The following is a 114,173-nucleotide window of genomic DNA, read 5'->3' on the forward strand; positions in this document are numbered from 1 at the left end:
CCACCGCCTCTGCGCCGGTGTCGAGAAGACTCCGTGCCTTCCGCCGGCCCAGCTCCGCGGCGAGGGCGGGGTGTTCCAGGTTGTAGATGCCCGCGGACCCACAGCAGACCTCCGCGTCCGCGGGCTCCAGGATCTCCAAGTTGCCCACGCGGGCCAGCAGGCGTCGGGGCTCTTCCCGAACCCCCTGCGCGTGGAGCAGGTGGCAGGCGTCGTGGTAGGCCACCCGCACGGGCCGTGGAAGCGGGGGGGGCGGGCTGAATCCGATCTCCCACAGAAACGCGCTGACGTCCCGTACCCGGGCGGCGAGCGCCGTCGCCCGTTCCGCCTCGGGATCCCCGGCGAACAGCAGTCCGTACTCCCGCATGGCGGATCCGCACCCCGCGGCGTTCGTAACCACCGCGTCCACGTCTTCCGGGAAGGCCCGGAGGTTGCGCCGCGCGAGGCGGCGGGCGAGCGCTCCGAAGCCCGTGTGCAGGGCCAAGGCGCCGCAGCATCCCTGCCCTCTCGGAACCACCACCTCCACCCCGTTGCGGCTCAGCACGCGAACCGTGGCTTGGTTGATCTGCGGAGCCAGCACCTGCTGGACGCAGCCCGCGAGGAGCGCCACCCGCGCCCGGGGCTTCCCCTGCGCCGGGATCACGGCGGCAAGGGGGTCTGCCCGCGGAAGGCGCCGGGGAAGGAGCTCCAGCATGGCCCGGGGTCGGTCTGGAAGGACCTTCCGGAAGGGCCGCGCCAGGGCTCCGATCCGCACCGCCATCCGGAACCGTCCCGGAAAGGGCAGGATGCCCATCACGAGTCCCCGCAGGAGACGCTCCACAAGCGGGCGGCGATGCCTGCGCTCCGTGAGCTCCCGGAACGGCGTAATGAGCTCCGCGTACCGTACGCCCGACGGACAGGCGGTCTCGCAGCCCAGACACCCCAAACACCGATCCACATACGGCAGAACCTCCCCCCACCGAAGCCGGCCTTCCAGCGCCTCCTTCATCAGGAAGATCCGGCCCCTGGGCGAGTCCATCTCCTCGCCGAGGACCCGGTAGGTGGGGCAGGCGGGGAGACAGAACCCGCAGTGCACGCACGCTTCCACCGCGCGCGCCATTCTCGCGCCCACGGCACCGTACCGCTCCACGGGGATGGTGTGCTGCACTAGCGAACCCCGAACTTCCCCTGAGGGTCCAGGGCCTGCCTCACCCGCCGGGCGAAGGCCTCGCCCCCCCACTCCCCGAGCACCGGCCGCCCGGGCGGACCCAGCACACAGAGGCCCGCAAGGCCCAGCTCCACGAGCGTCCGATGGAGGAGGGCCAGGTCCAGGGGCCAGGCGACCCACGCACAGTTCCCGCCCACGCTGTAGCGTCGGAGGGCGCCCGCGCGGGCCAGCCGCTCCTCGAGGCCTGCAAGGCGCCGGGGAGTGACCGGCACCTTCACCAACGCATGCCCGGCCGGGACCCACGAGAACTCCCGTACTCCCTCCCACAGGGCTCGCTCTTCCTCTCCCCGCAGCACCTCCACCGGTCCTCCCAGAAACGCCACAAGTCGCCTCGTCCTCGCCTCCAGGGATTCCTCCCGTCCTCCCAGGCGTACCCAGAGGATCCCCGGAGGCTCCAGGTCCACCGCCTCCAGGTCGAACCCGCTCGTGTTCAACCGCAGGAGGCCCCGCAGCGCTTCTTCAACCCGCGCGTACGTCACCCGGAGCGTGGCGTGGGCCCGGGGCGCGGGGAAGACCTTGAAGGTAAGTTCCACCAGCACGCCCAGCTGGCCGAGGCTTCCCACCATGAGTTTGGGAAGATCAAACCCCGCGGCGTTCTTCACCACCTTCCCCCCGCCCCGCACCACGGCTCCGGTGCCGTCTACGAACCGTACGCCCAGCACGAAGTCCCGCACCCCGCCGTACCGGTAGCGCCGTGGACCGCTGAGGCCGCTCGCCACCGTACCTCCTAGCGTCGCACCGGCATCCCGGAAGGGGGGATCGAAGGGGAGGAATTGCCCGTGACGGGTGAGGAGATCCTCCACCTCCCGCACGGGAGTACCCGCCCATGCGGTGAAGGTGAACTCCGCGGGGTCGTACTCCAACACGCCGGAGAGCCGGGAGAGGTCGAGCACGGTCGTCTCGGAGGCAGGCGTGGAGAGGGCAGGCTTCGTCCCGCCGCCGCGGGGGAGGACGAAGCGCCGCTCCCGGACGATCTCCTGAACCTCTGTCACCGTGCTCGGCCGTACCAGTTCCCCGACCGGGCTCATGCCCCCACTGTAGCAGCCACGGGCTCCGGCGGGAACATCTTGCCCGGGTTTGCGAGCCCCCGTGGATCCATGACACGCCGCAGCCGGCGCATGACGGCGAGATCCGCCTCCGCGAACATCTCCGGCAGGAACTTCCGCTTCTCCACCCCCACCCCGTGCTCGCCCGTGATGGACCCCCCGAGGCGCACGCACATCCGCAGGATCTCCCCGGCCAGCGCCTCCGCCCGCTCCAGTTCCCCGGGCTTTCGTCCGTCGTACAGGATGAGAGGGTGGAGGTTGCCGTCCCCCGCATGGAAGACGTTGGCCACCCGCAGGCCGTAGGCGGCGCTCAGGCGCTCGATCTCCCGCAGGGCCTGCCCGAGCCTCGTCCGCGGCACCACCCCATCCTGCACCAGGTAGTCCGGACTGAGCCGCCCCACCGCGGAGAAGGCGCCCTTGCGTCCCTTCCAGATCCTCTGCCGCTCCCCCTCGTCCTTCGCGATCCGCACCTCCGTGGGCCCCGAGCTCCGGATCACCTCGAGCAGGTGCGTTAGCTCCGCCTCCACCTCCGGCTCCTCCCCCTCCACCTCCACGATGAGCACGGCCGCGGCATCCCGGGGATAGCCCGCGCCCACCGCGGCCTCCGCGGCCTCCAGGCTGAGCCGGTCCATGATCTCCATGGCCCCGGGCAATACCCCCGAGGCCACCACCCGGGCCACGGCCTCCCCCGCCTGCTCCAGGCTCCGATAGGCCGCGAGCACGGTGCGGTAGGCCTCCGGGCGGGGGAGCAGGCGCAGGGTGATCTCCAGGGCGATCCCAAAGAGTCCCTCTGAGCCCACGAAGATCCCCACGAGATCTGGCCCTACCCCCTCCAGGCTCTCGCCGCCGAACCGCACCACCTCCCCGTCCGCCAGCACCGCCTTGATGCCGAGTACGTGGTTCGCGGTCATCCCGTACTTGAGGCAGTGGGCCCCTCCGGAGTTGAAGGCCACGTTCCCCCCAATGGTGCACACCGCTTGACTGCTGGGATCCGGGGCATAGTACAGGCCGTAGGGGGCCGCGGCCCGGGAGACCTCGAGGTTCGGCACCCCCGGTTCCACCACCGCGATGCGCTCCTCCGGGTCCAGACGCAGGATCCGGTTCAGCCGGTTGAGGGCGATGACGATTCCCCCCTCCACGGGGAGGCTGCCCCCGGATAGGCTCGTGCCGCTCCCCCGGGCCACGAACGGGACGCCCTCCCGGAAACACCACCGCACGGTGGCGATCACCTCATCCTGCGTCTCGGGCAGCACCACCGCGCGCGGCCGGACCCGAAAGCCCGTGAGGGCGTCGGACTCGTACGGTGCCAGTTCCGCAGGTGCGGTAAGGATCCGCTCCCGCGGATAGATGCTCCGCAGGCCCTCCAGGAGATCCTGAGCCCGTCTCATTCCAGGCGGTCGTAGGCCAGGAGCGTCAGGAATTCCGTGAACTCCTCCGCCAGCACCAGACGATCCAATAGCTCCGCGGCCTCATGGAGGACAGAAGGATCCGCCCGCTCCGAGCCCAGCCGGGCCACCTCCTTCTCCCGCTCGGACCGGTACCGCTCCGGGGTCACCGGTTTCCCGTCCTCCATCTTGGCACGGTGGTGGATCCATTGCCACAGTTGTGCCCGGCAGATCTCCGCGGTGGCGGTGTCCTCCATGAGGTTGTAGATGGCCACCGCCCCCGTACCCTGGAGCCAGGCCTCCAGGTACTGCAACGCCACGCTCACATTGTTCCACAATCCCTGTTCCGTGATGCGGCCCCCCGGCACCCGAAAGTCCAGGAGATCCTGCGCGGTGACCCGCACATCCTCCCGCAGCACGTGCTTCTGGTGCGGGCGGTCCCCCAGTACCCGGTCGAAGGGCTCCCGGGCGATGGGCACGAGGTCCGGATGGGCCACCCAGGTGCCGTCAAAGCCCTGCCCCGATTCCCGCTCCTTGTCCTCCCGGACCTTCGCGAAGGCGGTCTCGTTGACCCGGGGATCCTTGCGGCTGGGCACGAAGGCCGCCATCCCGCCGATGGCGTGCGCGCCCCGACGGTGGCAGGTACGCACCAGCAGCTCCGTGTACGCGTGCATGAAGGGCACGGTCATGGTCACCTGGGCCCGATCCGGAAGCACGAACTCCGGGCGGTGCCGGAACTTCTTGATCACGCTGAAGATGTAGTCCCAGCGACCCGCGTTGAGGCCCGAGGCATGGTCCCGAAGCTCCCACAGGATCTCGTCCATCTCGAAGGCTGCAAGGATGGTCTCGATGAGCACGGTGGCCCGGATGGTGCCCCGGGGGATCCCCAAGCGGTCCTGCGCGAAGTTGAAGACCTCGTTCCACAGCCGGGCTTCGAGGTGACTTTCCAGCTTGGGGAGGTAGAAGTAGGGGCCTGTACCGCGCTCCAGGAGCTCCCGGGCGTTGTGGAAGAAGTAGAGACCGAAGTCGAAGAGGCTGGCGGAGATGGGCTCCCCGTCTACCCGCACGTGCCGCTCCACCAAGTGCCATCCCCGCGGGCGCACCAGCAGGGTCGCGGTCCGGTCCGCCAGCCGGTAGGTCTTGCCTTCCGGGCTTACGTACTCGATGGTGCGCCGTACCGCGTCCATAAGGTTCTTCTGCCCCGAGATCACGTTGGCCCAGGTGGGGGAGAGGGCATCCTCGAAATCCGCCATGAACACCTGGGCACCGGAGTTGAGGGCGTTGATCATCATCTTCCGGTCCACGGGGCCCGTGATCTCCACCCGCCGGTCCTGGAGGTCCGGGGGCGCGGGGGCCACCGTCCACTCCGACTCCCGGATGTGCCGGGTCTCGGGGAGGAAATCGGGCAGGACCCCGGCCGCGAGTTCCCGCTGGCGCTCCTTTCGCCGATCCAGCAGGGCCTTGCGGGTCCCGTTGAACTCCCGGTGCAGGGTCGCCACGAACTCCAGGGCCTGCGGGGTCAGAACCACAGCCTGGTCCGGTCCCGCGTCCTTGAGCACTTCCACGCCGCGCGCCGCGATGGCCATCTCCATCACCTCCGTTCTCGGGCAGGGTAGCCCCGGGCTTCAGGGATTGTCAATATACGGAAGTTTTTTCTACAATGTGGAAAACCATGAGCAGCCCGGAGCGCACCGTCCGTTCCCTCCTGCGAGGCCTACAGGTGCTGGAGATCCTGGCCCGGGACCCGGAGCTCAGCCTCACGGAGATCGCCCGCCGGGCGCACCTCCCCTTCAGCACCACGCACCGGCTCCTGGAGACCCTCTGCCGTCGCGGATTCGTGACCCAGCCGGAGGCGTCGGGTCGCTACCGCCTGGGCCTAAAGGCCTTCGAGGTGGGGATCGCATTCCTCGCGTCTCACCGGCTTCCCGAGGTGGCCCGCCCCGTGATGGTGGACCTGGTGAAGCACTTGAACGAGACCGCCAACCTGGCGGTGCGGGATGGCCGGGAGGCCGTCTACGTGCTGCAGGTGGAAAGCCCCCGGATGCTCAGGCTGTTCGCGCACCCGGGTGCCCGGCATCCCCTGTACTGCACGGGGGTGGGCAAAGTGCTGCTGGCATGGGAACCGGAGCCGGAAGTGCGGTCCCTGCTCGGTTCCGGTCCCCTTCCCCGCTACACGCCCAGGACCCTCACGGATCCGGAGGCGGTTTTGCAGGAGCTGCGGGCCGTGCGGGCACGGGGCTACGCGGTGGATCGGGAGGAGCGGGAGACGGGGGTGCGGTGCGTGGCGGCCCCGGTGCGGGATGCCACGGGAAGGGTGGTGGCGGCCCTCTCCGTCTCCGCACCCGCAACCCGCCTCCCGTACCGTCGGATCCCGGAGGTGGCCGGGGCCACTTTGGCGGCGGCTTCTCGGATCAGCAGGCTCCTGGGGTTTTCCGAAACACCGAAGGGGGATGGGAGGGGGCTCCAGGTATTTCAAGAAGACGGAGCGGTTAGGCCCGCTCCTTCAGATAGGCGGAGCGCAGGACGAGGGCGGAGACGCCGCCGAGAAGAGCCGGAATGATGGCCACCTGCTGGTATCCGATCCCGGAGAACCAACTCCCGAAAACTGGCGAGCCCACCCAGGCGCCGAGGTAAGCGACTACCAGATCGAGGGCCAGTTCAAAGGGCGCCGGCTTCTGCTTGCTGATGACCACCTTCGCCGCAGTCACCACGACGGCAATTGCAAGAAGAATGAGAAATGCAAAGAAGTCCTGGTAGACCATCGCTCATCCCCCCTTTTCACAGAGCCCCCTCCAGTTTCTAGTTTAGTTCGGCAGCGCTCAGGCTTTACCGGGGAGATTTCCGCTCGGTCTCCGATTTCTCCAGGACCTCCAGGGCGGCCTCCACGCCCGCTCCCGGAGGCATGCGAAAGCCCTCTTCCCGGAGGACGGCCTCCAGGGCCGACAGGAGCAGCAGGACGGTTCGGGGTTGGGCGTTGTAGCCCATGGTTCCGATGCGCCAGATGTGGTTCCGGAAGGATCCGAACCCCGCACCGATCTCGATGTCGAACTCCTCCAGCAGCCGGGCTCGCACCCGCTCGCCGTCCACCCCCTCCGGCACCCTTACCGTGGTGAGCACGGGGAGCCGGTATCCCTCCGCCGCGAAGAGCTCGAGGCCCATGGCCTGTAGTCCCGCCTGCAACGCCCGTCCGACCCGCTCGTGCCGGGCCCACCGGGCCTCCAGCCCTTCCTCCAGGAGGATGCGCAGGGCCTCGCGGAGGGCGTAGATCATGGTGGCGGACATGGTGTGGTGGTACCCGTTCCCGGACCAGTAGCCCCACAGCAGACCCAGGTCGAAGTAGTAGGACTGAACGGGCCGGCGCCGCCCCTGGATCTTCCGCACCGCCGCCTCGCTCAGGGTCACCGGGCTCATCCCGGGCGGAGCGCCCAGACACTTCTGCGTGCAGGCGAACACGGAATCCAACCCCGCCCGGTCCACCTCCAGGGGAACCCCGCCGAAGGAGGTCACGGCATCCACCACCAGGAGCGCCCCATGCATGCGGGCGATGTCCCGGATCTCCTCGAGGGGCTGCAGCACGCCGGTGGAGGTCTCCGCGTGCACCACTCCCACGATGCGGGGATGCACCTCCTGGGCCACGCGCGCTGCATCTTCCGGATCCACGGGCCTGCCCCACGGGGATTCCACCGTGGCCACCTCCGCCCCGCACCTGCGGAACACCTCCCGCATCCGGTCGCCGAAGTACCCTGCCACGCACACCAGGACCCGATCGCCCGGTTCCGTGAGGCTACTGGCCACCGCCTCCATCCCCGCGCTCCCCGTCCCGGAGACCGCGAAGGTCCACTCGTTGCGGGTCCGGTAGGCGGCCCGGAGGAGATCCGCTACCTCCGCGAGGGTGGAAAGGAACTGGGGATCCAGATGCCCCAGCACCGGTGTGCCGAGGGCCCGCAGGACGCGGGGGTGCACGTTGGCGGGCCCAGGGCCCATCAGCAATCGGTCCGCGGGTCGGAAATCGCCGATCTCCATGACTACCTCCATCCCGTGCGCGCTGCGAAGACCAGCAGCGCCAGCAGCGCGGCGTTCACGACATGGGCAAGATAGCACAACGGGCAGTGGGTGCGCAGCCGTCTCACCAGGGCCCAGGTCAGGTAGAGGCTCGCGAGCGTGGCTCCAGCGGCGCCTCCGAGGGCCACGTCGAGCCAGCGGCGGTCCCCGAACCGTCCCAGGAGGACTGCGGCGAACACGCCCGGATAGATCCCCAGGCCCACCACGCTGTTTGGGATCCCCAGGAGACGTGCTTCCGGAGCCTGCAGGATGGAAAAGCAGCGTCCCTCGTCCATCCGGCAGAACCGCGGGAGCCACCGGGGATTCGGGGGGAGGATCCGGTACTGCACCAGCACGAAGTACAGGCTATCGAGAAACCCGATCCCGCATAGCCCGCCCACGGCCGCTTCCCACCCGAGCCCCGTGCGCACTAGCTTCCCACCTCCCCGTGGAGGCCAGCGGCCTCCTGAGAAGCGAGAAGGGCCGGCACAGGCTCTGCGGCCCGCAGCTGCCGGGCCGCCTCCTCGGGGGGGACCACATTGATGTAGAAGCCCGTGCCCCACTCGAACCCGGCCACCTGGGTGAGCCTGGGCATGATCTCGATGTGCCAGTGGTAGAAGTGGCCGGGGAAGGCATCGTAGGGAGCGGTGTGCACGATGAAATTGTACGGGGGGTTCTCGAGGACCGTGTGGAGCTTCCAGAGGGTGGTCCGGAGGGCATCCGCGGCCTCCCACAGCTCCTCATCCCGGAGCTCCCCGAAGGAGGCCGCATGGCGTTTGGGGACCACCCACGTCTCGTACGGGAAGCGGGAGGCGTAGGGCTCGTAGGCCACGAAGCCCTCGTTCTCGTACACCACCCGATCCCCGGCCCGCTGCTCCGCGGCCAGCACGTCGCAATAAAGACAGCGAGCGCGGTCCGCGAAGTACTCCCGGGCCACCTCCAGCTCCTCCTCCGCCCGGCGGGGAAGAACTGGGAGGGCGATGAGCTGGGAGTGCGGGTGGGAGAGGCTTGCGCCCGCGCTGCGGCCGTGGTTGCGGAACAGCAGTGCGTACCGGAATCGGGGATCCCGGTCGAGGTCCAGGTACCGCTCCCGGTACACCCACAGCACCTTGGCCACCTGCTCTGGGGACATGAGGCCCAGGTGGGTGTCGTGTTCAGGGGTCTCGATGATCACCTCATGCGCGCCCACGCCGTCCATGTGCTCGAACAGCGGCGCACCGGTGGGTGCCAGTACCCCCTCGATCCGGAGGGCCGGGAACTTGTTGGGGACCACCCGCACCTCCCAACCGGGGGTATTAGGCGGAGAGCCCTCCGGTCGGAGGGCCAGGATCTCGGGCGGAGTCTCGGACTCCTTGCCCCAGCAGAAGGGACAGCGGTTTAGGTCCTGGACTTCCTCCTTGGGCCGGACGAAGTCCGTGGGGCGCGTGGCCCGATCCGTGGCGATGATCACCCACCGACCGGAGACGGCGTCCCGCCGCAGCTCAGGCACGCCTCTCACCTCTTCTTCGCACAAGCCCGCTCGTAGAGCTCCACGTACCGGCGCGCGGACCGGTTCCAGGAGAAATCGGCCTGCATCCCGACCTGCATCAGTGTACGCCAAAGCGTGGGGTTCCGGAACACGTCCAGGGCCCGACGGATGGCCTCCCACAGGGCATCCGGAGTGTACGCCTCGAACACGAACCCGTTGGCCTCCCCGCGGGAGATGGCCTCCGGCGTAGCGTCCACGATGCTGTCCGCGAGTCCTCCGGTGGCCCGCACGATGGGCACGGTTCCGTAACGGAGGCTGTACAGCTGGTTGAGGCCGGAAGGCTCGAATCGAGAAGGCATGAGGAAGATGTCGCAGCCTGCCTCGACGCGGTGGGCAAGTCCTTCGTCGAACCCGATGCGGACCCCTACCCTCCGAGGGTGCCGCCGGGCCGCCTCCGTGAAGGCGGCCTCGTACCGGGGGTCGCCGGTGCCCAGCAGCACGAACTGCGCGCCTGCCGCCACCATCCGGTCCAGGCACGCCCAGACGAGATCCAGCCCCTTCTGGTCCACGAGACGTGTGACCATGCCCAGGAGCGGCACGTGCGGATCCTCCGCCAGGCCGAACTCCGCCTGCAGGGCCAGCTTGCAGACGCGCTTTCCCGATAGATCCTCCGGCCCGTACCGCGCGGGAATGTAGGGGTCAACCTGCGGATCCCAGACCGAGTAATCCACCCCGTTCAGCACCCCGTACAGGTCCTGACCGCGCATCCGCAGCACGCCGTCGAGTCCGTACCCGAACTCCGGCGTCTGGATCTCCCGGGCATACGTCTCGCTCACGGTGTTGAGGAGGTCCGCAGACAGGAGCGCTCCCTTCATGAGGTTGATCGAGCCGTAGAACTCCAGGTGGGACCAGTAGACCTCCTCGGAAAGGCCGGTCACGGGGAGCTGATCCCGGGGAAAGATCCCCTGGTAGGCCAGGTTGTGGATGGTGAAGAGGGTGGCCGTGCGACGGAGGGCGGGATCTTCCCGCTCCACGGTGTCCATGTAGACGGGGAGGAGGGCCGCGTGCCAGTCGTGGCAATGGAAGACGTCCGGAATCCACCCGTACCCCCGGACCCAGTTCAGGGCAGCCCGGCAAAGGCAGGTGAACCGGGCGAGGTTGTCCTCATAGTCCCTCCCCCCCTCCCCGTAAATCCCGGGGCGGCCGTAGTAGCCCGGGTGATCCAGGAACCACACCGGGACCTTCCCCGCCAAGTTTCCCTCCCACACCTCCGCGGTCTCCGCCCGACCCCCGATGGATACCGAGACCTCCCCCACGCGGTTGAGCCCATGGCGGCTGGGATCCACCATGGCATATCGGGGTGTCAGGAGACGGACGTCCAAGCCCAGGTCATGTAGGGCGGGGGGGAGGGCTCCCGCCACATCCGCAAGCCCTCCGGTCTTCGCGAAGGGAACCACCTCGGCCACCACGAAGAGTACCCGCACGACCTCCTCCGGCTGGCTGGGCACTGCCTGGGATGATGCCACGGAGGGTCCTTCAGGGCAAGCCCGGGCAAGGAGATGGTCTGGCCCGTGGGAGACCACGGGAGAGCGAGATTTCTCGCGATTGAACGCGAATTTCCGGGTTTTTTGCACTTTTTGCTTGACAGAAGGCTCTGGATAGTACAAATTGCCCTTAGAAGGCCGGCGAGGGAAGTGACGGCCAACATCTCATGTCCGGCCCGGAAAACGGAACAGCTCCCCTTTGACCGGGACGTGCGGTTCCGGTCCGGGCGGAATTCTAAATTGTCGAAATTAACTCGTCCTTCTCTCCCGGTGGCAGTATAGAGCAAATTTCGTGCCAAACTGAACAGGTTCTCCGGAAGAGAAACTGGACGATGACCGAACGAAGGAGGGGGATGGGATGAATAAGTGGGGATAATGTTCGTAAATATCGAATATGTAACTTCGTAATCCGGTGAAATTCGAGTAAAAATACGAACAAAGAAAGGAGGGCAAGGAAATGAACAAGTGGGGAGTGTACGTGGTGCGGCTGGCTCTGGCCCTTTCCACCCTGGCGAGCCTGCTGGTGGCGGGTGGGGCTGGCGGTAAGTGGGGTTAGTTCCTCCGGCTCCTTGGAATTCTGAACGGACAAGGTGGGGCGGAAGTTGGAGCCTTCCCCTACCTTTCTTTTTGGCAAATTAATCCCCTAGCCCTCAACCAATGGCCCGAAACTTGCTTACCCGTTCCCCGGCGGAGAGAACAACTGTTGCCGGGTGGGTGATGAAGGCTTCGCTACGGATCTTTGTCGGCCTCTGCATCCTCGGCGGTGTCGCGGTGGTAGGGCAGGTGATTTACACCCTTGCCTCCACCAACAGCCCATACCGTCAGACTGACGCGGCTGCTCTCATGTTCTTAACGTTTCTGGGAATTCTCAGCGAACTCAAGCCAGTCCGGTACTATTTCGGCCCAGAAAATAGATCCGAAGTTACTCTTGGGCTTGCTGTATTCCTTCCTACACTCATGCTTTACGGGTGGCCGTTTGCAGTACTCGTCGCTATTCTTGCATCAGCTTCTACAGATTTGTACGATGGAAAACCCTGGCACAAGGTTGCTTTCAACGCTGCAAATTATGCCATAGCAACATGGTTTGCCGGACATGTTTACACATATGCAATGAGTAAGCATGTTTTTAGTGCAGCTTCTACTTTGGAAGAGATGCTTGGAGGTACTTTAAGTGGCTTAACCTTTTTCACAGTAAATATAGCTCTCCTTGGAATCGTATTATCCCTTTCGACCAACTTACCTTTATCTCAAATATTTTCTCAAAATATGCGGTTAATGATACCCGTCTTTGTGGCAGAAGTGGGCTTAGCTGTGGTCGCTGCTCTTTTCTGGACCCTACAACCAGTCTCTGTCCTCCTCCTTATTCCTGCTGCTATCATGACCAAACTCTCCTACTCCAACTACGTCCAACTCCGCATCGAGACGGATAACTTCATGCTGGCCCTGGCCGAGGCCGTAGACGCCCGGGATCCCTATACGAGTCAGCACTCCCAGCGGGTGGCGGAACTGTGTCGGGCCATCGCCCGGCGCTTGCACCTTCCGGACCGCGAGGTGAACCGGCTTTACGCCATCGCCCGGGTGCATGACGTGGGCAAGATCACGGTCCGGGACGCGGTCCTTCTCAAGCCCGGGCCCCTCACCCCCGAAGAGCTCAAGGAGATGCGGGAGCACGTGGAGGCGGGTGCCCGCATCCTGGGGCATCTCAGTCTCTATCGGGACGTCCTCGACATCCTCCTGCAGCATCACGAGCGGCTGGACGGCTCCGGATACCCCAAAGGGCTGCGGGAGGACGAGATCCTCCTTCCTGCCCGTATCCTCGCGGTGGCCGATGCCTACGACGCCATGACCACCCAGCGCCCCTACCGGCCCGCCAAGACCCCAGAGGAAGCCGTGCGGGAGCTGTACCGGCTCTCGGGCAAACAGTATGATCTTTCCGTGGTGCGAGCGCTGGAGGATGAGCTTCTGGAGCGACGCATGCTCGAGAAGCCTGTTCTGGCAGCCACCGAACCGACACCGGAACTCCTGGAGGCGATTGACCCGGATGCTCCTCCTGCTGCCGTTCGCGTTGTCCCTCTGCGCCGGGTGGATCCGGGGCGGAAATCTTCGTAACCTGGCAGAGACCGAGTTTCGCCTCCCCTGGGCCGCCCTTCTGGGCATCCTGGCACAGCTTCTGATCTTCGACCCCACCTCTCGCCTGGTGCCGGTGCGGCTTCCCACCGTTCCCGTACACATCCTCTCCTACCTGCTCCTCGCGGCCTTCATCGGGGCAAACCGACGCCTCCCGGGGATGTGGCTGATCGGAATGGGAGTTTTGGCAAACGCGGTGGTGATCCTCAGCAACGGTGGATACATGCCCGCCTCCGAGGAGGCCCTTCGGGCCGCGGGCCGGTGGACGCTTCTCCAGGAGGCCGGAGGCACCTACAACAACTCCTCCCTCATCGGTCCGAACACCCACCTGTGGTTTTTGGCGGACGTCTTCGCCATCCCGGCCGGCCTGCCGTTCGCGAACGTCTTCAGCCTCGGAGACGTTCTCCTTGCCCTGGGGATCCTGATCCTGGTCCCGTCCCTCATGGGAGCCCGACCCGTGCGGCCGGAAGCCCGGCTTGTGGCGGCCGTAGCAGGGGGGTTCCTGGTGGGGTACCTGGTGGGCAACATCGAAGCCCCCGCCGCCCGCTCCGTCGTCACCGCGCTCCAACCGCTCCCCAACCCCCACCCCACCGAAACCCCTTCCCCGCGGCCATCCCCTTCTCTGGCCGAACCCGTCTTCCCCCCGCAAACCCTCTACACCGTCCAAGTCGGTGCCTACCGGGACCTCGAAAACGCCAAGGCGATGGTGGCGCGCCTGGAACGCGACGGCTACAGCGCCCGCGTCCTCTCCGGAAGCCTTCACCGCGTGGTGGTGGGGGAACTCGAGACCGAGTCTCAGGCGCGTCAGCTCGCCGCCCTCCTCGCCCGCTCCGGATATCCCACCTACGTACGCCGGCTGCGTTAGCTCCTGATCAGGACCAGCACAAGGTCGTTCACGTTGGTCCCTGTGGGACCGGTACGCAGGAGACCGCCAACCGCGTCCAGGCACGGATACGCATCGTTGCGGGCCAGGTGCTGCCGGGGATCTCGGCCACACGCCCGGGCCCGGAAGACCGTGGCCCCGTCCACCACCCCTCCCGCTGCGTCCGTGGGGCCGTCCGTACCGTCCGTGGCGAAGCTCACCACCAGCACCCCGCGTACCCCTTCCAGGGCCAGGGCCGCGCTCAGGGCGAGCTCCTGGTTCCGCCCGCCCTTCCCCATCCCCCGCACCGTCACCGTGGTCTCCCCGCCCAGCACAAGACACGCGGGAAGCGGTAGCGGCCGAGCAGCTCTCCGCTCCTCAAGGGCCATGGCCGCCACCACCCGGCCCACCTCCCGGGCCTCGCCCTCGAGGTACGTGGTGAGGATTGAAGTGTGGTAGCCGAGGGCCAGGGCCTGCGCGGCCGCCGCCTCTGCGGCTCGCGCGACGTTCCCCACGATCACCGTGTGCACCCGTTCGAAGGCCGGATCTCCCGGCTTAGGCGTCTCCGGGACTTCTCCCGCTCCCCCCCGCTCCAGGTGGCGGCGCACGGCAGTGGGGACCTCGTCGAGTAGACCGTACCGTTCCAGGATCTCCAGGGCGTCGCGGTAGGTGGTGGGATCCGGAGCAAAGGGGCCTGAGGCGATGGCGTCGAGGCGGTCGCCCAGGACGTCACTCAGCACCAGGACCACCACCGTGGCCGGATGGGCGGCTTTTGCGAGCCAGCCGCCCTTGACGGCGGAGAGGTGTTTGCGCACCGTATTGAGCTCCCCAATGGTGGCACCACCACGGAGCAGGAGATCCGTGGTGCGCCCTTTGTCCTCCAACGTGAGACCTGGAGCCGGCAGCGGAAGCAAAGCCGACCCCCCGCCCGAAACGAGGCAGAGCAGGAGGTCGCGCACGTCGGCCTGCCGTGCGAGCCGGAGCACCCTGCGCGCCGCGTCCTCTCCGCGTGCATCCGGAAGAGGATGCCCCGCCTCCACCACCTCCAGACGCCTGAGCGGGAGAGCATGTCCCTCCTTCGTGACCACGAGACCCCCTGAGATCCGGTCTCCGAGGACCTCCTCCACCGCCTGTGCCATGGCCGCGCTGGCTTTCCCGAACCCCACCACGAGGATCCGGTCGTACGCTCCAAGCGGGTATGTGCGGTCTCCCACCCGGAGTTCTTCGCCTTCCAGATGCAAAACCCGACGGACTCCTTCCCGCGCATCCGCCGCCCGCAGGCCCACTTCGAGGATGCGGGCCGCGTCCTGGCGCAGGCCCGGGTCTTCACCCTCCCGGAGCCACCGGTCGTCCCGCCACACGCCTACCTCCGATCCCACACCGCCAGGAGATAGGGCTTCTGGGATTCGAACGCCTCCGCCTGCCGCTCCACCACGGCCTCCGCCTGCGGCGTGGTCATGGCCTCCGTTTCCCGGACGAAGGCCGCCACCCGGCCGAAGTACAGCGGGACCATGGCCTCCAGGAGCGCTTCGGCCCGCTTCCCGTGGAAGGCCCCGGCAAAGGCGTAGCAGATCCGGGCCCAGAGGGGGCCCGGAAGATCCGGGCCGTCCGGACGATCGGCCAGGGGAGCGAGGGCCGCAAACGTCTCCGGATCCAGCACCTCCCGCCACACCCCTGCGAACCTGGGGAACCCGTCCCGAAATCCCTCCATGAGGGCCGTGCGATCCACGGGAACCGGTTCGGGCTCCGCCTCCACGGGTTCGCCCACGAAGGGCGCGGGTACGCTTCTCTCCACGTGGCGCCACCGGTCCGCATACGTCTCCATCAGGGAGAAGAGGGTTCCCACCACCTGCCGGAACATGGGGCCCAGGTGCGCGGCAGGATCGCGGGGGTCGTGGATCTTGGTGCCCAAGTACGCCTGGACCACCCGGTAGCCCTCGTTGAGGGCCACGGTGGTCATCCAGATGTCGATCCCAAACCGCGCCACATCTCCTCCCCACCCGGGCGCCCGCAGGGCATGGGCCGCGAACGCCCCGGAGAAGGCGAAGTCCCCGCCGATGGGCTGGCGTACCCGCACGCCGTACAGAGCCCGCGTCATGGGATAGGCGAGGTGGTTGGTGATGGTGCCGTCGTACTTATGCCGCACGTAGTACGGTGCCACATACTCCGCCTCCCCGCGGATCACCGGCCCCGCGAGCCGCTCTACCCACCACGGCGCGATGGACCGCAGATCCGCGTCCAGGGTGGCACAGGCACGGGCATTGAGGAGGACCGCGGCTTCGAAGACGGCCCGCACCGCGCTCCCCTTTCCGGGAGGTCCTTCGTACGGCGTGGAGAGGACGGTGGTGCCTGCGGGGACGCGGGCGCTCAGGGCGGCCTGCGGGGTACCGTCCGTGGAGGAGCCGTCCGCGTTCAGGATCACGGTGCGGAGGCCCGGAAATGCCCGCCGTGCCCCCTGAGCGGCCGCCTCCACCACGTGCCGGATGGTGCGGGCGTTCTGGTAGCTGGGGATGCCGATGAGCAGGTCAGCCCGCCCGACGCGCCGGAGCGCCTGCCGCGCATCCTCAGGAAGTGCGGGCCTCACACCCTCCATCCCATGCCTCCCGTGTTGGGCCGAATGGCCTCCACCGCCACCCGGTCGATCCCCTCCCGCCGCAGGGCCGCGGCCACCACGTCCCGGGCGAGGGGCGCGAGGTTATTGACCGCGCTGAGGTGCACGAGGACCACCCGCTGATGCGTCCCGGTGTGGAGCCGCACGCTCAGCCGGGCGGCGGCGTCGTTGCTTAGGTGGCCCCGGGAACCGATGAGCCGGCGCTTCACCGACGTCGGATAGGGGCTCACCGCGAGCAGTCCCAGGTCGTAGTTGGCCTCGAGCAGCACCAGGTCCGCGCCCGCGGCCCGCTCCAGAAGGACCTCGTCCGCTCCTCCCAGGTCCGTGGCGATCACCACCCGCTTCCCCTGTGCCTCGATGACGAAGGCCACGGGGTCCGCGGCGTCGTGTGAGACGGGGATCGCCTCCACCAGGAGCTCTCCCACCCGGAAGGATCGCAGGTTCTCGAACCGCTCGTGCCGGCGTCCCACATGCGCGCAGGCCCGCAGGGTCCGTTCGTTCGCCAGCACCACGGCGCCGGTGGTCCGGGCCACGGCGCCGGCGCCCCGTGCGTGGTCGTCGTGTTCGTGGGTCAGCAGGATGGCGTCCAGCCGTGCGGGGAAGATCCCGAACCGCCCGAGCCACCGGTGCGTGGCCCGGGCGGGCAGACCCGCGTCCACCAGGATCCGGGTGGAGCCGCCCTCCACCAGGATGGCGTTCGCCGCGCTCCCGCTCGCCAGTACGCACACCCGCATCTCCCACCTACCGCCCCGCGGGCGCGGAGCGCAGGAGCCGGTCCAGGAGCGGCTGCATCCGTTCCCGGAAGATCCGGTCCCAGGTGAATCGCTCCAGGACCCTGCGGCGCAGGGCGCTTTGAGGGTTCCGGGTGAGGTGCGTGAGGATCCTCCGGGCGATCTCCTCCGGTGGATCCTGAAGGCGGAAGAAGCGCGCGTGCGGCCCCGCCACCTCCTCCGTGGCGGGAATGGCGGTGCAGAAGACCGGCACACGCGCGAGGGCCGCCTCCGCCACGGGCAGCCCGAACCCCTCCTGCACGCTCGTGAGGAGCACCGCATCCGCCAGAAAGTACAGATCCCCGATCATGCGCGAGGTACACCGCAGCCCGAGCTCTGCCAGGAACACGCAGTGCGAACCCAAGCCGAGCGCGTCCCGCAGCGCCTTCAGGTCCCCGAGGTAGTCTCGGTTGGTCGCGGTGTGGGCTCCGGGGGGCCCTGTGACCACGAGGAGCGGATCCGTGCCCGCGGCCCGGAGGGCCGCGGTGATACGCACCGCCATCTCCAGGTTCTTGCGCCGGGTGATGCGCACGGGGGCCAGGAGCACGGGGAAGCGCTCCCACATCCGCAACCGGTTCACGAGCTGCCGGATCCGCGGCTGCAGGGGGTGCAGGGACTCGAGGGAAACCCCGGGCGGGATCACGGAGACGTCCTCAGGGCGAAGCCCCAGAGTCCGGACCAGGAGCCTCTGCACCGCCTCGCTGATGGCCACATAGCACACCTGCGGCCGCGGCGTCCGCAGTAGACTCCACGGGTATTCCGGCCGCAGGCGGGGGGCACGCACGGGGTCCGCCCAGCTGAGGTCGTGGGTCCAGGCAACCATCCGGGCCTCTGGGTGGCGGTCCAGGAGCCGGTGCAAGGCCGCGGTGAGGGGTAGGTTCTTGTCCACGGTGAAGACGTTGTGCACGAGGAGAACACAATTCCGGACGTACGGGGCGAGGTCTCCCGCGATCCGGTCCCGGACCCGCTCAAACCGGTGCGGATCTCCCCGTTCCAGGGCCCGGTGCGCGGCCCGGACCTCCGGATGGCGGCCGTAGAGGAGCGGCATCGGGGTGGTTCCCTCCCCCCTCCCACCCCGGCCCGCGAGGATCCGGACCCGGTATCCCGCCGCGCGCAACAGGCGGGCGTGCTCGGCCACGATGGCCTCCACCCCGCCCACCACGGGCGGGGCCGTGTAGTGGAGGATCGCGATCTCCATCCTCCTTTACAGTTCCACGCCCGACACCGAAATCCCCCGGGCTTGCGGGAACCTGGTAGAATGGGGTTGAGCGGGCGGGTGTAGCTCAGGGGTAGAGCGTCGGCCCCCCAAGCCGAAGGCCGCGGGTTCGAATCCCGTCGCCCGCTCCAGGGAATTCTGTCGAGGGCTCCGGATCTTTCCATCAGGGGTGGAATTCTTGATCCAGTTCCTTTAGAATTGTCCGGGTGGCCCCCGCGGAGCCGTGGATGCTGGATCAGTATGGACGGCCCATTCGGGATCTGAGGATTTCCCTCACGGATCGCTGCAACCTTCGCTGTGTCTACTGCATGCCGGAAGAGGGGATTTCGTTCCTGCCTCGGGAAGGCCTGATGCGGGTGGACGAGATCCTCACCCTCACCCGCATCGCCGCGGAGCTTGGGGTGGTGAAGGTCCGGCTCACGGGCGGGGAACCTACGGTGCGACCGGACCTCGTGGACATCGTGCGGGGAATCGCTCAGATCCCGGGCATCCGGGACATCGCCATGACCACGAACGGCGTGCGCCTCCGAACCCTGGCCGGGCCTCTTGCGCGGGCCGGGCTCCGGCGGGTGAACGTGAGTCTGGACACCCTCAACCCCGAGGTCTTCGCCCGCATCACCCGGGGAGGACGGTTGCAGGACGTGCTGGAGGGCTTACGGGCTGCGGAGGAAGCGGGGCTCGTGCCCATCAAGGTGAACGCGGTGGTGGTGCGGGGGTTCAACGACGAGGAAGTGGTGGACCTGGCGGCGCTGACCCTGAACCGGACGTGGGAGGTGCGGTTCATCGAGGTGATGCCCTTCGGGGAGGTGGCAGACCTGGCCGTGGCGGGCGTGGTGCGCAGCGAGGAAACCATGGCCCGCATCGAGGCCGCCTTCGGACCCCTGGAGCCCCTCGACCTCTCGGGAGAGGATCCGGCCCGCACCTACCGGATCCCCGGAGCGGCGGGGACCCTCGGGTTCATCAGCCCCGTGAGCGACCCCTTCTGCAGCAAGTGCGGCCGCCTACGCCTCACCGCGGACGGCAAGCTCCGGCTGTGCCTGCTGCGGGACGATGAGGAGGACCTGCTGACCCCGCTGCGGCGGGGCGTCCCCTACGAGGAGCTGCGGGAGATCTTCCGGGCTGCGGCCTACCGCCGCCCCTTCGGCCACGCCCTCGCGGAGCGCATGTATCCCCAGCGCCGGGTGATGATCCAGATCGGCGGGTAGCCCGGGGCGGTCCGCCCTCCTGCTCCGTGGATCCTCGAGGCCCTGAGCCCGTGTCGGTCCTCAGGCGTCCTCGGGATCTACCCACTCCTCCTCGGAGGGCTCGAAGAGGTGCCCGCAGCGAGGGCACCGCACCTGCTCGCCTTCTTCCGTGGGAGTCGCCCGGAGGATGGGTGCACCGCAGCGGGGGCAGGGGATGTGCACCAAGCTAGTCGTCCTGCTCCAGGTTCTTTTCCAGCTTGCGCTTCACGCGCTGGAGGGCGTTGTCGATGGACTTCACGTGCCGCCGCAGCTCCGCGGCCATCTCCTGGTAGGACTTGCCCTCCAGGTACGCGGTGAGGACCCGGTGCTCCAGCTCGCTGAGATTGCGCCGGATCCGGTCCCGCATCCGGGCGGAGGCCTCCCGGTTGATGACCAGCTCCTCCGGATCCGCCACCTTCATCCCGCTGATCACGTCCAGCAGCGTGCGGTCCGAGTCCTCGTCGTAGATGGGCTTGTTGAGGGAGATGTAGGAGTTGAGGGGAATGTGCTTCTGCCGGGTGGCGGTCTTGATGGCGGTGATGATCTGACGGGTGATGCACAGCTCGGCGAAGGCCCGGAAGGAGCTCAGCTTGTCGCGCCGGAAGTCCCGGATGGCCTTGTAGAGCCCGATCATTCCTTCCTGGATGATGTCTTCCCGGTCGGCCCCCACCAGGAAGTAGGCCTTAGCCTTCACGCGGACGAAGTTCCGGTACTTGTTGATCAGATATTCCGAAGCCCGATCATCCCCCCGTTTCGCCGCCTCCACCAGATCCTCATCGAGCATCTCCGTATAGCAGGAAGGAGTGGCTTCCTTTCGGGCAACCGCCACACGCGCCTCCAGGACTTCGGACTGCTCGAGCGATTGGCTTCGGGCCGCTGTAATTATAGGGAGCCTCGATGAGAAGGGTCAAGGTGAACGAGGCTCCATGGCCAGGGAACGGACACCCATTTTGACCATGGCCGGAACAGGGCGGTAGAAGGAGCGGGCCACCACCTCCCGCCGCACCACCCGCCCCCCTTGCCGCACCACACGCCAGGTGGTGGCCCGGAAGCCGGGCCGCGGCGGCAGGACCTTCACCGTGCCCTGGGGGAGCTCCGGGTCCTCCCGGACCACCCGCCCTTCGGGGGGCGGAATCCGGACCACGTCCGTCACCACGATGTCCACCCGCCGGTGCGGGGATCCGCGGCCGTAGAACCGGACCACGAGCTCCCTCCCCTGCACCTCCGCCCACAGCAGGAGCGGCGGCCCGTCGTTCCGGAAGACCAGGTCCACCCCCCCGTAGACCACCGTGGCATCCCGACCGATCGGGAGGTAGCCCACGGGGAGGCTGTGGTTGGTGCGGCGGAGGATGGTGAGATCCGCGAGGAGGGCGGCATTGAAGAGGGTGCTGGACACCTGGCAGACCCCACCGCCGTCCCCGGGCACGAACTCCTCGTGGAGGATCACGGGCGCGGGCCGGAAGCCGCGGGCCCGGGTACGTGGTCCCACGGCTTCGTTGAAGGAAAAGACCTCCCCGGTGCGCAGCACCCGGCCCCGGAGCAGGCCCGCGGTGAGGCGGATGTTGTGGGTGCGGTCCGGGTCTGGCGCGAGCCGCGTGCGGAATTCCGCCACCACGTCCCGGATCCCCCATCCCTCGGCTTCCTCCGCGGGAAGGCGGGGCCGGATCCTGCGAAGCGGGAGGACCACCGCGCGCCAGCCCTCCAGCACCGCCCGGATCAACCGCCGTCGTGCCGCCATCTCGTCCAGGGCCACGCCGTCCCGGCTGGGAAGGATCCGAACCTCCCCGTCCTCCACCACGAACCGGGCATCCCGAGGAGGCTCAAAGACCGCGCGCGCGGCCTCGCGCAGAAAATCCTCCAGCCGTCCCGGCCGCCTCCGAACCGGGAGCCGGAGCACCACGGGCTCGTGCCAGAGCCGCCAGCGGGCCCGCACGCGATCCCACAGGCTTCCGGTCCGCCCGATCCCGTACGCTCCTCGCACGGCGGAAGCGAGGTCAGGTTCGAAACCGAGCACACCGGGGGTCCGTTGCCACACCCGGGTCCGTCCCGCAGAGGAGGCGTGCACCGTGATGGGTCGGCGAAATCGGGCGTCCACCCGATCCCGGAGGAGCCTCACCGCCTCCTCAACGGTCTTTCCGCCCACGGACACGTCCTCTATCCACACCCCAGGCAGGATGCGGCCCTCGAAACGGAGTTCCTGCACCGCATAGGCCATCGGGGCCGCCGCCGTGGCCACGAGCAGCACCACGCTTCCCCACCGGATCCGCATCGCTCCCTTACCTCACCGACGCTTTCCCTCTCTCGCAGGAGCTCTGCGGGAGCGCGCGGGCCTCTCGCAGGTTCCGGACCACCTCGTAGAGGAGGATGCCCGCGGCCACGGAGGCGTTCAGGGAGGACACCTTGCCGTACATGGGGATACACACCAGCCGGTCGCACCGCTCCCGCACGATCCGACTCACGCCCGTGCCCTCCCCTCCGATCACCAGGGCGATGGGCGGTCGCAGATCCGCCCGGTCGTAGGGATCCCCTTGCAGATGAGCGCCCACCACGGGAATTCCACGCTCCCGACACGCCTCCACCGCCCGCGGGAGGTTCGAAACCACGGCCACGGGGAGATGTTCCACCGCGCCTGCGGACGCCTTCGCCACCGTGGGTGTCAGGCCCGCGGACCGGCGCTTGGGGATCACCACACCATGCGCGCCCGCGGCCTCCGCGGTGCGGAGAATGGCTCCGAGGTTGCGGGGATCCTGGATGCCGTCCAGGAGGACGAGGAAAGGGCGACCCTCCGCGCACGCCCGATCCAGGAGGTCCTCGAGGGCCACCGGGGGCACGGCGTGGGCGAAGGCAATGACCCCCTGGTGCGTGCCCGTCTGCGAGATGGCGTCCAGGTGGCGGGGATCCACGAACTGCACGGGGACCCCCCGGGCCCGCGCCTCCGCCACGATGCGGGCAAGGCTCCCGCTTCGACGGGCGGTGCGGGAGATCTGGATCTTCCGGAGCGGGTGTCCCGCCCGCAGGGCTTCCAGGACCGGGTTCCGTCCCTCCAGCTGGACGACGGTTCTCTGCGCCGCCATCACTCCCCGCCCCGGTCCCGGATCCGCCAACGGCTCCCGCCCGGGAAGTCCTCCACCACCACCCCGATCTCCGCGAGTCGCTGACGGATCCGGTCCGCCACCGCAAACTCCCGCCGCTCCCGCGCCCGCTGTCGGACCTCCAGAATGCGCTCCAGCACCTCCTCCGGACGCCCTTCTCCGTCCACGCCCACCAACGCCTCCTCCTCCGAGAGGAGCCGCCGCAGATCCTCCTTCAGCCGCTCCAGCAAGACCCGGCTCTCCAACCGCAGGCCCAGCACGGAGGCGAGCTCCTGGAGCACAGCCCGCGCGTGCGCCAGGGCGTCCGCGGCGTCCTCGGGGTTCCCTGCCTCCTGCGACCGCTTGCTCAGCCCGTCCACAAGCCGGTTGATCTCCGCGGCGAGCGCGTGGAGCTCCGCGATGGCCCGGGGGGTATCGAAGTCGTCGTCCAGGGCCGCGCGGAAGGCTTCCCGCGTCTGAGCCGCCCGTTCCCGGAGGGCCGCGGCGGGAGCGGAATCCCGGCCGCTTGGCCGCGTGCGCCGAAGAAGGACTTCCACGGCCTCGAGGGCGTTGCGCAGCCGCAGGGCCCCGCGGTCCGCGGCCTCCACCGCCTGCTCCTTCCACGTGAGGGGGCTCCGGTAGTGGCTGCTGAGGAAGAACAGGCGCAGCCCGTCGGGGGTGTAGCGCCGTAGAGCCTCCTCGATGGTCACCACGTTGCCCAGGTGGCGGGTCATCTTCTCCTCGCCCTCCCCGGGGCGCAGGAGGGCGTTGTGGAGCCAGTACCGCACGAAGGGCTTGCGGCCCGTATACGCTTCGCTTTGCGCGATCTCGTTCTCGTGGTGGGGGAAGATGACGTCCTCCCCGCCCCCGTGGATGTCGATCTGCGACCCCAGGTGCTCGAGGACCATCGCGGAACACTCGATGTGCCACCCCGGCAATCCCTCCCCCCACGGGCTGGGCCAGGAGGGCTCCCCGGGCTTTGCCCGGGTCCAGAGGGCGAAGTCCATGGGGTGCTCCTTGCGGGGATCCACCGCCACCCGGGCGCCCGCCATCATCTCCTCCAGCCGTCGCCCCGAGAGCTTGCCGTACTCGGGAAAGGCCCGAACCCGGTAGTACACGTCCCCGTCCACCACGTACGCGAACCCCCGCTCCAGCAGGCCCTGGATGATCTCCAGGATCTTCGGGATCGCCTGGGTGGCGCGGGGGTAACGGTGGGCCCGGAGCACGTTGAGCCGATCCATCTCCTCGTGGAACCGCGCGATGTACTCCTCCGCGATTTGCCCGATGGTCCGGCCCTCTTCCCGGGCCCGGGCGATGATGCGATCCTCCACGTCCGTGAAGTTCTGGACGTGGCGCACCCGATACCCGGACCACTCCAGGTGCCGCCGCACCACATCGAAGAAGACGTAGCTGAGGGCATGCCCCACGTGTGCGGGCCCGTAGAGGTTCACCCCGCAGACGTACATGCGCACCTCCGGAGGGTTTAGGGGCTCGAACCGTTCCTTACGGCGGGTCATGGTGTTCGTCACGTGCAGGGCCACGGTTCCCTCCTCCCCGGTCAGAGTGGCTCCAGCAGCGCCACCGCGAACGCCTGGATCCCCTCCCCCCGGCCCACCGCCCCCAACCCCTCCGCGGTGGTCACCTGGATTCCCACATCCTCCACGTTCAGGCCGAGCATCTCCGCCAGTTGGGCGCGCATGCGGGCCACGTACGGTTGGAGCCGGGGAGCCTCCGCCACGATCACCGCACAGATCTGGGCCACCCGGTAGCCTCGGGCCTCCACCCATCCCCGAACCTCCCTCAGCAGGTCCAGGCTGCGGGCGTCCCGGTATCGCTCGTCTCCCGGGGGAAAGTGCGTGCCGATGTCCGGAAGGCCCGAAGCGCCCAGGGCCGCATCCATGATGGCGTGCACGAGCACATCCCCGTCGCTCCACCCCTTAAGCCCCCGCTCGTAGGGGATCTCCACGCCCCCGAGCACGAGCCGGCGCCCGGCTTCCAGAGGGTGTACGTCCACGCCGATCCCTACTCGGATTCCTCGGGCCACCGCAGCAACGCCTCCGCCACGAGAAGGTCTTCAGGGGTGGTGATCTTCAGGTTTCGGGCGCTCCCCGGGACCACGTGGACCGGATGCCCCAGGCGCTCCACCAGCACCGCGTCGTCCGTCCCGTAGAACCCTTCGGCCCGGGCTCGGGCGTGGGCGGCACGCAGGAGTTCGATCCGGAATCCTTGCGGGGTCTGCGCGACCCAGATCCCCGTACGATCCACGGTTTGCTCGATGAGACCCCCCCGCACGCGTTTGAGGGTATCGTGCACGGGCAGGGCGGGAACCACGGCCCCGTACTCTGCCGCGGCCTGGGCCACCCGCCCGACGAGCCCCTCCTCCAGGAGGGGTCTTGCTCCGTCGTGCACCAGCACCACTTCCGCACCCCGCAGCGCCTCCAGCCCCCGGCCGACGGAGTCCTGGCGCTGCGGCCCCCCCGGCACCACCGCGTGGATCTTCGAAAGGCTGCACCGTCGCACCCACGTGCCCACATCCTCCAGATTCCCCTCCGGGGCCACCACCACGATCTCCTCCACAAGCGGACAGCGCTGGAAGGGAAGCGCGGCCCGGACCACGAGCGGAAGGCCGGCCAGCATCACGAGGGCCTTCGGCTCCTCCCTCCTCAGGCGGTTCCCCCGACCCGCGGCGGCGATGATGGCTCCCGCTCGCACGGCGCCTCCCCTATCCCGTGGACCGCCGCAGGTCCTCCTCCTGCTTGGGGCGGGCGAAGATCATGCGGCCCGCGGAGGTCTGGAGCACGCTGGTGACCACCACCTCGGAACTCGTGCCGATCCACCGCTTGCCCCCTTCCACCACGATCATGGTGCCGTCCTCCAGGTACCCCACCCCCTGGCCCGGCTCCTTCCCCTCCCGCACCAGGTGCACGGTGAGCTCCTCCCCGGGCAGCACCACGGGCCGGAGGGCGCTGCTGAGCTCGTTCACGTTCAGCACCCGCACCCCCTGCAGCTCCGCGATCCTGCTCAGGTTGAAGTCCGTGGTCACGATCCCAGCCCGGTGGGCCTTCGCGAGCCGCACGAGCCGCTCATCCACCTCTCCCGGGCCCTCGTCCTCCACCACCTGTACCGCCTGCAGCTCCGTCTGCAGCCGTCCCAGGATCTCCAGGCCCCGCCGGCCCCGGCTCCGGCGCAGGGGATCCGAGGAGTCCGCGATGGCCTGCAGTTCCCGCAGCACGGACCGGGGCACGAGAAGGGGGCCTTCCAGGAACCCCGTGCGCACCACGTCCGCGATTCGACCGTCAATGATGGCGCTGGTGTCCAGGACCTTGGCGGTTCCCCGGCGCCTTGTGGAGCGTTCCCACAGGGCGCTCAGATCCTCCCGCCACAGCTGCGCGAAGTGCCACCCCAGATATCCGAACACCAGAAGGGCCGCGAGCCGCAGGTAGCCCCCGATCACGGGGATCCCGGAGAGGAGATACCCGATGGCGGCGGCGAGCACCAGACCCGCACTGAGGCCCACTAACCCCACCGTCAACTCCCGCAGGGGCATGCGGTGAAGCCAGGCAAGCACCCCGGCCATGACCCTCACGAAACGCCGCCATAGGGATGGCCCGATGCCGGCCCCCACCCCGGCGCCTACCACGCCCCCCAGCAGCTGGACCCCGAACCGGTGCCAGCCGTTCAAACCGCCGTCCGCGAGGGGGAGGAGGGTCTGCGCGACCTGGAAGCCCACCGCGGCCCCCAACAGGGCCCCACCAGCCCGAGCGATGCGCGCCACGACCTGTTCCGACGCCATGTTCCAAGCCAGTATAGTGCTCCGCGAACGGGGGTTGCCACGGGGGGAGGGCCTAGAGGAGAGCGAGGGCCTCCTCCACCGTGCCCACGCCCACGACCTCGATGCTGGGGTCCACCGCGGCGGCCAGGCTCACACGGGGCCCCACCACCCGCCGGAATCCCAACTTGGCCGCCTCCTGGAGGCGGCGGCCGAGTTGCGGAATTCCCCGGACTTCCCCGGACAGCCCCACCTCGCCGCAGAAGACGGTCTTGGTGTCAAGGGGCCGGTTCCGATACGAGGAGGCCACGGCCAGCAGCACCCCCAGGTCCACCGCGGGTTCCTCCACCCGGACACCTCCCGCGGCGTTCACGTACACGTCGCACCCTCCCAAGGGCAGCCCCGCCCGTTTCTCCAGCACCGCCAGCAACAGGAGCAGCCGGTTGTAGTCGATCCCGGAAGTGGCCCGACGGGGAGTGCCGAACGCCGTGGGGCTCACCAGGGCCTGTACCTCCACGAGAAGGGGCCGGGTGCCCTCCAGCACGCACACCACCGCGGCCCCGGTGGCATCCGGCGGTCGGTCTCCGAGGAAGGCGGCGGATGGATTGGGGACCTCCCGCAGGCCGTCCGCGTGCATCTCGAAGATCCCGATCTCGTTGGTGGAGCCGAACCGGTTCTTCTGCGCCCGCAGGATGCGGTACGCCTGGTGCCGCTCGCCCTCGAAGTACAGCACCGTGTCCACCGTGTGCTCCAGCACCCGGGGACCCGCGAGGATTCCCTCCTTCGTGACGTGCCCGATGAGCAGCACCGCGATCCCATCCGTCTTCGCGAGCTGCAGGAGGGCTGCGGCGCACTCCCGCACCTGCCCCACGCTCCCCGGGGCGCTGCCCAGCTCTGGCCGGTACACGGTCTGGATGCTGTCCACCACCAGCAGGGCAGGTCGCAGGCGGCGGGCCGCATCCAGAACCGCCTCCAGCTCCGTCTCCGCCAGCAACAGAATCCCCCGCGAGTCCACGCCGATGCGGTCTGCCCGCATCTTCGTCTGCTGGGGGGACTCCTCGCCCGAGACGTACAGCACCCTGCGTCCGTGCGCGGCCAACCGTTGCGCCATCATGAGCGCGAGGGTGCTCTTCCCGATCCCTGGATCCCCTCCCACCAGCACCAGGGAACCCGGCACGATCCCGCCCCCCAGCACCCGGTCCAGCTCCCCGATCCCCGTCACGAGCCGCTCCTCTGGCAACGGCCGGACGTCCGGAAGCGCTACGGGCTCCACGGCCCGGGCCCCAGGCCTTCGCCGGGGGGTCTCCGGCTCCTCCACCAGGGTCCCCCACCCTTCGCAGGCCGGGCACCGGCCCAGCCACTTCCCCGAGGTAAACCCGCAGGCCTGGCAGACGTACCGGATTCCCACACCCCGCTCCTTTGGCGAACATTTGTTTGCAATTCATGGTACCACTGAAGGGACGTAGCGGACAACGGGGAGATCTAATCGGCCCCATGGTCCCCTTGCCCCGCGTGGTCGTGCGGAGCTCCCGGCGCGGTGGGGGGGTGAGCGTGCTCCGATGGGGCTCCGGAGAGGGTGCTTAAGGGAGCTCTTCTAGGTTAAAGGCCCGGTGCAGGGCCCGCACGGCCCGAGGAACGCTCGCCGCATCGATCACGCAGGAGATCTTGATCTCCGAGGTGCTGATCATCTGGATGTTGATCTGCTCCGCGGCGAGGGCCCCGAACATGGTGGCGGCCACCCCGGGGTTGCTGACCATTCCCGCGCCCACCACGGACACCTTGGCGACCCCTTCCTCCCCCTCCACCCGGGTGGCGCCCAACTCCCGGCCCACCCGCTCCGCGGCCTCCAGGGCGGCCCGGGCGTCCTGGCGGCTCACGGTGAAGGAGATGTCCGCGCGGCCCCCGCGGCTCGCGGTCTGCACGATCATGTCCACGTTGATGTGGGCCTCCGCCAGCACGCTGAAGAGCCGGTGCGCCACCCCGGGGACGTCCGGCAGATCCTGCACCGTGATCTTGCACACGTTGAGGTCGTGGGTGACCGCGTTCACCACCCGTACCGGCTCCATGGCTTCCTCCCCGATGAGGGTCCCCTCCTCCTCGTCAAAGGTGCTCCGCACGTGCAGCCGCACCCGATGGAGCTTCGCGTACTCCGCGGCCCGGGTCTGCAGCACCACCGCGCCACTGCTGGCCATCTCCAGCATCTCGTCGTAGGTGAGGTACGGGAGCCTGCGGGCCTCCGGCACGAGGCGCGGATCCGCGGTGTAGACCCCAGATACGTCCGTGTAGATCTCGCACACGTCCGCGCCCAGGGCCGCGGCGATGGCCACCGCGGTGGTATCCGAACCTCCTCGTCCCAGGGTGGTGAGCTCCCCGGAAGCCGTCACACCCTGGAACCCGGCCACCACCGGGATCCGCCCCCGGCTCAGCTCGTCGAGCAACCTTCCCCGCTCCACCTCCAGGATCCGGGCCCGGGTGTGCACGGGCTCCGTGAGGATGCGCACCTGCCAGCCCAGAAGGGAGGTGGCCGCCGCTCCCTCCGCCTGCAGGGCCATGGCCAGCAGCGCGACGGAGATCTGCTCTCCCACGGCCAGGAGCATATCGAGCTCCCGGGGCGCGGGGCGCTCCGTCATCTCGTGGGCTCGCGCCAGCAGCTCGTCCGTGGTGTCTCCCGGCGCGGAGACCACCACCACCACCTGACTCCCTGCCTGCCGGGTCCGGGCGATGCGGCGCGCCACGTGCCGCATGCGTTCCGGAGTCGCCACGGAGGTCCCGCCGTACTTCTGGACGATGAGCGCCACCTCTCCCTCCGTCACTCGATGACCCGAAGTAGGGGGCTGCTCCCCCGCACCACCTCCATGGTGTGCAGACGCGCCTGCACCGCCCGGAGGGCCCGCTCCGGAGCGGGATGGGTTCGCAGCAACACGTCCGCCTCTTCCCCACGGCTCTGCTGCACGATGGAGTGCAGGCTCACGTTCTCCTCGCCGAAGGCAGCCGCAATGCGGGCGAATACCCCGGGCCGATCCACCACCCGCAGCACGAGGCATGCGCTGGTTTCCTGCTCGCCCCTCGGGACCACGGGCTTGTCGTAGAAGCAGGTGCAGGGTACCCGGCCGTGGGCCTTCGTCCGCCGATTCCGGGCCACCGCCACGAGGTCTGAGAGCACCGCAGAGGCCGTGGGGTCTCCCCCCGCACCCCGGCCTGCCACCAACAGCTCCCCCGCCGCCTCCGCCCGCAGCCAGACCCCGTTGAACTCGTACCGCACGGAGGCCAGAGGGTGCCCGGAGGACAGGAGGGCGGGGTAGACCGCGGCCTCGATGCGTCCCTCGCGATCGCGGGCGTGCGCGATGAGCTTCAGGGTGTAGCCCAGCTGCCGGGTGTACGCGATCTCCCGTTGGGTGATGGAGGAGATCCCCTCGCAGTGTACGTCGCTGCGTACCACGCGGCTATTGAAGGCCGCGGAGGCGAGGATGGCGAGCTTCGCCGCAGCGTCGTGCCCCTCGATGTCCTCCGTGGGGTCGCTCTCCGCGAACCCCAACCGCTGGGCCTCGCTCAGGGCCTCCGCGAAGGACAGTCCCTCCTCCCCCATCCGGGTGAGGATGTAGTTCGTGGTGCCGTTGAGGATGCCCACGATCTCCGTGATGCGGTCGCCTGCCAGGGATTCCTTGATGGTGCGCACGATGGGGATGCCTCCCCCCACGCTGCCCTCGAAGAAGAGGTCCACCCCGCTCGCCTCCGCGGCCTCCATCAGCTCACGGCCGCGGTTCGCCAGCAGTTGCTTGTTGGCGGTGACCACGGACTTCCCCAACCGCAAGGCCTCCAGCACGTAGCTGCGGGCGGGCTCGATCCCTCCGATGAGCTCTACCACCACGTCCACCTGGGGATCCCGCACCACCGACCACGCGTCGTCCGTCAGGAGATCCCGTTCGATGGGGACCGGACGGGGCCGGTCCAGGTGCGCCACCGCCACCCGGTGCAGCACCAGGGGCATGCCGGCCCGCCGCGCGAGGTCCGCCCCCGCGGCCTGCAGGTTCCGGACCACGGCGCTCCCGACCGTGCCCAGCCCCAGCAACCCAATGCGCAGCATCTCCTGGAGATTGTACCGACTCTCCGCGGCCTCCGCGATCCATCCGGTCCATCAATTCCCGGTTTCCCAATCCCCCTGCTGGAGCAGGGACGCCACGGCTTCCACCGTGGGCTCGATGGGAGCCGGCTTTGGGGCCCGCTCCGCGGCCTCCGGATCTTTGAGCCCGTGCCCCGTGAGCACCGCCACCACCACCCGCCCGGACCGGAGAAATCCCTCCCGCGCCGCCCGCATCAATCCCGCCACCGCGGCCGCGGACGCGGGCTCCACGAAGAGGCCCTCCTCCGTGGCGAGCCGGCGCTGGGCCCGGAGGATCTCCTCGTCGCTGACCGCGGCGATGCGTCCCCCCGACTCCCGCACGGCTTCCAGGGCCCCCTGCCAGGAGGCGGGATTCCCGATGCGGATGGCGCTCGCCACGGTCCGGGGACGTTCCACGGGATGTCCCAGGACGAGGGGCGCAGCCCCCTCCGCCTGGAACCCCCACATGGCGGGTCTCGGTTCCACCCGGGCCTCGCAGAACCCGCGCCAGTAGGCGGTGATGTTGCCCGCGTTGCCCACGGGAAGGGCCACGATGTCCGGTGGTCCTCCCAGGGCCTGGAGGATCTCGAAGGCCGCGGTCTTCTGTCCCTCCAGGCGGTGCGGGTTGATGGAGTTCACCACCGCGAGGGGCAACACCTCCGCGCAGGCCCGCACGAGTCGCAAGGCCACGTCAAACCCGCCCGGGAGGAAGGCGACCCGGGCCCCGTGCATACGGGCCTGCGCCAGCTTCCCACCCGCCACCGCGTCTTTCGGAAGGAGCACCACGCACCGCAGTCCCGCCCGGGCCGCGTACGCGGCCGCGCTGGCCGCGGTGTTCCCCGTGGAAGCGCAGATCACCCCGCGCGCGCCCGCCTCCATGGCCTTGGCCACCGCCACCACCATGCCCCGGTCCTTGAAGGAGCCCGTGGGGTTCGCGCCCTCCCACTTGAAGTACAGCTCGATGCCGAGTTCGGGCCCGAGGGCGGTGGAGGGGATGAGGGGGGTATTGCCCTCCAGGAGGGTGAGGGGGGGAGTCCGATCCGTGACGGGGAGCCGGTCGCGGAAAGCCGCGAGGATCCCCGGCCACGGTTTCACGGAGCCGCGGGATACGATCCCAGGACGATCGCCCACCGACACTGTTCCTCCAAGCGGCGCAGGGCCCGCTGCACCCGCAATTCGTCCACGTGTCCCTCGAAGTCCACGTAGAACACGTACTCCCACACCGCATTCCGAGCCGGCCGGGACTCCAGCTTCGTGAGGTTGAGGCCCTCTTCCGCGAAGGCGCCCAAGGCGCGGTAAAGGGCCCCGGGGCGGTGCTCCGTGGCGAACACCACGGAGGTCTTGCTGGGATCCCGGCGCGGCACGGGCTGGGAAGCGATGCTGAGGAAACGGGTGGTGTTCAGGGGGTTGTCGTGGACGTCCTCCGCGAGGACCGTCAGCCCGTATAGATCCGCAGCCCTCCGGCTGGCGATGGCGGCTTCCTCCCGCTCCCCCCGGGCGGCCACCAGCCGGGCAGCCCCCGCGGTGTCGTAAGCGGGGACGGGCTCGACCCCCAAGCTCCGAAGGAATTCCTCACATTGCGCCAGAGCCTGCGGGTGGCTGTAGACCCTGCGGATCCCCTCGAGGCGGGCACCGGGGACTCCCAGCAGGCAGTGCGCGATGCGCAGGGAGATCTCTCCCGTGATGGTGAGCCGGTCATGGAACTCCAGGAGGAGGTCGTAGGTCTCGTTGATGCTGCCCGCCTCCGAGTTCTCCACGGGGACGATCCCGGCCTCGCATGTACCGCCCGCCACGCTCTCAAAGACCTCCCGCAGGGTGCGGCGGGGTACGGTCTTGACCGGGCCGAAGTGCTGGAGGGCCGCCTCCTCGCTGTAGGCGCCCGCCTCTCCCTGAAAGGCCACCCGCCGCATCCTACCTCCGCAGCTCCTGGGCCCGTCGGGCGGCCCGCTGGACCGCCTCCACCACCGCGCCCCGGACGTCCCGCTCCTCCAGCACTCCCATCCCCGCCATGGTGGTTCCTCCGGGGGAGGTGACCTTTCGGCGCAGCTCCGTGGGATCCTCCCCGGTGTCCCGAAGCATGCAGGCGGCCCCGAAGACGGTCTGGATCACCAGCTCCCGGGCGATCTGGGGATCCAACCCCGCCCGGATCCCGCCCTCGATGAGGCTCTCCACCAGGAAGAAGACGTATGCGGGGCCGCTCCCAGAGAGGCCGGTCACCGCGTCCATGAGGCTCTCGGGGACCTCCACCACCTTCCCCACCGCGCCGAACAACTCCCGGACCAGGCGCGCCTCCTCCTCCCCCGCGTGGCGTCCCAAGGCAAAGGCCGTGACCCCCTCGCGGATGGCGGTGGGGGTGTTGGGCATGGTCCGCACCACGGGAACGCCCGGGAAGGCCTGCTCCAGGGTCTGGAGGGTGAGGCCGGTCACCACGGAGACCAGCACGTGACGGGCGGATACGTAGGCCGCCAGCTCCTCGAGGACCTCCGGGACGTCCTTGGGCTTCACGGCGAGCACCAACACGTCCGAACGGGCGCAGAGCTCGGCCTTGGCCTCCGTCGTCTGGATCCCATAGCGGGCCGCCAGGGCGTGTAACCGCTCCCGGTTCGCGCGGTTTGCCACCCAGATGCGCTCCGGGCTCACGCGCTCCGTGCTCAACAGGCCCACCAGGAGCGCCTCCGCCATGTTCCCGGCCCCCACGAACCCGAGGGTGCACCGTTCCAGCATCCCCTGCTCCTCAACGAAACGCGCCTCCGCCCTCAAGGACGGAGGCGCCTCCGCGGTACCACCTTGCTTCCGGGACGGAGATGTCGTCCCAGCCCTCTCCGCGCGGTATCGGGCGCGGCCCGACGGGCTTCCAACCTTTCGGAACGGCCGTTTTCGCCCGTGGCTCCAGGGCGGGTCCGGGGAACGGATGCCAACGGTGCCTCCCACCCAACCGGGCACCGCTCTCTGCTCGGCCCTGTTTCCCCCTCTCTCCCTTTCCTCGCCGAGTTTACGGATTATGTAGCACGCTTCCGCGCCGTCCGTCAACGCGGCCCGGTGGAGGGCACTCCGAACCGCACCACCCGGGCTTCCCCCCACAGGCGCTCGAGTCGGTAGTACTTCCGCTCCTCGGGCCCAAAGATGTGCACCACCACGTCCCCGTAGTCCAGCAGAACCCAGCGGGCATGCTCCGTGCCCTCCCGGTGCCGCAGGTGCGCCCCCGCGGCCCGCATGGCCTCCTCCACCGCCTCCGTGATGGCCCGAATCTGTACCGCGGTCTCTCCCGTACAGATGACGAAGTAGTCCGCGACCAGGGTCTGCCCCCTGAGATCCAGCACCGCCACCGCCTCCGCCTTGTGCTCCTCCGCCGCGTGGGCGGCCAGCAACGCGCGCTCCCGTGCGTCCAAGCCGGTTACCCCCTCCTCTCGGTGCGGTTGTAGAGTCCGTGCTTGAGGATGTACTGCTCTACCCCCTCCGGCACCAGGTACCGAATGGTGCGTCCCTCCTGGACCCGCCTGCGGATCTCCGTGCTGGAGATGGCCAGGGCCGGGATCTCCAGGAGGTGGATCCGGTGTCGGTACTCCCGGGCGATGTCGCTGGACTGCCACAGATCCCGGTCAATGCTGTAGCCGGGCCTGCTCGCCCCGATGAACTCGCACATGCGCAGGAGCTCCTCCGTCTGGTGCCACTCTCCCCGCAGGATCTGCCCGATGGCATCCGCACCCGTGATGTAGTACAGGTCGTCCTGCGGATAACGGTTCCGGAAGGCCCGGATGGTGTCCACCGTGTAGCTGGGACCCGGCCGATCGATCTCCTCCCGGGAGACGCGGAAGTACGGGTGGGTGGCGGTGGCGAGGACCGTCATGAGGTACCGGTGCTCGGGGTCCGTCACCTCCGAGGGGTCCTTGTGGGGCGGGCAGCGGTTCGGGATGAAGATCACGAGGTCCAACCGGAGCTGGAACCGGGCCTCCTCCGCGGTGACCAGGTGCCCCAGGTGGATGGGATCAAAGGTACCGCCCATGATCCCGTACCGTGCCATCTACCCTCCCCGTGCCGCCTTCCTCTCCTCCAGTTGAGCGTTCCCCCCGGGAGATTCCATCTCCTCCTCCCTCCTCGGGATCTCCCGAAGCCGGGCGTACAGGGCCTGCACCATGGGCACAACCCCCTCGCCCGTGAGGGCGGAGATGGGGTAAGCGGAGATCCCCCGCGCCTCGAAGGCCGCGCGGACCCGCTCCACCCGCGCCCGGGCTTCCGGAAGGTCGATCTTGTTCAGGGCCACCGCGCACGGCCGCTCCGCGAGGGCAGGATCATAAGCCCGCAGCTCCGCCCGCAGCACCTCGTAGGCGCGCAGGGGATCCTCCGCCGCCAGGTCCAGGACGAACAGCAACAGGCGGGTGCGGGAGACGTGGCGGAGGAACTGGTGGCCCAGCCCGGCTCCCCGGTGCGCGCCCTCGATGAGTCCGGGGAGGTCCGCGGCCACGAAACTAGCACCCTCCGCAACCCGAACGACTCCGAGATGGGGGTGAAGGGTGGTAAACGGGTAGTCCGCGATCTTCGGCCGGGCCGCGGAGATGCGGGCAAGCAGCGTGGACTTGCCCGCGTTGGGGAAGCCCACGAACCCCACATCCGCGAGGATCCGCAGCTCCAGGTCCAGCACCCGCTCCTCCCCCTTCCCCCCTGGCTCCGCGAACCGGGGGGCCCGGCGGGTGGGGGTGGCGAAGCGGGCGTTGCCGCGTCCTCCCCGGCCCCCTCGGGCGACCACCACCTCCTGGCCGTGGCGCACTAAGTCCGCGAGGACCTCGCCGGTGCGGGCGTCGCGCACAACGGTTCCCGCGGGCACGGGAATCACGAGATCGGGCGCGGACCGGCCCGTCCGGTTCCCCCCCTGCCCGTGCTCCCCCCGCCTCGCCCGGAAGACCCGGCGGTACCGGAAGTCCACCAGGGTGTGGAGCCCCTCGTCCGCCCGGAGGATGACGTCTCCTCCCTTCCCCCCGTCCCCGCCGTCCGGGCCTCCCTTGGGCACGAACTTCTCCCGGCGGAAGCTCACGCAGCCTGCCCCGCCGTCCCCCGCCCTCACGTAGATGCGCGCCTGATCAACGAACATCCGCGATCCCCTCTTTGCCCAACGGGGAAATCCGGGCAGGGCTTCCCGAGAACCAAAAGGCCCGGGGGCTTCCCGGGCCTTCTCGCCTTCTCGCAGGCACGGGGCTCACGCGGGGGAAACGGGAAGAACGCTGACCTGGCGGCGGTCCCGCCCTCTGGGTTCGAAGACCACCACCCCATCCACGAGGGCGAAGAGGGTGTCGTCCTTTCCGATGCCCACGTTCCGACCGGGCCAGAACCGGGTTCCCCGCTGGCGCACGAGGATGCTGCCCGCGGTCACGTACTGCCCCGCGAACCGCTTCACACCCAGACGCTGGCCCGCGCTGTCGCGGCCGTTCCGGCTGCTCCCGCCCGCCTTCTTCTGCGCCATCCGACCTCACCTCCCATGCTCGATGCGCTCGATGCGGACCGCGGTGTACGGCTGACGGTGCCCGAGCCGGCGACGGTAACGGACCTTCGGCTTGAACTTGAACACGAGGATCTTGGGGAACCTGCCCTGTTCCACGATCCGGCCCACCACCCGGGCCCCCTCCACGAAGGGGCTTCCCACCACCGTCTCCCCGTCGGAGAGCATCAACACGCGATCTAGGACCACCTCGTCTCCCGCCTGCCCGGGCAGCTTCTCCAGACGGACCACCTCGCCCTCCCGAACCCGGACCTGCTTGCCCCCGGACTCGATCACCGCGTACACGGGATCCCTCCTCCTCTCGACCGGGCCGATTGTAACAGGGGAGGCCGTCCGCCCGCAACCGCTCGGGGGTCAGGCGGGAAGGGCAAGCACCGCGTCGCTTGGCCGGACCACCGGCCCTCCCCGCTCGTCCGTGCCCTCGAACACCAGGAGGGCGAAGTAGTCCTCCACCAGCTTCTCCCGTGGCTCCCGGGAGGCGATGAACACGCCGACCCCCACCACCTCCGCGCGGAACTCCCGCATGAGGTCGTACATTCCCCGCACCGTCCCTCCCCCCCGCAGGAAATCGTCCACGAACAGGACCCGCTGGCCTTCCCGGATGGCCCGAAGGGGAAGGCTCATCTGCTGGACCATCCGGGAGGAACCCGAGAGGTAGTTGACGGTGACCGCGGGGCCTTCCGTGACGCGTCCCGCCCGTCGGATGGTCACGAGGGGCACGTTGAAGGCCCGGGCGGTCATGAAGGCCACGGGGATCCCCTTGACCTCCATGGTCAGGACCACGTCCGGCCGACGATCGGCGAAGTACGTGGCGAACGCCTCCCCAACCTGCTCCACGATGGAGGGCGTGGAGAGCAGATCGGTGGTGTACAGGAATCCGCCGGGCAACAGGCGGTACGGGGTACTCAGCTTCGCGCTCAGCTCCTCCGCCACCGCCCGGATGCGGCGGGGGTCCCGCTCGGGGACGTAGCGCACACCCCCCGCGGCGCCCGCCAGGGTCTCGATCCGCCCCAGCCCGAACCGCTGAAAGGCCACCCGCAGGGCCGCGATGTCCTCGCTGATGGTGGACTTCGCGACCCCCAGCATCTGCATGAACACATTCAGGGAGTGTACCTTGTAGGGCTCCGCCCGCAGCAGGTGGGCGATGTACAGCATGCGCTCCCCCCGACGTAGGCGGGGGGAGGCCGTCGCGCCCCTCCGCACGGCATCCATGGCTTTCCGGGCGTCCGATCCCCTGGCCATCTCCCTCCTATCCCGGCCGGGCTCCAAGGGCCTGCGTGATCCGTTGAAGGGTCTCCGGCCGGTTCAGGTCCACGTCCACCGCGAGCTCCGGCCGATGGCAGATCACCGCCTTGCCCCGGATCCCCGCGATCGCCCGGACCCGCTCCTCCACATCCGCGATGCGAAGCCGCCCGAGCGCGTACTTCACCACGTACTGAGGTCCAAACAGGCTTGCCAGCCGGGCCGGGTTCTTCCGGATCTCCACCACCTCCCGGATCGTGGGTTCAAGGCGCTCGAGGATCCCCGGACGTACGAGAACCATCCCCCCGCCCGTGAACACGCCTTCCACCGTCCGCACGTAGGTCTTGCGGAGCCCCGGAAACGACGCCTCCACCGCCTCCCGGGGGACGATGGGGTAGTACACCTCCACCCCCTCCTCCCGGCACCTTCCGAGGAACTCGGAGACGGCCTGAGGGGTAAGCAGCGGAAGATCCGAGGCCACGAGGAGGACCCACGGAGAGGGGGCCAGCGCCCTCAGCCCCGCCAAGGCATTCCCCAGGAGATCCTGGGTCTCCGGGATCCGGAGATCGCACAGGTCCACTGCGCCCTCCGGGATCTCCGCAGGCCCCACGAGGACAATGCGCCCCACCTCGGGAGCGGCGCGCAAGGCCCGCATCACCCGCTCCACCATGGGAATCCCGGCTATGGGAAGGAATGCTTTGTTGGGAAGGCCCTCCGCGAGACCCGGCTCCCGCCCTCCCCCTGCCAGGACCACCGCGTCCACCCTCACCGCTCCAGCTCCGCGAAGGTCCGGGTGAGGATCACCTGCCCGGGGAAGGTGCCGGAGAGGACCTGGGCGGAGCCGCGGGCTGTGGCCTCCTCCCCGAACAGGCCGAACACCGCGGGCCCCGTGCCGGTCATGGAGACCCCCAGGGCTCCCGTGCCCCTCAGGCGCTCCAGGAGCTCCGCCACCAGGGGGTACCGGGCGCACACCACGGGCGTGAAGACGTTGCTCAGCCGGGCCGCCACACCCCGGACGTCTCCTGCGCGCAGGGCCTGGATGGTCCCCTCCGTGTCCGGGCGGTGCGCGACCCCTTCACGGTCCAGGGATTCATAGGCCCACCGGGTGGAGATGCCAAAGTCCGGGCAGAGCAGCACCACCCAGGTGCTCGGGAGGGTCGGCAGGTACTGAAGCCGCTCCCCTCGCCCCGTGGCCAGGGCGGCGCCCCCCGCCAGGAAGAAGGGGACGTCCGAGCCGATCCGGGCTGCCAGGGTCAAAAGCTCCCGTCCGTCCAGCCGCAGCTTCCACAGCTGCGCGAGCCCCAAAAGGGTCACCGCGGCATCCGAGGATCCGCCCCCAAGACCGGAGGCGGGAGGGATGTGCTTGTGGAGCTCGATCTCGATGCTCCGGTCCACCCCGTAGGTGTCCCGGAGCAGCTGGGCAGTCCGGAACACGAGGTTCTGCTCATCCGTGGGGACCGCCCGGTGGTCGCACCGCACCGTGATGCCCCGCTCCGCTTCCCGCAGGATTACGGTGTCGTGGAGTTCCAGGGCGTGCAGAACCGTCACGATCTCGTGGTAACCGTCCGGGCGCCGGCCGAGGACGTCCAGGGTCAGGTTGATCTTCGCGTAGGCGTTGAGCCGCAGCTCCTTCACCGGGGCCTCCCTCGGAGGGTCAGGCCCGTCCCTTCCTCGGAATCCACCGGGTTCCCTCCGCGCATCCGAACGATCCCTCCAGGGGTGCCGGAAGTTCCTTTCCTTCTTGGACGGAAACCCCCCGGAATCCTACCGAACCGGAGGGAGATCCGAAAGTGGTGCGCGGCGGGGAAATCCGGTATGCTTGGAAACTGCGCGAGGCTGACGGAGGAGGTGGTGGTGCCGCGTGCCCTTCGAGCCCGTGGGAACCGGGGACGGACCCTCCGGTTGCTGATCCTCCTGACCCCGGCGGCCCTGGCGGGCTTCCTGGCCTGGAATCTGGCCCGGAGCTTCTCCGCCGCGGGAATTGCCTTCCTGCTGCGGCCCAGCGGGGACCCCCGGTTTGCCTGGCCCCTACGGGTCCGGGACCGCGTGAACGTCCTCCTGATCGGCACGGACGTCACCCTCAACACCCGTCGCCAGGTGGTCTCGAATCTGGCCCGGGCGGATACCCTGATCCTCATGTCCTTCGACCCGCACACCCGCACCGCGCATTTCCTCTCCATCCCCCGGGACACCCGGGTCTACCTCCCGGGCCACGGCCCCTCAAAGATCAACGCCTCGTACGCCTTTGGCGGCGTCCCCCTCACCGTCCGGGCCGTGGAGGATCTCCTGGGCGTCCGGGTCCACTACTACCTGAAGATGGGGGCGGACTCCTTCGCCCGACTCGTGGACGCGGTGGGGGGGGTGTGGGTGGACGTGGAGCAGGAGATGCACTACCGGGACTGGTGGGGGGGCTTCTCCGTGGACCTCAAAAAAGGGCGGCAGCTGCTTATGGGGGATCAGGCCATGGGCTACGCCCGCTTCCGCATGGATGCCCTGGGCGATATCGGGCGGGTCCAGCGTCAGCAGAAGGTGATCCGGGCCCTCTTCGCGCGGATGCGGGAGCCCCAGACCGTGCTCCGCTTCCCCCAGCTCCTCCACTGGTTCCACACCCGCACCCACACCAACCTCAACCTTCAGAAGGTCCTGGCCCTGGGCTGGTTCCTGCGCGGGGTTGGCACGGACCGTGTCCGTACCGCCACGCTGCCGGGCCACTTCGCCCCCCTGTTCTGGGAACCCGACGAACCCCGGGTACGCGCCCTGGTGCTGGAGATGTTCTACGGCGTGGATCCACAGGCGGTGGCGCAGACCCGGGTGGAGGTCCTGAACGCGAGCGAGGTGCCGGGCATGGCGCGGGAGGTGGCCGCGCGGCTTGCGAGGATGGGGTTCCCCGTGGTCCGGGTGGATCTCGCCCCCCGGCCCAGGAACCAGACCGCCATCATCTCCCACCGCGGCGACGCCCGCCTGGCCCGGGCGGTGCGGGAGACGCTGGGAACCGGAGCGCTCGCCACCCGACCCACCCCGGTCGTGCACGCGGACCTCACGGTGCTCGTGGGGAGGGACTACGCCCACCGTCGCCTCCTGGCCCGACGGCCCGTAGCGCCCTAGGGCGATCCGGAATTCCCCGCCTCCGGGGTGGAATGCCCGAAGCGGGCCAGGGCCTCCGCCAGCGCCACGAATTCCTGCAGGGAAAGCGTCTCCCCCCGGCGGTGGAGGGCCACCCTCGCATCCTGCGCCGCCGCCACCAGCACCTCCGGAGGGAGCTCCAGGATCCGGAGGGCATTCCGGAGCTGCTTGCGACGGTGGGCAAAGGCTGCCCGGACCACGCGGAACAGCAGGGCTTCATCCACCGGGGCCGGGGAAGGGTGCGGCCGCAGGACCACCACCGCGGAGTGTACTTTGGGCGGTGGCAGGAAGGCACGGGGCGGGATCCGCAGGGCGATCTCCACCCGGGCCCGGTACTGCACAAGGAGGCTCAACAGCCCGTATTCCTTCGTCCCCGGACACGCGGCCATGCGCTCCGCCACCTCCCGTTGGACCATGAGCACCAGCCGCTCCAGCTCCGGGACCTCCTGCAGCAGGCGTACGGTGAGCGGCGATGCGATTTGATAAGGAAGGTTGCTGACCACCTTCCGCACAAACCCCGGAGGGAACAGCGCCCGCAGGTCCAGGGCAAGGATGTCCCCCTGCACGATCTGCACATTCGGAAAGCCGGAGACCCGCTCCTCCAACGCGGGGAGGAGGGCAGGATCCACCTCTACCGCCACCACCCAGCCCGCGCGCCTGGCCAGCTGCTCCGTCAAGATCCCCATCCCGGCCCCGACCTCCAGCACCGCGTCCTCGGGCCCAAGCTCCGCCAGGGCCACGATGCGCTCCAGAACCCGGGGATCCACGAGGAAGTGCTGCCCAAGTCTCCGCTTGGGCCGGAGCTGGTGACGGCGGAGGGCCGTACGGAGCGCGCGCCTCAACGGACCCACCTCCCCCAATTCTAGGGGGAGATGGGCGGTCGGCCCAGGAGCCATATCCGGACCCGACGCCGGCCCCATCGCAGGGCCTCCCGCACGGAGTTGAAGCACACGTCAATGCGCAGTCCCCGGATGGCTCCCCCGGTGTCCGCGGCGATGGCGATCCCGTACCCCTCCACGTACACCACGGTCCCCAGGGAGATCACCCGGGGATCCACCGCGATCACCCCGTGGCGGGCCCGCAATCCTGTGGCGGTCACCGCATCCACTCCCCGATCCCCGTACGGCGCGTAGGCGCTCGCGGTCACCACGAGGGAGGGACGGAGACGGAGTTCCCCGCGGGAAGGGATGTACCCGCGCCCGAGGCGGATCACGCGGGGCTGCGCCGGACGGATCACCCGCTGCCCAACCCGCTCCCGCCGAACCACTTGTCCGTCCACCCGGGTGATCCTGTACACATACTCGACCACACCTGGCCGACCGGGTTGTATCACCTCCGTCCCCCGGTCGAACAGCGCCCGCGCCAGCTGGTACCTCACGGGAAAGGGGACGGTCTCCCGCACCACCTGCGTCTCCTCCCGCACCCGCTGCACCCGGATCTCGCTCCCGTCCGCCAGCAAGGCATCCAAGGGGGGAGAGACCCGATCCAGCCTCTGGAGGCGGATCCCCGCGGTCTCCAGGACCTCCCGGGGGGTCCGGGCGAGGGTACGCAGGACATGGAGCCTTCCGTCCACCCGAACCCGCACGGAAATCGCCCGGACGATCGTCACCCGGGCCCCGGGCGCAAGAGGGGTGGAGAGGGGCGGGAAGACCGCGTCCTCCGGCCGCAGGACGATCTGCCGCTCCCAGAGGAGCTCCCCCACGGTCTGGGCCCGGGTGAGCACGGCCTCCTTGCGACCGTCCATCTCCAGCTCCACCACCACCCCCTCCTCTGCAGCCCCCCTCAGGCCTGCGGCCATGACCAGCCCGACCATCACCACGTGCACGATCCCCCGGTGCCAAGGAGAATTCATCGGCTCCCTCCCTCGCTGCCCGGTACGCGGAACCACAGCCCGACGGAAGGAACGCCCAGGCGTCTGGATATTTACCCATACAACTGGGATGATCTTAGAGCATAAATTCGAATTAATTCAACCTGCGCGAGGGGCAGGGAATTCAGAACTCGGGCGGTCTGGAGGGCCTGCGGAGGGGTGAGCCGATGAACACGCCCTCACCGCCCAGGGCTTCTTGGAGACGTCCCTCGAGGAGGATCTGGACGGCTTCGACGCCGCGCACGCGGGTTGCCGTATAGACGATCTGGTGGATCCGGGCCAGCATGCTGGCGCTGCCGCCTCCCCGCTCGAATTCCCGGCTCAGGTTGACGTACGCGATCCCGCGCTCCACGCGCACCCCGAGGAGGCGGGTCCCAGGGGGAATCTCCGAGACGTAGCCCATCCCCTGCTCCTCCGGGTTTGGTCCGGCCAGGAGGAATCGGAGGGCGTGGGCCAGGCGCTCGGCAGAGGTCCGGCCGCGGACCACCCGGAGGCCGGGCATGAGGCGTCCGGCGTTGCACCTCTCGTCCCAGTGGACGAAGTACACCAAGGTAGGTTCCTGCCGGGGCCAGGCCCACCACAGGATCAGGAGTGTCAGGACGAGCAGGATTCCCCACCACAGCCGACGCATGGCTCCGGGCCTCCCCCCGGGGATTTCGGACTGTCTCCTGGAGGAGTTCTGCGGGCGGTGGAGAAGAGTCCTCCCTGCAGGGGACCGGAAAGGAGCGTCCCTGGACTCCGTGAAAATCCACCATCCAAGGGAGCGAGGGGGTGAGAGCCCTACGGGAGGAAGGTGGATGGCCGCTGGGAATTCCCGCGGGTAAGGGCGGACACGTCACGTAGAGGAGGTGGCGAAGGTGAACGTTACGGTACGGGTGAACGGGAAGGCGTACACCATGGACGTAGAGCCCCGCACCCTGTTGGTGTACTTCCTCCGGGAGCACCTGGGGCTCACGGGAACCCACGTGGGCTGCGACACCTCCAGCTGCGGGGCCTGCACGGTTCTCCTGAACGGAAAGGCGGTGAAGTCCTGCACGGTTCTCGCGGTGCAGGCGGACGGCGCGGAGATCACCACCGTGGAAGGGCTCGCCCGGGACGGGGAACTCCACCCCATCCAGCGGGCCTTCTGGGAGGAGCACGGCCTGCAGTGCGGATTCTGCACACCCGGGATGATGCTCACGGCCTTGGATCTACTGCAGCGGAATCCGAACCCCACGGACGAGGAGATCCGGCACGGGCTGGAGGGGAACCTGTGCCGGTGCACCGGCTATCAGCACATCGTGAACGCCATTCGATCCGCGGCCCGGATGATGCGGGGAGGCGCACCGGCCGCCGCTGGGGGGAGGTGAGGGAGGATGGCGGTAACGCAGGTCTTCGGCGCCAGGATCCCGAGGCGGGAAGACCCGAGGCTCATCACAGGAAATGCCACCTACACGGACGACGTGGTGCTCCCTCGCATGTGCTACGCGGCCTTCGTGCGCAGCCCGCATGCCCACGCCCGGATCAAGCGGATTGACACGAGCCGGGCCAAGGCGGCTCCCGGGGTGGTGGAGGTCCTGACGGGAGCGGACCTGGAAGGGAAGGTGCAGCCCATCCCCTGCGGGTGGCTGGTGCCGGGCTGCGATCTGAAGACCCCACCGCACCCCGCCCTGGCCAAGGATAAGGTGCGGTACGTGGGAGACGCGGTGGCGGTGGTGGTGGCGGAGACCCGTGGACAGGCCTACGACGCCGCCGCTCTGGTGGAGGTGGACTACGAGGTCCTCCCCGCGGTGGTGGACATGGAGCAGGCGCTCCGCGGGGAGGTCCTGGTGCACGACGACGTCCCCCAGAACCGGGCCCTCCTGTGGACGCTGAAGGGAGGAGACTTCGAGGCCGCGACCCGGGAGCCGGGGGTGCGGGTGGTGCGGCAGCGTCTCATCAACCAACGGCTCATCCCCACGGCCATGGAGCCCCGGGCCGCGGTGGCCCAGTACAACCCGGCCACGGGCGAGCTCACCCTGTGGAACACGAGCCAGGCTCCGCATATCGTGCGGGTGGTGCTCTCAGGCACTCTGGGGATCCCGGAGCACCGGGTGCGGATCGTGGCCCCGGAGGTAGGGGGGGGATTCGGCAGCAAGATCCCCTTCTACCCGGAGGAGGCCGTGGTGGCTTACCTTGCCACACGGCTTGGACGGCCCGTGAAGTGGGTGGAGACCCGGCGGGAGAACTACGTGGGGACCATCCACGGAAGGGACCACGTCACGGATGCGGAGATCGCCGTCCGGCCGGACGGGACCATCGCCGGCCTCCGGGTACGTACCCTGGCAAACCTCGGCGCCTACCTCTCCACCGCGGCGCCCGCCATCCCCACCCTTCTCTACGGACTCATGCTCAGCGGGGTCTACCGGATCCCCAACATCGAGTGCGAGGTGACCGGGGTGTTCACGAACACCACGCCCGTGGACGCGTATCGGGGAGCCGGACGGCCCGAGGCCACGTACGTGGTGGAACGCATGGTGGACCTGGCGGCCCGGGAGCTGGGAATGGATCCCGTGGAGTTCCGTCGCAAGAACTTCATCCCGAAGGACGCATTCCCCTACGCCACGCCCACGGGGGTGGTGTACGACAGCGGGGACTACGAAGCGGCCCTCAACCGGGCCTTGGAGATCCTGGACTACGCCAAGGCCCGGGCGCAGCAGGAGGAAGCCCGCCGCCAAGGACGGCTCGTGGGGATCGGCTTCTCCACCTACGTGGAGGTGACCGGCGCGGGTCCCTCCAAGATCGCGGGCGCCACGGGCTTCCAGGGAGGCCTTTGGGAGAGCGCGGGGGTCCGCCTCTACCCCACGGGGAAGGTCACGGTGTTCACCGGGACGAGCCCCCACGGGCAGGGGGAGGAGACCACTTTCGCCCAGATCGTCTCCCAGGAGCTGGGCATCCCGCTGGAGGACATCGAGGTGATCCACGGGGACACGGACGCCATCGCCATGGGCTGGGGGACTTACGGAAGCCGGACCACCCCGGTGGGCGGTACCGCGGTCTACCTCGCGACGCAGCGGGTGAAGGAGAAGGCCATGCGGATCGCGGCCCACCAGCTGGAGGTGGCGGTGGAGGACCTGGTGTTCGAGAACGGGCGGTTCCACGTGCGGGGCGCTCCCGAGCGGGCCATCACCATCCAGGAAGTGGCGCGGCAGGCGTACTTCGCGTGGAACCTGCCCGAAGGGATGGAGCCGGGGCTGGAGGCCCAGGCGAACTGGGATCCCTCCAACTTCGTCTTCCCCTTCGGAGCGCACGTCTGCATGGTGGAGGTGGACCCGGAGACCGGGCAGGTGAGGCTCCTGCGGTACGTGGCGGTGGACGACTGCGGGCGGGTCATCAACCCCCTCATCGTGGACGGTCAGGTCCACGGGGGAATCGTGCAGGGCGTGGCGCAGGCCCTTTGGGAGTTCGCGAAGTACGACGAGAACGGGAACCTGCTCACGGCTTCCATGGCGGACTACGCGGTCCCGAAGGCGAGCTGGCTTCCCTGGTTCGAGACGGATCGCACGGAGACGCCGAGCCCCGTAAACCCTCTGGGGGTGAAGGGAGTGGGGGAGACGGGCACCATCGCGGCGACCCCGTGCGTGGTGAACGCGGTGATGGACGCCCTAAGCCCCCTCGGCATCCGGCACATCGACATGCCCCTGCTGCCCGAACGGGTGTGGCGGGCCATCCAGGCGGCGAAAGGAGGTGGAAGAGGATGATCCCCGCAACCTTCGAGTACGTCCGGGCGCATTCCGTGGAAGAGGCCATCCGCCTGCTCCAGCAGTACGGGGACCGGGCGAAGCTGCTGGCCGGCGGGCACAGCCTTCTGCCCCTCATGAAGCTCCGGCTGGCCCAGCCGGAGGTGCTCATCGACCTCGGCCGGGTGCAGGAGCTGCGGGGGATCCGGGAGGACACGGGGGCGCTTTTGATCGGGGCCATGACCACCCACGACGAGATCGCCCGCAACCCCCTCGTGCAGCAGCAGTGTCCCCTCCTGGCGGAAACGGCCGCCCAGATCGGTGACATCCAGGTCCGCAACATGGGGACCATCGGAGGAAGCCTCGCGCACGCGGATCCCGCTGCGGACTACCCCGCGGCGGTGCTCGCCTTGGAGGCCGAGATCCAGTGCCAGGGCCCGGGTGGGGTCCGGACCGTGAAGGCCACGGACTGGTTCGTGGACCTGCTCACCACCGCCCTCCAGCCCGGAGAGGTTCTCACCCAGGTCCGGGTCCCCGTGCGCAAGCCGGGACAGGGATACGCCTATGTGAAGATGCCCCACCCCGCCAGCGGCTACTCCCTCATCGGGGTGGCCTGCCTCGTGACCCTGGAGGGCAACGTCTGCCGGGAGGCAAGGGTGGCCATCACCGGCGTGGGCCCCAAGGCCGTGCGGCTCGGGAACGTGGAGGGAGCCCTGGTGGGCAAGGCCTTGGAGGAAGTCGCGGTGGCGGAGGCTGCGAAGCTCGCGGCGGACGGGCTGGAGGCCACGGACGACCTGTATGCCTCCGCGGAGTACAAGCGTCACCTCGCCACCGTGTACACCAAGCGCGCGGTGCTCCGAGCTGCGGAGCGCGCGCGGGCGTAGGAAAAACGCCGCCCGGGGCGCCGACACCGTGTCGGCGCCCCGCTCTTACACCGGAGCAATCCCCAGCTTCCAGGCGATCCACCGATCCATGGACATCTCCCCCACCACCCCCTCCGTATCCCCTAGCCCTTTCCGAACCTGCCCCACGGTCCCGGAGTACTCCGCGTACACATCGTGGGGGTGGATGGTTTCGAAATTGGTCTGCCGGGCCAGGAGGAACGCGTCGTCCGGAAGGTCGGGATAGCGGTCCAGGAGATTCCGGATCATCTCCCGGACCGCGTCCTCCACGAACCGGGGCCGGCGGTGTGCCTTCGCCACCAGGAACAGCTCGTCCGGTCGCTTGAGGAGATCGTAGATCTCCGCGCTCATGGCCGCCTCCACCACGCTCGCCAGCTCCTCCGCCCGAACCGCCTCCACCCCACCCACCACGAGCCGGCCCGTCCCCCGCTGGTTGTGCGTGGCGAGCGGCACCACCTGCAGCACCCGATCCGCCACCTCCGGACCGATGCCCTCCTCCAGGAGTCGCTCCCGGGCATAGGTACGGATCATGTCCTGGGCACACGGGCAGGCCATCATCCCCTCCACCTCGATCCCTACGAGCCGCACCGTTCGCTCCCGGGTGCTGGCAGCCCGGGCCAGGAGGGTGTACAGCTTCTGGGTGGCCTTGCCGGAAGCGGGGGCGTAGCGGGTGGTGGGAAGGTGGGCCCGGATGCACACCTCCGCCCGCCGCGCGTCCTGGGCGGCGATGAGCTGGTGGGCCATCCGCTCCGCCACCGTCTCCAGGTCGGGCGCGGGCTCGTCTGTCGCCTCCTCCAGGATCTCCTCCACGCTGTCGCTGAACCGGGACATGTGTACCCCCCGCTGGTTGGGACCGAGGTCCACGTAGAGGTCCATCTCCGCATAGAAGAGGTTATCGCGGCCGCCGTCGAGGATCCGGACGATCCGGCGCAGCCCCGTGATCCCCACGCGGCTGAGGCCCAGCCGAAGTGTGGGGGGTTCTCCCTGGACGTCCCGCGGGAGCCGGGTTCCAAAGCCCGGACGCACCCGCGTCACCCGTCCCTCCCCTTGCGCCACCAGGGCCGCGAGCTCCGCCATGGACTGCCCCCGCTGGGGGTGGACCAGATCCGGGGCGATCTCCGCCAGGGGCACCAGCACGAAGGCCCGCTCCGTCATCCGGGGATGCGGGATCACCAGCTCCGGGGTCTCCAGCACGAGGTCGTCGTAGAGCAACAGGTCCAGGTCGATGACCCGGGGACCGTACCGCACCGTTTCCTGCCGGCCCATCCGCCGCTCGATGCGCTTCAGGAACCGGAAGAGCGCCACCGGATCCAGCTCCGTCTCCACCTGGGCCACCATGTTGAGGAACCACGGCTGATCCGGGTAGTAGGCGGGTTCCGTCTCGTAGACGGAGGAGACCCGGACGATCCGGGTCCGCTCCCGCAGCTGCTGCAGGGCTTCCAGGAGATTCGTGTGGCGGTCCCCGAGGTTTGAGCCTAAGCCGATCCAAGCCGTATGAAGGGCCATGCGGTCTCCCCTCCTGCCGGATTTCCCTTTGTCAACACGTGCACGGCGCTTTCCCCGTGAGAATCCCAACCTGCGGGCCTACGGGGAAGCGGACGACACGAGCCGGATCTCCGCCACAAGGTGCACGCACTCCGAAGATTCCAGAGAGACGCTGCGGCCGCTCCCATCCAGGCCCTGGAGGGAGAGGATCTCGAGGAAGGTGGAGATGGGCAGCCGCCGGCGGCGCAGCAGGAACCGCCGCAGGAGCTCCACCAGCGCGGAGTCCGTGCGGAACATGGGGTGCACGGAGCGGATCTCCCAGGCGACCCGGAGGGTGGCGTCCTCCGAGATCACCCGTGGCTCCACCGCCTCGCCCACGAAGATCTTCCGCATCACCCCAGGCGCCCACCGCCCGGGGTCTTCGGTCCCCCACTCCACGTCCACCAGCCACCGGAACCGCCGGAAGTCCTCCGTCAGGATCTCCCGCACCCGATCGTTGCGCAGGGCCGCGGCGGGATGATACGTGGCGAAGAACCAGCGATCTGGCTCCCGGAACGCCCTGCCTCGCACGCGGCTGATCTTCTGGTCCGATCCCAGGAGGGCGGTGACCGCGGTGGCACCCAGCAGGCACACGACCCGGGGTCGGATCACCGCCATCTGGCGGATCAGGTAGGGGAGGCAGCGGGCGACCTCTTCGGGCGTGGGCACCCGGTTCCCGGGGGGCCGGCACTTCAGGGTGTTGGTGATGAATACCTTCTCCCGCGGGATCCGGACCCCCTCCAGCAGCTGCGTGAGGAGCCGGCCCGCGGGCCCCACGAAGGGCCTCCCCTGCCGATCCTCCTGCTCCCCGGGCGCCTCCCCCACGAGCATCACGGGGGCGTCCGGGGGGCCTTCCCCCGGAACCGCCTGCGTCCGGGTCGCACACGGTTCCCCGCAGCGTCTGCAGGCCCGGATCTCCTCCGCGATGCGGGCGAGAGCCTCCGCGCGGGCGGCGGGGGAGCTCACGGCTGGAGGGCAAGCCGGAAGTGTACCCGGGCCTCGTCCCGCCCCGTCTCCCGGAACCCGCGGGAGCGATACAGGCGCTGTGCCTGCTGCATCCAGGGAGCGGTGTCCAGCTCCACCTCCCGGTACCCGCACACCCGGCAGTATACCAAGGCCGCGTCCAGCAGCTTCGCCCCGATGCCGCGCCGCCGGAACTCCGGATGCACGTACTGGTGCTTCAGGACTGCCCGGCCTTTCCCCCGCTCCTGGACCGCGGTGGTCCCGATGATCCGACCGTCCAGGCGCGCCACGAAGAACACGGAGCGGGGCTGCGGGAAGTGGGATTCGAGGTCGGAGAGCTCCTCCTGGGTCTGCGGGTCGTACGGAAGTCCCAGTTCCGCCAGCACGTCACGGACCAGCTGCTGGATGGCGGGTTCGTCCTCCGGCCGGGCCGGCTCGATGACGAGGCTCATGATCCTCACGGGGGCGGTTTCTCCGTCCCCCTACCCCTACTAAGATACGAGCTCCGCGCAAGCCCCCTTCCCCCGCGGCTATACCGCGGCCAGGACCTCCCGCTCGAAATCCCGCAGGGTCGGGCGGATGCGCAGGGTCCGTCCTCCTCTCCCGAGGACGTCCGTGGTCTTGAGCCCACTCCCGGTGATGAAGGCCACCACGGTGTCATCCGGATGCAGGTGGCCGGCCTCCGCCAGCTTCCGGAGGACGGCCACCGTGGTTCCCCCCGCGGTCTCCGCGAAGATCCCCTCCGTCCGGGCAAGCAGTTCCATTCCTTCCACGATCTCCTCGTCCGTGGCCACCTCCACCACGCCTCCCGTTCTCCGGACCGCCTGCAGGGCATAGTACCCGTCCGCGGGGTTGCCGATGGCCAGGGACTTCGCGATGGTCTGGGGCCGGACCGGACGCACCTGGTCCAGGCCCTGCCGGAAGGCGGCGGCGATGGGGCTGCACCCCTCGGGCTGCGCTCCGTGGATCCGGGGGAGCGGCCCCTCCACGAGCCCCACCCGCCGCAGCTCCTCAAAGGCCTTTTCGGTCTTCACGAGCAGGTTGCCGCTCGCCACGGGGATCAGCACGTGGTCCGGGAACCGCCAGCCCAGCTGCTCCACGGTCTCGAAGGCCAGGGTCTTGCAGCCCTCGGAGTAGAAGGGGCGCACGTTGATGTTGGCGAAGGCCCAGGGGTACTCCCCCGCGATCTCCGTGCACAGCCGGTTCACGTCGTCGTAGGTTCCCTCCACCTCCACGATGGTAGGGCCGTACACCGCGCTCAAGGTGAGCTTCGCGGGTTCCAACCCCACGGGGACGAACACCACCGCCCGCATGCCCGCCCGGGCCGCATGGGCCGCGACGGCGTTGGCCAGGTTCCCGGTGGAGGCACAGGCCAACACCTCGAACCCGAACCGGCGTGCGGCGCTTACCGCCACCGCCACCACCCGATCCTTGAAGGACCAGGTGGGGTTCGTGGTGTCGTTCTTCAGGTACAGGTTCCGCAGGCCCAGCAGACGGCCGAGGCGGTGCGCGCGCACGAGGGGGGTCCACCCGGGCTGGAGGTCCGCCTCATGGGGCTCCGCGGGGAGCAGGGCCCGGTACCGCCAGATCGAGGCCGGACCGGACGCGATCTCCTGTCGCGTGGTCTGGGCCGCGATCCGATCATAGTCGTACACGACCTCCAGGGGTCCGAAACACTCCGTACACACGTACTCGGGGCCTGCCTCATAGGTGGCCCCGCAGGCCCGACACCTCAGGTGCGTGGCGTGTCCCATCTCTCACCTCCGAAGCGCGTGAGATTGAACGCGGGTCCCCTCCAGGTCCACCCGGGCCACCACGGCCCGGGCCCGCACCCCGTGCGCGGCGAAGGCCGCCTGCATGGCCTCCCCCACCTGGGGGGCCTGCGGCCACGGCGCGAAGGCCAGAAGGGAGGGACCGGCCCCGCTCAGCACCACCCCGAGGGCTCCCGCTTTCCGGGCGGCGGCGCACACGTCCTCGAAGCCCGGCACGAGCGGCTTCCGGTACGGCTGATGCAACCGGTCCTCCGTGGCCACTGCCAGCAGGTCCCACCGTCCCGCCGCGAGGGCACCCACCAGGAGCGCTGTCCGGCCCACGTTGAAGACCGCGTCCTCCCGGGACACCCGGTCGGGCAGCCTCTTGCGGGCGAGGGCCGTGGGGACCTCAAACTCCGGGATGGCCACTACGGCCGCGGGGAGATCCCGCGCGGGCACCTGAACCCAATGGGCCTTCCCGTCCTCCATCACCGCGGCGGTGATGCCCCCCACGAGGGCGGGCACCACGTTGTCCGGGTGACCCTCCAGTCGGGCGGCGAGGGAGACGAGCTGCGAGCGGTCCAGGGGTCGTCCCAGCACCTCGTTGGCGCCCACCACCCCCCCCACGATGGCGGCGGCGCTGCTGCCGAGTCCACGGCTCACGGGGATGCGGTTCCAGCAGCACAGGTGAAACGCCACCTCCTCACCCACGGCATCCGCCACCGCGCGGGCGGCCTGGTACACCAGGTTCCCCTCGTCCTCCGGGAGCAGGCCTTGCCCCTCCCCATGGACGATGAGGTGGGGGCGGTCCGAGAGGCTTACCTCCACCTCGTTGTAGATGCCCAGGGCAAGGCCCAGGGCGTCGAACCCCGGTCCCAGGTTCGCGGAGGTGGCTGGCACGACCACCCGGATCGTCGGCACGCGACTCCTCATGCAAAAAAATTGCCCTCCGAGCCTTCGGAGGGCCAACCGTGCGCCCTCATCTCTCGGAGCTCGGCTCCGCGGGAGTTGGCACCTTGCCGGCAAACGACCGGCAGGTTGCCGGGGGTCATCGGGCCCGTCCCTCGCCCACTCTGGATGAGGTGCCGATATTCGGTTTTTGCTTGAGCGTACCCTACCAGCCCCGCGGGCGGTTGTCAAGCATCTAGGCCCGCACCTCCTGCCTCTGGAAGGTGACGTAGGCGGCGCAGAACAGCAGGATGGTCCCTGCGATGAGGGCCACCAGCTGCGGCCAGACCAACAGCAGGCTCTGCGAGAGGGGCAAGGGAGTGCCCAGCACCGCCCCCTCCAGCTGCGTGAGGAGCACGGGGCCCAGGGCCCGTACCTGAGGGTTCAGGAGTGCCAGAAGGGTCTCCGCGTAAAGGGTGTTGGGGGAGAAGCGGGCCAGGAAGAGGTGGATTCTGGCCTGCGCGAGCTCCGTCGGGCCGTACCCCGCCTGCTGCGCCACCAGGGCCTGCGCCACCAGCGCGCTCAAGATGTCCCAGAACACCGCGAACAGCAGCCACACCGCGATGGCGGTGAGGGCAGAGGTGGCGGGTTGCCGGAAGACCGTGGAGAAGAGCATGGACAGGGCCAGCCACACGCCCGCGTACCCCAGGGTGGCGAGGAGGAACCAGAGCCCTCGGGCCACCTCCTCTCCCCCGGGAGGAACCCCGAGGATGAAAAGTCCCATCCCGGTGGTGACCAGCCACAGACCCACGAGCACGATCCCCAAGGTAAAGATCCCCGCCAGGAACTTGCCCAGCAACAGCGCATCCCGGTAAATGGGCTGTGCCAGGACCCGACTCAAGGTTCTCCGGGCATGCTCCCCGTTGATGGCGTCGAAGCCCAGGGCGATGGCGGAGAGGGGGACGAGGAAACTGAGGAATCCCACGAAGGAGGGAAGCGGCTCCCGAGCGGTGGTGAAGAGCTTGAGGAACACGAAGGGATCTTCCCCGATCTCCTGCCGGATGCTCTGGCTGGCCGCGTAGACGGTTCCCACCGCGGTGAGGAGCATCAGGGCCTCGAGGATCTGCATCCGGATCCCCGTGAGGTGGTCGCTGACCTCTTTCTGGAGCACCGCCCACAGCCCGGTCCACGGGGAACCCTCCCGGCGAACGGCCGGTTGCCTCGTCCGTTCCTCCACCGCGGTGCTCACGTCCTTCCCTCCCTCCCGAGATCCTGGAAGTACCGGGCGTACACCTCATCCAACCCGGGCCGCTCCAGGGAGAGCCCCAGCAGCTCCCCCCGCTCCACGATCCGCCGGGCGATCTCCGCCCGGATGTCCGCCCGCGCCTCCACGGTGAACCTTCCGTCCCCCTCCGGGTTCACCCGGACCACCTGGGGGAGACTCCGCAGGAGCCCCGGGATCTCCGGACCCCGCGCTTCTAAGCGGATCCGGTAGGATCCTCCCAGCACCCGCTCGCTCAACTCCTCCACCCGGCCCTCCAGCACCATCCGCCCCTTGTGGAACAGACCCACCCGGTCACAGATGGCCTGCACCTGGTGGAGGAGGTGGGAGGCCAGCAGGATCGCCATCCCCTCCGCCCGCAGGCTCCGGATCAGGTGCAGGAACTCCATGGCGGCCTCCGGGTCCAGGCCCAGGGTGGGCTCGTCCAGAATGGCCACCCGGGGCCGCTTGAGGAGCACCTCCGCCAGGCCCAGGCGCTGGCGCATGCCCCGGGAGAAGGTGCCCACCTTGTGGTCTGCCACGTCCGAGAGGCCCATGCGCTCCAGAACCTCTCCGATCCGGACCTTCGCCTCACGGGGAGCGAGTCCGTTCAGGTTCGCGATGTACCGGAGGTTTTCCCAGGCGGTGAGCTCGTCGTAGAACCCCACGGAGTCCGGGAGGTAGCCGACCCGCCGCTTGACCTCCAGGGGCTGACGGGTGGGATCAAAGCCCAAAACCCGGGCAGTGCCCGCGGTGGGATCCGTGAGCCCCAGGAGCATGAGGATGGTGGTGGTCTTGCCGGACCCGTTGGGGCCCAGCAGCCCGAAGATCTCTCCCTCCTGAACCACCAGGTTGAGATCCTGGACCGCCACGGTCCGGCCGTAGTGCTTGGTGAGTCCCTGGGTCTCGATGGCGACCGTCATCGGCGTCCGTACCGGCTCACCGCCTGCCCCACCACCAGCAGCGCGGCCGCGATGAGGATCACGCCCACCACGCCCCACAGGGTCCGGGTGAGCACCGTGATCCGGAAATCCTCGGACTTCGATACGTCCCCGGCGCTCGCGGTGAAGGTCACCATGTAGTCGCCCGCGATGGCTCGGGGAGAGGGCCGGACCCGGGCGGTCACCTCTACCTGCTGCTTGGGCGCGATCTCCTCGATGCGCTCCGGCTCGAACTTCACATCCCACCCGGAAGGCGGGGAGCTGCTGAGGGTGACGTTCCGGGCGGGAGCGCTCCCGTCGTTCTTCACCAGGATCTTGATCGGCGTCTCCTGACCCGCGTACGCCCGGCCCGAGAGCCGGCCATCCGGCGCGGTGATGGAGAGTTCCGGACGCCCGGTGATCTCCAGGGCCAGCGGCAGGGAGGCACTCGTCCCAGCGGCACTGGCCCGGATCGTGAGCGAGTAGCGCCCTGCGGGCATGTCCTGGGGAACATTCACCTCCACGTCCAGGTCCCGGGACTCTCCGGCCTTCACGGGAAGACTCGTGACCTGTTGGGTCCCGATGGTGGGGGTGAAGGAAACCTGGAAACGCCGCGGGGCTTCCGCGTCGAGCCGGACCAGGAGCTCCTGATCGCTGTCGTTCCGGAGGGTCACCCGGAACCGGAAGCTGCTGGTGGCGGGTCCCCGGAGGGTGGGGAGCTCCGCGGTCAGGCTGATCCGGGGAGGCAAGGCTTGTCCCAGGGTCAGGCGGAGGGGGAGCTGCGCCCGCCCCTCCTGGCCCACCGCGGCCACCGCGAACCGGAAGGTCCCGGAGCGGGCGACCCGGGGGGGATCCAGCCGGAGGCTCACCGTGGCCTCCTGGTCCGGAAGGACGTACACCGCGCTCACCACCCGGCCACCCGCGAGAAAGGTGGCCCGCCACCCCGGAGCGACCTCCGTCATCTCCAGACGCACCACCTGGGGAGGAAGTCCGAAGTTTCGGACCGTTAAGCTGAGCGTGACGGATTCCCCGGCCCGCACGATCTGGTCCGGATAAGGGGTGTAGAGGGCCAGTCCCCGAAACGCGGGGGCGGCCAGCACCTGCGCGCCGAGCAGGAGCACGAGGCCAAGGGCCAACGGAAAGCGACGCAACCGGCGCACGCGGTTCACCTCCTCCATCGAGATCCCCTCCTTAGGTACCCGACCCGCGGTCGGGGCTCCTTCTTCCGGTCCCGGGAATTTTTGAAGACGGCCGGCCCTTTTGCCGGTTCCCCCGGGAAGTCTACCACAAGACCGCAAATGGAAGGGCCGGAGGAGTCTGCTATCATGTTGGCGGCCATGGATCCCATCCTGGTGCAGATCGGGCCGGTCGCCATCCGGTGGTACGGCGTGATGATGGCCCTCGCCATCCTGCTGGGCCTCTGGCTCAGCGGCCGGATGGCGCCCCGTTTCGGCATTCCCACCGAGGTGGTGGACCGGCACGGGATCCCCTTCATCCTCTGCCTGTTCGTGGGCGCGCGGTTGGGCTACGTGATCTCCCATCCCGGCCCCTTCCTCGCAAACCCCCTGGAGATCGTCCGCGTAGACCACGGGGGACTTGCCTCCCACGGGGCCATCGTGGCGGGGTTCCTGTACACGGGGTGGCTGCGGCGCCGGGAGGGGATCTCCCCCGGATCCTTTACGGACCTGTGCGCGGTGTGGATCCCCCTGGCGAACCTCCTGGTGCGCTTCGGGAACTTCATGAACGGAGAGCTGTACGGGGACCGGACCTCCCTGCCCTGGGGAGTGGTCTTCCCCACGGCTCCGGACGGTCCCCGACATCCCCTGCAGCTCTACGAGATGCTCACCTCCGCGGTGCTGTTCGGGCTCGTCCTCCACTGGACGGATCACCGCCGGTACCCCGGCCAGGTGTTCTGGAAGACCATGGTCTTCCTCTCCGGTGTGCGGTTCCTCCTGGATCTCCTGCGTTCCCAGGACCGCGTGCTCGGGTTCCTGACCCTGGGCCAGATGGCCGCCCTCGTGCTCCTCGCCTTCGGGATCTACGTCCTCGTGAGCCATCGGGTTCCCGCGGAGTCAGGAGGACCACCGGGGGGAGAAACTCCAACGGCACAGGGGAGAGAGGGATGAACTTCACGTTCGTCGGATCCTACGAAGCCCACCCCGTCCTGCGCCGGTTCGCGGAGGGCCTGCGCGGTACGCTGGAGGCCCACGGGCACCAGTACGCGGAGGACCGGGGGCGGGACCTCCGGCTGGTGTTCAACTTCATCGATCCCGAGCGCCCCCGACCGTACCGCCGGCGCGCCAAGGCCACCTTCGTGGTGTCCGTGGCCCTCGGATCACCGGGCGTGGAGGACGTGCTGCGGGCGGCCTATCCCCTCCTCGTCCGATCGCTGGCGAACCTGGTGATCTACCTGGTGCCCGCGGGGGAGGGGTGGCGCACGTACTTCGTCACCCTGGAGCAGGGCCGGTACGAGGTGCCGGGGGAGGGGGAAGGTTATTTCCAGCGCGTGTACGAGCGGCTCTATCCCCTGGCCACGAGCCAGCTGGTGATCGACAACGAGTTCCACCCGGACCTGCCGGAGGAGCTGTGGGAAGGGGACGCGCTCACCCGGAAGCTCTCGGAGGCCGGCCGCCGGCTGGACGCTCTGCAGCTCCTGCCCTCCCCCTTTCCCATCGAGGAACTCCTGAGCCCCCGGGACCTCCGGCACGTGCAACGCCTGTACGGCATCGGCGGGCTCAGCTACGGCAACCTCAGCGTACGCAAGGACGCCACCCGCTTCTGGATGAGCGCGAGCGGGGTGAACAAGGCAAACCTCCGGGTCATCGGACGGGACATCCTCCTCGTGAAGGGCTACGACCCCGTGCGGAACCGGATTCTCCTGAGCGTCCCGCCCCACATCCAGCCCCGACGGGTCTCCGTGGACGCCATCGAGCACTGGATGATCTACACGGAGCACCCCTCCGTGGGCGCCATCATCCACGTGCACGCCTGGATGCGGGGAATCCCCTCCACGGAGATCAACTACCCCTGCGGAACCCTGCAGCTCGCGAAGGCCGTGGCGGAGCTTATCCGGCAGGCCCCGGACCCGGCCCGGGCTGTGGTGGGGCTCAAGAACCACGGAATCACCGTGACGGGCCCGGATCTGGAGGACATCCTGGAGCGGTTGGAGCGGGACATCATCCGACAGGTCCCCATGACCTGAGGCGTGCGCGCCCTGGTCTTCCACCCCACCATCCCCCGCTACCTGGCCACCCGGGTCCTGGGAAGGTTTTCCCGCCGGGCCTACTGGAGCGCGGTCTCTCCCCTCTCCCTCCGGGAGATCCCGGAACCCCGCCTGCCCGGCCCGGAGTGGATCAAGGTGCGCACCCGCCTGGGGGGGATCTGCGGATCGGACCTCCACCTGCTCCGGCTCGACACCAGCCCTTATGCCTCCGCCTTCACCTCCTTCCCGTTCGTCCCAGGCCACGAGAACGTGGGCACCGCGGTGGAGGTGGGGTCCTCGGTCCGGGAGGTGGAGCCCGGGCAGCGGGTGGTGGTGGAACCCGTCCTCCCCTGTGCCACCCGGGGAATCGGGCCCTGCCGGTTCTGCGCCCGGGGCGATTACCACCTGTGCGAGCACACCACGGAGGGCGCCCTCGCGCCCGGGCTGCTCTTGGGGGCCTGCCGGGACACGGGCGGAAGCTGGGGGGAGTGCTTCGTGGCTCACCGGTCCCAGGTCTTCCCCGTCCCGGACTCCGTAAGCGACGCAAACGCCCTCCTCGTGGAGCCCATGGCCTCCGCCCTCCACCCCCTCCTGCGCTACCCCCCTCAGGACGACCACACGGTGCTGGTGATCGGGGGCGGGATCATCGGGCAGCTGATGGTGGCGGCCCTGCGGGCCATGCAGAGCCGCGCCCGGGTGATCCTGCTCGCCAAGTACCCCTTTCAGGCAGAGATGTCCAAGCGGCTGGGAGCCGACCACGCCGTGCTCGTGGGCCGGGGGGACGGGTACTACGAGGAGGTGGCGGACCTGACGGGCGGCCGCCTGATCCGCCCCATGCTCGGCAGGCGGGTCCTCCTGGGGGGAGGTGCCGACTGGGTCGTGGAGTGTACGGGCACCGAGCGGGCCCTGGACGATGCCCTGCGGCTCGCACGGCCCGGCGGCACCGTGATCCCCCTCGGGCTGCCCGCCGTTCCACGGACCGTGGACTGGACGCCCCTGTGGCTCAAGGAGCTCCAGGTGCGGGGAAGCTACACTTACGCCTGGGAGACCTGGGGCGGGAGGCGCCGGACCCTGGAGATCGTCCTGGACTGGATGGCCTCTGGGCAGGTGGAAGTCGGTTTCCTCGTCACCCACACCTTTCCCCTGGAGCGGTTCCCCCAGGCGTTCCAGGTGGCCATGGCGAAGGCGGGGACCGGGGCCTTCAAGGTGGCCTTTGCCTTCGGATCCCGCTAGACCGTCAGGCGCGCGGGCTGCGCCGCCCGAAGGGACACCCGTTCCGCCGCGGAGACGGGCAGGAGCACCTCCAGGGTCTGGGTGAGGATCGTGAACCGGGCGGGGGTGGTGCCCACGAACTCGCCGTCCGCGTGGACGGCCACCGGCACCGCGCTGTGCACCTCCACCTCCCGGGCCCGCACCACCTCCACCTTCGGATGTCCCACGTGGGAACCGTCCAGGAGACGCGGGAGCAGCCGCACCACCTCGGTCCGGCTCAGATCCCGGACGAGCACCACCTCCAGCCACCCATCGTCGGGGCGGGCCTCCGGACACATGCGCAACCCGCCCGCGTAGCAGGGAAGGTTCCCAGCGGCCAGCATGAAGGTGGGCTGGATCCATACCCGCTCGCCCGTATTGATCTCCATGCGCACGGGGCGGAAGGTGGCGAGCTGGTGGAAGATCCCCGCCACGTACATGACCTTCCCACCCAGCAGCTTCGGCCACGTGTTGACCCGGCGGGCCACCTCCGCATCGAACCCGCATCCCGCGATGGTCAGGAAGAACCGGCCGTTCACCCACCCCACATCGATCCGCCGGGGGCGGCCGGACGCCAGGGCCCGGGCCGCGGCCTCGGGATCCGCGGGAACTCCCATGCAGGTGGCGAAGTCGTTGGCCGTCCCCACCGGAAGAGGAGCCAGGAATCGGGAAGGGGAACTGGACGCCCGCAGCAGGCCGTTCGCCACCTCGTTGCAGGTCCCGTCCCCTCCCACCGCCAGGATCCCGTCGCAGTCCAGGGCGGAGGCCGCGAGCTCAACCGCGTGCCCCCTCCCTTCGGAGTACACCTCCTCCACGCACCAGCCCGCCTGCAGGAAGTGGGTCCGCAGCCGCGGCCACAGCTTCATGGCCCGTCCCCGCCCCGCCACGGGATTGATGACGGCGAGCACCCTCACGGCCAAGGGGATTCCCTCCGGCGCCGGGAAATTCCTCCTGGGCGGCTAGCCGTAGCGGTACTGGATCCCAAACCCGCCCCGGGGCAGCCGCCAGTCGATGATCCGGTACGGACAGCCCACAAGACACGTGGTACACTCCACGCAGTTCTCGTAGGAGATCACGATGCGGCCCTCCCTCGGATCCCACTCGTACACCTTGGCCGGGCAGAAGGTGGTGCAGGGACGCCCCCAGGCCTCTCCACACCGCTCCCGACACGTGGCGGGGTCCGTGATGGCGATGTGGCTCTGCTTGTCGTGCTTCCACCGCAGCAGGTAAAGCTTCTCCTCGAGCCTCACCCTCCGCCCTCCCTTCACCGCACCGCCCGCCACACCTCGTACAGGTCCCGCAGGAGCTGCAGGGGCCGACGCCGGCGGGTGACCTCCCGCCAGATCCTACGCTGCTTGATGCGCTTGGGCACCCCGTCCACGGTGAGCATCTCGTGCACCGCGTGGTGCACGAGCTCCGGGTAGATCCGGAAGAGATCGGGCCGGCGGTCCACCAGTTCCGGAAGGGAACGGTACTTCCACAGGTCCTGTAGCACGAACGAGTCCCGCAGCTTCGCCTCGTACAGAGCGAGGGTGCGCGCGCTGAAATCCCCCCGCCGCTTGGCCTCGATCACCGTCTCCCCCGCCATGCGGCCCGCGGCCATGGCCAGATTGCTGCCCTCCCGGTGCAGCCCGTTCACCATCATCGCGGCATCGCCCGCGATGAGCACCCCGTCGCCGTAGAGCCTCGGCATGGCCTCGTATCCCCCCTCCGGGATGGCGTGCGCCGCGTACTCCAGCACCTCCCCGCCCGCCAGGAGGGGCCGAACCGCGGGGTGCTGCTTGAGCCGCTCCAGGAGCTCATAGGGGGTGCGACGGGTCCGCATGAGGTGGCTCACCAGGACGCCCACGCCCACGGAGAGGGAGTCGCGGTTCGTGTAGAGGAAGCCGTAGCCGGACATCCCGTCCGTGACGGCCCCGTAGAGCTCGATGGTGGTGCCCTGGCCCGGCTCCAGGTTGAACCGGCTCTCGATGATCTCCGCGGGAAGCCCGATGACCTCCTTCACCGCCAGGGCCAGGTGGTGCGGGGGGATGGGGTGGTCACGCAGTCTCGCCCGCTGGGCGAGGAAGGAGTTCACCCCGTCCGCGATCACCACCACGTCCGCGTAGAGCTCCCCCTCCTCCCGGCCCGTGCGCACGCCCACGATCCGGCCGTCCCGCCAGATCACGTCCTCCGCCACCGTCTGGGGGACCAGCAGCGCTCCCGCCTCCTCCGCCCGGGCCGCAAACCACCGGTCCCACCGTGCCCGCAGCACGGTGAAGGCGTTCGGGCACCCGTCCGGGTGGTAGGCCTGACGGGGGTTCCGATGGCCGAGGGAGACCACCCCGTCCTCCGTGGTGATCCACACCCGCTCCTCCACCACCACGCGCTCCAGGGGAGGATCGAGGGTCCAGAACTCCGGGACCACGTCCGCCACCATGCGGCCGTACATGACTCCGCCCATCACGTTCTTGGCGCCCGGGTACTCCCCGCGCTCCAGGAGCACCACGGAGAGGCCGGCCCGGGCCATGGTGATGGCGGCCGAAGCGCCCGCAGGGCCCGCGCCCACCACGATGGCGTCGAACTTCTCCGCGCTCATGGGATCACTCCCGCCACCTGGTGCATCCACTGAATCACAGGTCCCCCCACCACGCCGCCCAGCAGCACCCCGAGGGCGGCCACGACCACGCCCGCCCCCGTCCACCCCCTCCCCGCCAGCCGGACACCGGGCCGGCCCTCACCCGCGTACGCCGCGTACGCGGCCCGCAGGTAGTAGGCCACGGAAACCACACTGGTGAGCACCCCCACCACGGCCAGCCATCCCAGGTCCGCCTCCAGGGCCGAGAGGAACAGGTAGAACTTCCCCAAGAACCCCGCGGTGGGCGGAATTCCCACCAGGGAGGCCATGAAGAGGGCAAAGGTCGCCGCCAGGGCAGGGGAGCGGTCCCCGAGCCCTCCCAGGTCCTGCACCTCGTCCGCCTCCAGGCCCATCCGCTCCAGGAACATCAGCACCCCGAAGGCGCCCAGCTGCATGAGGGCGTACACGGCGAGGTAGTAGGCGGAGGCCGCAAGCCCCGTGCGTGTTCCCGCGGCGATGCCCACGAGGATGTAGCCCGCGTGCGCGATGCTGCTGTAGGCCAGCATGCGCTTGAGGTTCCGCTGCCACAGGGCACCCAGGTTGCCGATCACCATGGTCAGGGCGCTCAACACGGCCACGAAGGGACGCCACAGGTCCACCAGTCCCGGCAGCGCCCCCGGGACCAGCCGTGCCAGGGCCGCGAGAGCACCCACCTTGGCGATGACGGACATGTAGGCCGCCGCGGGCATGGGAGCCCCCTCATACACGTCCGGAGCCCAGGCATGGAAAGGCACCACCGCCGCCTTGTAGCTCAACCCCACGAGCAGCAGGCCCGTGCCCAGCCGCAGCAACGACCCCTCCCCGGCGGTCTCAAGCCGCGCGAGGTCCAGGCTTCCGGACTGCCCGTACACCAGAGCCATCCCGTACAGGAACACCCCGGAGGCGAAGGAACCCAGCAGGAAGTACTTGAGGCCCGCCTCCTGGGAGGAACGGTGATGCCGGGCGAAGGCCGCGAGCACGTAGAGGGGGACGGAAAGGAGCTCCAGGGCCAGGAACATCAGCAGGAGGTTGCGGGAGGCAGCCAGCAGTTGCGCTCCCAGGGCCGCGAAGAGCACGAGCGCGTAGTATTCCCCCCGCTCCAGCCCCGTCCGAACGAGGTAGTCGCGGGAGAGCACCAAACCCACCCCCGCCACGGCCAGGGCCAGGATCCCGAACACGCGGGTGAGGCCATCCCGGACCACCATGCCGTCGAAGGCCGCGGGGGAGGAAGCGCCTGCAAGCGTGGCCCAGAGGGCCAGGGAAACCCCCCCGAGGCTCAACCACAGGAGGACCCGGCGCTGGGCGGCGGTGCGCAGGGGCAGGTCCGCGAACAGGACCGCGGTGGCCGTGGCCGCCACCAGGATCTCCGGGAGTAGGGCACGCAGCACGCTCACCGCATCACCTCGCCGACGGCGCGCAGCCGGGAACCCAAGGCGGCCACCGCCGCCTCGCTCCGCTCCAGCAGGGGTCCGGGATGGAGCCCGATCCAGAGGATGGCGAAGACCAGGGCCAGGAGGGCAGCGGCTTCCTTCCACGTCAGGGGCACGAACGAGGCCCGCTCCACCCGCACGGGGCCGAAGTACACCCGCTGCACCATCCACAGGAGGTAGACCGCGGAGAGGATCACCCCGCCCGCCGCCAGGGCCGCGAGCCGCACGTCCGCCCGGAAGGTCCCCAGCAGGATGAGGAACTCCCCCACGAACCCGTTGGTGCCCGGGAGGGCCGCGGAGCTGAACACGACGAACAGCGACAGGGCCGCGAAGGTGGGCATCACCTTCGCGACTCCCCCAAAGGCCTCCATCTCCCGCGTGTGGGCTCGCTCGTACAGCACCCCCACCAGCAGGAAGAGGCCTCCCGTGGACAGTCCGTGGTTGACCATCTGCAGCAAAGCGCCGTGCATCCCCTGCAGGGTGAAGACGAAGGTGCCCAGGACCACGAACCCCAGATGGCTGATGGAGGAGTAGGCCACGAGCTTCTTGACGTCCTGTTGCGCGAAGGCCACGGCTCCCCCGTACAGGATTCCCACCACAGCCAGGCCAGAGAGCAGCGGGGCGGCCTCCCGGGCCGCCAGGGGGAAGAGCCCGAGGCCGTAGCGCAACAGCCCGTACGCTCCCATCTTGAGCAACAGCCCCGCCAGGATCACGGAGCCCGCGGTGGGGGCCTCCACGTGGGCGTCCGGAAGCCAGGTATGAAGCGGGAAGAGGGGAACCTTGATGGCAAAGGCCACGGTGAAGGCCCAAAACAGCCACCGCGGCTCCGCTCCGGACAGAGGGGTCTCCAACAGGCGCAACACATCAGACGTGCCCGTGCGCAGGAACAGGACGATGATGCCGAGCAGCATCAGGACGCTGCCCGCCATGGTGAACAGGAAGAACTTCACGGCCGCATATCTCCGCCGCTCGCCGCCCCAAAGTCCGATGAGGAAGTACATGGGGATGAGCACCGCCTCCCAGAACACGTAGAAGAGCACGAGGTCCAGGGCGAGAAACGTCCCGAGTACTGCGCCCTCCAGGAGCAGCAGGAGGCTCAGGTACTCCTTGACCCGATGACGCACCGTGTCCCACGTGCCCAGTTGGGCCACGGGGAAGAGGAAGGCGGTGAGCACGACGAGCAACAGCGAGATCCCGTCCACTCCCAGCTGGTAGTGCACGCCCAGGGCCGGGATCCACGGGACCCGTTCCACCCATCGGAATCCCCTCTCCCCCGGCGGGAAGGTCCAGAACAGCCACACCGCGAGGGTCAGGGTGAGAAGGGAGGTGGCGAAGGACATCGCCCGCAGCAGTCCCTCCCGCCGCGGCAGGAGCATCACCCCCACGGCACCGAGAACGGGGAGGAACACGAGGGCCGAGAGGATCATCGCAACAACCAGTAGCCCACCGCGAGCACGGTTCCCACCAGGAACAAGGCCGCGTACTGCCGCACGTACCCCGTCTGCCACCGCCGCACGCCCGCCCCCAGGGCGCCCACCACGGCCGCCAAGCCGTTCGCGGCCCCGTCAATCCACCGGAGGTCCACCACCCGGGCCCAGAAGTGCGCGAGCGCCCGGGCGGGTTGCACGAGGACGGCTCGGTAGAGATCCTCCACGTACCACTGCCGGCTCAAGGCCCGCCCCAAGGCCCCCAGATCCGGCATCCGCCGCCCGCGGTACGCGATCCATCCCACCGCGATTCCCCCGAGCGCCGCCCCCACCGACACCAGGCCCAGCAGGAGCTCGCCGGAGGGTCCGTGCGCGGGAACGGGGGCCGGTTCCCGCTCGAAGACGGGGAGGAGGAACCGATCGAAGGGGGTGCCCAAAGCCCCTGCGCCCAGGAATCCGCCCACCGCGGAGAGCACCAGCAGCACCCCCATGGGCCAGCGCATCACGGGCGGCGCCTCATGGGGGTGGCGGGCGGGTTCCGCGGGCGGATCCCCAAAGGTGAGAAGGGCGGCTCGGGTGATGTACAGGGCGGTGATCCCCGCGGTGAGCACCCCCACCGTCCAGAGGGCCGTAAACCCATGGGCACGGGCCGCGGTGAGGACGTGTTCCTTGCTGAAGAACCCCGCAAGCGGCGGAATCCCGCTCAGGCTTAAGGAGCCCACCAGGAAACTGGCGGCGGTGAAGGGCATGGCCCGGCCCAACCCTCCCAGTCGCCGCACGTCGATGAGGCCGTGCATGGCGTGCATCACGCTGCCCGCACTCAGGAACAGCAGCGCCTTGAAGAAGGCGTGGGTGGTGAGGTGGAACATTCCCGCCACCCCGGAACCCGCCCCCAGTCCCAGGAACATGTACCCGATCTGGCTGATGGTGGAGTACGCGAGGATGCGCTTGAGATCCACCTGGGCCACGGCCACGGTGGCGGCAAATAGGGCGGTGAAGGCGCCCACCGCGGCCACCACGGGGAGCACGCCGCTCGCCACGTAGAGGGGCCAGAGCCGGGCCACCATGTAAACCCCCGCGGTGACCATGGTGGCCGCGTGGATGAGAGCGGAGACGGGCGTGGGCCCTTCCATGGCGTCCGGGAGCCACACGTACAGGGGGAGCTGGGCGGACTTCCCCGTGGCCCCCGCGAAGAGGAGCAGGGCGACCACGGTGAGGGCGGCGGGCGGTGCGTGCGGGAGGCGCTCCTCCATGGCTCCGAAGTCCAGGGTCCCCAGGGTGACGGCGAGGAGGCAGATCCCCAGCAGGAACGCGGCGTCCCCGATGCGGTTGGTGACGAAGGCCTTGCGGCCCGCCTCCGCCGCGGAGGGCCGCTCGAACCAGAACCCGATGAGGAGATAGCTACACAGCCCCACCAGTTCCCAGCCCACGAAGAGCACCAGCAGGTTCCCCCCCAGGACCAGAAGGAGCATGGAGGCCACGAAGAGGTTCAGGTACGTGAAGTAACGGCCGTAGGCCTCTTCCCCGTGCATGTAGCCCACGGAGTACACGTGGATCAGAAACCCCACCCCCGTGACCACCAGGACCATCACCGCGGCGAGCCGGTCCAGCTGCAGCTCCCAAGTAACCCGGAAGTCCCCGGAGACGATCCACTCCCCGAGCGCCGCCCGCAGGGCCGCCTCCGGCGGAGCCAGGGTGAGCGCCCGGAACCCGACCACGCCGAGCCCGAACGCCCCGAGCACCACCAGGCACCCGATCCAGCTCACCGCCCGCGCGCCCAGCCGCCCGCCCAGCAGGCCGTTTGCCACCGCGCCTGCCAGCGGCAACGTCACGATGCCCACCACCACCCACTCCATCCCTAGCCTCGCAGGAGGTCCATCTCGTCCACGTCCACGGTCCGGTGGGCGCGGAAGAGGCTGACGAGCATGGCGAGGCCCACCACCACCTCCACCGCGGCCACCACCAGTACGAAGAAGGCCACCAGCTGTCCGGAGAGGTCCCCGTGCATCCGGGCGAAGCTCAGGAACGCCAGGTTCACGGAGTTCAGCATGAGCTCGATGGACATGAACACGATGAGGGCCGTGCGGCGCAGCAGGACCCCGAGCCCGCCCAGCACGAACAGGAGGAGGCTCAGGAGCACGTACGCGGAGAGGGGAACCGTCATCGCCCGCTCCTCGAAAGCCGGACCTCCTCGGGCCGTCCCTCCGCCCGCTCGGGCGCCCGGCGCTCCGGGGCCTTCCCCAGCACCACCCCCGCCACGATCCCCACCAGGAGCAGCACGCCCGCCAGCTCGAAGGGGAGGACGAAGGTGGTGAGCAGTGCCCGGCCCACGGATTGGGGCGTGCCGAAGTCCGCGGCCACGGGTACCTTTGCAGCGCCGCCGAGTTCCCGCAGGACCGCGAAGGCCACGAGGGCAACCAGTGTCGACCCGGAGACCACCGTGACCACCCGGTGGATTCTCCCGGGCCCGGGGGAGGGGCGGAGCTCGGGGTTGTGGGCGTGGAGGAGCATGATCACGAACAGGAACAGCACCAGGATGGCACCCGCGTAGACGATGACCTGCAGGACCGCCACGAACTCCGCCAGGAGGGTGAGGTAGAGAACCGCGAGGGAGACCAGGACCACCAGGAGGCTCAGGGCACCGTGCACCGGGGCCCGGGCCGCCACCACGCCCACGCCCCCCACCAGGCTCAGGGCGGCCGCCACCACGAAGAGCACGGACTCCACCCTACACCTCCCGGCGGGGATCCCGGCCCGAGGCGCCCGGATAGGGCTCCGTGAGCATCTCCTTGGTGTAGATGAGGGCCTGGCGGGAGTAGTCCGCCAGCTCGAAATCGTGTCCCAGGACGATGGCGCCCGTCGGACAGGCTTCCTCGCAGAATCCGCAGAAAATACACCGCAGCATGTTGATCTGGAACTCCTCCGCGTACCGCTCCCCCTTGCTCACCCGTCTTTCCGGGGTGTTCTCCGCGGGCTTGACGTAGATGGCCTGGGCGGGGCACACGATGGCGCACAGTTCACAGCCCACGCACCGCTCGTCCCCGTCCTCGTACAGGGTGAGCCAGTGGCGGCCCTTGAACCGGGGCGCGACCCGGGGCCGCTGCTCCGGGTACTGGAGGGTGACGGGACGCCGGAACAGGTACCGCACGGTCACCCCCAATCCTCTCAGGACCGCCGCGCTCTCCACCACCGCACGCCGAACCGTCCGGTTCACGGCTCCCTCCTAGACCACGAAGAACGAGGTCACCACGAGGTTTCCGAGGGCCAGCGGGATCAACAGCTTCCAGCTCAGCCCCATGAGGTGATCATACCGCACCCGGGGGACCGTGGCCCGAATCCAGATGAACACGCCCACGAAGACCACCGTCTTCAGGAGGAACCAGGCCACGCCGGGCAGCCCCGGGCCGAGCCACCCTCCGAAGAACAGGAGGGTGGTGAGCGCGCTCTGGGTGATGATGGCCACGTACTCCGCGATGTAGAACATCACGAACTTGAGTCCGCCGTATTCCGTGTGGTAGCCGGCGATGAGCTCCTGCTCCGCCTCCGGAAGGTCGAAGGGCGCGCGGTTGGTCTCCGCCAGGGCCGAGAGGAAGAACACCCCGAAGGCCAGGGGTTGCTTGAGGACAAACCAGAGGTCCTGTTGCGCTTCCACGATCCCCACGAGGCTCAACGTGCCGGCGGACAGCACCACGCTTAGGGCCGATAGCCCCCAGGCCAGCTCGTAGCTCACCACCTGGGCCGCGCTGCGCAAAGCGCCCAGCAGGGCGTACTTGCTGTTGGAGGACCACCCGCCCAGGATGAGGCCGTACACCCCGAGGGAGGAGGCCCCCAGGACCAGCAGGATCCCCGCGCTGGGGTTCGCGAGGTACAGGTGAATCCGGCGGCCGAACAGCTCGATGGGCGGGCCGAAGGGGATCACCGCATACGCCGCCAGGGCCGCCACCATCACGATGAGGGGAGCTGCAAGGTACACCCACCTGTCCGCGGCCCGGGGCATGAAGTCCTCCTTGGCGAGGAGCTTGATGCCGTCCGCGAGGGGCTGCAGGAGCCCGAACGGGCCCACCCGGTTGGGTCCGATTCGGTGGTGGAACTTGCCCAACAGCCGCCGCTCCAGAAAGACCGTGTAAGCGGTGGCGGTAAGCAGCAAAAACGCCAGAATGGCGCTCTTCAGGGCAGCTTCCAGCACCACCGTCACCGCACGCCCTCCAGGGCCCGTACCCGGATCCGCACCGGGTGGCGGAAGACACCCCACCGGTTCAACGGGATCTCCCGGAAGCCTAGAGGAACCAGCACATGCCCCGGCAGACCCTCCCGGGCCACCCGGCACCGCACTGCGGCGGAAATGCCGCCCACCTCCAGCTCCACGGGGTCTCCGTCCCGGATTCCCAGGCGCACGGCGTCTTCCGGGTGGAGGACCGCGTGGGGCTCGCTGATGAGCTCCGGGATGCCCCGGCACCGCTCCGCCATCTCCCCCTGGCGAAAGAGCCGGGGCACGGGAACGAGTACCAACCCTTTGTCCTCCACTTCCGGGCTCACGAGATCCACGGGCTCCACCCGGGGTGTGCGGCGGGGAAGGGGATAGGGCTGGTCGAGGGCGAGGCCCGGGATCACCCGGCGCATCTCCTCGAAGACGGCCTCCGGACCCGGGTACTCGAGGGAGATCCCCAGGTGCGCGGCGAGGGCCTGGAGGATGGTGCCGTCGGCCCAGGCCCCCTCCGGTCCCAGCCGGGCCTGGACGATGCGCTGCGGCCGGCCTTCGATGTTGCCCACCGTCCCGGATCGCTCCGCGAACGCCAGGGCCGGGAGGACCACGTCCGCGGAGCGGGCGGTCTCGGTCCAGAAGAGGTCGGTCACCACTAAAAACAGCCGCTCCCGGGCCCGCACCCACAGGTCCGCGTCCGGGAAGTCCCGGGCGGGGTCAGCACCGGCCACGTACAAAACCTGGAGCGCGCCCCGGACGGCCGCCTCCAGCATCCCCACGGTATGGAGGCCGGGCTTTTGGGGGGGCCGGACTCCCCATACGGATTCAATGCGGGCCAGCGCTTCGGGGTCGTCCAGGGGCAGTAGACCCGGCAATACATCTGGCGCCATCCCCGCGATGGCGGCTCCGACGGCGCTCCCCCGGCCCTGCAGGAGTGAGAGCGTCCCCCCGCACAGGGCCCGCAGGGTATTCACCGCATGGAGCACCCGCTCCGCATAAGGGCTGAGGAGGCTCAGGCGGCCCACGAAGAAGGCCACGGGACCCTGCAGGAATGCCTCGGCGGCCCGCTCGAGGACCTCCACGGAAACCCCGGCCTGTTCGGCCACCGCGTCCACGTCCACCGCATCCAGGACTCCCGCGTTGGGGGCAGGCGCCATCCGGTCCCGCACCAGGCGCGCGAGGGCCAAAAGCAACCGGTGCTCGTGCCCGTACCGGTGGAGGATGAGGTGCGTGCAGTAGCGGTCGATCTCCAACCGCTTGGGGGCCAGCACCACCGCTTGCATCCCCTGATCCAGGGCGCGCTTGACGCGTAGCCAAAGCACCGGGTACTCCTCGGAGAGGTCGCAGCCCACGAGCACCAGGGTCCGCACCAGGTCCAGCTGATCCACGGGGCCGCCCGCGGGCCGGGGTCCGAGCCCCCGCTGGCGGCTATCGGGATCCACCACCTCCCCATCCGGGATCCCCTCCATCCCCCAGGCCCAATCCCGGGTGGGAAGCGGATGGAGGGTATCGGTGCGGAAGTCCAGGTTGTTGGTGCCCAGGGTGCGCAGGAGCCGGCTCAGCAGATACGACTCCTCGAGGGTGAGCCGCTCCCCACCCAGGGCTCCGATGGCGTCCGGCCCGGCCTCGCGGATCCGGCGGGCCACCAGGGAAAGCGCCTCATCCCAGCCACAGGGCTCCAGCTTTCCCTCGCGTCGCACGTACGGCGTGCGCAGCCGGTCGGGGTGGTTCACGTAGTCGTACCCGAAAAATCCCAGGTCGCACAGCCACACGTCGTTGAGGGCCCGGTGCTCCCGGGCCCGGATCCGCACCACCTCCCCGCCCCGGACGTCCACCCACACCGCGCACCCGAGACCGCAGTGGGTGCACACGCTTGGGACAGGGCGGTTGTCCCAGGGTCGGGCCCGGAACCGGTACACCCCGCTCGTGAGGGCGCCCACCGGGCAGATGGCGATGGTGTTCCCGATGAACTTGCTGGGACGTTCCTGGGTAATGGGCGGCGCGTCGATGTGGGTGAGGTATCCCCGCTCGTGGCCCTTGAGGGCGTGGTCTCCGGCCACCACCTCCCCGAACCGGACGCACCGCCAGCACAGGATGCACCGCTCCCGGTCCAGGGTGAGCACGGGGCTGAGGGGCACCGCCTTGGGGAAGTGGCGCTTGGGCTCCACGAACCGGCTCGCTCCCGGCCCGTATTTGAAGGTGTTGTCCTGGAGGGGGCACTCTCCACCCTTGTCGCAGATGGGGCAGTCGAGAGGATGGTTGATCAGGAGGAACTCCAGGATCGCCTGCCGCGCCTCCACCACCTCCGGGGTCTCCGTCCAGACCACCATGCCCTCCTGGGCCTCCAGGGTGCAGGCGGTCTGAAGCCGCGGCATCTTCTCCACCCGCACGAAGCACATGCGGCAGGCCCCGAGGGGGGGCATCCGCTCGTGGTAGCAGAACACGGGGATCTCGATGCCCGCCCGCTCCGCCGCGTGGAGCACCGTGGTCCCCTTGGGCACCGTCACCGGACGGCCATCAACGGTCAGGGTCACCGATCCCGGATCGGCCATGGTCCTCCTCGGTTCCGGAATGGGCTATCCGCCCGGTGCAAGGATCCCTTCCCGGATCCGCACCGGCATCTCCACGGGGGTGCGCGCACCCCGGATGTAGGCGACGAACTCGTCCCGGAAGTCCTCTAGCCCCGCCCGGAGGCTCGGCGGCACGCTCTCCCCGAGCGGGCAGAAGCAGGTGCCCGTCATGTTCCTGGCGATGCTCTCCAGGAGATCCAGGTCCTCCATGCGGCCCCGGCCGTGCAGGATGCGATCCAGGATTTGGGTTACCCACCGGGTGCCCTCCCGGCAGGGCGTGCACTTCCCGCACGATTCCTCCCGGTAGAACTCGCAGACCCGGGCGATCACCTGGACCATGTCCGTGGTCTCGTCCATGATGATCACGGCCCCGCTTCCCAGCATGGAGCCCAACTTCGCCAGGGACTCGTGGTTGAGGGGGACATCCAGGTGCTCTGCCCGGAGGGGCCGGCTGCTGGTCCCCCCCGGATAGAAGGCCTTCACCCGCCGGCCGCCCCGCACCCCACCCGCCCGCTCGATGAGCTCCCGGGCCGTGGTCCCCAGCGGCGCCTCGATGACCCCGGGCCGGTTCACATGCCCGCTCACGGAATAGAGCTGCGGCGGCCCTTGCGCGAGCCACCACTCCGGGCCGTGCTTCACGATCCACGGAATGCAGCACATGGTCTCCACGTTGTTGAGCACCGTGGGCTGATTGTAGAGTCCCATAACCGCGGGGAAGTAGGGGGGCTTGAGGCGGGGCATGGCCCGCTTCCCCTCCAGGGACTCCAGCAGCGCCGTCTCCTCGCCCGCGATGTACGCCCCGGCCCCGGGGTGCAGCACGATGTCGCAGCTGAAGTCCGTGCCCAGGATGCGCTCCCCCAGAAATCCGTGCTCGTAGGCCTGGGCGATGGCCCGCTCCAGCTTCCGGTAGGCCTGGTAGAACTCCCTCCGCAGGTAGATGAAGGCCTTCCGGATCCCCATCGCGTAGCAGGTGAGGATCATCCCTTCCAGGAGGAGGTGCGGGTCGCCCTCGAGGAGGGTCCGGTCCTTGAAGGTTCCCGGCTCCCCTTCGTCCCCGTTCACCACCAGGTACTTCACGGGCGCGTCCTTGGGCACGAACTTCCACTTGCGGCCTGTCGGAAAGCCGGCCCCGCCCCGGCCCCGCAGCTGCGACCGGTCCACCATCTCCACCACGTCCTCGGGGCTGAGCTCCCGCAGGGCCCGGCGCAGGGCCTCGTATCCCCCGTGGCGCAGGTAGGTCTCGATGTCCTCCTGGCCCGGAACCCCCACGTGGCGCAGCAGGACCCGCTCCGTCATCGCCGTTCCCCGTCCCCGAACAGGATGCGGTCCACGAGCTCCGGGGTGAGGGGGCCGTAACGCTCCGTGCCCACGATCATGCAGGGCGCCTGGTCGCAGGCCGCCAGGCATTCCGCGATGCGGAGGGTGTAGCGGCCGTCGGGCGTGGTCTGCCCCGGCCGGATCCCCAACCGCTCTTCCAGATGGCGGCGGATCACCTCTGCGCCGTTCAGGAGACAGGAGACATTCGTGCACAGCTGGATCACTCGCTCCCCCACGGGTTCCGTGAAGAGGAGGGAGTAGAAGGAGGCCACCTCCGCCACCGCCTCCACGGGCAGGTCCAGCAGCTCCGCCACCTCCCGTTGAGCCTCCGGCGGCAGCCACCCCAGCTCCTCCTGGGCCCGCAAGAGCGCGGGGATGAGGGCCGAGCGCGCCACGGGGTACCGGGCGGCGAGTCTGCGGATCTCCTCCCGAGTTGCTTCCGAGAGCCTCACCGGTCCACGTCTCCCAGCACGATGTCGATGGAGGCGATGGCCACCACCACGTCCGCCAGCATCCCGCCCTGCACCATCACGGGAAGGGCCTGGAGGTTGCTGAAGGAGGGGGAGCGCACCCGCACCCGCACGGGTCGGTTGGACCCGTCGGAGACGATGTAGTAGCCCTTCTCCCCGCGGGGCGATTCCACCGCGGCGTACACCTCGCCCCTGGGCGGGTGGATCCCCTCGCTCACCAGCTTGAACTGGTGGATCACCGCCTCCATGCTCCGCACCAGTTCCCGCCGGGGCGGGAGCGCCACCTTCCGGTCCTCCACGAGGACGGGGCCGTCGGGGAGCCGGTCCAGGGCCTGCAGGATGATGCGCCGCGCCTGCCGCATCTCCTCCATGCGCACGAGGTACCGGTCGTAGGCGTCCCCGTGCTGGCCGACCGGGACATCGAATTCGAAGTCCTCGTAGGAGGAGTACGGGAACGCCTTGCGGACGTCGTAGGCGATCCCAGAGGCCCGGAGCACCGGTCCCGTCACCCCGTAGCGCAGGGCATCCTCGGGACGCAGCACCGCCACGCCCTCGTTCCGCTGCCGCCAAACGAGGTTCTCCGTGAGCAGGGCCTCGTACTCGTCGAGCCGCCTGGGGAACTCGTCCAGGAAGGCCCGGACCCGGGGGAAGAACTCCTCGGGGAGGTCCTCGGCGACCCCCCCGATGCGGAAGTACCCCGGCATCATCCGCTGCCCCGAGACCATCTCCGACAGCTCCAGGATCTCCTCCCGATCCCGGAAGCAGTACATGAGGAGGCTCGTGACGTTGAGATCCAGGGCGGAGGTGCCCAGCCACACCAGGTGGCTCGAGATGCGGTTCAGTTCCGCCATGATCACCCGGATGTACTGGGCCCGCTTGGGGACCTCGATCCCCAGGAGCTTCTCCACCGCGAGGCAGTACGCGAATTCCTCGTGGTAGCTGCTGAGGTACTCGATGCGGTCCACCAGGGTGATGTTCTGGTGGTAGGTGCGGGACTCCATCTCCTTCTCGATGCCCGTGTGGAGGTAGCCGATCACGGGCCGGCAGGAGACCACCACCTCCCCCTCCAGCTCCAGCACCAATCGCAGGACCCCGTGGGTGCTGGGATGTTGGGGCCCCATGTTGATGGTGAGGGTCTCCCGCTGGATCACCGATCCTCCCTCCGGCGAGGGGGGACGTTCGGGATCGTCTCGCTGGGAACCTTCGGGGTGTACCCCTTGAACTCCACGGGCTCCTCCGTGAGGGGGTAGTCCTTCCGGAGGGGGTGCCCTTCCCAGTCATCGGGCAGGAGGATCCGGGTGAGGTCCGGGTGTCCGACAAACCGGATCCCGAACAGATCCCACAGCTCCCGCTCGAACCAGTTGGCGCCCGCGAAGAGGGGGATCGCCGTGGGGAGCACGGGATCCGAGCCGGGGACCCGGGTCTTCACCCGCAGGCGCTCCCGCCGGCTGAGACTCAGGAGGTGGTAGACCACCTCGAACCGGGGCTCTGTGGGATACCGGTCCCAGGCGGTGAGGTCCGTGAGCATCTCGAACCGCCAGGGGTCCCCCTTCACCGCCGCGAGGGCGTCGAGGAGGGCTTCAGGCCGCACGAGCACCGTCGGGTCTCCCCGGAACCGGTGCACTTCCAGCACCCCTTCTCCCAGGCGCTCCTGGAGGAAGGCCTGCACGGGAGCGGGATCCACCACGTGCATCTTCCTACCCCACCCGGGACGACGCGCGGCGGAGGGTTCCCAGCTTCCCTTGCTCCCGGATCTTCTCCTGGAGCTTCATGAGGCCGTACAGCAAGGCCTCCGGCCGGGGGGGGCAGCCGGCCACGTACACGTCCACGGGCACCACTTTGTCCACGCCCTGCACCAGGGCGTAGTTGTTGTATACCCCGCCGCAGCTGGCGCAGTCGCCCATGGCGATGACCCACTTGGGCTCCAACATCTGCTCGTAGATGTGCCGAAGCACGGGCGCCATCTTCTGGCTCACCCGGCCCGCCACGATCATGAGGTCGGATTGCCGCGGGGAGGCCCGGAAGGCCTCCATCCCGAACCGGGCGATGTCGAACTTGCTGGTGGTGGTGGCGATCATCTCGATGGCGCAGCAGGCGAGTCCGAACTGTACGGGCCACACGGAGGAGCTGCGGGCCCACGCCAGCATGCGGTCCACGGTGGTGGTGAGGACGTTGCGCCGGAGCCCCTCCGCTTCTGCATCCAGATCTACTCTTGCCATTCCAGCCCCCCTCTCGCCCACTCGTAGGCGTAGCCCAGTCCCAGCAGGGCGATGAACACGAGGCCTGCCCACAGGGCAGGCGTTCCGAGTTCCCGCAGCACCAGGGCCCACGGGTACAGGAACACCGCCTCCACATCGAACAGGATGAAGAGCATGGCGATGAGGTAGTAGCGGATGGGCACCCGCTCTCGGGCAGAACCCAAGGGCCACACCCCGCTCTCGTAGGCCTCCAGCTTCTCAGGCGTGGGATAGCGACCCCCCAGGAGGGCGTGGAGCCCGAGAAGCCCCACCGCGAGCCCCGTGGAGATCGCCAGGTGCACCAGGACGGGAACGTATTCCCTCATCTCCATAAAAACGCCGGTGCACGGACGCTCCCGGCTCCGGCGCTTCCTCCCCGCAGGCCCACCGCGAGCCCGCCTTCCTGCTAGATGATGGCAGACCCGGCCCGCGGAATCAACGCCGAGTTCCCGCGGGTCTCCGTCTTCCCCCGCCGGAGACCCGGCGGACCTGCGCCACCGCCTCCGCGGTGGCCCGGATGGCCTCCTCCACCTCCTCCTCCGTGGTCCACCGGCCCAGGGTGAACCGCACGCTCCCCCGGGCCAGGTCCTCCGGGAGTCCGATGGCCCGCAGCACGTGGCTGGGCTCCAAGCTCCCCGCGGTGCAGGCGGAGCCGCTGCTCGCGGCGATGCCCGCGAGGTCCAGGTTCAGGAGCAGGGTCTCGCTCTCCGCGCCCTCGAAGGAGACGTTCACGTTGTTGGGGAGGCGGTCCGTGGGGTGCCCGTTGAGATGGGCTCCCGGAATCTGCAGGAGTCCCTCGATGAGCCGGTCCCGCAGCCGTCGTATCCGCGCCTGCTCTACTTCCCGCTCCTCCAGGGCAATGGCGATGGCCCGGGCAAATCCCACGATCCCCGGGACGTTCTCCGTGCCTGCCCGCCTTCCCCGCTCCTGACTCCCCCCCCGCAGGAGGGAGAGGATTCGGGTGCCCTTGCGGACGTACAGCAACCCCACGCCCTTGGGCCCGTACCGCTTGTGGGCGCTGGCGGAGAGGAGGTCCACGCCCAGCTCATCCACGTGGAGGGGAAGGGCCCCGAAGGACTGGGTGGCGTCCGTGTGCACGAGCACCCCCCGCTCCCGGCAGATGCGGGCGATCTCCGCGATGGGCTGCAGGGTCCCGATCTCGTTGTTGGCGTGCATCACGGACACGAGCACGGTATCATCCCGGAGGGCCCGGCGCACATCCTCCGGATCCACCCGGCCGTAGGGGTCCACGGGCAGGTAGGTGACCTCCCATCCCCGCTCCTCCAGGAACCGGCAGGGCTCCAGCACCGCGTGGTGCTCCACGGCGCTCGTGATGAGGTGCCGCCCCCGGTCCTCGTGGGCCCACGCGACTCCCAAAATTGCCCAGTTGTCGGCCTCCGTGGCTCCGCTGGTGAAGACCACCTCCGAGGGCCGGGCCCCCAGGGCCTGGGCCAGGATCCGGCGGGCTTCATCCACCGCGGCCCGGGCCTCCTGCCCGAAGGCGTGCACGCTGGAGGCGTTCCCGAAACGTTCAGAGAAATACGGTACCATGGCCTCCAGGACCCGGGGGTCGAGGGGCGTGGTGGAGGCATAATCCAGGTAGATCCGTCGCATGGCCAGGCCCATTATACGGCCGCGGCACCCATCTTGCTTACTTCAGGAGGGCGGGATGGGCCATGGGCGGAAGTCGGTGGCGGGATCGGTGCCGGAGGCGACTCCCGCTCCTCCTGGTGGCGGGGCACACGGGGCTGTGCGCCCTGCTGGGTCTCGGGATCTGGAAGGGGCTGCCTTATTCCGCGGCGGTGATCCTGGTGGGGCCTGTCCTGCTGGCAGCCGCCACCTGCGAGCGTCGGATCTACCTCGCCCTCCTCCCCCAGACGGGCGTGGCCACCCTCCTGGGCATCCTCCTCCGGGCCCCCACCCGATCCGAGGCCCTCGTGGCCTTCTTCGGGTTGAGCGTCACCGTGATCCTCCTCTCGGAACTGCTCTTCCGGATCTCCCGAGGCCACCGCGAGACCGAGCGGGCCCTCCGGCGGCGCACGGAGGTGCAGCAGGCCCTCCACAGCACGGCCCTGGGCCTGCTGCAGGGGCATGATGTGGACACCCTCCTGGAGGAGATCCTCCGCCGGGCCTGCGCGCTCCTGAACACCTCCCACGGAGACCTCTTCCTCGTGGAGGGAGACCACCTGCGGTGCCGGGTGGCCCTGGGGGCGCTCCGCTGGATGCAGCAAACCGGATTCCGCATGGCCAAGGGCAGGGGGATCGCGGGCCGGGTTTGGGAAACCGGAAAACCCCTCTTGGTTACGGACTACGGGCGGTGGCGGGAGAGGCTTCCAGATCCCCGCTTAGCGTTCACCCGCCACGCGGTGGGGATCCCGCTCGTGGTGAACCGAGAGGTGAGAGGGGTCGTGGTGGTGGCGCGGGACGCAGACCCTCCCTTCACCCCGGAGGATCTCGCCCTGATGGAGCAGTTCGGGGAACTCGCCTCCCTGGTTCTCCAGAACGCCTCCCTCTACCGGGCGGTGCAGGAGGAGATTCGGCAGCGCCAGGAGGCAGAAGCCCACCTCCGGCAGCGGACCCGCCTGCTGGAGGCCCTGCACCAGGTGACGGAGGGGCTGCTCCAGGCCCTGGACACCGAACGGTTGCTGGAGGCCATCGCCCAGGGGGCCTGCGAACTCCTGCGGACGCCCCACTGCAACCTGTTCCTAGTGGAAGGGGACGCGCTGCGGTGCCGGGTGGCCTACGGGAACGTGGGGTGGATGCGCGCGGAGCCCCTCCGGATCCCCAAGGGGCAGGGGCTTGCGGGCCGGGTGTGGGAGACCGGGCTTCCCGTGGTGGTGGAAGATTACCCCCGCTGGCCGGGCCGTCTCCCGGATCCGAGGTTCCACGGGGTGTATCACTCCGTGGGCGTCCCCATCCTGGTCCAGGGAGAGGTGGCCGGGGTGCTGAACCTGGCCCGGGAGGATCCCCGGGATCCCTTTACGGAGGAAGAGGTGGCGGCCCTCGCCCAATTCGCCCACCTGGCCTCCCTGGTGCTTCACAGCGCGCGGCTGCGGACACAGGCGGAGGCCGCGGCCCGGGAGGTAGAAGCGCAGCGGGCCTTCTACGAGGAGATCCTGAACAACGTGCAGACCGACATCGCGGTCTTCGACCCCCAACTGCGATACGTGTACGTGAACCCCTCCGCCATCCGGGACCCCGAGCTCCGGCAGTGGATCATCGGGCGGGACGACTACGACTACTGCCGCCGCAAGGGACGCGACCCCGCCTTGGCGGCCCGGAGGCAGGAGTATCTGCGCCGGGCCATGGAGGAGAAACGGGTCCTGGAGTACGAGGAGGCGGTTTCCACTCCTTCCGGGGAGGAGCGGTACTTCCTCCGGCGGGTCTGCCCGGTCCTCGACGCGGAGGGCAATGTGGTGCGGCTCATCGGGTACGGGATGGACATCACGGACCGCAAGCGCATGGAGCTGCAGCTCGCCCACATGGCCCTGCACGACGCCCTGACGGGCCTGGCGAACCGCACCCTCTTCCTGGACCACCTGCGGCAGGCCCTGGAGCGCACCCACCGGACCGGTACCCGGGTCGCGGTGCTGTTTCGTGGACCTGGACCGGTTCAAGCTCGTCAACGACAGCCTGGGGCACGCGGCGGGAGACCAACTGTTGGTGGAGGCCAGCAGGCGATTCCAGGAATGCCTGCGGTCCACGGACACCCTGGCGCGGCTTGCAGGGGACGAGTTCGCGGTGCTGGCGGAAGTCCAAGATCCTGCGGATCCGGCAAGGATCGCGGAGCGCCTCATCGAGGCGCTCCGTCCCCCCTTTCTCCTCAACGGGGAGGAGGTCTACATGAGCGCCAGCATCGGGGTGGCGGTCGGGGATTGGACCCGCCGGCCCGAGGACCTCCTCCGGGAGGCGGACACGGCCATGTACCGGGCCAAGGCCGCGGGGCGCAACCGGTACCAGTACTTCGAGGAAGCCATGCACCTGGAAGCCGTCCGCCAGTTGCACCTGGAAGGGGAGATCCGCCGGGCCCTGGAACGGGGAGAGTTCGTCCTCCACTACCAGCCCGTGGTGCGCCTGCAGGATCAGGTGCCCGTGGAGATGGAAGCCCTGATCCGGTGGCGGCACCCCAGGGACGGCCTCCGGCTGCCCGCGGAGTTCCTGGAGGCCGCGGAGCGGGCAGGCCTGGGGCCGACCCTCGGCGCGTGGGTCCTCGGGGAAGCATGCCGACAGGCCCGGGCGTGGGCCACCCGGATCCCGCAATCCCCGGTCGTGGTAAGCGTGAACCTCTCCGCCTCCCAGGTTCAGGATCCCCAGCTCCCCGACCGCCTGACGGCAGCCTTCCAGACCACCGGAGCCTCCCCCCGGACCCTGCGGCTTGAGGTCTCGGAGCGCGTCCTCGCCTCCTTGCCCCCGGAGGCGCTCCACCGGCTCGGGAGGCTAGGTTCCCTCGAACTCGGCGTTCACGTGGACGACTTCCACAACTCCCTCGCTCCGGACCTCCTCCAGTGGCTCCCGATCCGGGCCCTCAAGGTTCCCTGGGCCGTGATCTCCACCTCCCCGGAGCCTCGGCAGGCCGCCCACCGGCTGCTCACCGGGGCACGGGACCGGAGGATCCCGGTGGTGGTGAAGGGCGTCGAGGACCCTCAAGCCCTGGAGGAGGTGGCGGCCATGGGGTTCGAGTACGCGGAGGGGTTCGCCATCGCCCGCCCCATGGACCCGGAGGCCGCCACCGCTTACCTGTTGGGGGTCAACGGGAGGTAACGAGGCGGGCACACCGGAGGGTGTGCCCGCCTGGAGCCGCCGGAACGTCCGAGCCGCCCGCTCCGGCTACCCCCAGAACCTATTCGCTCTCTAAGGCTCGAACTCCTCCCCCACCGCGCAGACCGGCACCACCGCGATCCGGTTCCCTCCCCTCCGGGGCGGACGGCCCCGCCGCCACAGCCCCCTCTCCCACCCGGTGAACCTGGGCCAGCCCTCCTGGACGGCGGCCCTGGCCTGGAGGGGGGAGAGTCCCTCCGTCTCCATGAGGTGGCGCAGGAGCCGGATCTGCTCGATGTCCCGCCAGGAATAAAGCCGGAGCCGCCTCCGACCGCTGCGGACCGGAGCCACAAGTCCCCGCTCCTCCCAACGGCGGAGGGTAGAGGGCCGCAATCCCGTCAAGAGAGACACGATGCCGATGGGGAAGAGTTCCTCCTTGGGATCCGACATGGCCAGCTCCAGGGGACCGTGGGGTTCCGGAGGTCAGTATACCAGGGGGAGGGGGGGTTCAACAGGCGACGTGCGTTCGATCCGGAGATGCGATCATGTGTTCGCCAGATGGATTGGGACCTCCGTTCGTCTCCGGCGGGTGAAGAGGCACCGGGTGCGGTATCCCGCGGCCCAGGCCGCGGCCTCGGCCTGATGGAACGCGTAGCCCACGTGTTCGGGGAGGTGGGCGTCGGAGCTGGTGACGATGGGGACGGCTTGGCGGTGGAGGATCCGGAGGAAATCCGGGGCGGGGTACAGCTCTCCCACGGGTTTCCGCAGTCCCGCGGTACTCACCTCCGCGCACACGCCCGCCCGGGCCATGGCCCGGGCCGCCTCCTCGTACCAAGGGAGGGGGTCCCGGTGGGGCCGGTGTCCGAACACCTTTACCACGTCCGGATGGGCAATGACGTCGAACAGCCCGGTCTGGGCAGCCTCCGCCAGCAGCCGGAAGTACTCCGCGTACACCTCGTCCACAGAGCGGTTCTCCCACTCCGCTCGCTGGTCCGGGATGTCGAATCCCCACCACGCGCCATCCTTCCCGCGCAGCCAGTGCACCCCGCCCAGGGTGAAATCCCAGTCGTAGGCCCGGATCCACCGTTCCAGCTCCCCCTCGCGCCCCGGGCAGTAGTCCCACTCCATCCCGGCCTTGACGGGCAGCCCCTCCGCCCGCGCCCGGTCCAGCAACCGCACGTAGGCATCGAAGTCCCAGTTCCGGCGCTCGGAGACCTCCCGGGCATGGATCCACGAGTTGTCCGGCGGGTAGATGGTGCGGCACTGCACGAAGTTGTGGGCGTGCTCCGTGAGCCCGATCTCCGTGATCCCCACCCGCATGGCCGCTTCCACCAGGCGCGTCAGCCCGTCCCAGGTGAGCCCCACGTTCTCCAGGTGGGTGTGGTAGTCGGGCCTTGGGATCACGGCCGCCCCGTACGGATGCGCTCGGCCCACACCTCCCCCCGGGGGTGGGAGGATCGGTATCGAAGGGCCACCTGCTCGGGGTCGTACCCCTCCGCGATCCGGCGCATCTCCACGTGCCAGCTCCCGTCCCACGTGAGGATGGCGTAGGCGGGTCGGGGGTCGCCGTCCAGGGGGAACCCCACGGACCCCGGATTGACGAGGAGGCGGTCCTGCCAGGGTCGGCGGTACTGCTTGTGGACGTGCCCGTACACCACCAGTCGCGCCCCCGCCTCCTCGAAGATGCGGCGCACCACCTCCTCCGGCGCATCGGGATGAACCGGCTCCTCCACGCTCCACGGGGTGGCGTGCACCAGGTACAGGTCGTGTCCCTCCTCCGGGATCAGGCGGAGGTGGAAGGGCAGATCCGCGAGGTAGAGGAGGTGGTCGTCGCTGAGCTGCTCCAGCGTCCACGCGAGCAGCTCGTCCGCCTCCTGGGATTCCGGGGCCCGGGCGGCCTCCGCGAGGATGGCGTCCGTGTTCCCGAGGATGGCCGCGTATCCGTGGTCCCGGACGAAGTCCAGGCACTGGGCGGGTTCCAGGCCCCCGAAGCAGAGGTCCCCGCCCACCAGCACGTGCTGGAGGCCCGGGACCTCCGCGAGCTCCCGCGCCACGGCCTGGAGGGCGGGGAGGTTCCCGTGGATGTCACAGAGCACCGCCAGCTTCACCCGTCCCCTTCCAGCAACGAGGTGAACCGCCGGAGGATGCGGGCCGTGGCTCCCCACACCACGTGGCCCTGATACCGGTAGAAGTACTGCAGCCTCCCGGAGGGATCCCGCCGGACCTCCACCGCGCGGGGATCCAGGAAGAACGCGAGGGGAATCCGGATGACCTCCGCGATCTCCTCCTCCGCGGGCCGGAGGGGATACGGATGGGGAAGGCGGCCCACGAAGGGCCGGATGAGGAACCCGGAGACCACGGTGCACTCGTCGTCCACCTGTCCGAGTACCTCCACGTCCTCCCGCCGGATGCCCAGCTCCTCCTCCGCCTCCCGGAGGGCCGCGTGGAGCGCGTCCGGATCTTTCTCCTCCACTGCCCCACCGGGAAACGAGATCTGGCCCTTGTGCACCGCCACCCGGTCCGTGCGCCGGGTGAGCAGCACCCAGATCCTCCCGTCCTCCTCGTAGAGGGGAATCAGGACCGCGGCCAGCCGCAGGGACGCGTCCTCCACCGTGCGCGGGACGTAGCCGAGGAGGACTTCCCGGATCCGGGCGAAGGTGACACCCGGGCGGGGTTCCCGGTCGGCGGTGCAGGAAGGATAAGCCCCCATGCCCGTCAGCCGACCGGCCAGGCCCCGGGACCGGTCCGGAGCCGGCGAGCCATCTCGTCCACCGCCTCCTCATCCGGGCCGCCGCCCCGGAAGGGCCGAGCCGCCAGGAGCGTGAGGCGACGCAGGGGGTGATGGCGCGGGAGGAAGGCGGTGAGGTCGAACAGGCCTGCCACCGTCACCATCCCGTAGACCAGCAGGAGGACGAGGAGTACCGCAAGCCAGAACAGGATCACGGCTGCACCTCCGGCAAGATCATACCAAAGCTCCTTCCCATCCCCGGCCGGCCTAAAATGGAGGGGAGTGCCACCACCCGGGAGGATTGGAAAGCCATGGAGGAATCCTCGGGATTGCCCATCGCCCAGTTGCGCATCCACCTTGTGGCGGAGACCCGGTTCGTGCTGAACGCGTGGAACGGAGTCCCGTGGCGGGTGTGGGAGACCACCTCCGCAAGGGACGCGGAGGTCCTCGCGGAGTTCGCGGGCAGGCTGTGCTACCAGAGCTGGCACCGCCCCAATCCCGCCACCGCACGGAACGAGGACTACCTCCGCAACATCCTCGCGCAGGGCCATTTCTCCGTCCTGGAACACGCGGGCTTCACGGTGGTCCTCACGGGGGTCTCCAGGGCCTTCACCCACGAGATGGTCCGGCACCGGCACTTCAGCTACTCCCAGCTCTCCCAGCGGTTCGTGGACGAGGAGCGCGCCGCGGTGGTGGTCCCGCCCCTGTTCCGGGATGATCCGGAAGCCCTCGCGATCCTGGAGGAGGTTCACCGGAAGACGCAGGAGGCGTATGCGCGCCTCGTGCGCCTCGCCCAGCGGAAGCTGGAGGGCCTTGCGGACCGCCGCATGCGACGGAAGCGGGCCCGGGAGGCCGCCCGGTGCGTGCTCCCGAACATGACGGAGACCCACATCGTGATCACCGGAAACCACCGGGCCTGGCGGGAGTTCTTCGAGAAGCGGGGGAGCCTGCACGCGGACGCGGAGATCCGGGAGGTGGCGGTCCGGATCTTCACGGAGGTGGCCCGACCCCTCGCCCCGCACATCTACCAGGATTTCGAGGTGGTGGAACACCGCCTCCCGAACGGGGAAACGGTGCCGATCCTGCGGAGGCAACCGCTCCCCGCCTCCGAGGAGTGAGCTACGGAGCCAGCTCCCGCGTCATGTACAGCAGACGCGAGGCCCCGAAGAGGAACCGGCCCGCCAGAAGCGGCACGCGCCGCTCCGCTCGGAACCCGAGGGACCCGTAGAGCCGAAGGGCGGGCTGGTTTCCCTCCACCACGTAGAGGGCCGCCCGGCGCTTTCCCGCCCGCCGGGCCTCCTCCAGCGCCCGGCGCATCAGGGCCCGGCCCACGCCCCGTCCGCGCACCTGGGGGAGCACCGCCACCGCCTCGATCAGCGCGGTATCCGGCTCCGGTGCCGCACTCCCCATCAGGGCCAGGAGCACGAGGGCCCACAGGGCCCGGGGAAAGGAAAGGTGCCGCCGCAGCACGGGCCAGAGGGGAGCGGGGGAGGAGGATTCCAGGACCAAGGTGAGGGTCCCCACCACCCGTCCGCCCATCTCCGCCACGAAGACCCGCCCGGAGGAGGGAAGGTCCGCGAGGATCCGCGCGACCCTGCGGGGATCCGGCCCGAAGATCCGGCTGAACTTCTCCAGGAATCCACTGGTGAGGATCTCCGCCACGGCCCCGCGATCCTGTGGGGAGGCCGGACGCACGGAGAGGCTGGGCTCGTCCACCGGACACCTCACGGGGTTTTAAGGCCGCGCCCCAGCACGAGGACCAGGAGCACCGTAAGAAGGCCCCCGAGGGCGAGGGCGTGGGAGATCCCGATGGCCGCGCTCAACAGCCCCATGGGGAAGGTCCCCAGGGTGAACATCCCGAAGGCGGTCACGGAGTACAGCCCCATGGCCCGGCCCCGCATCCGGGGATCCACCCGGGTCTGGAGGAGGGTGTTGGCCGCAGCCATGGCCGCGGACTGAAACAGACCCGAAGCCACGAGAAACCCCAGACACACCCAGGGATGCGCGGAGAGGGCGAAGAGGGAGACGCTGAGGCCGAACAGGGCCGCGGAGGAGATCATGAGGCGGTGGGGCCGTCCAGCGTCGGAGCGGGCCACATACCAGGCGGAGAGCACGGTTCCCACGCCCGGGGCGGCCTGCAGCAGCCCCAGCTGGGCGGCGTCCGCGTGCAGCACCTCCCGGGCGAAGGCGGGCATGAGGCGGAAGTAGGGCCGGCCGAAGAAGTTGAGGATCGCCACCGCGGCCAGGACCTCCAGGAGGGTCCGATCCTCCCGGAGGGCACGGAAGGCGTCCACGAGATCCTCCGACACCGATCCGGAGGCAGAGGCCTGGGGCAGGAGGTGCATCCGCAACACCGCGGCCACGACTGCCCCGTAGCTGAGGGCGTTCACCGCGAAGCAGGCGGCCTCCCCCGCCCACGCGATGACCACCCCACCCAGGGAGGGGCCGAGCACACCCGCCCCGTTGAAGGCCACGGAGTTCAGGGTCACCGCCTGCAGCACCTCTTCCTCTTCCACCAGTTCAGGGACCATGGCGTGGCGGGCGGGCATGTCGAAGGACATGAGGAAGGAGTTGAGGCCGCCCAGGAGGATCACGTGCCACACCGTGGCGCGGCCCGTGGCGGTGAGCCCCGCCAGCAGCAGGGCACTCGCCCCGAGCAGGAGGTTGGTCCACACCAGCAGCGTCCGCCGGTTCACCCGATCCGCCACCACCCCGCCGATAGGGGCGAACACCAGCCTTGGGATGGCCTGGGCGAGGGCCAGCAGTCCCAGGTACACGGGAGAGAGGGTGAGGCGGTCCACGAGATATCCGGTGGCCACGAACTGCATCCACGAGCCGGTGTTGGAGACGAACAGGCCGATCCAGAGGAGCCGGAAGTCGCGGTGACGGAGGGGTGCGAGGGGGGTCACGATGGCCGGGATTCCGGTTCGGTGGCCTCCACGGGCTCCTCGATCACCACCTCGTCCACCCCGTCGGTCTCCACCAAGCGCACCGTCACCCGCTCCCGGCTGGAGGTGGGCAGATTCTTCCCCACGTAGTCCGGCCGAATGGGGAGCTCCCGGTGTCCCCGATCCACCAGGACCGCCAGCTGGATGGAGGCGGCGCGTCCGAGGTCCATCAGGGCATCCAGGGCCGCCCGCACCGTGCGCCCCGTGTACAGCACGTCGTCCACCAGCACGATGTCCCGCCCCACCACGGAGAAGGGGATCTCCGTGCGCTGAACCGTGGGAGCCGCGGTGTGGCGGTCGCGGTCGTCCCGGTACAGGGTGATGTCCAACACGCCCACGGGGACCCGAACCCCCTCGATCCGCTCGATGGCCTCCGCCAGCCGCCGGGCCAGGACGTCTCCCCGGGTGCGGATGCCCACGAGGGCCAGGGTGCCCGTCCCCCGGTTCCGCTCGAGGATCTCGTGGGCGATCCGCACGAGGGCGCGGGCGATGGCCTGCGGGTCCATGACTCTGGCCTTCTGCCGCATCCGCATCTCACTTCCCTTTTTCCCTCAGGGCCCGTAATACCTCCTGCAGATCCTCCGGCAACTCCGAGGTGAACACGAGCCGCTCGCCGGTCCGCGGGTGCGTGAGGACCAGCTCACAGGCGTGGAGGAACTGCCGCCTCAGGCCCAGCTCCCCCCGGGATCCGTATACGGGGTCTCCGGCTACAGGATACCCCATGTGCTTGGCGTGTACCCGGACCTGGTGAGTCCGCCCGGTCTGGAGCCGGCAGGCCACCAGGGTGTAGCCTCTGAACCGCTCCAGCACCCAGAAGCTGGTCGTCGCGGGCCGGCCGGTGGGGACCACGGCCATCTCCTTCCGCCGCACCGGGTGGCGGCCGATGGGCGCGGACACCGTCTTCTCCTCCCACGGCACCTCCCCCCGCAGGAGGGCCAGGTAGGTGCGCCGGACCGCGCGGCGCGCAAACTGAGCGGCCAGGGCTACGTGGGCCGCGTCATGCTTCGCCACCACCACTAGGCCCGAGGTGTCCTTGTCCAGCCGGTGGACGATCCCCGGCCGCAGCTCCCCCCCGATCCCGGAGAGCCGATCCAGCCGCGCCAGGAGGGCGTTCACCAAGGTCCCCCGGGGGCGGCCCGCGCCGGGATGTACCGGGATCCCCGCGGGCTTGTCCACCACCGCCAGGTCCTCGTCCTCGTACAGGATCCGCACGGGGAGTTCTTCGGGGACAAGGGCTGGAGGCTGCGGGGAGGGGATCCGAACCTCCACCCCGTCCCCCGCCCGGACCCGGTAACTGGGTCGCACGGTGCGGCCGTGGATCCGGACTTCCCCCGCCTCGATGAGCTGCTGGATGCGGGAGCGGCTGAGGGAGAGGCGGCGGGCGAGGTACACGTCCAGCCGGGTCCCCTCTGCCTCCGGCTCGACGATGATGCGGTGCAGGTCCTCCAGGCGCGTCGACACCCCGGTCTATCGCTCCCCCTGGGCCGAGCGGATCGCGCGCAGGGCCAGCAGCCCCCCGCCGACCACGATGCAGGTGTCCGCCAGGTTGAAGACGGGCCAGTAGGGGAGCTCGATGAAGTCCACCACGAAGCCCCACCGCACCCGGTCCAGGAGGTTTCCCACCGCTCCCCCCAGCACGAGCCCCAACCCCACCAGGACCACCCGATCCGCGGCCCACCGGTCCCGGTGGAAGGCGAACAGGAGGAAGGCGGTGAGGGCCGCGAGCACGCCCACCAGGGCATTGGCACCGCCCAGGAGGCCGAAGGCGATGCCCGTGTTCCGGTGGAGGGTGATGCGCAGCAGCGGGGGAAGGACGGGGAAGGTCTCTCCGAAGGAGAGGGTCCGCATCACCGCGTGCTTCGCCACCTGATCCAGGAGGACCACCAGGATGGCCAGCGTCGCGAGGAGCGCGGCCCCGCCCCGGCCCCGCTTCATGCCCAGCGGGCTTGATGCCGCTCCCGTTCCTCCTCGGTCTTGCACCGGATGCATAGTCTCGCGAACGGGAGAGCGCGCAACCGCTCCACGTCGATGGGCTCCCCGCATCGCTCGCACATGCCGTACTGCCCGGCATCCAGCTTGCGGAGGGCATCCTCCACCATCCGGAGCATGCCCTGGACGGAGGTCTCCAGGGCAAACCCCTTCTCCCGCTCCACCGCCTCCGCGGCCACGTCCCCGTAGTCGTCCTCCGAGGACTGCTCCACCAAGCCCAGCTCCTCCACCTGCCGGAGTTGCCGGTCCATGGCGGCCAGCTCCCGGAGGAGGCGATCCCGCTCCGCCAGCAGCATCGCCCGGAACTCCGGGTAGTCGCGCTCCGTGATGGGCTGGGCGGTCCATCGGGTCTCGGCTCCTGCCGCGGACATCCGCGGGCTTCCCCCGGGGGAAGTCTCTGCAGGCTGTAGTTGGGGCGATGCGACCTCCCCGGAGATCGCGGGAGCCGCTTTCGCTCCGGCTTCCGGGGTGACCAGCCGCCTCCGGCGGAGCACCATCTTCTTCGGCTTCCCCGGGGACCGGCGCACGGTCTTCTTCGAGGTCCCCCTCTTCGCCACCTTCCTCGCCCTTGCCATACAACCTCCCTGGTGTGGAATGCGGGTCCCCTACCGTCCCTTCTGGGAACGTGCCACGGGCTCGTCCTCTTCCCGGCATGCGGAGAGGGCGGCGTGCACCGCGGTCCGGGCCAGGGCCAGGGTAGAGTCGATGACCGGGACCGGCCACTCAGCCGGGTCCACCACGAGAGGGATCTCGGTACATCCCAGCACGATGGCCTGAGCCCCCCGATCCACTAGCCCGAGCCCCACCCGTCGGACCCCCTCCCGTACCGCGGGCCCCAGATCTCCCGCCTTTACCGAATAGATGGCCCGATCCACGACCTCCTGTTCCTCCCCCTCCGGAACCACCACCCGGACCTCCCGCCGGGCGAAGGTCCGGTGGTAAAGGCGGGCGCGGATGGTGGCCGTGGTGGCCAGGAGCCCCGCGGCGACCAGGCCCGGGACCGCCCGGACCGCGGCCTCCGCCACCGCCTCCGTGATGTCCAGGACCGGGATCCTCACGCTGCGGCGGATGGCTTCCAGGAAATAGTGGGCCGTATTGCACGGGATCACCAAGAAGTCCGCACCCGCAGCCTCCAGCCTCCGCGCGGCCTCCACCAGCCACGGGGTAGGATCTTCCCCTCCCCCGAGAATGAACGCGGAGCGGTCCGGGATCTGCGGGTTGCTCTCCACGAGTACCCGGAGGTGGTCCTGGTCCCGTCGCGCGGGGGTGAGCTCGATGAGCTTCCGGAAGAAATCCGCGGTCGCCCGAGGGCCCATCCCCCCCAGGACCCCGACCGTCAGCGACATCCGTGCCTCCCCTATCCGACATTACGCGGTAACGTCCCGAGGCACCCATTTTAGCACGGGATCCGGGAGATCAATCCAGCCTATCCTACCGGCCGGAGGACGATCCGCACGGGGCCATGGGCCAACCGTACCTCCCGCGCAATCCCCTCCTCCCCTCGGCCCAGCTCCACCCGGACCGCCAGCACCTCCGCGGCCACGGTCTCCCGGTGGGCTCGCACCGCTTCTGCCACCTCCCCCGTGGCCTCCACCCACAGCTCGATCCGCTGGTCCACCGAAAGCCCCGCATCCCGGCGGAGCTGCTGCACGTGGTGCACCAGTTCCCGCATCCATCCCTCCCCCACCAGCTCCGGCGTGAGGCGGGTGTCCAGGACCACCACGATCCCGGACCCCGCCTCCGCCACGAACCCCGGCCGCTCCCGGGGCCGGATCTCCAGGTCCTCGGGTTCCAGGGTCACGGTCTCGGGTCCCAGGGCAAGGGTGACCCGCCCCTCTCGGGCCACGGCTTCTGCCTGTTCGGGTTCGAGGGCCGCGAGGGCGGAGGCGACGGCCTGCACCCTGGGTCCGAACCGGGGACCCAGACGGTCGAACCGCGGTCTGACCTCATAGGTGACGTACGCGCTGGCCTCCCCCAGGAACCGAACCTCCTTCACGTTCAGCTCCTCCGCCACCAGGTCCACGAGCTCCGTGAGCCCCGCCAGGCGCGTGCGGGGAGCCACCACGAGGAGCGCGGGCAGGGGCTGCCGGATCCGGATGCCGGCCCGGCTGCGGGCCGCCCGACCCAGCCGCACGAGTTCCCGCGCTTCCTCCATGACAGCTTCCAGTTCCAGATCCCGCGCATGGGGATCCGTCTCCGGCCAGTCGCACAGGTGCACGCTGAGGGGCGCCTGGGGATCCACCGCACGCACCAGGCTCTGGTACAGCGCCTCCGAGAGGAAGGGGGCGAAGGGGGCCATGAGCTTGGCCACGGTGACGAGGGCGGTGTAAAGGGTGTGGTAGGCGGCCCGCTTGTCCTCGTCGTCCTGGGACTTCCAGTACCGCCGGCGGCCGCGGCGCACGTACCAGTTGGAGAGATCCTCCACGAACGCCTCGATGGCCCGGGCCCCGTCCGTGGGGTTGTAGTTCTCCAGGGCATCCGTGACGGTCTCCACCAGATCCGCCAAGCGGGACAGCAACCACCGGTCCAGGGCGGGCCGCTCCCGGATCGGAGGAGCCGGGGTCCGGAAGGGGTCGAACCCGTCCAGGCTCGCGTACGTGGTGAAGAAGACGTGGGTGTTCCAGAGGGTGAGGAAGAACCGCCGCACCACCTCCTCCACCGCAGCCAGGCTCAGCCGCTTGGGGATCCCCGGCGGGCTTACGGAGAAGAAGAACCATCGCAGGGCATCCGCGCCGGAGCGATGGAGGATGGTCCAGGGGTCAATCACGTTGCCCCGGCTCTTGCTCATCTTCTCGCCCTTCTCGTCCAGGACGAGCTCCAAGCAGACGCAGTTCCGGAAGGCGGGTCGGTCGTAGAGCATCACCGCGATGGCGTGGAGGCTGTAGAACCACCCTCGGGTCTGGTCGATGCCCTCGCAGATGTAATCCGCGGGGAAGGACCGTTCGAAAACCTCCCGGTTCTCGAAGGGATAGTGCCACTGGGCCACGGGCATGGCCCCGGAGTCGAACCACACGTCAATCACGTCCGGCACCCGCCGCATCTTGTCCCCACACCGAGGACAGCGCAACACCACCTCGTCCACGTACGGCCGGTGCAGCTCGAACCGCTCCGGCAGCCGCACGCTCATCTCCCGGAGTTCCTGGATGCTGCCCACGCAGTGCCGGTGGTCGCAGCGCTCGCAGACCCAGATGGGGAGCGGCGTGCCCCAGTACCGCTCCCGCGAGAGGGCCCAGTCCGTCAGGTTCTCCAGCCAGTTGCCGAACCGCCCTTCCTTGATGTGCTCGGGCACCCAACGGATCTCCCGGTTGGCCCGGATCATCCGATCCCGCAGACGGCTGGTGGCCACATGCCAGCTCATGCGGGCGTAGTAGAGGAGGGGTGTCCCGCACCGCCAGCAGAAGGGATAGGTGTGGAGGTAGGTCTCGGAACGGTACAACAGCCCCCGATGCCGCAGGGCCTCGATGATCCCGGGATCCGCCTCCTTCACGAACCGCCCTTGCCAGGGCGGGACCTCCGCGGTGTACCGGCCGTCCGGTCCCACGGGGTGGAAGACGGGGAGGCCGTAGCGCCGGCCCAGCTCCAAATCCTCCTCCCCGTAGGCGGGGGCGATGTGCACGATCCCCGTGCCCTCCTCCGTGCTGACGAACTCCGCGGGAAGCACGGTCCAGGTGGGCTCGGAGGCCTCGTAGAACCGGAAGGGAGGTTCGTAGGCGAGCCCCACGAGCCTGGCTCCCGGAACCTCCTCCACCGCCTCGTACGGGCCCTGCAGGACCCGGTCCACGAGGTCCCGGGCCACCACCAGGATCTCGTCCCCCTGGCGGACCTTCAGGTACGGCACGTGCGGGTGCACCGCGCAGGCGGCGTTCGCGGGCAGGGTCCAGGGGGTGGTGGTCCACACGAGGAGGGAAGTCCGGGGATCGTCCCGCAGCCGGAACCGCACGTAAATCGAGGGATCCTCCACCTCCTCGTACCCCAGGGCCACCTCGTGACTGCTCAGGGGCGTCCCGCACCGAGGGCAGTAGGGCACCACCTTATAGGCCTGGTACATGAGGCCCCGGTCCCAGAGCTGCCGGAGGATCCACCAGACCGACTCGATGTACTCGTCCGTGAAGGTGATGTAGGGATGCTCGTAATCGAGCCAGAAGGCGATGCGCTCGCTGAGGCGCACCCACTCCTGCTCGTACCGGAACACGGAGGCCTTGCACCGCTCGTTGAAGCGGGCGATCCCGTACGCCTCGATCTCCCGCTTGCTGTCTAACCCCAGCTCCTTTTCGACCTCGATCTCCACGGGAAGCCCGTGGGTGTCCCACCCTGCCTTGCGGGGCACGTAGTAGCCCCGCATGGTACGGTAGCGGGGGATCACGTCCTTGTAGGCCCGGGCGAGCACGTGGTGCACCCCCGGGAGTCCATTCGCGGTGGGCGGCCCCTCGTAGAAGGTGAATTGGGGCCGTCCTTCCCGCAGCCGGAGGCTCAGCCGAAAAACGTCCTGCTCCCGCCAGAAGGCCAGGATGCGCTCCTCCAGCTCCGGGAAGTTCACCTTGGGCGATGCCGGTGTAAATCCCATGGCCACTCCCTCCCTGAACAAACAAAAATGCCCGCCCGGTCGGGACGGGCAATCCCCGGAACTCTCTGCGGCGCCGGAACCCGCGGTACTCCTCCCCTTCCCCGCTTTTGCCCGGAATTCTACCACGCGGTCCGGTCCGACCGTCAACGCCGCGGGCCTCCCCGCCTACCGTCGCCCCTCCGACCCGCCCACGCAGACCTGCAATCCCAGGACTTCCCGGCACTCGGGTGCGCGGGCCGGCCCCCGCTCCGCGGCGGGGAGGAAGGCGCTGCGGATCGCGCTCCACAGCAGGGCGGCGCCCTGGCCCCGGGTAAGATAGGGGCCCGTCGTCGAGATGCTTCCCGGAAGGCCCAGGGCCCGCAGAAGCGAGAGCGCGGAGGAGACGGAGAGGGGATACCCCAGGGTGGAATAGGAAGCCGAGCGAACCGCCAGCAGCGTCTCCAGGGCCGCGGGACTCCCGCGGGCCCGGAGGAAGTGCTCCAAGTTCTCCAGCCACTCCCGGAGGGACATTTTGCGGTCCAGGTGGAGTCCTCCCCGGAGTCGGTAGGAACCGTTGAAAAGCCCCCGCCGGAGCAGTTCCACCGCTTCCGGGTATCCGGGGTCCAGCACGTCCTCGGGGACGGGAGGTCTGGGAGCGCTGAGGCGGATGCCCGCCGCCTGGAGGGCCCGCCGGAGGGTTTGGAGGGCCTGAGAATCCTCCAGGAAAACCGTGGGAGGACGCCCCAGGGCATGGGCCAAGGCGATGGTGATCCCCGCGGCTTCCCCGAGGCTCATCTGGAGGGGCACCACCCGGGCGGAGAAGGCGGCCACGGAATCGAAGGAGGCCGCGGGAGAAACCACCAGGAGGTTGGTGAACCCGTCCGGCACGAGGCACCGGAGGGGGACTCCGTAAGGAGCGGGGATCCCGGGGAGGTAGGGAGGTTCGCCGGCGATGTAGCTCTGGCCGTCCATGGGGTACCCGCCCAGGGAGAGGGCATCCGGAAAGTCCCGGCCGTACAGCACGTCGTCCGCCCGGAGGCGGTAGCGGCCGACCAGGTGCCGGCTCTCCCGGACGTAGAGGGAAGGGGCCACGCCCAGGAGTTCTGCGGAACCGAAGAGGTCCGGAGCGATACGCCGGAGGAAACGCACCACCCTCCCCACCTCCGCCTGGGCCTGGAGGTAGGCCTGGCGGGAGCTCTCCGGATCGGTGGCGTCCACCCCAAACACCTGCAACCCCTTCACGAGGACCGTGCCGTCGTCCTGGAGGGCGAGCTCCAACCCTCGAAGGGCAAACCGCTCGGGATCGCTGGGGACGTACCGGGCCACAAGGTCGTTGAACCCCCAGATCATCCGGCCGACCCGGCCGCTCCCCATGGGGCACGGACGGCGTGGGCAGGCCCGGGATCCCACCCGCTCCCAGGAGAGGCCCCCGAGCCGGAAGATCAGGGATGCCGCCATCTGGCGCCGATCCAAGCCCGTGTCCTCCCGTCCCACCGTGAAGCGCGCACCCGCCGCAGCCGCCAGGGTGGCGAGGTCCGTGGCGTCCAGGAAGGCTGCGGCCCGCACCTCCACCGTCCCGCCCGGTGTCGCGAAGGAGGCCATTTCCAGACGGTGGGACGTTCCCTGAACACCCACCAGCCTCCACCCCAGACGGGGGACCACGGAGGCCTCGGAGAGCATGCTCCTGAGCACCTGCTCCGCCCGCTCCACGTCCAGGCCATCCCGGCTCCCGATCCTCAGCACGAACTGCGCGGTGAGACCGCCGTAGAGGGGATGCCCCCGGCGATCCCACGTCAAATCCACGGTGTTGAGCCAGCTCCGGGAGAAGACACCCCCGACCGATCCCGTAGGCTCCGCAAGCAGCACCCGAACGCCCCGGGAGGCCGCGGCCACGGCCGCGGTCACCCCTTGCGGCGTGGCCCCGTACACGAGGAGGTCCACGGTGAGGGAGCGGGGTTGCGCGGAGAGAGGGGCCGGCAGAGCCAGGAGGAGCCCCATCACAAGGCAGAAGCAGATTCTGCAGGAAGGGCTACGTTCGCGCACCGACAGATCCCTCCCGTTCCGCGATCACATCCTGGCTTAACTACGTACAGAACCGTCCAGGCTCCTGCAGGAATCGCGCTTCCCTTGAACTCAGGGACCTCTCCCCGTAGCATGGCAGGAGAGTTGGATCAGGGGAAGCCCACCTCCATGCGACAGGCCTACCTGGAAGCCCCGCGGCGGCTCGTGCTCCGGGAGGCACCGGTGCCGGAGCCGGGCCCAGGGGAGGTCGTGGTCCGGACCCGCGTCGCCCTCACCTGCGGCACGGATCTCAAAACCTACCGGCAGGGTCACCCGCGGATCCCCGTACCCGGCCCCTTCGGTCATGAGGGGGCGGGGGAGATCGCCGAGGTGGGGGAAGGGGTGGAGGGATGGCGGGTGGGCGAGCGGGTGGTGTGGCTTCCCACGGCTCCTTGCGGTGCCTGCTCCCGCTGCGAGGAGGGACGCGGCAACCTCTGCCACCGGCTCTTTGAATCCCACCGGATGGCGCTGGGGGTCTACGCGGACTACGTGCGCCTTCCCGCGGACATCGTGCGACACCACCTCTTCGTCATCCCCCCGGGGGTCCCGGAGACCGTGGCTGCGCTCCTGGAACCCCTCGCGTGTGCGGTCCGGGGTGCAAAGCGGCTGGGGACTCCCGACGACGTCCTGGTGGTGGGAGGAGGCCCCATGGGAATCCTCCTCACCCTGGTGTTGAAGGTAAACGGCGTCCGCGGCCTCACCGTGGTCGCCCGCCGTCCAAGGGGGGCCCTCTGCGCCCGGGAACTGGGAGCCGAGGTGGTGGAGGGGAGCCTCGAGGAGTGCATGGAAGCGCTGTGGATCCGACGGCCGGAGGGGTTCGAAGCCGTGGTGGAGTGCACGGGGAGACGGGAGGTCTGGGAGGAAGCGGTGCACTTGGTCCGGCCCGGCGGACGCGTGCTCCTCTTCGGGGGACTCGCCCGGAACACCCAGGTCCGATTCGACGCGGGCCGCTTACACTACGACGAGATCGCGATCACGAGCTCCTTCCACTACACCACGGAGGACGCCCTGGGGGCGTACGGGCTGTTGTCACGGGCCGCGGGGGAGCTGATCCGCCTCGTTTCCCACAGGCGGCCGCTCCAGGAGGTGGTCTCGGTCTTCGAGGAGCTGGACCGAGGCATGGACGCCCTGAAGGTGGCCCTCTTCCCGGGCGCCCCATGAACCCCCTCCCGGCCACCATGAAAGCCGCGGTGCTGAGGGCACCGGGCCAGGTGGCCCTCGAGGACCTCCCCGCCCCGCGGCCCGGCCCCGGGGAGGCGGTGGTCCGGGTACGGGCCTGCGGGATCTGCGGTTCGGACCTCATGGAGTGGTACGTGGCTCCCCGCATCCCCTTCGTGTTCGGCCACGAACTCAGCGGGGAGATCGCGGCATTGGGCGAAGGGGTGACCGGCTGGCGGGTTGGGGAAGCCGTGTTCGTGCACCACCACGCCCCCTGCGGGGCGTGCGCGGCCTGCCATCGAGGGGACGAGGTCCACTGCACCGCGTGGCGTGCAAGCCGCATCGAACCAGGCGGGATGGCGGAGTACGTGCGGGTCCCTCCGGAGATCCTGCAACGGGACACCCTGCGGCTCCCACCGGGAGTGGGATTCGACGACGCGGCCCTTATCGAGCCCGTGGCGTGCGCGGTGAAGGCCCTGCGGCGGGCGGAAGGGCTCCTGCGCGGACTCGGCGCGCAGGGACAGGGCCTTCGGGGTACCCGGATCCTGGTGCTGGGTGCGGGGTTCTCCGGGCAGGTCCTGGGAAAACTTGCCCGCAGGTTGGGTGCCCGGGAGCTGCTCGCTGCGGATCCGGCGCCCGAGCGCCGGGAGCGGGCCCGGGGGTGGGCGGATGCGGTGAGTGAACCCGAGGCGATCGAAACGGCGGGAGTGGACCTCGCGGTGGTGGCCGCGGCTTCCCCGGACGCATGGGCCACCGCCGCCCGGGCCGTCCGCCCGGGCGGCGCGATCCTCCTGTACGCCCCCCTCCCGCCCGGAAGCCCTCTTCCCCTAGACCCACACGCGCTCTTCTTCCGGGAGGTCACCCTCCTCCCGTCGTACTCTGCGGGGCCCCGGGATACCCGGGAGGCGCTCCGGTGGATCTCAACGGGCGTGATCCGAGCCGCGGAGTTCGTCACCCACCGGTTCCCCCTCCGTCAGGCTCCCGAGGCCTACCGCACCGCGCGGGCGGGAGGGCCGGCCCTCAAGGTGCTCGTGGAGATGATCTAAAAGGCATACGGGGCGGTGAGGGGGTCGGTGGCGATGGCCTCCCACTCCGCGTCGTCCAGCGGCTGAGGCGGGTCCCGCTCCGCGTCCACCGGGCAGAGAAACCCGAAGGGCTCCTCTCCCTCGTTGACCCACCGGTGCGGCACGAGGGGCGGGACATACAGGAGATCGTAGGGCGCGAGATCGAAGATCCGGGTGCCCACCACGGCCCGGCCCCGACCCCGCAGGACCAGGATGAAGTGCACGTGTCGGTGCTTCTCGAAGCTGCTATACCCTCCGGGCTCGATCTCGAAGTACCGCAGCTCGAAGGCCGCGGGGACCTCCCGGGGACTCGTGAGGGTGAGCCGCTGCACACCCCGCCAGCCCATGCCCCGAACCTCTCCCGCGCGGAACTTGTAGACCGTGGGCTCGATCCCCTCCCACCGGAAGCGCTCCGGATCGAAGGACCGCCTGTAGGCGGCCGGGATGGCTACAGACCGCGGTTGCGCAGGCGTCTGTTGGGGCGGCTTCCGGTTTGCACCGTCCATGCGGCTCCCTCCGGGGAAGGATCTCCTCTCAGGATACCGGGTTCAGGAACGGACCGCGTCCCTGCGGGTACAATACTCGCAGTCATCCGGTTCCAGGAGGTTCGGATTGCGGGGGGAACCGTTCGCCCTGCTCGCGGCCTTCGCGTTCGCGCTGAGCGCCGTCTACACCCGCCGGTTCACCACGGGTGCGGGGGGGCGGCCCCCGGCGCCCCCCGAGATCGGGGTGCTGGCGAGTCTTCTTGGGGATCTCACCACCTTTGGCGTCCTGGCGGTCGGAGAGCTGGCACGGGGGAAAGGCCAGATGCTCCGTCCGGAGTCCGTGGTGCTGTTCCTCCTCGCGGGCCTCGTGGCCAGCATGCTGGGTCGGAACCTGGCCTTCCTGAGCGTGAAGCAGATCGGTGCGGGCCGGTCCACCGCGGTCCGGCTCAGCAACACGGTGTTCTCCGCGGTGGTGGGCTGGGTGTGGCTGCGGGACCTCCCGCGGCCGGCGCAGCTGCTCGGAATCGCCCTCGTCACCGCCGGACTATGGGTGGTGGTGACGGAGCGGGAGGGGTGGGAGCAGGACACGAACTGGGCCGGGGTAATGACCGCGGTGAGCGCGGCGCTGGCCTTCGCGGTGGGCGACACCGCCCGCCGGGCTGGTCTCCTGATCACCCCTTCAGTCCCCCTCGGCGGTTTTCTGGGCGCGTGCGCCGCGATCCCTGCCCAGGTGGTGCTCCTGCGGCCGTGGCGCTGGCCGGAGGCGGTTTGGCGGTACCTCCGCCGCCCGGATGTGCTTGCCAGCGGCGGGTTCAACAGCGTTGCCCTGCTGTTCCTCACCACGGCGGTGCACCGCACGCCCGTGGCCAACGCCGCGGCCCTCTACAACCTCCAGGTCCTCCTGGTGATCGGTCTCGGCCGGTGGATGCTGCGGGGGGAGGATCCGGGAGGGGCGCGCCTGGTAACCGGGAGCGTCACCGCCGTGGTCGGAGCGGCCCTGGTCCTGGGAGGATAGTCCGGTCAGGCCCCCCGCACGGACAGCAGGGCGAGGAACCCCAGGCAGACCGTCGCGGCCCCCACCACGGTGCGCAGCGCCTCCGCGCCCACAATGCGCACGGCGCGGGCGCCCAGAGGCGCGGCCAGGGCGGCACCGCCCGTGACCGCCAGCACCAGGTCCCACCGCCAGGAGGCGGCGAACCACCACGCGTATCCGCTCAGCGCGGTCAGGGACACCACCGCCTCCGCGAGGTTCGTGATGGCCACCGCGGCCTTGGGATCTAATCCTGCCACCATCTGCCCTCCCGCGAGAAGCGGCCCGTATCCGCCGCCGGTGAGGGCTTTGTTCACCGAGGCGACGACTCCCAAAGCCACAAGCCGCACCCAGGAGAACCGATAGACCTTCTGGCCCACCATGAGCCAACCCCCGAGGCCGAGGATCATCAGCCCCATGTAGATCCGCACCGTTCCTTCGCTCACCTGCCGGGCAAGCCACGGCCCTCCGAGGCCCCCGGCAAGGCCCGCGCCCATGAGCACCAGGGCCACCTTCAGGTGAACGGAACCCCGCGCGAACGACGCGTTGCCGTTCAGGTGGTGGAACCGCGCGCCCACCAGACCCGCCGCGAACTGCGAGAGGAGCAGGGCGGGCACGAGCTCCGGGAGGCGGTAGCCGAAGAGGAGGAGGAGCGGGGCGAGGATGGTCCCATACCCCATGCCCAGCACGGCGTCCAGGAACCCCGCGCCGAAGGCGAGCAGGACCACGAGCGACAGCACGCGGCTTCTCCGCTCATCGCCCGGATTCCCCCCTGGACGCCAGGGTGCAGGGAGCCTCTCCCACCGGCTCCGTCCACCACGGGCTGAGGCGCACCACCTCCCCCACCACCAGCGTGGCGGGCGGCTCGAGTCGTGCCTCCTCCACCTTCCGCACGATCTCCTCAAGCCGCCCCACCACCACCCGCTGGCCCGGAAGCGTCCCCCGGCTGATCACCGCGGCAGGAACCCCCGCATCCGCCCCGTGACCCAAGAGCCGATCCACCACCCGCCCAAGCCGCCGCAACCCCATCAGCACCACCAGGGTCGGCACCCGCGCCAACGCCCCCCAGTCCAGGTCCGAGGGCCCCTCGCACTCGTGCCCCGTCACCACCGCGAAGGCGGAGGCGTAGGCCCGGTGCGTCACGGGGATGCCCCCGGCCGCGGGAACCGCCACCGCCGCGGTAACCCCCGGAATGACCTCGTACGGAACCCCGGCCGCCCGCAACGCCTCCACCTCCTCCCCCCCTCGGCCGAAGACGAAGGGGTCTCCCCCCTTCAGGCGCACCACCCACAGCCCCGCCCGGGCCCGCTCGATCAACAGCCGGTTGATCTCCTCCTGCGGGAGGCGGTGCCCCGGAGCGTCCTTGCCCACGAAGACCCGCTCGGCCTCAGGAGGCGCCTCTTCCACCAGGCACGGGTGGACCAGCCGGTCGTAGACCACCACCTCAGACCTCCGCAGCACCCGTAACCCCCGCACCGTGATGAGCTCAGGATCGCCCGGGCCGGCCCCCACCAGGTACACCTTGCCCCTCATCCCCCTCCCCCCACGAGCTCCCAAAGCCGCACCCGGGCCCGCTCCCGATCCCCCCGGCGCAGCAGCTCCAGGATCTCCGAGTCCACGATGCGGTACCACAGCGCCACCCGCTCCCGAAACACCGGAACGCGCCGGGCAATCTCCTCCCGCACCTCGCCCACGAGGTCCAAAAACGCCCCGTACTCCGGCCCGAGTTGTGCGGCGAACCGGTCCCTCAACCGCACCGCCAGCGCCGGAGCCTTCCCCGACGTGGAGACCGCAACGACCAAATCCCCCTCCCGGTGCACGGCCGGCGCGATCGCGCTGCAGTGAGGCGGGTCGTCCACCGCGTTGAGCCACACCCGCCGGGCCTCCGCCTCCTCCCACACCGCGGCATTCGTCGCCCGATCCTCCGACGCCGAGATCCCCAGCCACGCCCCCAACAGATCCCCCCACCGGTACGGCCGCGCCACCCACCTCAACCGACCTTCCTCCGCCCACCGGCGGATCCGGTCGGTCACCTCCGGGCTCACCACGACCACCTCTGCACCGACCTCCAGAAGCTGAACCACCTTCCCCTCAGCGAGGGCACCCCCACCCACCACCACGCACCGCCTCCCCCGCACATCCAGCATCACCGGGTAGTACACCGCCTTCATCCCCCGACACCTCGCAAGTGTTCCCGCAGGGACTCGATGAGGGGCTTCATCTTCGGGTGGGGGGGCTCCACGGAGACCGGAACGCCCCGGTCCAGCAGGGCCTGCCGCGAAACAGGCCCCACCGCGGCCACGGTCACGCGTCCGTTCAGGGCCTCCCGCAAGGCCTCCGCGCACCCCAGCTCCTCCGCGACCCGGAAGAGGTGGGTGACCTGCGGCCGGCTCGTCACCAGCACCGCCGAAAATGCCCCCTCCACAAGGCCCCGCACGGCCTCCCGAAGCGGGCGGGGATCCGGGGGAAGCGCCCAGCGGTAGGGCTGGGCGTCCACCACCGCGGCGCCGCGGCCGAGCAGGTACGCGCGGAGGGGTTCGTTTCCCTCGCCGTAGTGCTGCACGAAGACCGTCTTCCCCGCGAGCGGCACGGAATCCAGGGCGGCGCACAGCTCCGCGGTCGTGTAGGGGCTTGGCGCGGCCAGGGTGGGGCGGATTCCCCATCGCTGGAGCACCGCGGCGGGTTTGGGGCCCCGGACCGCGACGGGAACCGTCCGCAGGGCCTCCACGTAGGGCTGTCCGAGCCCGAGATGCTCCGCGATCCGGTACAGCCGCTCGGCCCCGGCTCCCGTCTGCAGCACCACCCAGTCCACCTCCCGCTGGCACAACCGCTCAAGCGGTGTCCGCACCTCCTCCGGATCTGCGTCCACCTCCACCACCGCAGCAGCACAGACCACCTCCCACCCGGCCCGCCGTCCGAGCGTCGCCAGGATCTCCGGCATGCGGGATTCGAGCACGAGGACCCGCGGCGTCATCCCCGCATCCCCATCGGGTATCCGTGGTGGGCCAGGAGCTCCAGCACCTTCCGGGCACTCTCCTCCGGCGGCTCCCGGTCCGTGTCGAGCACGAGGTCCGGGGCTTCGGGAGGCTCGTACGGATCATCCAGTCCCGTGAAGTTCGGGATCTCGCTCCGCAGGGCCCGGGCGTAGAGTCCTTTTGGATCCCGCGCGATGAGCACCTCGAGCGGGCAGCGCACGTAGACTTCGAGGAAGTCGCCGATGCGTCTCCGGGCCTCCTCCCGGGCCTCCCGGTACGGGGAGACCAGGGCCACCAGGACCACCACACCGTGGCGGACCAGGAGCTCCGCCACGTATGCCACCCGCCGGATGTTCTCGAGCCGGTCCTCCCGGCTGAACCCGAGGCCTCTGGAGAAGTGCTGGCGCACCACGTCCCCATCCAGGATCTCCACGGGATGGCCTTCCCGCTGCAGACGGTCCGCCACCTGGTGCGCGATGGTGGTCTTGCCGGATCCGGGAAGTCCCGTGAGCCACACGCATAGGCCCCGGCGCGAAGGGGTGTTTCCGCTCCCTTCCACGCTCACGCTTTCCACCTGCACGCCGTCCGCCCGCACGGCCAGGTTGAGCCCGATGCCGTCGGCCCGGAGGTTGAGGGTGAAGTGGCCCAGGGTCCGCATCTCCACCCGCACGGACTCCAGCCGCACGCCGCGCAGGGCCCGCAGGGCCCGGTTTACCTCCTCGACCTGAGCTTGCAGGGCCTGACCCCGGGGCGTGCGCAAAAGCATCGCCGTCCAGAGGCGTTCCCCCTCCGCATGGAGCCGAGCCCGGGCCCGGCCCGTCTGCAGCACCATGACCGCAAGCCCTTCCAGCAGGTCCACGAGGTCCGGCGGGACTTCCCCCGCGCGGGCGTGCTCCACGAGCCGCAGCATCTGGGATCGCTGGGGCTCCCGAACGGCCCGGCCCAGGGCCTCCGCCTCTTCCACCACCAGCCGGGCCTCTTCCTCCGTAAGGGGGATGCGGACTTCGGTCATTCCGCCCGCCCTCCTGCGGGTTCCAGGGCGGTGCCGTGGGCCTCCTTGAGGATGGCATGGGCCTCGTGCTCGAACCCGCCCGTCTCGATGGGGCAGTGGATGCCGCACTCCTTGGGCGCGCCCACCTCCCACCACCACCGGCCCGCCCGGTCGTCCTCCCCGGGCTGGATGGGCCGGGTGCAGGGATCGCAGCCGATGCTGGTGTAGCCCCCCTCGTAGAGGGGATGTACGGGGACCCCGTGGGTCGTGAGGTACTCCCACACTTCCTCCTTGGTCCAGTCCGCGAGCGGGTTCACCTTCACGATGCCGTCGTGGTCGTGGTCCAGCTCTACCTTGCGGATGTTGGCCCGGGAGGCCCACTGCTCCCGGCGCAGCCCCGTGATCCACGCATCCAACCCCTCCAGGGCCCGCACCAGAGGCCGCACTTTCCGGACCTGGCAGCACAGCAGCCGCAGGGGCACGGACCGGTAGAAGAGGTTCACACCGTGCCGCCGCACCATGGCCTCCACCTCCCGGTAGTCCGGGAAGAGCACCTCGAACCGCGCCTGCGGGTAGTGCTCCCGCACCTGGTCCATGAAGGCATAGGTGGCCTGCGGGAGTCGGCCCGTGTCCACGGTGATCACCCGCACGTCCGGCCGGATGCGGGCCGCCATGTCGAGGACGGCCATCCCCTCCGCCTGGAAGGCGGTGACCACCGCCACGCCGTCCCCGAAGGTCTCGAGGGCCCAGGCGATCACCTCCTGCGGGGAGCGGTCGTCCAGCTCGACGGCGATCTCGCCGATCTCCAGGTCATCGAAGCTTAGCTGCCGCGGCATTCCGGCACCTCCTCGCGTTTATCCGCCCGAGAGGGCGGGCAGGATGGTGAGCTCCTGCCCGGGCCGGAGCGGAGTCTCAAGCCCCTGTAGTCCCCGGATGTCTTCCTCGTCCACGAAGAGGTTGATGGAGGGGTGGACCTGGCCGTCCGGGGTAAGGAGCTGGGCGGCCAGCTGTGGGAACTGCGCCTTCAGGATCTCCAGGGCCTCCCGCACCGTCTTCGCCTCCACCTCCACCCGGTCCGCGCCGTCCGTGAAGGGCAGGAACATGCCGGGGATGCGCACCACGGGCCGCCGGCAAGCCTCCTCCTGGGTGCGCTGGCCGAGCGCCATGGCCTGGAGGGCCTCGTCCGGATGGGCGTCCACGAAGTCCCGGAACCGGTAGCCCGGGCCGTGCTCCGCTCGCTCCCGCAGCCACGCCTCCACCAGGCGGCAGACCACCTCCGTGATCTGGTCCTCCGGGATGCGGCGCAGGATCGGCTTTCCGATGGCGGCCTTCGTCCCGAGCCCGCCCCGCAGGCATACATCGTAGGCTTCCACCCGCACGCCCTTGGTGGGGTGCTGGGTGGTGGTGCCCTGGAGCCCGATGTCCCCAACCCAGTGATGGGCGCAGGCGTGCGGGCATCCATCCGTGTAGATGCGCAGGTCCTCCACGGCCTCCCCGAACCGCTGCTCCAGCACCTCGAGGATCTCCCGCAGCTTCCCCTTGGTCTCCGCCACGGAGTAGTTGCAGAACTGGTGATCCGTGCAGGCGATGGACCGGCCGTAGAGCCTGTTGCGATCCGGGTCCAGCCCGATCCGCCGCAACCGCTCCACCACTCCCCCGACCGCACCTTCAGGCACGCCGGTGAGGATGATGTTCTGCATACGGGTAAAGCGCGCGTCCCCGCCGAACTCCCCGACGAGCTCGCCCAAGGCCACCAGCTGATCCCCCCGCACCCATCCCATGGGCACCGGGATCCCCACGTACACCAGCCCCTCCTGCTTCTGGGGGTGGATGCCGAGATGATCCGTGTCCCGCATGGGCGGCGGAGCGACACCGTCCTCCAATCTGCGGCCCAACCTCTCCTCCACCATGGCCCGCACGCCCTCCGGGCCGTAGTCGTCCACCAGGAACTTGATGCGGGCCTTGGCGCGACTCAGGCGGTAGCGGAGGTTGTGTTGCCAGGTGTCCGTGATGGCCCGCAGGACCTCGATGACGCCTTCGATGGGTTCTGCGGGCACGAACACGCCGAGGTCCCGGGAGATCCGGGGCGTGGCGGAGAGGCCGCCGCCCACCCGCACGGCGAATCCCGGCCGGCCGTCCTTGAGCACGCCCACGAGGGCCACGTCGTGGATCTCCGGGGCGTTGCACTGGGCGGGGCAGGCGCTGATGGTGTACTTGTGCTTGCGGGGGAGGTTGCTGTACGCACGGTTCCCATAGAAGAAGCGGGCCACCGCGGCCACCACGGGCTGCACGTCGAACAGCTCCTCCCGGTCCACACCCGCCACGGGGCAGCTCGTGACGTTGCGCACCGTGTCCCCCTCCCCGCCCACGGTGGTGAGGCCACTCGCCTGGATCTCCTGGAGCACCTCCGGCAGCTGATCCAGCCGAACCCAGTGGAGCTGGATCCCCTGGCGTGTGGTGAGCTCCCCGTAGTTGCGGCCGTACCGCTGGGAGATCCGGCCCACGGCGATGAGCTGCTCGGGTGCGATCCGGCCGCCCGGGACCTTGATGCGCACCATGAAGGTGCCCACCTTGGGCTTGTCGTGCGTGAGGCCCCACCAGTTGAGCCGTACGATGTCCTCTTCCGGGACGGCCTCGTACCCCCGCGCGATGAGCTCCGGGAGCTCGTGGACGATGTCGAGGGGGAACTTCTCCTGCTTGAGGCGCTCGATGGAGTTGCGCTTGAGGACGAGCTCCCAGGTGACCTCCGCCGTCTGTCCCGTACCGGTGACCTGTACTGCCATGGTTTCCCTCCCCTCACCGCACGCCCTGTGTGGGTTGTTCCTGGACTCCGGAAAAGTGCTCCATGAGGATCCGGGCCACCTCCGGCCGCATCACCTGCGGCGGCGGCAGCTGTCCCGAACGCAGGAGCTCCCGCACCCAGGTGCCGCTGGGGTTCACCCGCGCCTCCGGCGGGTGCGGGCAGCTGCGTTCCGTGGCCATGCCGTCGCACCGCGAGCAGTAGAAGGCCTCCCCGAAAAAGAGCGGCACGATTCCGATGGCCTGCGGATCGAACCGCTCGAAGATGCGGTGGGCCGCGTACGGCTCGTAGAACCCGCCCACCCCCGCGTGATCCCGGCCGATGAGGATGTGGGTGCACCCGTAGTTCTTGCGCACGAGCGCATGGAAGACCGCCTCCCGCGGTCCCGCGTAGCGCATGGCCGCAGGGAAGACCGCGAGAAGCACCCGATCCCGGGGGTAGTACTGGGCCAGGAGCACCTCGTAGGTGCGGAGCCGCACCGCGGCCGGAAGATCATCCCCCTTGGTCTCGCCCACCAGCGGATGCAGCAGCAATCCATCCGTGACCTCCAGGGCCACTTTCTGCAGGTACTCGTGGGCCCGGTGGATGGGATTGCGGGTCTGGAACGCGGTCACCGTGCGCCATCCCGCCCGCGCGAACAGAGCCCGGGTCTGGGCCGGATCCAGCTCAAGTCCCGGGAACGCGGGCGGCGGCCGGTCCACCAGCCAAACCGCTCCGCCCGCAAGCCACCGCGACTCCCGCAAAAGCCTCGCCACGCCCGGATGCCGGAGGTCCGTGGTGCCGAAGACGAGCCGCGCTTCCTGCTCCGGGTCCCGGCGGTAGATCTCCGCCACCTCCATCACCGCCAGGAGCGTTGGACCTTGGAGGGCCAGCCGATCGCCTGGGCTGATCCGGCGCGCGAGCTCCTCCGGAACCGGCAGGGTGACGGGCAGGGTCCAGGGAAGGCCATCGGGCAAGTGCATCTCGTGCACCACGGAGCGGTACGCTTCCTGCGTCATGAAGCCCCGCAGGGGACTATAGGCCCCCGTGGCAATGAGAACCGCGTCCGCGGCCTCCTTGGGCGCAAGAAGCACCGTTGGAAGGTGGCGGGCCTCTTCCCGAAGGGCCTGCGCGAGCTCTCCATGTACAACACCTTGGACCAACTCTCCGCCGTGTGGTGCGATCACGGATCCACCTCCAGGTACGGCCATATCCCTCCCGGCCCGGGGGCAAACCCGCCCCCCCCGGCCGCGGGGGTGGCAAATCCTATTCGGAGAACTCAGGGGGAATCGCGGAAGGGATCAGGCGCCCGCCGACCGACGGGCACAGACCGCCTTCCGCCCAGGACAGATGCACTGGCAGCGGGAGAGGCAGAGATCAACCCGTCGCATGCCCATGGCTAGGTTTACTGTACGCAAGGGCCCGCATCCCGTCAAGCGGGGAAGATGCTAAAAACGGGATTTACCGGATCCCCACCCTTGCCCGGTACTGCCGTGCGGCCTCCGAGTACGGAGTGGGGCCTACCGTGGCGCGGATCTCCACCTGCGCGTGGCGCTCCACCGCCGGCTTCCGGGTTCCACCGCCCGCCTCTCCCCATACCACCGTGACCTGGGTGCCGGGCTGACTGTACCGAACGTCCACCACGCCCAGGGACAGCACGGCCCGCTCATTCGCACTGTACCCTGTGTACTTGGAGAACCCGATGACGTCTCCGTGCTCGTCCAGCACCTTGTCGTAGGGCCAGACGGCGTAGTTCGCCAGGGGGAATTCCATATACTTCGCGCGCGCTCCCTTCTGAAAGAGCGTGCCGATGGCCCGAAGCACGTCTTCCGGATTCCACACCAAGGTCACCTTGGTCCTCCGGGGCTCTTTCGCCATCTCCTCCAGGGCCTTCCGTCCGACGAACTCGTGATCAAACCTCACGAGTCGCCCTGCCCCCAGGTCGAAGGGCGTCAGATAGTAATCCTCCACGTTTTTGGAGTCAAAGCTGCCTCCCAAAGATCCTGTGGCCTCGAAGCTGGTGGCGGGTAACCATTCCCGGTACCCTCTCAGGTCTTCTCCGGTGTAGATGGCCGGGAGGGCGGTAGAAATCCATCCGGATTCGAGGGTGTTTGTAGGATAGGCCCGGGTTCCCACCTGTCGGAGCCCGAACTCTTTTCCCGCCTCCAGGATGGCTTCCCGGACCTCCTCCCGTTCCTCCCATGGCCCGAAGATCTCGAGTCCCGCCACGCCCGCCATGCCGTGGTGCAGGGCCCGGACCCTCCGACCCGCGATGGTGATCCATCCCATGTGGAAGAACGGGATCTCCGGGAGGGGTCCTCCGTTCAGCTTCTCCAACAGCGAGATCGCATTGGGCCCTTGGAGCTGGTACCGGTATACCTTCCGGCGCCCCCGTGGGTTCACCGCGCTCCGCTCGTCCCGTTCGAACTCTACCAGGTACCCGCCCTTCTCCCCATGGAACTGCACCCAGTTGTGGGCCATGGGGCGGCCCACCAGCTGCAGGAGCTCCGGTTCCAGGTAGAAGAGAACCGCATCCCCCACGATGTACCCTCGCTCGTTGCAGACGTAGAGGTGTTTCGCCATCCCGGGCTCAAAGCCTCGAAAGCGATTTACCCCGAGGTGCTCAAGCAATTTGACCGCATCCGGACCCCGGATGTAGAGGTCTTCCATGTGGTGCGTCTGGTCGAAGAAGGCCACCGTCTGCCGCCAGGATTCCTGTTCCTCGATCCAGTTCGTGAACTCCCGAGGCACGTTGACGAACACGTAGGCACCCGTCGAATTGTTCCGGAGGAAGTCTACAATGTTCCCGACAGACTTCACGATGTCCTCGAGTGTCCGATGGGTCCCTGCAGGCATCGCCTTCACCTCCGCATCGCCGTTTCTCCTTTCACCATTCGAGCCAATCCCGCAACGGTGCATTCCAGTCCGTGGGACCCGGGATCCGGATCGAGATCTGCCAGGCACTCGCCCCCTTGTTCGCGCCATGCCAGTGCCAGGTTCCTGCCGGGATCACCACGATGTCGCCCGGCCCCACTGGCCGTCGCTCCGCCTCGGTGGCCACCACCCCTTCTCCCTCCATGAAAAAGAGGATCTGTTCGGTAGAGTGCACGTGCGGCCGGGTCCTGGCACCGTTCTCGAAGAACACCACCACGAGCTCCATGCTGCCGGGCCCTGACGCCTCGTGGATGCGCTGCATCCGGACCGTCCCGCTGAAGGCCTCCGGCTGATCCGGCTCGTGCGCCCGGTGGGGATCCACCTTTGCCCAGGTTACGAGATGGTTCATCGCTCTCCTCCTGACAGGGATGGGGAAACGTGTGAGTTCCACGACCGATACACCTCAGCGAGCACCGCCACGTCTCGGCTCCCGTACCCCACGTTCGCCGCCATCCGGAGCACTTGCACCACGAGCCCGCACACCGGGGCCGTCATCCTCGCCTCCTCCGCCATGTGAAGGAACAGCTCCACGTCCTTCCGCAACAGGCCCAGGGCGAACCCTGGCTCATATGAGCTCTGAAACGCCTCGCGTCCCAGATAGTTCAGGACCCAGCTCTGGGCGGTGCCGCTCCCCAGGATGTCCACCAGCATCCTCAGGGGAAGCCCATGGGCCATTCCGGTGAGGAGGACTTCCGTGGCTGCCACCATGGCGGCCGCCGCGGCCATGTTGTTGCACAGTTTGACCACCTGCCCGCTCCCCGAAGGCCCCACGTACACCACGCGAGACCCTAAGTGCTTGAGAAGGTGCCGGACGCGCTCATAGGCGGGGTGCTCGCCGCCCACCATGATGGTGAGGGTCCCCCGCTCCGCGCCCTCCACCCCTCCGCTAACGGGCGCGTCCAGGGCGGCAATGTCTCTCGCGGCGGCGGCGGCAGCCACCGCCCGGGCAGTCCCTGGGTCTGTCGTGCTGAAGTCCACCAGGATCGTCCCCGGACGCATGGCGTCCAGCACCCTCCCATCTCCCAGCACAACCTCCCGTACCGTCGCAGGATCCGGCAGGCTCAGGAGGACGAAGTCGGCCTCCTTCGCTGCATGTGCGGCCGAATCCGCAACCCGGGCGCCTGCCTCCTTGAGGGCCTCTGTCGCCTCCCGTCGTCGGTCATACGCCCGGAGGGAACAGCCCGCGGCCAGCAGGCGGCGAGCCATCCGGCTTCCCATGTTCCCCACACCGATGAAGGCCACCTGTTCTTTGCTCGCCTCCCCGGCCCGTCTTGTCGTCAACGCGCTTCCCTCCGATCTAGAACCGAACCCACGTCCACTGGCCCCGGCGCACCTGAAGGATCACCATGGACCGCCGCGGGTCCAGACCCACATGGTCCCGGGGGCTAAAGTTGAAGACCCCTCCGATTCCCACCAGGTTCTTGGTCCCGGCCTCGATCTCGTCCCGGATGGTCCGGCGAAGTTGTCGCAGGTCGGCGTTCCCAAATCCACGGGCCACCACTCGCTCCACCGCCTGGTGGAGGATGAGCATGGCATCGTACGCGTGGCCCCCGAAGGCACTTCGGGTTCCCGGACCGAACCGGCTTTCGTACCGGCGTATGTATTCCAGGAGGACCTTCCGCTGGGGATCGTTCACGTTCAGCTGCTCCGCCACCAGGATCTTTCCCGCGGAGATATAGGCTCCTTCCACCGTTGGCCCTCCCAGCTCCAGGAACGTCCGGTTCGCCACTCCCTGGCTCAGGTACAGGGAGAGCTGGCCGCCCAGGTCTCGCAGGTTTCGCACCACCACGTTTGCGGCGGGGGGTACAGCCCAGATCACCACGGCCTGCGGGTTTCTCGTGAGCACCCGAACCGCCTGGCTGCTGGCATCCGTGGCTCCATATGGGAAGTACTCCTTGGCCACCACCTCCAGCCCCCGCTGCGGGGCGAATGCATCCAGTTCTCGCTCCCCATCCTGCCCAAAGGCATCGTTCGTTCCCATGAAGGCCACCCGGCGGATCTTTAGCGTCTGCATGTGGGCGGTGATCAGGTCCACGTTCATCCGTCCATCGTGCGCGGTCTTAAAGACCCAGAAGCGCTGATCCACAGGCTCCACGATGGCCCGGGCTGAGGCGAGGGAGATGGTCGGGATCCCTGCGTTCGTCACGGTGCTCAAGATGGCCAGGGTTTCCCGGGGAAGTGGTGCAGCAGATGATGGCCGCCGCCCGCTCCTCCTCGATGAGACGTCGGACTGCCACCACCGTTCGGGTCACGTCCGTCTCTCCATCCGTCACCACCCAGCGGATCCGCACCGCGCCTCCGCGCCCCTGTACCCCCCCGAAGTCCGATTCATAGAGCTGCACCGTGTTCCGCTCCGGGACCCCCAGGGACGACGCAGGGCCCGTGATGTCCACCACCACCCCCACCACGATCTCCCGCACCTGCCCCATGCCCACCGGGGCCACTCCGAAGACCACGCACAGAGCTCCGAAGAGGAGCATCCATCTCGGACCGACAAACCGCATTCTACCCCCTCCCTTCCCAAACGGATCCCATCACGTTCAATTCACGGTTCTGGATTCCTCCGGGGGCTCCGGAGCGAATCGTTCCGCCTCCTCCAGAAAGGCCCGCACCCGCTCCATGTATGGCCTCCGGTCATACGTCTGGAACATGGCACTCGCCATCCGCACGGGATCACAGAAGAAGCACTCGTACAGCACCTGACGCCCACCGACGGCGCTCAGAGCGATGTCCCAAGCCAGTCGGAAAAGCCGAACTCGGTCTGTGGCCTCGGCCCGGGCGGCCTGGCAGTAGCGCCGGATCAGAGGAGCCATGGGTCCTTCGAGATCCCCCCGCGTGGGAATGGCCATGAATCCACTGGCGCCCAGCTGCTGCAGGATCTCCACGAGCCTCGGATACGTCCGGACGTAAAGGTTCCGTGCCGCATTGAGCGGAGGCCAGGCGGGCACCAGCGCTCCCCACCGGTTGGGCTGGGCTTCCACCTCACTCGTTCGCAGGAAGGCCCGCATGGCCTGCAGGACGATGATGATCTCCGCGATCTTCTTGTGGACGTGCTGGTAGGGCTCGATGGCGATGGTCTCCACGGCCAGGGAAGCAACTCCGAGAATGAACTTCGTTTTCGCCACGTTCTTCGTGACCATCTGATGGGCCATGAAGGCTACTGCTCCGGTCTCCGCAAACGCCTGGTTACAGCGCTCCACGTCCCGGAGGAGGAAGACTCGCTCCCACGGAACGAACACATCCTTGAAGATCACCACGGCGTCCATCTCCTCGAACCGAGCGCTGAGGAGATGGTCGGAAGTCGGGCGCCCGTACCAGAAGCTTTCCCGACACTGGAACCGCAGTCCCGGAGCATCGCATGGCACCGCCACCGCGAAGGCATACGGGGCGTCCTCCATGCCCGCCCGCAGGAGGGTGGAGGGGAACAACAGGAGCTCGTCTGCTACGGGGAGTGTGGCCAGCATCCGGGCTCCCCGGAGCACGATGCCCCTTGTGTTCTCCTTCACGATCCGCGCGGCGAGATAAGGGTCCGCCTGCTGGGAAGGCCCCACGGATCGGTTCACCTGGGGATGGATCAGGGTATGCGTCAAGCAGAGATCGTTCTCCCGCGCGTATTCATAGTACCGCAGGACGTTCTCGGCAAAGCGGGAATCGCTCACGGCGAAGTATGCGGCAGCTGACGCGAACCCCACGAGGGCACGGTTGAGGTAATCGAGGGTGCGGCCCATGAACTCGCCGGAAAAGTCCGCCCACCGCTTCATCATCCGGCGGATGCGGACGAGGTCCTCCTGCGTCTTGGGGATCAGGAAGGACAGCCCCACCCGCTCCCCAGAGGTCGGCGAGGGGTATGTCATCTCCTCCCGCAGATCGGGGTAATGCTGTAGGTCGTACAGGGCCCCGATGCTCCGGGTGATCCTCGCGAAGACGGAATGTTCTGTGGGATCCTCCACCCGTTGGCCCGCATACCAGAGCTCCCGCGGCCGCCGCCGAAGTCCTTCCAGGTATTCCGCCCCCGCCCGCGCCGGCAACCCCCCTCACCCCCTGGTTTGCCCTACGCCCGCATGCCCATCCGGGGAATGGCGTGTCCTCCCAGGGCCACGTGGATCGTCTGGTATTCACAGTAGAACTCGAAGGAGAACTCGCCTCCCTCACGTCCTATCCCGCTGTGCTTCATCCCTCCGAAGGGAGTTCGCAGGTCCCGCACGTTGTGGGAGTTCACCCAGACCATGCCCGCCTCCAGGGCCTGCGCGATCCGGTGGGCCCGGTGCACTTCCCGGGTCCACAGGTAGGCCGCGAGTCCGTACCGTACCCCGTTGGCGATGCGGAGGGCCTCCTCCTCCTCAAACGGAATCACCACCACGGGCCCGAAGATCTCCTCCCGGGCCACCCGCATCTCCGGCCGTACGTCCACGATGAGGGTTGGCTGGAGGTAGTTGCCGTGGGACAGGTTCTCCGGACGATCTCCTCCCACGAGCACCGTGGCGCCCTCCGCACGGGCGAGCTCCACGTACCCACGCACCCGCTGCCAGTGTTCCGGGTGGATCAGGGGACCCACCTCGGTGGCAGGGTCAAACGGATCCCCCACCCGCAGTGCCTGCACCCGGGCCGCGAACCGCTCCAGGAACGTATCGTACACCTGCCGTTCCACCAGCAGCCGGGATCCGGAGGTGCACCGCTCCCCGTTGAGGGAGTAGCCCATGAAGACCGCAGCGTCCAGGGCACGATCCAGGTCGGCATCCGCGAACACGATGGTGGGGTTCTTTCCCCCTAGTTCCATGGAGCACCGTTTCAAGGTGGGCGCTGCGTTCCGGAGGATCTCCACGCCCGTGCGGCTCTCCCCGGTGAAGGAGATCAAGGAGGCCTGCGGGTGCGCCACCAGGGCCGCGCCCGCGGTCTCCCCGTAGCCCTGCACCACGTTGGACACCCCGGGCGGCAGATCTGCCTCCTGGATGATCTCCGCGAGCTTCATGTAGGTGATGCCCAGGATCCGGGACGCCATCTCCGCGAAGAAGAAGTTCTCGGCAGCGCGCGGGATCTGAGTGCCTCCCGCCTGTGAGATCGGCGTCCCCGTGTCCAGGACCTCTAGGACCCCGATCTCCTCCGCGTGCTTCAGGATCAGCTCGCCCACCCGACGCAGGTACCCCGCACGCTCCTCCGCCCGCATCCGCGGCCAGGGGCCCTCGTGGAAGGCCTTCCAGGCGGCCTGCACCGCACGGTCCACATCTACCTCGTTTCCCTCCGCCACCTCCGTGATCACCTCGTTTGTCGTAGGGTTCAGGGTGGAGAAGGTGCGTCCGGATTGTGACTCCACAAACTCGTTTCCGATGAAGTGCCGCACGGGCCCGACCCGCATGTCTCTCCTCTCATGCGTAGGGGCCGATCTCCTCGCCCACCACGGGGTTCTCCAGGGCCCCGATCCCCTCGATCTCCAGCCGCATCACGTCCCCGGGCCGCACCGGACTGATCCCCCGGGGCGTCCCCGTCAGGATCAGGTCCCCCGGCTCCAGGGTCATGAAGGAGGAGACCCAGGCGATCAGCCGAGGAACCTTCCAGAGCATCTCTCGGGTGTTCCCCCGTTGCCGGAGTTCCCCGTTCACGTACACCCGCATCTCGAGGTCGTGAGGATCCTCGATCTCCCCTTCCACCGACCAGGGCCCCACAGGGCCGAAAGTGTCGTATCCCTTGGCCCGGACGGGAGGCCGGTAGAAGTTCCCCACGAAGTCGCGGGCCGTGATGTCGTTGGCAATGGTGTACCCCTGAACGACCCGCAGGGCCTCTTCGGGCTGCACGTTGCGGCACCGCCGGCCGATGACCACCGCCAGCTCCACCTCGTAGTGCAGGTACTCAACCCCCCGGGGGTAGACCACCGGGGCCCGGTGTCCCACGAGGCAGGAGAGGGGCTTGAAGAACAGGGGCGGCTCGTCCGGAATTCGCATGCCCAACTCCGCGGCGTGCTCCGGGTAGTTCAGGGCAACTCCGAGGACCTTCGTGGGGCTCACGGGCGGAAGCCAGACCACACGATCTGGATCGTACCCGCGTCCTCCCGCATCGTAGAGCGCCCCTTCCCTGAAGGTTCCCTCGTGGACGGCGCCTTCCGCGGCGAACCGCACGCGCTTCATCCGTTCGAGTCTCCCTCCCCCTCAAGCAACCCGTACCGCTGCAACACCCTCTGGATGCGGCGCCGGTTCTCCTCGGTCGGCAGCACGAGCGGCAATCGGATCTCGGGGACGATCTTCCCGAGGAGACCCAGGGCGTACTTGAGGGGTCCCGGATTGGTCTCGATGAACAGGATGTCGTTTAAGGGCAGCAGCTCATAGTGAAGTGCGAGGGCGCCTTGCCAGTCACCGGAGAACCAAAGATCGTGCATGCGCGCCACACGGTCGGGAACCAGGTTGGCAGTGGCACTGATGGAACCAGCGCCTCCGATGGCGAGCATGGGATAGCACAGGAGCTCGATCCCGCTGTAGAGTAGGAAGTCGCGCCCGCAGTAGTAGAGGACCCGGTTCACGTGCTCGAAGTCCCGGTTCGCCTCCTTCACTCCCACGAGGTTCGGGCAATCCTCACGCAGTCGCGCCAGCGTCTCCACTTCCAGGTTCACTCCGGTCCGTCCCGGAATGTTGTACACGATCACCGGAAGCTCCGTAGCGTGCGCCACAGCCCGGAAATGCTCGTAGAGGCCCTGCTGCGTTGGACGAACGTGGTAGGGCACCAGGACCAAAAGCGCATCCGCCCCCCACCGCTCCGCCCGGCGCGCGAGGAAAAGGGTCTCCTCATGATGATTCGTTCCCACCCCTGCCACCACCGGAACCCGCCCGGCCGCAGTCTTAACGGCAATGCGGATGAGCCGTTCTCGCTCCTCCAGGGTGAGGGAGGTGGCCTCCCCGGTGGTGCCCCCGATGGAGATCCCGTGGCTTCCGGAAGCGATCTGCCACTCGATGAGGTCTCGAAGGGTTTCCTCGT

At 69.1% G+C, this 114,173-nt stretch carries 111 protein-coding genes, 1 tRNA gene, 1 pseudogene and 1 riboswitch (2 of these 114 only partly in view); of the genes and pseudogenes, 18 read left to right on the forward strand and 95 right to left on the reverse strand.

The features are described from left to right. The 4 genes in view from QN206_03020 to aceB are tightly spaced (each overlapping or abutting the next) and all read right to left on the reverse strand, a layout consistent with a single transcriptional unit that may run on beyond the window. On the reverse strand, positions 1-1,144 hold the 5' portion of the coding sequence (locus QN206_03020) for a heterodisulfide reductase-related iron-sulfur binding cluster (GenBank protein MDR7613775.1). Its footprint begins 152 nt before the window's first position; 1,144 of the gene's 1,296 nt are visible here — the first part of the coding sequence; it begins with the start codon at positions 1,142-1,144; its stop codon lies off the left edge, out of view. Further along, positions 1,144-2,232 (reverse strand): FAD-binding protein, encoded by a 1,089-nt coding sequence (locus tag QN206_03025; GenBank protein ID MDR7613776.1) that lies wholly within the window; start codon positions 2,230-2,232, stop codon positions 1,144-1,146. The genes QN206_03020 and QN206_03025 overlap by 1 nt, the downstream gene beginning before the upstream one ends. After that, positions 2,229-3,638 carry an FAD-linked oxidase C-terminal domain-containing protein gene (locus QN206_03030; protein ID MDR7613777.1) on the reverse strand — a complete coding sequence of 470 codons (1,410 nt, stop codon included), beginning with the start codon at positions 3,636-3,638 and terminating at the stop codon, positions 2,229-2,231. Before QN206_03030 ends, QN206_03025 begins: the two co-directional genes overlap by 4 nt. Beyond that, positions 3,635-5,221, reverse strand: a complete 1,587-nt coding sequence (gene aceB / locus QN206_03035) for a malate synthase A (GenBank protein ID MDR7613778.1) — start codon at positions 5,219-5,221, stop codon at positions 3,635-3,637. The genes QN206_03030 and aceB overlap by 4 nt, the downstream gene beginning before the upstream one ends. An 86-nt stretch (positions 5,222-5,307) precedes the next feature. On the opposite strand from aceB, the gene QN206_03040 reads away from it, so the two are divergent. Next, on the forward strand, positions 5,308-6,195 hold the full coding sequence (locus QN206_03040) for an IclR family transcriptional regulator (GenBank protein ID MDR7613779.1): 888 nt from the start codon (positions 5,308-5,310) through the stop codon (positions 6,193-6,195). Here QN206_03040 and QN206_03045 read toward each other — a convergent pair. The 5 genes from QN206_03045 to glgA form a co-directional block, all read right to left on the reverse strand. Further along, complete coding sequence (locus tag QN206_03045; GenBank protein ID MDR7613780.1) at positions 6,125-6,397, reverse strand: hypothetical protein; 273 nt, start codon at positions 6,395-6,397, stop codon at positions 6,125-6,127. The genes QN206_03040 and QN206_03045 overlap by 71 nt on opposite strands. Before the next feature lie 64 nt (positions 6,398-6,461). Beyond that, the gene (locus QN206_03050) at positions 6,462-7,658 is read right to left on the reverse strand and encodes an alanine--glyoxylate aminotransferase family protein (GenBank protein MDR7613781.1); all 1,197 of its coding nucleotides are present in this window, start codon (positions 7,656-7,658) and stop codon (positions 6,462-6,464) included. Between the two features lie 2 nt (positions 7,659-7,660). Further along, the gene (locus QN206_03055) at positions 7,661-8,107 is read right to left on the reverse strand and encodes a vitamin K epoxide reductase family protein (GenBank protein MDR7613782.1); all 447 of its coding nucleotides are present in this window, start codon (positions 8,105-8,107) and stop codon (positions 7,661-7,663) included. After that, on the reverse strand, positions 8,107-9,165 hold the full coding sequence (galT, locus tag QN206_03060) for a galactose-1-phosphate uridylyltransferase (protein MDR7613783.1): 1,059 nt from the start codon (positions 9,163-9,165) through the stop codon (positions 8,107-8,109). Before galT ends, QN206_03055 begins: the two co-directional genes overlap by 1 nt. 5 nt (positions 9,166-9,170) lie before the next feature. Next, positions 9,171-10,628 carry a glycogen synthase GlgA gene (glgA, locus tag QN206_03065; GenBank protein ID MDR7613784.1) on the reverse strand — a complete coding sequence of 486 codons (1,458 nt, stop codon included), beginning with the start codon at positions 10,626-10,628 and terminating at the stop codon, positions 9,171-9,173. 1,437 nt (positions 10,629-12,065) lie between these two features. Here glgA and QN206_03070 point away from each other — a divergent pair. Both QN206_03070 and QN206_03075 read left to right on the forward strand, forming a co-directional pair. Then, on the forward strand, positions 12,066-12,797 hold the full coding sequence (locus tag QN206_03070; protein MDR7613785.1) for an HD-GYP domain-containing protein: 732 nt from the start codon (positions 12,066-12,068) through the stop codon (positions 12,795-12,797). Then, positions 12,730-13,680, forward strand: coding sequence for a DUF5317 family protein (locus QN206_03075; protein ID MDR7613786.1), 951 nt, complete (start codon positions 12,730-12,732; stop codon positions 13,678-13,680). The genes QN206_03070 and QN206_03075 overlap by 68 nt, the downstream gene beginning before the upstream one ends. Here the strand turns inward: QN206_03075 and QN206_03080 are convergent. Genes QN206_03080 through QN206_03095 form a run of 4 tightly spaced genes read right to left on the reverse strand, consistent with a single transcriptional unit; the run spans position 13,677 to position 18,256 of the window. Further along, on the reverse strand, positions 13,677-15,038 hold the full coding sequence (locus QN206_03080; protein ID MDR7613787.1) for a glycerate kinase: 1,362 nt from the start codon (positions 15,036-15,038) through the stop codon (positions 13,677-13,679). The genes QN206_03075 and QN206_03080 overlap by 4 nt on opposite strands. Positions 15,039-15,040: 2 nt before the next feature. After that, positions 15,041-16,270 (reverse strand): glycosyltransferase, encoded by a 1,230-nt coding sequence (locus QN206_03085; GenBank protein MDR7613788.1) that lies wholly within the window; start codon positions 16,268-16,270, stop codon positions 15,041-15,043. Continuing rightward, complete coding sequence (locus QN206_03090; protein MDR7613789.1) at positions 16,258-17,022, reverse strand: MBL fold metallo-hydrolase; 765 nt, start codon at positions 17,020-17,022, stop codon at positions 16,258-16,260. The genes QN206_03085 and QN206_03090 overlap by 13 nt, the downstream gene beginning before the upstream one ends. Positions 17,023-17,029: 7 nt before the next feature. Further along, positions 17,030-18,256 carry a glycosyltransferase family 4 protein gene (locus QN206_03095; protein MDR7613790.1) on the reverse strand — a complete coding sequence of 409 codons (1,227 nt, stop codon included), beginning with the start codon at positions 18,254-18,256 and terminating at the stop codon, positions 17,030-17,032. A 74-nt stretch (positions 18,257-18,330) separates the two neighbouring features. Between QN206_03095 and QN206_03100 the strand changes: the two genes are divergently transcribed. Together QN206_03100 and moaA are read left to right on the forward strand one after the other, a co-directional pair. Next, positions 18,331-18,405, forward strand: a tRNA-Gly gene (locus tag QN206_03100). Positions 18,406-18,501: 96 nt separating this feature from the next. Further along, on the forward strand, positions 18,502-19,479 hold the full coding sequence (gene moaA / locus QN206_03105) for a GTP 3',8-cyclase MoaA (GenBank protein MDR7613791.1): 978 nt from the start codon (positions 18,502-18,504) through the stop codon (positions 19,477-19,479). A gap of 205 nt (positions 19,480-19,684) precedes the next feature. Here moaA and sigH read toward each other — a convergent pair whose 3' ends face one another. The 21 genes from sigH to ispE all read right to left on the reverse strand — a co-directional run bounded on the left by sigH (position 19,685) and on the right by ispE (position 38,804). Beyond that, complete coding sequence (gene sigH, locus QN206_03110; GenBank protein MDR7613792.1) at positions 19,685-20,326, reverse strand: RNA polymerase sporulation sigma factor SigH; 642 nt, start codon at positions 20,324-20,326, stop codon at positions 19,685-19,687. A 78-nt stretch (positions 20,327-20,404) separates the two neighbouring features. Continuing rightward, the gene (locus tag QN206_03115; GenBank protein MDR7613793.1) at positions 20,405-21,766 is read right to left on the reverse strand and encodes a VanW family protein; all 1,362 of its coding nucleotides are present in this window, start codon (positions 21,764-21,766) and stop codon (positions 20,405-20,407) included. A 7-nt stretch (positions 21,767-21,773) separates the two neighbouring features. After that, positions 21,774-22,571: a 23S rRNA (guanosine(2251)-2'-O)-methyltransferase RlmB gene (rlmB, locus tag QN206_03120; protein MDR7613794.1), complete on the reverse strand. Its 798-nt coding sequence runs from the start codon at positions 22,569-22,571 to the stop codon at positions 21,774-21,776. Further along, positions 22,571-24,109, reverse strand: coding sequence for a cysteine--tRNA ligase (cysS, locus tag QN206_03125; protein MDR7613795.1), 1,539 nt, complete (start codon positions 24,107-24,109; stop codon positions 22,571-22,573). The genes rlmB and cysS overlap by 1 nt, the downstream gene beginning before the upstream one ends. Positions 24,110-24,126: 17 nt before the next feature. Next, entirely contained in the window at positions 24,127-24,612 is a 486-nt protein-coding gene (gene ispF / locus QN206_03130; GenBank protein ID MDR7613796.1) for a 2-C-methyl-D-erythritol 2,4-cyclodiphosphate synthase, read from the reverse strand. Next, entirely contained in the window at positions 24,591-25,280 is a 690-nt protein-coding gene (gene ispD / locus QN206_03135) for a 2-C-methyl-D-erythritol 4-phosphate cytidylyltransferase (GenBank protein ID MDR7613797.1), read from the reverse strand. The genes ispF and ispD overlap by 22 nt, the downstream gene beginning before the upstream one ends. 10 nt (positions 25,281-25,290) lie before the next feature. Further along, positions 25,291-26,343: a TRAM domain-containing protein gene (locus QN206_03140; GenBank protein ID MDR7613798.1), complete on the reverse strand. Its 1,053-nt coding sequence runs from the start codon at positions 26,341-26,343 to the stop codon at positions 25,291-25,293. 70 nt (positions 26,344-26,413) lie between these two features. After that, a complete protein-coding gene (gene radA / locus QN206_03145) occupies positions 26,414-27,745 on the reverse strand; it encodes a DNA repair protein RadA (protein ID MDR7613799.1) in 1,332 nt (443 codons plus the stop codon). 172 nt (positions 27,746-27,917) lie between these two features. Then, the gene (locus QN206_03150; GenBank protein MDR7613800.1) at positions 27,918-29,135 is read right to left on the reverse strand and encodes an aspartate kinase; all 1,218 of its coding nucleotides are present in this window, start codon (positions 29,133-29,135) and stop codon (positions 27,918-27,920) included. An 11-nt stretch (positions 29,136-29,146) separates the two neighbouring features. After that, entirely contained in the window at positions 29,147-30,421 is a 1,275-nt protein-coding gene (locus QN206_03155) for a homoserine dehydrogenase (GenBank protein MDR7613801.1), read from the reverse strand. A gap of 51 nt (positions 30,422-30,472) precedes the next feature. Continuing rightward, a complete protein-coding gene (gene thrC, locus QN206_03160) occupies positions 30,473-31,567 on the reverse strand; it encodes a threonine synthase (GenBank protein ID MDR7613802.1) in 1,095 nt (364 codons plus the stop codon). Further along, positions 31,528-32,346, reverse strand: coding sequence for a prephenate dehydratase (pheA, locus tag QN206_03165; GenBank protein ID MDR7613803.1), 819 nt, complete (start codon positions 32,344-32,346; stop codon positions 31,528-31,530). Before pheA ends, thrC begins: the two co-directional genes overlap by 40 nt. Position 32,347: 1 nt before the next feature. Then, on the reverse strand, positions 32,348-33,160 hold the full coding sequence (gene proC / locus QN206_03170) for a pyrroline-5-carboxylate reductase (GenBank protein MDR7613804.1): 813 nt from the start codon (positions 33,158-33,160) through the stop codon (positions 32,348-32,350). Positions 33,161-33,462: 302 nt separating this feature from the next. After that, positions 33,463-33,825: a ribosome silencing factor gene (gene rsfS / locus QN206_03175; GenBank protein MDR7613805.1), complete on the reverse strand. Its 363-nt coding sequence runs from the start codon at positions 33,823-33,825 to the stop codon at positions 33,463-33,465. A gap of 5 nt (positions 33,826-33,830) precedes the next feature. After that, complete coding sequence (nadD, locus tag QN206_03180; protein MDR7613806.1) at positions 33,831-34,457, reverse strand: nicotinate-nucleotide adenylyltransferase; 627 nt, start codon at positions 34,455-34,457, stop codon at positions 33,831-33,833. After that, positions 34,458-35,522, reverse strand: a complete 1,065-nt coding sequence (obgE, locus tag QN206_03185; protein MDR7613807.1) for a GTPase ObgE — start codon at positions 35,520-35,522, stop codon at positions 34,458-34,460. 105 nt (positions 35,523-35,627) lie between these two features. Beyond that, positions 35,628-35,891, reverse strand: a complete 264-nt coding sequence (gene rpmA, locus QN206_03190; GenBank protein MDR7613808.1) for a 50S ribosomal protein L27 — start codon at positions 35,889-35,891, stop codon at positions 35,628-35,630. Between the two features lie 6 nt (positions 35,892-35,897). Further along, a complete protein-coding gene (gene rplU / locus QN206_03195; protein MDR7613809.1) occupies positions 35,898-36,212 on the reverse strand; it encodes a 50S ribosomal protein L21 in 315 nt (104 codons plus the stop codon). A gap of 69 nt (positions 36,213-36,281) precedes the next feature. After that, entirely contained in the window at positions 36,282-37,169 is an 888-nt protein-coding gene (gene purR, locus QN206_03200) for a pur operon repressor (GenBank protein MDR7613810.1), read from the reverse strand. Between the two features lie 7 nt (positions 37,170-37,176). Beyond that, positions 37,177-37,938 carry a nucleotidyltransferase family protein gene (locus tag QN206_03205; GenBank protein ID MDR7613811.1) on the reverse strand — a complete coding sequence of 254 codons (762 nt, stop codon included), beginning with the start codon at positions 37,936-37,938 and terminating at the stop codon, positions 37,177-37,179. Further along, positions 37,935-38,804 (reverse strand): 4-(cytidine 5'-diphospho)-2-C-methyl-D-erythritol kinase, encoded by an 870-nt coding sequence (gene ispE, locus QN206_03210; GenBank protein ID MDR7613812.1) that lies wholly within the window; start codon positions 38,802-38,804, stop codon positions 37,935-37,937. The genes QN206_03205 and ispE overlap by 4 nt, the downstream gene beginning before the upstream one ends. Before the next feature lie 219 nt (positions 38,805-39,023). Between ispE and QN206_03215 the strand changes: the two genes are divergently transcribed. Further along, positions 39,024-40,274 (forward strand): LCP family protein, encoded by a 1,251-nt coding sequence (locus QN206_03215; protein MDR7613813.1) that lies wholly within the window; start codon positions 39,024-39,026, stop codon positions 40,272-40,274. Here QN206_03215 and rsmA read toward each other — a convergent pair. From rsmA to QN206_03230, 3 genes are all read right to left on the reverse strand, one after another. Continuing rightward, on the reverse strand, positions 40,271-41,134 hold the full coding sequence (rsmA, locus tag QN206_03220) for a 16S rRNA (adenine(1518)-N(6)/adenine(1519)-N(6))-dimethyltransferase RsmA (GenBank protein MDR7613814.1): 864 nt from the start codon (positions 41,132-41,134) through the stop codon (positions 40,271-40,273). The two genes, QN206_03215 and rsmA, sit on opposite strands and share 4 nt — an antisense overlap. A gap of 20 nt (positions 41,135-41,154) precedes the next feature. After that, positions 41,155-42,144 carry a 3D domain-containing protein gene (locus QN206_03225; protein MDR7613815.1) on the reverse strand — a complete coding sequence of 330 codons (990 nt, stop codon included), beginning with the start codon at positions 42,142-42,144 and terminating at the stop codon, positions 41,155-41,157. Between the two features lie 142 nt (positions 42,145-42,286). Next, positions 42,287-42,793 (reverse strand): GerMN domain-containing protein, encoded by a 507-nt coding sequence (locus tag QN206_03230; protein ID MDR7613816.1) that lies wholly within the window; start codon positions 42,791-42,793, stop codon positions 42,287-42,289. A 226-nt stretch (positions 42,794-43,019) separates the two neighbouring features. On the opposite strand from QN206_03230, the gene QN206_03235 reads away from it, so the two are divergent. Genes QN206_03235 through QN206_03245 form a run of 3 tightly spaced genes read left to right on the forward strand, consistent with a single transcriptional unit; the run spans position 43,020 to position 46,744 of the window. Further along, on the forward strand, positions 43,020-43,511 hold the full coding sequence (locus QN206_03235; GenBank protein MDR7613817.1) for a (2Fe-2S)-binding protein: 492 nt from the start codon (positions 43,020-43,022) through the stop codon (positions 43,509-43,511). 6 nt (positions 43,512-43,517) lie between these two features. After that, the gene (locus QN206_03240; GenBank protein ID MDR7613818.1) at positions 43,518-45,881 is read left to right on the forward strand and encodes a molybdopterin-dependent oxidoreductase; all 2,364 of its coding nucleotides are present in this window, start codon (positions 43,518-43,520) and stop codon (positions 45,879-45,881) included. Further along, a complete protein-coding gene (locus QN206_03245; GenBank protein MDR7613819.1) occupies positions 45,878-46,744 on the forward strand; it encodes a xanthine dehydrogenase family protein subunit M in 867 nt (288 codons plus the stop codon). The genes QN206_03240 and QN206_03245 overlap by 4 nt, the downstream gene beginning before the upstream one ends. Positions 46,745-46,789: 45 nt before the next feature. On the opposite strand, the gene mptA is transcribed toward QN206_03245, so the two are convergent. The 8 genes from mptA to QN206_03285 form a co-directional block, all read right to left on the reverse strand. Then, a complete protein-coding gene (gene mptA, locus QN206_03250) occupies positions 46,790-48,268 on the reverse strand; it encodes a GTP cyclohydrolase MptA (protein MDR7613820.1) in 1,479 nt (492 codons plus the stop codon). 78 nt (positions 48,269-48,346) lie between these two features. Next, positions 48,347-49,252: a uracil-DNA glycosylase gene (locus QN206_03255; GenBank protein MDR7613821.1), complete on the reverse strand. Its 906-nt coding sequence runs from the start codon at positions 49,250-49,252 to the stop codon at positions 48,347-48,349. After that, complete coding sequence (locus QN206_03260) at positions 49,249-49,701, reverse strand: GNAT family N-acetyltransferase (GenBank protein ID MDR7613822.1); 453 nt, start codon at positions 49,699-49,701, stop codon at positions 49,249-49,251. Before QN206_03260 ends, QN206_03255 begins: the two co-directional genes overlap by 4 nt. A gap of 78 nt (positions 49,702-49,779) precedes the next feature. Then, positions 49,780-51,003: a threonine synthase gene (locus QN206_03265; protein MDR7613823.1), complete on the reverse strand. Its 1,224-nt coding sequence runs from the start codon at positions 51,001-51,003 to the stop codon at positions 49,780-49,782. A 3-nt stretch (positions 51,004-51,006) separates the two neighbouring features. Continuing rightward, a complete protein-coding gene (gene thrB, locus QN206_03270; protein MDR7613824.1) occupies positions 51,007-51,921 on the reverse strand; it encodes a homoserine kinase in 915 nt (304 codons plus the stop codon). 55 nt (positions 51,922-51,976) lie between these two features. Then, a riboswitch (SAM riboswitch) is annotated at positions 51,977-52,084 on the reverse strand. A 60-nt stretch (positions 52,085-52,144) separates the two neighbouring features. Beyond that, positions 52,145-53,137 carry an ABC transporter permease gene (locus tag QN206_03275; protein MDR7613825.1) on the reverse strand — a complete coding sequence of 331 codons (993 nt, stop codon included), beginning with the start codon at positions 53,135-53,137 and terminating at the stop codon, positions 52,145-52,147. Continuing rightward, positions 53,134-54,072, reverse strand: coding sequence for an ABC transporter ATP-binding protein (locus QN206_03280; protein ID MDR7613826.1), 939 nt, complete (start codon positions 54,070-54,072; stop codon positions 53,134-53,136). Before QN206_03280 ends, QN206_03275 begins: the two co-directional genes overlap by 4 nt. Continuing rightward, on the reverse strand, positions 54,069-55,247 hold the full coding sequence (locus QN206_03285; protein ID MDR7613827.1) for an NEW3 domain-containing protein: 1,179 nt from the start codon (positions 55,245-55,247) through the stop codon (positions 54,069-54,071). The genes QN206_03280 and QN206_03285 overlap by 4 nt, the downstream gene beginning before the upstream one ends. 147 nt (positions 55,248-55,394) lie before the next feature. On the opposite strand from QN206_03285, the gene lgt reads away from it, so the two are divergent. The 3 genes from lgt to QN206_03300 are packed head-to-tail and all read left to right on the forward strand — an operon-like array spanning position 55,395 to position 58,504. Next, positions 55,395-56,195, forward strand: a complete 801-nt coding sequence (gene lgt, locus QN206_03290; GenBank protein ID MDR7613828.1) for a prolipoprotein diacylglyceryl transferase — start codon at positions 55,395-55,397, stop codon at positions 56,193-56,195. Next, a complete protein-coding gene (locus tag QN206_03295) occupies positions 56,192-57,271 on the forward strand; it encodes a class II aldolase/adducin family protein (protein ID MDR7613829.1) in 1,080 nt (359 codons plus the stop codon). The genes lgt and QN206_03295 overlap by 4 nt, the downstream gene beginning before the upstream one ends. 3 nt (positions 57,272-57,274) lie before the next feature. Next, the gene (locus tag QN206_03300) at positions 57,275-58,504 is read left to right on the forward strand and encodes an alcohol dehydrogenase catalytic domain-containing protein (GenBank protein MDR7613830.1); all 1,230 of its coding nucleotides are present in this window, start codon (positions 57,275-57,277) and stop codon (positions 58,502-58,504) included. Here QN206_03300 and QN206_03305 read toward each other — a convergent pair. From QN206_03305 to nifS, 18 genes are all read right to left on the reverse strand, one after another. Further along, on the reverse strand, positions 58,501-59,436 hold the full coding sequence (locus QN206_03305) for a diacylglycerol kinase family lipid kinase (protein MDR7613831.1): 936 nt from the start codon (positions 59,434-59,436) through the stop codon (positions 58,501-58,503). The genes QN206_03300 and QN206_03305 overlap by 4 nt on opposite strands. A 45-nt stretch (positions 59,437-59,481) precedes the next feature. Beyond that, complete coding sequence (locus tag QN206_03310; protein MDR7613832.1) at positions 59,482-59,772, reverse strand: 4Fe-4S dicluster domain-containing protein; 291 nt, start codon at positions 59,770-59,772, stop codon at positions 59,482-59,484. A 14-nt stretch (positions 59,773-59,786) separates the two neighbouring features. Further along, a complete protein-coding gene (locus QN206_03315) occupies positions 59,787-61,100 on the reverse strand; it encodes an FAD-dependent oxidoreductase (GenBank protein ID MDR7613833.1) in 1,314 nt (437 codons plus the stop codon). After that, complete coding sequence (locus QN206_03320) at positions 61,097-62,512, reverse strand: NADH-quinone oxidoreductase subunit N (protein MDR7613834.1); 1,416 nt, start codon at positions 62,510-62,512, stop codon at positions 61,097-61,099. The genes QN206_03315 and QN206_03320 overlap by 4 nt, the downstream gene beginning before the upstream one ends. Further along, the gene (locus QN206_03325) at positions 62,509-63,975 is read right to left on the reverse strand and encodes an NADH-quinone oxidoreductase subunit M (GenBank protein ID MDR7613835.1); all 1,467 of its coding nucleotides are present in this window, start codon (positions 63,973-63,975) and stop codon (positions 62,509-62,511) included. Before QN206_03325 ends, QN206_03320 begins: the two co-directional genes overlap by 4 nt. After that, the gene (gene nuoL / locus QN206_03330; GenBank protein MDR7613836.1) at positions 63,972-65,831 is read right to left on the reverse strand and encodes an NADH-quinone oxidoreductase subunit L; all 1,860 of its coding nucleotides are present in this window, start codon (positions 65,829-65,831) and stop codon (positions 63,972-63,974) included. The genes QN206_03325 and nuoL overlap by 4 nt, the downstream gene beginning before the upstream one ends. A 2-nt stretch (positions 65,832-65,833) precedes the next feature. Continuing rightward, positions 65,834-66,139 carry an NADH-quinone oxidoreductase subunit NuoK gene (gene nuoK / locus QN206_03335; protein ID MDR7613837.1) on the reverse strand — a complete coding sequence of 102 codons (306 nt, stop codon included), beginning with the start codon at positions 66,137-66,139 and terminating at the stop codon, positions 65,834-65,836. Beyond that, positions 66,136-66,702 carry an NADH-quinone oxidoreductase subunit J gene (locus tag QN206_03340; GenBank protein ID MDR7613838.1) on the reverse strand — a complete coding sequence of 189 codons (567 nt, stop codon included), beginning with the start codon at positions 66,700-66,702 and terminating at the stop codon, positions 66,136-66,138. Before QN206_03340 ends, nuoK begins: the two co-directional genes overlap by 4 nt. A gap of 1 nt (position 66,703) precedes the next feature. Then, positions 66,704-67,162: an NADH-quinone oxidoreductase subunit NuoI gene (gene nuoI / locus QN206_03345; GenBank protein MDR7613839.1), complete on the reverse strand. Its 459-nt coding sequence runs from the start codon at positions 67,160-67,162 to the stop codon at positions 66,704-66,706. Positions 67,163-67,198: 36 nt separating this feature from the next. After that, positions 67,199-68,170, reverse strand: a complete 972-nt coding sequence (gene nuoH, locus QN206_03350) for an NADH-quinone oxidoreductase subunit NuoH (protein ID MDR7613840.1) — start codon at positions 68,168-68,170, stop codon at positions 67,199-67,201. Then, on the reverse strand, positions 68,167-70,728 hold the full coding sequence (nuoG, locus tag QN206_03355; protein MDR7613841.1) for an NADH-quinone oxidoreductase subunit NuoG: 2,562 nt from the start codon (positions 70,726-70,728) through the stop codon (positions 68,167-68,169). Before nuoG ends, nuoH begins: the two co-directional genes overlap by 4 nt. A gap of 24 nt (positions 70,729-70,752) precedes the next feature. Next, positions 70,753-72,042, reverse strand: a complete 1,290-nt coding sequence (gene nuoF, locus QN206_03360) for an NADH-quinone oxidoreductase subunit NuoF (GenBank protein MDR7613842.1) — start codon at positions 72,040-72,042, stop codon at positions 70,753-70,755. Further along, positions 72,039-72,515: an NADH-quinone oxidoreductase subunit NuoE gene (nuoE, locus tag QN206_03365; protein ID MDR7613843.1), complete on the reverse strand. Its 477-nt coding sequence runs from the start codon at positions 72,513-72,515 to the stop codon at positions 72,039-72,041. The genes nuoF and nuoE overlap by 4 nt, the downstream gene beginning before the upstream one ends. Beyond that, complete coding sequence (gene nuoD / locus QN206_03370) at positions 72,512-73,654, reverse strand: NADH dehydrogenase (quinone) subunit D (GenBank protein MDR7613844.1); 1,143 nt, start codon at positions 73,652-73,654, stop codon at positions 72,512-72,514. Before nuoD ends, nuoE begins: the two co-directional genes overlap by 4 nt. Positions 73,655-73,680: 26 nt before the next feature. Beyond that, the gene (locus QN206_03375) at positions 73,681-74,226 is read right to left on the reverse strand and encodes an NADH-quinone oxidoreductase subunit C (protein ID MDR7613845.1); all 546 of its coding nucleotides are present in this window, start codon (positions 74,224-74,226) and stop codon (positions 73,681-73,683) included. 4 nt (positions 74,227-74,230) lie between these two features. Then, positions 74,231-74,752: an NADH-quinone oxidoreductase subunit B family protein gene (locus QN206_03380; protein MDR7613846.1), complete on the reverse strand. Its 522-nt coding sequence runs from the start codon at positions 74,750-74,752 to the stop codon at positions 74,231-74,233. Beyond that, on the reverse strand, positions 74,740-75,096 hold the full coding sequence (locus QN206_03385; GenBank protein ID MDR7613847.1) for an NADH-quinone oxidoreductase subunit A: 357 nt from the start codon (positions 75,094-75,096) through the stop codon (positions 74,740-74,742). The genes QN206_03380 and QN206_03385 overlap by 13 nt, the downstream gene beginning before the upstream one ends. 109 nt (positions 75,097-75,205) lie before the next feature. After that, entirely contained in the window at positions 75,206-76,384 is a 1,179-nt protein-coding gene (gene nifS, locus QN206_03390) for a cysteine desulfurase NifS (protein MDR7613848.1), read from the reverse strand. Between the two features lie 62 nt (positions 76,385-76,446). Between nifS and QN206_03395 the strand changes: the two are divergent. Together QN206_03395 and QN206_03400 are read left to right on the forward strand one after the other, a co-directional pair. Next, positions 76,447-78,351 (forward strand): annotated as a pseudogene (locus QN206_03395) (GAF domain-containing protein). Positions 78,352-78,745: 394 nt separating this feature from the next. Next, positions 78,746-79,531, forward strand: coding sequence for an EAL domain-containing protein (locus QN206_03400; protein MDR7613849.1), 786 nt, complete (start codon positions 78,746-78,748; stop codon positions 79,529-79,531). A gap of 90 nt (positions 79,532-79,621) precedes the next feature. Here QN206_03400 and QN206_03405 read toward each other — a convergent pair whose 3' ends face one another. The 5 genes from QN206_03405 to QN206_03425 form a co-directional block, all read right to left on the reverse strand. Continuing rightward, positions 79,622-79,978, reverse strand: coding sequence for a MerR family transcriptional regulator (locus QN206_03405; GenBank protein MDR7613850.1), 357 nt, complete (start codon positions 79,976-79,978; stop codon positions 79,622-79,624). Between the two features lie 93 nt (positions 79,979-80,071). Continuing rightward, positions 80,072-80,962: a histidinol-phosphatase HisJ family protein gene (locus QN206_03410; protein ID MDR7613851.1), complete on the reverse strand. Its 891-nt coding sequence runs from the start codon at positions 80,960-80,962 to the stop codon at positions 80,072-80,074. After that, the gene (locus QN206_03415; protein MDR7613852.1) at positions 80,929-81,636 is read right to left on the reverse strand and encodes a metallophosphoesterase family protein; all 708 of its coding nucleotides are present in this window, start codon (positions 81,634-81,636) and stop codon (positions 80,929-80,931) included. The genes QN206_03410 and QN206_03415 overlap by 34 nt, the downstream gene beginning before the upstream one ends. Continuing rightward, positions 81,633-82,238, reverse strand: a complete 606-nt coding sequence (locus QN206_03420) for a CoA pyrophosphatase (protein MDR7613853.1) — start codon at positions 82,236-82,238, stop codon at positions 81,633-81,635. The genes QN206_03415 and QN206_03420 overlap by 4 nt, the downstream gene beginning before the upstream one ends. A 5-nt stretch (positions 82,239-82,243) precedes the next feature. After that, entirely contained in the window at positions 82,244-82,471 is a 228-nt protein-coding gene (locus QN206_03425; protein MDR7613854.1) for a hypothetical protein, read from the reverse strand. 96 nt (positions 82,472-82,567) lie between these two features. Here QN206_03425 and thyX point away from each other — a divergent pair, with 96 nt between their 5' ends. After that, a complete protein-coding gene (thyX, locus tag QN206_03430; protein MDR7613855.1) occupies positions 82,568-83,374 on the forward strand; it encodes an FAD-dependent thymidylate synthase in 807 nt (268 codons plus the stop codon). Between the two features lies 1 nt (position 83,375). Here the strand turns inward: thyX and QN206_03435 are convergent, their stop codons facing one another. From QN206_03435 to QN206_03475, 9 genes are all read right to left on the reverse strand, one after another. Further along, complete coding sequence (locus QN206_03435) at positions 83,376-83,972, reverse strand: GNAT family N-acetyltransferase (protein ID MDR7613856.1); 597 nt, start codon at positions 83,970-83,972, stop codon at positions 83,376-83,378. A gap of 8 nt (positions 83,973-83,980) precedes the next feature. Then, a complete protein-coding gene (locus QN206_03440) occupies positions 83,981-85,165 on the reverse strand; it encodes an MFS transporter (GenBank protein ID MDR7613857.1) in 1,185 nt (394 codons plus the stop codon). After that, on the reverse strand, positions 85,162-85,737 hold the full coding sequence (gene pyrR / locus QN206_03445; protein ID MDR7613858.1) for a bifunctional pyr operon transcriptional regulator/uracil phosphoribosyltransferase PyrR: 576 nt from the start codon (positions 85,735-85,737) through the stop codon (positions 85,162-85,164). Before pyrR ends, QN206_03440 begins: the two co-directional genes overlap by 4 nt. Position 85,738: 1 nt before the next feature. Beyond that, positions 85,739-86,665 carry an RluA family pseudouridine synthase gene (locus QN206_03450; protein ID MDR7613859.1) on the reverse strand — a complete coding sequence of 309 codons (927 nt, stop codon included), beginning with the start codon at positions 86,663-86,665 and terminating at the stop codon, positions 85,739-85,741. Between the two features lie 6 nt (positions 86,666-86,671). Beyond that, positions 86,672-87,139 (reverse strand): signal peptidase II, encoded by a 468-nt coding sequence (gene lspA, locus QN206_03455; GenBank protein MDR7613860.1) that lies wholly within the window; start codon positions 87,137-87,139, stop codon positions 86,672-86,674. Next, positions 87,136-87,768, reverse strand: coding sequence for a TraR/DksA C4-type zinc finger protein (locus QN206_03460; protein ID MDR7613861.1), 633 nt, complete (start codon positions 87,766-87,768; stop codon positions 87,136-87,138). Before QN206_03460 ends, lspA begins: the two co-directional genes overlap by 4 nt. Positions 87,769-87,798: 30 nt before the next feature. Beyond that, a complete protein-coding gene (locus tag QN206_03465; GenBank protein MDR7613862.1) occupies positions 87,799-88,539 on the reverse strand; it encodes an amino acid racemase in 741 nt (246 codons plus the stop codon). 80 nt (positions 88,540-88,619) lie between these two features. Further along, complete coding sequence (gene ileS, locus QN206_03470) at positions 88,620-91,757, reverse strand: isoleucine--tRNA ligase (protein ID MDR7613863.1); 3,138 nt, start codon at positions 91,755-91,757, stop codon at positions 88,620-88,622. A 165-nt stretch (positions 91,758-91,922) separates the two neighbouring features. Beyond that, complete coding sequence (locus QN206_03475; protein ID MDR7613864.1) at positions 91,923-93,779, reverse strand: FAD-dependent oxidoreductase; 1,857 nt, start codon at positions 93,777-93,779, stop codon at positions 91,923-91,925. Between the two features lie 147 nt (positions 93,780-93,926). Here QN206_03475 and QN206_03480 point away from each other — a divergent pair, with 147 nt between their 5' ends. Together QN206_03480 and QN206_03485 are read left to right on the forward strand one after the other, a co-directional pair. Then, a complete protein-coding gene (locus QN206_03480; GenBank protein ID MDR7613865.1) occupies positions 93,927-94,958 on the forward strand; it encodes an alcohol dehydrogenase catalytic domain-containing protein in 1,032 nt (343 codons plus the stop codon). After that, positions 94,955-96,001: an alcohol dehydrogenase catalytic domain-containing protein gene (locus QN206_03485; protein MDR7613866.1), complete on the forward strand. Its 1,047-nt coding sequence runs from the start codon at positions 94,955-94,957 to the stop codon at positions 95,999-96,001. Before QN206_03480 ends, QN206_03485 begins: the two co-directional genes overlap by 4 nt. Here QN206_03485 and QN206_03490 read toward each other — a convergent pair. After that, positions 95,998-96,525: a cupin domain-containing protein gene (locus tag QN206_03490; GenBank protein MDR7613867.1), complete on the reverse strand. Its 528-nt coding sequence runs from the start codon at positions 96,523-96,525 to the stop codon at positions 95,998-96,000. The two genes, QN206_03485 and QN206_03490, sit on opposite strands and share 4 nt — an antisense overlap. Positions 96,526-96,631: 106 nt before the next feature. Between QN206_03490 and QN206_03495 the strand changes: the two genes are divergently transcribed. After that, entirely contained in the window at positions 96,632-97,519 is an 888-nt protein-coding gene (locus QN206_03495) for a DMT family transporter (protein MDR7613868.1), read from the forward strand. Between the two features lie 5 nt (positions 97,520-97,524). On the opposite strand, the gene QN206_03500 is transcribed toward QN206_03495, so the two are convergent. From QN206_03500 to hpaI, 17 genes are all read right to left on the reverse strand, one after another. Beyond that, positions 97,525-98,274, reverse strand: coding sequence for a sulfite exporter TauE/SafE family protein (locus QN206_03500; GenBank protein ID MDR7613869.1), 750 nt, complete (start codon positions 98,272-98,274; stop codon positions 97,525-97,527). Between the two features lie 13 nt (positions 98,275-98,287). Then, on the reverse strand, positions 98,288-99,067 hold the full coding sequence (gene cobA, locus QN206_03505; protein ID MDR7613870.1) for a uroporphyrinogen-III C-methyltransferase: 780 nt from the start codon (positions 99,065-99,067) through the stop codon (positions 98,288-98,290). Continuing rightward, positions 99,064-99,705 (reverse strand): bifunctional precorrin-2 dehydrogenase/sirohydrochlorin ferrochelatase, encoded by a 642-nt coding sequence (locus QN206_03510; protein ID MDR7613871.1) that lies wholly within the window; start codon positions 99,703-99,705, stop codon positions 99,064-99,066. Before QN206_03510 ends, cobA begins: the two co-directional genes overlap by 4 nt. Beyond that, entirely contained in the window at positions 99,702-100,508 is an 807-nt protein-coding gene (locus QN206_03515) for a uroporphyrinogen-III synthase (protein ID MDR7613872.1), read from the reverse strand. The genes QN206_03510 and QN206_03515 overlap by 4 nt, the downstream gene beginning before the upstream one ends. Further along, the gene (cysC, locus tag QN206_03520) at positions 100,505-101,521 is read right to left on the reverse strand and encodes an adenylyl-sulfate kinase (protein ID MDR7613873.1); all 1,017 of its coding nucleotides are present in this window, start codon (positions 101,519-101,521) and stop codon (positions 100,505-100,507) included. The genes QN206_03515 and cysC overlap by 4 nt, the downstream gene beginning before the upstream one ends. Continuing rightward, complete coding sequence (locus QN206_03525; GenBank protein ID MDR7613874.1) at positions 101,518-102,336, reverse strand: phosphoadenylyl-sulfate reductase; 819 nt, start codon at positions 102,334-102,336, stop codon at positions 101,518-101,520. The genes cysC and QN206_03525 overlap by 4 nt, the downstream gene beginning before the upstream one ends. Positions 102,337-102,354: 18 nt before the next feature. After that, positions 102,355-104,283, reverse strand: a complete 1,929-nt coding sequence (locus QN206_03530) for a MoaD/ThiS family protein (GenBank protein MDR7613875.1) — start codon at positions 104,281-104,283, stop codon at positions 102,355-102,357. Between the two features lie 13 nt (positions 104,284-104,296). Next, complete coding sequence (gene sat / locus QN206_03535) at positions 104,297-105,466, reverse strand: sulfate adenylyltransferase (protein ID MDR7613876.1); 1,170 nt, start codon at positions 105,464-105,466, stop codon at positions 104,297-104,299. 274 nt (positions 105,467-105,740) lie between these two features. After that, the gene (locus tag QN206_03540) at positions 105,741-107,135 is read right to left on the reverse strand and encodes an aminomethyl transferase family protein (protein MDR7613877.1); all 1,395 of its coding nucleotides are present in this window, start codon (positions 107,133-107,135) and stop codon (positions 105,741-105,743) included. Positions 107,136-107,166: 31 nt separating this feature from the next. Beyond that, positions 107,167-107,562 (reverse strand): cupin domain-containing protein, encoded by a 396-nt coding sequence (locus QN206_03545; protein ID MDR7613878.1) that lies wholly within the window; start codon positions 107,560-107,562, stop codon positions 107,167-107,169. Further along, entirely contained in the window at positions 107,559-108,494 is a 936-nt protein-coding gene (locus tag QN206_03550) for an NAD(P)-dependent oxidoreductase (protein ID MDR7613879.1), read from the reverse strand. Before QN206_03550 ends, QN206_03545 begins: the two co-directional genes overlap by 4 nt. 16 nt (positions 108,495-108,510) lie before the next feature. After that, on the reverse strand, positions 108,511-109,359 hold the full coding sequence (locus QN206_03555; GenBank protein ID MDR7613880.1) for an ABC transporter substrate-binding protein: 849 nt from the start codon (positions 109,357-109,359) through the stop codon (positions 108,511-108,513). Then, complete coding sequence (locus QN206_03560) at positions 109,274-109,717, reverse strand: ABC transporter substrate-binding protein (protein ID MDR7613881.1); 444 nt, start codon at positions 109,715-109,717, stop codon at positions 109,274-109,276. Before QN206_03560 ends, QN206_03555 begins: the two co-directional genes overlap by 86 nt. A gap of 36 nt (positions 109,718-109,753) precedes the next feature. Further along, positions 109,754-111,241: a 4-hydroxyphenylacetate 3-monooxygenase, oxygenase component gene (gene hpaB, locus QN206_03565; protein ID MDR7613882.1), complete on the reverse strand. Its 1,488-nt coding sequence runs from the start codon at positions 111,239-111,241 to the stop codon at positions 109,754-109,756. A gap of 23 nt (positions 111,242-111,264) precedes the next feature. Next, on the reverse strand, positions 111,265-112,566 hold the full coding sequence (locus QN206_03570; GenBank protein ID MDR7613883.1) for an aldehyde dehydrogenase: 1,302 nt from the start codon (positions 112,564-112,566) through the stop codon (positions 111,265-111,267). Positions 112,567-112,576: 10 nt separating this feature from the next. Continuing rightward, a complete protein-coding gene (locus QN206_03575) occupies positions 112,577-113,332 on the reverse strand; it encodes a fumarylacetoacetate hydrolase family protein (protein MDR7613884.1) in 756 nt (251 codons plus the stop codon). Further along, positions 113,329-114,173, reverse strand: partial view of a 2,4-dihydroxyhept-2-ene-1,7-dioic acid aldolase gene (hpaI, locus tag QN206_03580; GenBank protein MDR7613885.1) — the 3' portion only. It continues 67 nt past the right edge of the window; only the last 845 of its 912 coding nucleotides appear in the window; its start codon lies beyond the right edge, outside the window; the stop codon is at positions 113,329-113,331. Before hpaI ends, QN206_03575 begins: the two co-directional genes overlap by 4 nt.

The organism is Armatimonadota bacterium, assembly GCA_031460175.1.
GTDB lineage: Bacteria > Sysuimicrobiota > Sysuimicrobiia > Sysuimicrobiales > Sysuimicrobiaceae > Sysuimicrobium > Sysuimicrobium tengchongense.

Coding starts and splice junctions, on each gene's coding strand:
- cysC (MDR7613873.1), bottom strand. CDS start 101,521: ATGACCGAAGTCCGCATCCCCCTTACGGAGGAAGAGGCCCGGCTGGTG.
- QN206_03245 (MDR7613819.1), top strand. CDS start 45,878: ATGATCCCCGCAACCTTCGAGTACGTCCGGGCGCATTCCGTGGAAGAG.
- QN206_03465 (MDR7613862.1), bottom strand. CDS start 88,539: ATGTCGCTGACGGTCGGGGTCCTGGGGGGGATGGGCCCTCGGGCGACC.
- QN206_03400 (MDR7613849.1), top strand. CDS start 78,746: ATGCACCTGGAAGCCGTCCGCCAGTTGCACCTGGAAGGGGAGATCCGC.
- aceB (MDR7613778.1), bottom strand. CDS start 5,221: ATGGCCATCGCGGCGCGCGGCGTGGAAGTGCTCAAGGACGCGGGACCG.
- QN206_03485 (MDR7613866.1), top strand. CDS start 94,955: ATGAACCCCCTCCCGGCCACCATGAAAGCCGCGGTGCTGAGGGCACCG.
- QN206_03030 (MDR7613777.1), bottom strand. CDS start 3,638: ATGAGACGGGCTCAGGATCTCCTGGAGGGCCTGCGGAGCATCTATCCG.
- QN206_03315 (MDR7613833.1), bottom strand. CDS start 61,100: ATGAGCGCGGAGAAGTTCGACGCCATCGTGGTGGGCGCGGGCCCTGCG.
- QN206_03510 (MDR7613871.1), bottom strand. CDS start 99,705: ATGAAGGCGGTGTACTACCCGGTGATGCTGGATGTGCGGGGGAGGCGG.
- QN206_03090 (MDR7613789.1), bottom strand. CDS start 17,022: ATGCGGGTGTGCGTACTGGCGAGCGGGAGCGCGGCGAACGCCATCCTG.
- mptA (MDR7613820.1), bottom strand. CDS start 48,268: ATGGCCCTTCATACGGCTTGGATCGGCTTAGGCTCAAACCTCGGGGAC.
- ileS (MDR7613863.1), bottom strand. CDS start 91,757: ATGGGATTTACACCGGCATCGCCCAAGGTGAACTTCCCGGAGCTGGAG.
- pyrR (MDR7613858.1), bottom strand. CDS start 85,737: ATGCGGATGCGGCAGAAGGCCAGAGTCATGGACCCGCAGGCCATCGCC.
- QN206_03540 (MDR7613877.1), bottom strand. CDS start 107,135: ATGCCTGCAGGGACCCATCGGACACTCGAGGACATCGTGAAGTCTGTC.
- QN206_03405 (MDR7613850.1), bottom strand. CDS start 79,978: ATGTCGGATCCCAAGGAGGAACTCTTCCCCATCGGCATCGTGTCTCTC.
- QN206_03515 (MDR7613872.1), bottom strand. CDS start 100,508: ATGACGCCGCGGGTCCTCGTGCTCGAATCCCGCATGCCGGAGATCCTG.
- QN206_03225 (MDR7613815.1), bottom strand. CDS start 42,144: ATGAATTCTCCTTGGCACCGGGGGATCGTGCACGTGGTGATGGTCGGG.
- QN206_03380 (MDR7613846.1), bottom strand. CDS start 74,752: ATGGCAAGAGTAGATCTGGATGCAGAAGCGGAGGGGCTCCGGCGCAAC.
- nifS (MDR7613848.1), bottom strand. CDS start 76,384: ATGCGACGGATCTACCTGGATTATGCCTCCACCACGCCCCTCGACCCC.
- QN206_03155 (MDR7613801.1), bottom strand. CDS start 30,421: ATGCTGCGCATTGGGTTGCTGGGGCTGGGCACGGTCGGGAGCGCCGTG.
- QN206_03295 (MDR7613829.1), top strand. CDS start 56,192: ATGAACTTCACGTTCGTCGGATCCTACGAAGCCCACCCCGTCCTGCGC.
- QN206_03375 (MDR7613845.1), bottom strand. CDS start 74,226: ATGCACGTGGTGGATCCCGCTCCCGTGCAGGCCTTCCTCCAGGAGCGC.
- QN206_03265 (MDR7613823.1), bottom strand. CDS start 51,003: ATGGGACACGCCACGCACCTGAGGTGTCGGGCCTGCGGGGCCACCTAT.
- pheA (MDR7613803.1), bottom strand. CDS start 32,346: ATGCGGCGGGTGGCCTTTCAGGGAGAGGCGGGCGCCTACAGCGAGGAG.
- QN206_03420 (MDR7613853.1), bottom strand. CDS start 82,238: ATGGGGGCTTATCCTTCCTGCACCGCCGACCGGGAACCCCGCCCGGGT.
- QN206_03075 (MDR7613786.1), top strand. CDS start 12,730: ATGCTCCTCCTGCTGCCGTTCGCGTTGTCCCTCTGCGCCGGGTGGATC.
- QN206_03460 (MDR7613861.1), bottom strand. CDS start 87,768: ATGGCAAGGGCGAGGAAGGTGGCGAAGAGGGGGACCTCGAAGAAGACC.
- QN206_03575 (MDR7613884.1), bottom strand. CDS start 113,332: ATGAAGCGCGTGCGGTTCGCCGCGGAAGGCGCCGTCCACGAGGGAACC.
- rlmB (MDR7613794.1), bottom strand. CDS start 22,571: ATGGCGGCGCAGAGAACCGTCGTCCAGCTGGAGGGACGGAACCCGGTC.
- QN206_03480 (MDR7613865.1), top strand. CDS start 93,927: ATGCGACAGGCCTACCTGGAAGCCCCGCGGCGGCTCGTGCTCCGGGAG.
- QN206_03325 (MDR7613835.1), bottom strand. CDS start 63,975: ATGATCCTCTCGGCCCTCGTGTTCCTCCCCGTTCTCGGTGCCGTGGGG.
- QN206_03385 (MDR7613847.1), bottom strand. CDS start 75,096: ATGAGGGAATACGTTCCCGTCCTGGTGCACCTGGCGATCTCCACGGGG.
- lgt (MDR7613828.1), top strand. CDS start 55,395: ATGTTGGCGGCCATGGATCCCATCCTGGTGCAGATCGGGCCGGTCGCC.
- purR (MDR7613810.1), bottom strand. CDS start 37,169: ATGGCCAGGGGATCGGACGCCCGGAAAGCCATGGATGCCGTGCGGAGG.
- nuoF (MDR7613842.1), bottom strand. CDS start 72,042: ATGACGGAGCGGGTCCTGCTGCGCCACGTGGGGGTTCCGGGCCAGGAG.
- QN206_03085 (MDR7613788.1), bottom strand. CDS start 16,270: ATGGAGGGTGTGAGGCCCGCACTTCCTGAGGATGCGCGGCAGGCGCTC.
- QN206_03050 (MDR7613781.1), bottom strand. CDS start 7,658: ATGGAGATCGGCGATTTCCGACCCGCGGACCGATTGCTGATGGGCCCT.
- cobA (MDR7613870.1), bottom strand. CDS start 99,067: ATGAGGGGCAAGGTGTACCTGGTGGGGGCCGGCCCGGGCGATCCTGAG.
- thyX (MDR7613855.1), top strand. CDS start 82,568: ATGGAGGAATCCTCGGGATTGCCCATCGCCCAGTTGCGCATCCACCTT.
- QN206_03115 (MDR7613793.1), bottom strand. CDS start 21,766: ATGCGGATCCGGTGGGGAAGCGTGGTGCTGCTCGTGGCCACGGCGGCG.
- QN206_03530 (MDR7613875.1), bottom strand. CDS start 104,283: ATGGCAGTACAGGTCACCGGTACGGGACAGACGGCGGAGGTCACCTGG.
- QN206_03040 (MDR7613779.1), top strand. CDS start 5,308: ATGAGCAGCCCGGAGCGCACCGTCCGTTCCCTCCTGCGAGGCCTACAG.
- QN206_03545 (MDR7613878.1), bottom strand. CDS start 107,562: ATGAACCATCTCGTAACCTGGGCAAAGGTGGATCCCCACCGGGCGCAC.
- nadD (MDR7613806.1), bottom strand. CDS start 34,457: ATGGCACGGTACGGGATCATGGGCGGTACCTTTGATCCCATCCACCTG.
- nuoD (MDR7613844.1), bottom strand. CDS start 73,654: ATGGGGCCCCAACATCCCAGCACCCACGGGGTCCTGCGATTGGTGCTG.
- QN206_03045 (MDR7613780.1), bottom strand. CDS start 6,397: ATGGTCTACCAGGACTTCTTTGCATTTCTCATTCTTCTTGCAATTGCC.
- QN206_03240 (MDR7613818.1), top strand. CDS start 43,518: ATGGCGGTAACGCAGGTCTTCGGCGCCAGGATCCCGAGGCGGGAAGAC.
- lspA (MDR7613860.1), bottom strand. CDS start 87,139: ATGAAGCGGGGCCGGGGCGGGGCCGCGCTCCTCGCGACGCTGGCCATC.
- QN206_03260 (MDR7613822.1), bottom strand. CDS start 49,701: ATGAGCCTCGTCATCGAGCCGGCCCGGCCGGAGGACGAACCCGCCATC.
- moaA (MDR7613791.1), top strand. CDS start 18,502: ATGCTGGATCAGTATGGACGGCCCATTCGGGATCTGAGGATTTCCCTC.
- QN206_03285 (MDR7613827.1), bottom strand. CDS start 55,247: ATGGAGGAGGTGAACCGCGTGCGCCGGTTGCGTCGCTTTCCGTTGGCC.
- QN206_03070 (MDR7613785.1), top strand. CDS start 12,066: ATGACCAAACTCTCCTACTCCAACTACGTCCAACTCCGCATCGAGACG.
- QN206_03560 (MDR7613881.1), bottom strand. CDS start 109,717: ATGCGGTTTGTCGGTCCGAGATGGATGCTCCTCTTCGGAGCTCTGTGC.
- QN206_03230 (MDR7613816.1), bottom strand. CDS start 42,793: ATGCGTCGGCTGTGGTGGGGAATCCTGCTCGTCCTGACACTCCTGATC.
- QN206_03025 (MDR7613776.1), bottom strand. CDS start 2,232: ATGAGCCCGGTCGGGGAACTGGTACGGCCGAGCACGGTGACAGAGGTT.
- nuoG (MDR7613841.1), bottom strand. CDS start 70,728: ATGGCCGATCCGGGATCGGTGACCCTGACCGTTGATGGCCGTCCGGTG.
- obgE (MDR7613807.1), bottom strand. CDS start 35,522: ATGTTCGTTGATCAGGCGCGCATCTACGTGAGGGCGGGGGACGGCGGG.
- nuoL (MDR7613836.1), bottom strand. CDS start 65,831: ATGGAGTGGGTGGTGGTGGGCATCGTGACGTTGCCGCTGGCAGGCGCG.
- nuoK (MDR7613837.1), bottom strand. CDS start 66,139: ATGACGGTTCCCCTCTCCGCGTACGTGCTCCTGAGCCTCCTCCTGTTC.
- QN206_03095 (MDR7613790.1), bottom strand. CDS start 18,256: ATGGAGATCGCGATCCTCCACTACACGGCCCCGCCCGTGGTGGGCGGG.
- proC (MDR7613804.1), bottom strand. CDS start 33,160: ATGCTGGAACGGTGCACCCTCGGGTTCGTGGGGGCCGGGAACATGGCG.
- QN206_03570 (MDR7613883.1), bottom strand. CDS start 112,566: ATGCGGGTCGGGCCCGTGCGGCACTTCATCGGAAACGAGTTTGTGGAG.
- QN206_03490 (MDR7613867.1), bottom strand. CDS start 96,525: ATGGACGGTGCAAACCGGAAGCCGCCCCAACAGACGCCTGCGCAACCG.
- QN206_03525 (MDR7613874.1), bottom strand. CDS start 102,336: ATGCCGCGGCAGCTAAGCTTCGATGACCTGGAGATCGGCGAGATCGCC.
- rpmA (MDR7613808.1), bottom strand. CDS start 35,891: ATGGCGCAGAAGAAGGCGGGCGGGAGCAGCCGGAACGGCCGCGACAGC.
- QN206_03280 (MDR7613826.1), bottom strand. CDS start 54,072: ATGACGGTCGCCATCGAGACCCAGGGACTCACCAAGCACTACGGCCGG.